Annotated in this window: 103 protein-coding genes and 1 pseudogene (2 of these 104 running past the window's edge); 59 read left to right on the forward strand and 45 right to left on the reverse strand. The window is 66.9% G+C overall.

Annotated elements, in window-relative coordinates:
* From NYP18_RS04195 to NYP18_RS04205, 3 genes are all read left to right on the forward strand, one after another.
* On the forward strand, positions 1-1,229 hold the 3' portion of the coding sequence (locus tag NYP18_RS04195) for a flavin-containing monooxygenase (RefSeq protein WP_259426924.1). Its footprint begins 274 nt before the window's first position; only the last 1,229 of its 1,503 coding nucleotides appear in the window; its start codon lies off the left edge, out of view; it ends in the stop codon at positions 1,227-1,229.
* 96 nt (positions 1,230-1,325) lie between these two features.
* On the forward strand, positions 1,326-1,469 hold the full coding sequence (locus NYP18_RS15525) for an alcohol dehydrogenase catalytic domain-containing protein (protein WP_259426926.1): 144 nt from the start codon (positions 1,326-1,328) through the stop codon (positions 1,467-1,469).
* Positions 1,470-1,785: 316 nt separating this feature from the next.
* The gene (locus NYP18_RS04205; protein WP_259426927.1) at positions 1,786-2,064 is read left to right on the forward strand and encodes a hypothetical protein; all 279 of its coding nucleotides are present in this window, start codon (positions 1,786-1,788) and stop codon (positions 2,062-2,064) included.
* 73 nt (positions 2,065-2,137) lie between these two features.
* Here the strand turns inward: NYP18_RS04205 and NYP18_RS04210 are convergent, their stop codons facing one another.
* Genes NYP18_RS04210 through NYP18_RS04220 form a run of 3 tightly spaced genes read right to left on the reverse strand, consistent with a single transcriptional unit; the run spans position 2,138 to position 4,719 of the window.
* Positions 2,138-3,100: a cyclase family protein gene (locus NYP18_RS04210; RefSeq protein WP_259426928.1), complete on the reverse strand. Its 963-nt coding sequence runs from the start codon at positions 3,098-3,100 to the stop codon at positions 2,138-2,140.
* Between the two features lie 36 nt (positions 3,101-3,136).
* Positions 3,137-3,898, reverse strand: a complete 762-nt coding sequence (locus NYP18_RS04215; protein ID WP_259426930.1) for an SDR family NAD(P)-dependent oxidoreductase — start codon at positions 3,896-3,898, stop codon at positions 3,137-3,139.
* Positions 3,899-3,924: 26 nt separating this feature from the next.
* The gene (locus tag NYP18_RS04220; RefSeq protein WP_259426931.1) at positions 3,925-4,719 is read right to left on the reverse strand and encodes a 3-ketoacyl-ACP reductase; all 795 of its coding nucleotides are present in this window, start codon (positions 4,717-4,719) and stop codon (positions 3,925-3,927) included.
* Positions 4,720-4,988: 269 nt separating this feature from the next.
* Between NYP18_RS04220 and NYP18_RS04225 the strand changes: the two genes are divergently transcribed.
* The 5 genes from NYP18_RS04225 to NYP18_RS04245 all read left to right on the forward strand — a co-directional run bounded on the left by NYP18_RS04225 (position 4,989) and on the right by NYP18_RS04245 (position 8,641).
* Positions 4,989-5,372 (forward strand): DUF2218 domain-containing protein, encoded by a 384-nt coding sequence (locus tag NYP18_RS04225; RefSeq protein WP_259426932.1) that lies wholly within the window; start codon positions 4,989-4,991, stop codon positions 5,370-5,372.
* A gap of 125 nt (positions 5,373-5,497) precedes the next feature.
* Positions 5,498-6,088, forward strand: coding sequence for an ECF transporter S component (locus NYP18_RS04230; RefSeq protein WP_259426933.1), 591 nt, complete (start codon positions 5,498-5,500; stop codon positions 6,086-6,088).
* A complete protein-coding gene (locus tag NYP18_RS04235; protein WP_259426934.1) occupies positions 6,088-7,404 on the forward strand; it encodes an ABC transporter ATP-binding protein in 1,317 nt (438 codons plus the stop codon). The genes NYP18_RS04230 and NYP18_RS04235 overlap by 1 nt, the downstream gene beginning before the upstream one ends.
* The gene (locus NYP18_RS04240) at positions 7,401-8,165 is read left to right on the forward strand and encodes an energy-coupling factor transporter transmembrane component T family protein (RefSeq protein WP_259426935.1); all 765 of its coding nucleotides are present in this window, start codon (positions 7,401-7,403) and stop codon (positions 8,163-8,165) included. The genes NYP18_RS04235 and NYP18_RS04240 overlap by 4 nt, the downstream gene beginning before the upstream one ends.
* The gene (locus NYP18_RS04245; RefSeq protein WP_259426936.1) at positions 8,162-8,641 is read left to right on the forward strand and encodes a nucleoside/nucleotide kinase family protein; all 480 of its coding nucleotides are present in this window, start codon (positions 8,162-8,164) and stop codon (positions 8,639-8,641) included. The genes NYP18_RS04240 and NYP18_RS04245 overlap by 4 nt, the downstream gene beginning before the upstream one ends.
* Positions 8,642-8,653: 12 nt before the next feature.
* Here NYP18_RS04245 and NYP18_RS04250 read toward each other — a convergent pair whose 3' ends face one another.
* The 8 genes from NYP18_RS04250 to NYP18_RS04285 all read right to left on the reverse strand — a co-directional run bounded on the left by NYP18_RS04250 (position 8,654) and on the right by NYP18_RS04285 (position 15,740).
* Positions 8,654-10,165 (reverse strand): FAD-dependent oxidoreductase, encoded by a 1,512-nt coding sequence (locus NYP18_RS04250; protein WP_259426937.1) that lies wholly within the window; start codon positions 10,163-10,165, stop codon positions 8,654-8,656.
* 31 nt (positions 10,166-10,196) lie between these two features.
* Positions 10,197-11,375, reverse strand: coding sequence for a zinc-dependent alcohol dehydrogenase (locus NYP18_RS04255; RefSeq protein ID WP_259426938.1), 1,179 nt, complete (start codon positions 11,373-11,375; stop codon positions 10,197-10,199).
* A 48-nt stretch (positions 11,376-11,423) separates the two neighbouring features.
* Entirely contained in the window at positions 11,424-11,948 is a 525-nt protein-coding gene (locus NYP18_RS04260) for a CinA family protein (protein ID WP_369415241.1), read from the reverse strand.
* A gap of 11 nt (positions 11,949-11,959) precedes the next feature.
* The gene (locus tag NYP18_RS04265; RefSeq protein ID WP_259426939.1) at positions 11,960-13,615 is read right to left on the reverse strand and encodes an NAD-dependent epimerase/dehydratase family protein; all 1,656 of its coding nucleotides are present in this window, start codon (positions 13,613-13,615) and stop codon (positions 11,960-11,962) included.
* Positions 13,616-13,786: 171 nt separating this feature from the next.
* Entirely contained in the window at positions 13,787-14,128 is a 342-nt protein-coding gene (arsC, locus tag NYP18_RS04270; RefSeq protein ID WP_259426940.1) for an arsenate reductase (glutaredoxin), read from the reverse strand.
* A 20-nt stretch (positions 14,129-14,148) separates the two neighbouring features.
* Positions 14,149-14,325 (reverse strand): hypothetical protein, encoded by a 177-nt coding sequence (locus tag NYP18_RS04275; protein WP_259426941.1) that lies wholly within the window; start codon positions 14,323-14,325, stop codon positions 14,149-14,151.
* Between the two features lie 153 nt (positions 14,326-14,478).
* A complete protein-coding gene (locus NYP18_RS04280; protein ID WP_259426942.1) occupies positions 14,479-15,015 on the reverse strand; it encodes a ribonuclease FAU-1 family protein in 537 nt (178 codons plus the stop codon).
* A 5-nt stretch (positions 15,016-15,020) separates the two neighbouring features.
* Positions 15,021-15,740, reverse strand: coding sequence for an Rv1157c family protein (locus tag NYP18_RS04285; protein ID WP_439648049.1), 720 nt, complete (start codon positions 15,738-15,740; stop codon positions 15,021-15,023).
* A 462-nt stretch (positions 15,741-16,202) separates the two neighbouring features.
* Between NYP18_RS04285 and typA the strand changes: the two genes are divergently transcribed.
* From typA to NYP18_RS04335, 10 genes are all read left to right on the forward strand, one after another.
* Entirely contained in the window at positions 16,203-18,113 is a 1,911-nt protein-coding gene (typA, locus tag NYP18_RS04290) for a translational GTPase TypA (RefSeq protein ID WP_259426945.1), read from the forward strand.
* A gap of 16 nt (positions 18,114-18,129) precedes the next feature.
* The gene (locus NYP18_RS04295) at positions 18,130-19,329 is read left to right on the forward strand and encodes an MFS transporter (protein WP_369415242.1); all 1,200 of its coding nucleotides are present in this window, start codon (positions 18,130-18,132) and stop codon (positions 19,327-19,329) included.
* A gap of 8 nt (positions 19,330-19,337) precedes the next feature.
* Positions 19,338-20,957: an ABC transporter family substrate-binding protein gene (locus tag NYP18_RS04300; RefSeq protein ID WP_259426946.1), complete on the forward strand. Its 1,620-nt coding sequence runs from the start codon at positions 19,338-19,340 to the stop codon at positions 20,955-20,957.
* Positions 20,954-21,871 (forward strand): N-acetyl-1-D-myo-inositol-2-amino-2-deoxy-alpha-D-glucopyranoside deacetylase, encoded by a 918-nt coding sequence (gene mshB, locus NYP18_RS04305; protein ID WP_259426947.1) that lies wholly within the window; start codon positions 20,954-20,956, stop codon positions 21,869-21,871. Before NYP18_RS04300 ends, mshB begins: the two co-directional genes overlap by 4 nt.
* Positions 21,868-22,263 (forward strand): hypothetical protein, encoded by a 396-nt coding sequence (locus tag NYP18_RS04310; RefSeq protein ID WP_259426948.1) that lies wholly within the window; start codon positions 21,868-21,870, stop codon positions 22,261-22,263. Before mshB ends, NYP18_RS04310 begins: the two co-directional genes overlap by 4 nt.
* Before the next feature lie 47 nt (positions 22,264-22,310).
* Complete coding sequence (gene fdxA, locus NYP18_RS04315; protein ID WP_126119584.1) at positions 22,311-22,634, forward strand: ferredoxin; 324 nt, start codon at positions 22,311-22,313, stop codon at positions 22,632-22,634.
* A gap of 3 nt (positions 22,635-22,637) precedes the next feature.
* Positions 22,638-23,750, forward strand: coding sequence for a succinyldiaminopimelate transaminase (gene dapC / locus NYP18_RS04320; RefSeq protein WP_259426949.1), 1,113 nt, complete (start codon positions 22,638-22,640; stop codon positions 23,748-23,750).
* Positions 23,743-24,591 carry a pseudouridine synthase gene (locus tag NYP18_RS04325; RefSeq protein WP_259426950.1) on the forward strand — a complete coding sequence of 283 codons (849 nt, stop codon included), beginning with the start codon at positions 23,743-23,745 and terminating at the stop codon, positions 24,589-24,591. The genes dapC and NYP18_RS04325 overlap by 8 nt, the downstream gene beginning before the upstream one ends.
* Positions 24,592-24,702: 111 nt before the next feature.
* Entirely contained in the window at positions 24,703-25,206 is a 504-nt protein-coding gene (locus NYP18_RS04330) for a GtrA family protein (protein ID WP_259427127.1), read from the forward strand.
* Between the two features lie 97 nt (positions 25,207-25,303).
* Entirely contained in the window at positions 25,304-25,621 is a 318-nt protein-coding gene (locus NYP18_RS04335) for a hypothetical protein (RefSeq protein WP_259426951.1), read from the forward strand.
* Positions 25,622-25,630: 9 nt separating this feature from the next.
* Here NYP18_RS04335 and dapD read toward each other — a convergent pair whose 3' ends face one another.
* The 3 genes from dapD to NYP18_RS04350 are packed head-to-tail and all read right to left on the reverse strand — an operon-like array spanning position 25,631 to position 28,961.
* The gene (gene dapD, locus NYP18_RS04340) at positions 25,631-26,602 is read right to left on the reverse strand and encodes a 2,3,4,5-tetrahydropyridine-2,6-dicarboxylate N-succinyltransferase (RefSeq protein WP_259426952.1); all 972 of its coding nucleotides are present in this window, start codon (positions 26,600-26,602) and stop codon (positions 25,631-25,633) included.
* Positions 26,599-27,987: an amino acid permease gene (locus tag NYP18_RS04345; RefSeq protein WP_259426953.1), complete on the reverse strand. Its 1,389-nt coding sequence runs from the start codon at positions 27,985-27,987 to the stop codon at positions 26,599-26,601. The genes dapD and NYP18_RS04345 overlap by 4 nt, the downstream gene beginning before the upstream one ends.
* A 47-nt stretch (positions 27,988-28,034) precedes the next feature.
* Entirely contained in the window at positions 28,035-28,961 is a 927-nt protein-coding gene (locus tag NYP18_RS04350; RefSeq protein ID WP_259426956.1) for a DapH/DapD/GlmU-related protein, read from the reverse strand.
* A 66-nt stretch (positions 28,962-29,027) separates the two neighbouring features.
* Between NYP18_RS04350 and dapE the strand changes: the two genes are divergently transcribed.
* From dapE to NYP18_RS04385, 7 genes are read left to right on the forward strand one after another with little or no spacing between them, the layout of a single operon-like run.
* Positions 29,028-30,131 carry a succinyl-diaminopimelate desuccinylase gene (gene dapE / locus NYP18_RS04355; protein WP_259426957.1) on the forward strand — a complete coding sequence of 368 codons (1,104 nt, stop codon included), beginning with the start codon at positions 29,028-29,030 and terminating at the stop codon, positions 30,129-30,131.
* A gap of 38 nt (positions 30,132-30,169) precedes the next feature.
* A complete protein-coding gene (locus NYP18_RS04360) occupies positions 30,170-31,000 on the forward strand; it encodes an LOG family protein (protein WP_259426958.1) in 831 nt (276 codons plus the stop codon).
* 31 nt (positions 31,001-31,031) lie between these two features.
* Positions 31,032-31,844, forward strand: a complete 813-nt coding sequence (folP, locus tag NYP18_RS04365; protein WP_259427128.1) for a dihydropteroate synthase — start codon at positions 31,032-31,034, stop codon at positions 31,842-31,844.
* Positions 31,841-32,578, forward strand: coding sequence for a glucosyl-3-phosphoglycerate synthase (locus NYP18_RS04370; RefSeq protein ID WP_259426959.1), 738 nt, complete (start codon positions 31,841-31,843; stop codon positions 32,576-32,578). Before folP ends, NYP18_RS04370 begins: the two co-directional genes overlap by 4 nt.
* Positions 32,579-32,580: 2 nt before the next feature.
* Complete coding sequence (locus NYP18_RS04375; RefSeq protein ID WP_126119574.1) at positions 32,581-32,874, forward strand: DivIVA domain-containing protein; 294 nt, start codon at positions 32,581-32,583, stop codon at positions 32,872-32,874.
* 43 nt (positions 32,875-32,917) lie between these two features.
* Positions 32,918-33,085 (forward strand): DUF3117 domain-containing protein, encoded by a 168-nt coding sequence (locus tag NYP18_RS04380; RefSeq protein WP_126119573.1) that lies wholly within the window; start codon positions 32,918-32,920, stop codon positions 33,083-33,085.
* 31 nt (positions 33,086-33,116) lie between these two features.
* Positions 33,117-33,983: a methyltransferase domain-containing protein gene (locus NYP18_RS04385; RefSeq protein ID WP_259426960.1), complete on the forward strand. Its 867-nt coding sequence runs from the start codon at positions 33,117-33,119 to the stop codon at positions 33,981-33,983.
* Positions 33,984-33,987: 4 nt separating this feature from the next.
* Here the strand turns inward: NYP18_RS04385 and NYP18_RS04390 are convergent, their stop codons facing one another.
* Both NYP18_RS04390 and glgA read right to left on the reverse strand, forming a co-directional pair.
* Positions 33,988-35,427: a GH32 C-terminal domain-containing protein gene (locus tag NYP18_RS04390; protein ID WP_259426961.1), complete on the reverse strand. Its 1,440-nt coding sequence runs from the start codon at positions 35,425-35,427 to the stop codon at positions 33,988-33,990.
* A 15-nt stretch (positions 35,428-35,442) separates the two neighbouring features.
* Positions 35,443-36,615, reverse strand: coding sequence for a glycogen synthase (gene glgA / locus NYP18_RS04395; RefSeq protein ID WP_259426962.1), 1,173 nt, complete (start codon positions 36,613-36,615; stop codon positions 35,443-35,445).
* A gap of 158 nt (positions 36,616-36,773) precedes the next feature.
* Here glgA and glgC point away from each other — a divergent pair, with 158 nt between their 5' ends.
* Positions 36,774-37,991 carry a glucose-1-phosphate adenylyltransferase gene (gene glgC / locus NYP18_RS04400; protein ID WP_259426963.1) on the forward strand — a complete coding sequence of 406 codons (1,218 nt, stop codon included), beginning with the start codon at positions 36,774-36,776 and terminating at the stop codon, positions 37,989-37,991.
* 65 nt (positions 37,992-38,056) lie between these two features.
* Here the strand turns inward: glgC and NYP18_RS04405 are convergent, their stop codons facing one another.
* Positions 38,057-38,704 (reverse strand): O-methyltransferase, encoded by a 648-nt coding sequence (locus NYP18_RS04405; RefSeq protein ID WP_259426964.1) that lies wholly within the window; start codon positions 38,702-38,704, stop codon positions 38,057-38,059.
* Positions 38,705-38,846: 142 nt separating this feature from the next.
* Here NYP18_RS04405 and sigE point away from each other — a divergent pair, with 142 nt between their 5' ends.
* From sigE to tatB, 3 genes are read left to right on the forward strand one after another with little or no spacing between them, the layout of a single operon-like run.
* The gene (gene sigE / locus NYP18_RS04410; protein WP_259426965.1) at positions 38,847-39,473 is read left to right on the forward strand and encodes an RNA polymerase sigma factor SigE; all 627 of its coding nucleotides are present in this window, start codon (positions 38,847-38,849) and stop codon (positions 39,471-39,473) included.
* 53 nt (positions 39,474-39,526) lie between these two features.
* Positions 39,527-39,922 (forward strand): anti-sigma factor family protein, encoded by a 396-nt coding sequence (locus NYP18_RS04415; RefSeq protein ID WP_259426966.1) that lies wholly within the window; start codon positions 39,527-39,529, stop codon positions 39,920-39,922.
* Between the two features lie 37 nt (positions 39,923-39,959).
* On the forward strand, positions 39,960-40,430 hold the full coding sequence (gene tatB, locus NYP18_RS04420; RefSeq protein ID WP_259426967.1) for a Sec-independent protein translocase protein TatB: 471 nt from the start codon (positions 39,960-39,962) through the stop codon (positions 40,428-40,430).
* 9 nt (positions 40,431-40,439) lie between these two features.
* Here tatB and NYP18_RS04425 read toward each other — a convergent pair whose 3' ends face one another.
* Genes NYP18_RS04425 through NYP18_RS04435 form a run of 3 tightly spaced genes read right to left on the reverse strand, consistent with a single transcriptional unit; the run spans position 40,440 to position 43,461 of the window.
* Positions 40,440-41,570, reverse strand: coding sequence for an Mrp/NBP35 family ATP-binding protein (locus NYP18_RS04425; protein WP_259426968.1), 1,131 nt, complete (start codon positions 41,568-41,570; stop codon positions 40,440-40,442).
* A gap of 24 nt (positions 41,571-41,594) precedes the next feature.
* Entirely contained in the window at positions 41,595-42,161 is a 567-nt protein-coding gene (locus NYP18_RS04430) for a DUF1003 domain-containing protein (RefSeq protein WP_259426969.1), read from the reverse strand.
* Positions 42,154-43,461: a magnesium transporter MgtE N-terminal domain-containing protein gene (locus tag NYP18_RS04435; RefSeq protein WP_259426970.1), complete on the reverse strand. Its 1,308-nt coding sequence runs from the start codon at positions 43,459-43,461 to the stop codon at positions 42,154-42,156. Before NYP18_RS04435 ends, NYP18_RS04430 begins: the two co-directional genes overlap by 8 nt.
* A gap of 51 nt (positions 43,462-43,512) precedes the next feature.
* Here NYP18_RS04435 and NYP18_RS04440 point away from each other — a divergent pair, with 51 nt between their 5' ends.
* Entirely contained in the window at positions 43,513-43,995 is a 483-nt protein-coding gene (locus NYP18_RS04440; protein WP_259426971.1) for a YflT domain-containing protein, read from the forward strand.
* A gap of 11 nt (positions 43,996-44,006) precedes the next feature.
* Positions 44,007-44,669, forward strand: a complete 663-nt coding sequence (locus tag NYP18_RS04445; RefSeq protein WP_259426972.1) for a type 2 periplasmic-binding domain-containing protein — start codon at positions 44,007-44,009, stop codon at positions 44,667-44,669.
* 76 nt (positions 44,670-44,745) lie between these two features.
* Here NYP18_RS04445 and NYP18_RS04450 read toward each other — a convergent pair whose 3' ends face one another.
* The 4 genes from NYP18_RS04450 to NYP18_RS04465 all read right to left on the reverse strand — a co-directional run bounded on the left by NYP18_RS04450 (position 44,746) and on the right by NYP18_RS04465 (position 53,979).
* The gene (locus NYP18_RS04450) at positions 44,746-48,480 is read right to left on the reverse strand and encodes a multifunctional oxoglutarate decarboxylase/oxoglutarate dehydrogenase thiamine pyrophosphate-binding subunit/dihydrolipoyllysine-residue succinyltransferase subunit (protein WP_259427129.1); all 3,735 of its coding nucleotides are present in this window, start codon (positions 48,478-48,480) and stop codon (positions 44,746-44,748) included.
* 126 nt (positions 48,481-48,606) lie between these two features.
* On the reverse strand, positions 48,607-52,329 hold the full coding sequence (locus tag NYP18_RS04455) for an ABC transporter ATP-binding protein (RefSeq protein WP_259426973.1): 3,723 nt from the start codon (positions 52,327-52,329) through the stop codon (positions 48,607-48,609).
* A complete protein-coding gene (locus NYP18_RS04460; RefSeq protein ID WP_259426974.1) occupies positions 52,330-53,097 on the reverse strand; it encodes a hypothetical protein in 768 nt (255 codons plus the stop codon).
* 69 nt (positions 53,098-53,166) lie between these two features.
* Positions 53,167-53,979 carry a shikimate 5-dehydrogenase gene (locus NYP18_RS04465; protein ID WP_259426975.1) on the reverse strand — a complete coding sequence of 271 codons (813 nt, stop codon included), beginning with the start codon at positions 53,977-53,979 and terminating at the stop codon, positions 53,167-53,169.
* Positions 53,980-53,999: 20 nt separating this feature from the next.
* Between NYP18_RS04465 and NYP18_RS04470 the strand changes: the two genes are divergently transcribed.
* A complete protein-coding gene (locus NYP18_RS04470; protein ID WP_259426976.1) occupies positions 54,000-55,577 on the forward strand; it encodes a carboxylesterase/lipase family protein in 1,578 nt (525 codons plus the stop codon).
* On the opposite strand, the gene NYP18_RS04475 is transcribed toward NYP18_RS04470, so the two are convergent.
* Positions 55,574-56,644, reverse strand: coding sequence for an alpha/beta fold hydrolase (locus NYP18_RS04475; RefSeq protein WP_259426977.1), 1,071 nt, complete (start codon positions 56,642-56,644; stop codon positions 55,574-55,576). The two genes, NYP18_RS04470 and NYP18_RS04475, sit on opposite strands and share 4 nt — an antisense overlap.
* A gap of 196 nt (positions 56,645-56,840) precedes the next feature.
* Between NYP18_RS04475 and NYP18_RS04480 the strand changes: the two genes are divergently transcribed.
* On the forward strand, positions 56,841-57,665 hold the full coding sequence (locus NYP18_RS04480) for a hypothetical protein (protein WP_259426978.1): 825 nt from the start codon (positions 56,841-56,843) through the stop codon (positions 57,663-57,665).
* 12 nt (positions 57,666-57,677) lie between these two features.
* Entirely contained in the window at positions 57,678-58,754 is a 1,077-nt protein-coding gene (locus NYP18_RS04485; RefSeq protein WP_259426979.1) for a serine hydrolase domain-containing protein, read from the forward strand.
* 120 nt (positions 58,755-58,874) lie between these two features.
* Here the strand turns inward: NYP18_RS04485 and NYP18_RS04490 are convergent, their stop codons facing one another.
* A complete protein-coding gene (locus NYP18_RS04490; RefSeq protein ID WP_259426980.1) occupies positions 58,875-59,339 on the reverse strand; it encodes a hypothetical protein in 465 nt (154 codons plus the stop codon).
* Between the two features lie 102 nt (positions 59,340-59,441).
* Here NYP18_RS04490 and NYP18_RS04495 point away from each other — a divergent pair, with 102 nt between their 5' ends.
* From NYP18_RS04495 to NYP18_RS04510, 4 genes are all read left to right on the forward strand, one after another.
* Positions 59,442-60,677, forward strand: a complete 1,236-nt coding sequence (locus NYP18_RS04495) for an MFS transporter (protein ID WP_259426981.1) — start codon at positions 59,442-59,444, stop codon at positions 60,675-60,677.
* Positions 60,674-62,095, forward strand: a complete 1,422-nt coding sequence (locus NYP18_RS04500; protein WP_259426982.1) for a DHA2 family efflux MFS transporter permease subunit — start codon at positions 60,674-60,676, stop codon at positions 62,093-62,095. The genes NYP18_RS04495 and NYP18_RS04500 overlap by 4 nt, the downstream gene beginning before the upstream one ends.
* Before the next feature lie 80 nt (positions 62,096-62,175).
* Positions 62,176-64,566: a phosphoenolpyruvate synthase gene (ppsA, locus tag NYP18_RS04505; protein WP_259426983.1), complete on the forward strand. Its 2,391-nt coding sequence runs from the start codon at positions 62,176-62,178 to the stop codon at positions 64,564-64,566.
* 9 nt (positions 64,567-64,575) lie between these two features.
* Entirely contained in the window at positions 64,576-65,673 is a 1,098-nt protein-coding gene (locus NYP18_RS04510; RefSeq protein WP_259426984.1) for a DUF418 domain-containing protein, read from the forward strand.
* Here the strand turns inward: NYP18_RS04510 and NYP18_RS04515 are convergent.
* Positions 65,657-66,463, reverse strand: a complete 807-nt coding sequence (locus NYP18_RS04515; protein ID WP_259426985.1) for an IclR family transcriptional regulator — start codon at positions 66,461-66,463, stop codon at positions 65,657-65,659. The two genes, NYP18_RS04510 and NYP18_RS04515, sit on opposite strands and share 17 nt — an antisense overlap.
* Positions 66,464-66,511: 48 nt before the next feature.
* Between NYP18_RS04515 and NYP18_RS04520 the strand changes: the two genes are divergently transcribed.
* The 7 genes from NYP18_RS04520 (at position 66,512) to NYP18_RS04550 (ending at position 75,023) form a co-directional block, all read left to right on the forward strand.
* Complete coding sequence (locus tag NYP18_RS04520; protein ID WP_259426986.1) at positions 66,512-67,753, forward strand: FAD-dependent monooxygenase; 1,242 nt, start codon at positions 66,512-66,514, stop codon at positions 67,751-67,753.
* Between the two features lie 54 nt (positions 67,754-67,807).
* Complete coding sequence (locus NYP18_RS04525) at positions 67,808-68,689, forward strand: fumarylacetoacetate hydrolase family protein (protein ID WP_259426987.1); 882 nt, start codon at positions 67,808-67,810, stop codon at positions 68,687-68,689.
* A gap of 7 nt (positions 68,690-68,696) precedes the next feature.
* Complete coding sequence (locus NYP18_RS04530) at positions 68,697-70,064, forward strand: MFS transporter (RefSeq protein WP_259426988.1); 1,368 nt, start codon at positions 68,697-68,699, stop codon at positions 70,062-70,064.
* Positions 70,065-70,093: 29 nt separating this feature from the next.
* A complete protein-coding gene (locus NYP18_RS04535; protein WP_259426989.1) occupies positions 70,094-71,218 on the forward strand; it encodes a cupin domain-containing protein in 1,125 nt (374 codons plus the stop codon).
* A gap of 6 nt (positions 71,219-71,224) precedes the next feature.
* Positions 71,225-71,773, forward strand: coding sequence for a maleylpyruvate isomerase N-terminal domain-containing protein (locus tag NYP18_RS04540; RefSeq protein WP_259426990.1), 549 nt, complete (start codon positions 71,225-71,227; stop codon positions 71,771-71,773).
* Between the two features lie 572 nt (positions 71,774-72,345).
* On the forward strand, positions 72,346-73,704 hold the full coding sequence (locus tag NYP18_RS04545; protein ID WP_439648050.1) for a trimethylamine monooxygenase: 1,359 nt from the start codon (positions 72,346-72,348) through the stop codon (positions 73,702-73,704).
* Between the two features lie 170 nt (positions 73,705-73,874).
* On the forward strand, positions 73,875-75,023 hold the full coding sequence (locus tag NYP18_RS04550) for a class II histone deacetylase (protein WP_259426992.1): 1,149 nt from the start codon (positions 73,875-73,877) through the stop codon (positions 75,021-75,023).
* 50 nt (positions 75,024-75,073) lie between these two features.
* Here NYP18_RS04550 and NYP18_RS04555 read toward each other — a convergent pair whose 3' ends face one another.
* The 6 genes from NYP18_RS04555 to NYP18_RS04580 form a co-directional block, all read right to left on the reverse strand.
* Positions 75,074-75,985, reverse strand: coding sequence for a helix-turn-helix domain-containing protein (locus NYP18_RS04555; protein ID WP_259426993.1), 912 nt, complete (start codon positions 75,983-75,985; stop codon positions 75,074-75,076).
* A gap of 119 nt (positions 75,986-76,104) precedes the next feature.
* Positions 76,105-77,166 (reverse strand): Fe2+-enterobactin ABC transporter substrate-binding protein, encoded by a 1,062-nt coding sequence (gene fepB, locus NYP18_RS04560; protein WP_259426994.1) that lies wholly within the window; start codon positions 77,164-77,166, stop codon positions 76,105-76,107.
* A 70-nt stretch (positions 77,167-77,236) separates the two neighbouring features.
* On the reverse strand, positions 77,237-78,016 hold the full coding sequence (locus tag NYP18_RS04565; protein ID WP_259426995.1) for an ABC transporter ATP-binding protein: 780 nt from the start codon (positions 78,014-78,016) through the stop codon (positions 77,237-77,239).
* Positions 78,017-78,024: 8 nt separating this feature from the next.
* Positions 78,025-79,107 (reverse strand): FecCD family ABC transporter permease, encoded by a 1,083-nt coding sequence (locus NYP18_RS04570; protein WP_259426996.1) that lies wholly within the window; start codon positions 79,105-79,107, stop codon positions 78,025-78,027.
* Positions 79,104-80,210 carry a FecCD family ABC transporter permease gene (locus NYP18_RS04575; RefSeq protein WP_259426997.1) on the reverse strand — a complete coding sequence of 369 codons (1,107 nt, stop codon included), beginning with the start codon at positions 80,208-80,210 and terminating at the stop codon, positions 79,104-79,106. The genes NYP18_RS04570 and NYP18_RS04575 overlap by 4 nt, the downstream gene beginning before the upstream one ends.
* A 126-nt stretch (positions 80,211-80,336) precedes the next feature.
* Positions 80,337-81,554, reverse strand: coding sequence for an alpha/beta hydrolase-fold protein (locus tag NYP18_RS04580; RefSeq protein WP_259426998.1), 1,218 nt, complete (start codon positions 81,552-81,554; stop codon positions 80,337-80,339).
* A 159-nt stretch (positions 81,555-81,713) separates the two neighbouring features.
* Here NYP18_RS04580 and NYP18_RS04585 point away from each other — a divergent pair, with 159 nt between their 5' ends.
* From NYP18_RS04585 to NYP18_RS04595, 3 genes are read left to right on the forward strand one after another with little or no spacing between them, the layout of a single operon-like run.
* Positions 81,714-82,388, forward strand: a complete 675-nt coding sequence (locus NYP18_RS04585) for a hypothetical protein (RefSeq protein ID WP_259426999.1) — start codon at positions 81,714-81,716, stop codon at positions 82,386-82,388.
* Entirely contained in the window at positions 82,333-83,466 is a 1,134-nt protein-coding gene (locus NYP18_RS04590) for an XRE family transcriptional regulator (protein WP_259427000.1), read from the forward strand. The genes NYP18_RS04585 and NYP18_RS04590 overlap by 56 nt, the downstream gene beginning before the upstream one ends.
* Before the next feature lie 26 nt (positions 83,467-83,492).
* Positions 83,493-83,714, forward strand: coding sequence for an EbsA family protein (locus tag NYP18_RS04595; protein ID WP_259427001.1), 222 nt, complete (start codon positions 83,493-83,495; stop codon positions 83,712-83,714).
* Between the two features lie 16 nt (positions 83,715-83,730).
* Here NYP18_RS04595 and NYP18_RS04600 read toward each other — a convergent pair whose 3' ends face one another.
* From NYP18_RS04600 to NYP18_RS04615, 4 genes are all read right to left on the reverse strand, one after another.
* Positions 83,731-86,652: a DEAD/DEAH box helicase gene (locus tag NYP18_RS04600; RefSeq protein ID WP_259427002.1), complete on the reverse strand. Its 2,922-nt coding sequence runs from the start codon at positions 86,650-86,652 to the stop codon at positions 83,731-83,733.
* A complete protein-coding gene (locus NYP18_RS04605) occupies positions 86,652-87,047 on the reverse strand; it encodes a (deoxy)nucleoside triphosphate pyrophosphohydrolase (protein WP_259427130.1) in 396 nt (131 codons plus the stop codon). The genes NYP18_RS04600 and NYP18_RS04605 overlap by 1 nt, the downstream gene beginning before the upstream one ends.
* A gap of 163 nt (positions 87,048-87,210) precedes the next feature.
* On the reverse strand, positions 87,211-88,188 hold the full coding sequence (locus NYP18_RS04610; protein ID WP_259427003.1) for a NosD domain-containing protein: 978 nt from the start codon (positions 88,186-88,188) through the stop codon (positions 87,211-87,213).
* 475 nt (positions 88,189-88,663) lie between these two features.
* Complete coding sequence (locus tag NYP18_RS04615) at positions 88,664-89,347, reverse strand: GntR family transcriptional regulator (RefSeq protein WP_259427004.1); 684 nt, start codon at positions 89,345-89,347, stop codon at positions 88,664-88,666.
* Positions 89,348-89,469: 122 nt separating this feature from the next.
* Between NYP18_RS04615 and NYP18_RS04620 the strand changes: the two genes are divergently transcribed.
* The 3 genes from NYP18_RS04620 to NYP18_RS04630 all read left to right on the forward strand — a co-directional run bounded on the left by NYP18_RS04620 (position 89,470) and on the right by NYP18_RS04630 (position 93,176).
* Complete coding sequence (locus tag NYP18_RS04620) at positions 89,470-90,126, forward strand: flavin reductase family protein (protein WP_259427005.1); 657 nt, start codon at positions 89,470-89,472, stop codon at positions 90,124-90,126.
* Positions 90,123-91,436: an MFS transporter gene (locus tag NYP18_RS04625; protein WP_259427006.1), complete on the forward strand. Its 1,314-nt coding sequence runs from the start codon at positions 90,123-90,125 to the stop codon at positions 91,434-91,436. The genes NYP18_RS04620 and NYP18_RS04625 overlap by 4 nt, the downstream gene beginning before the upstream one ends.
* 399 nt (positions 91,437-91,835) lie before the next feature.
* Positions 91,836-93,176, forward strand: coding sequence for a YjiH family protein (locus NYP18_RS04630; RefSeq protein WP_259427007.1), 1,341 nt, complete (start codon positions 91,836-91,838; stop codon positions 93,174-93,176).
* Positions 93,177-93,240: 64 nt separating this feature from the next.
* Here NYP18_RS04630 and hutG read toward each other — a convergent pair whose 3' ends face one another.
* Positions 93,241-94,167 carry a formimidoylglutamase gene (gene hutG / locus NYP18_RS04635; RefSeq protein ID WP_259427008.1) on the reverse strand — a complete coding sequence of 309 codons (927 nt, stop codon included), beginning with the start codon at positions 94,165-94,167 and terminating at the stop codon, positions 93,241-93,243.
* 95 nt (positions 94,168-94,262) lie between these two features.
* Here hutG and NYP18_RS04640 point away from each other — a divergent pair, with 95 nt between their 5' ends.
* The 3 genes from NYP18_RS04640 (at position 94,263) to hutI (ending at position 98,079) form a co-directional block, all read left to right on the forward strand.
* Positions 94,263-95,003 carry an IclR family transcriptional regulator gene (locus NYP18_RS04640; RefSeq protein WP_259427009.1) on the forward strand — a complete coding sequence of 247 codons (741 nt, stop codon included), beginning with the start codon at positions 94,263-94,265 and terminating at the stop codon, positions 95,001-95,003.
* A gap of 210 nt (positions 95,004-95,213) precedes the next feature.
* Positions 95,214-96,896: a urocanate hydratase gene (gene hutU, locus NYP18_RS04645; RefSeq protein ID WP_259427010.1), complete on the forward strand. Its 1,683-nt coding sequence runs from the start codon at positions 95,214-95,216 to the stop codon at positions 96,894-96,896.
* A gap of 1 nt (position 96,897) precedes the next feature.
* The gene (hutI, locus tag NYP18_RS04650) at positions 96,898-98,079 is read left to right on the forward strand and encodes an imidazolonepropionase (protein ID WP_259427011.1); all 1,182 of its coding nucleotides are present in this window, start codon (positions 96,898-96,900) and stop codon (positions 98,077-98,079) included.
* Here the strand turns inward: hutI and fdhD are convergent.
* Genes fdhD through NYP18_RS04670 form a run of 4 tightly spaced genes read right to left on the reverse strand, consistent with a single transcriptional unit; the run spans position 98,052 to position 102,933 of the window.
* A complete protein-coding gene (fdhD, locus tag NYP18_RS04655) occupies positions 98,052-98,909 on the reverse strand; it encodes a formate dehydrogenase accessory sulfurtransferase FdhD (protein ID WP_259427012.1) in 858 nt (285 codons plus the stop codon). The genes hutI and fdhD overlap by 28 nt on opposite strands.
* Positions 98,910-101,225: an FdhF/YdeP family oxidoreductase gene (locus NYP18_RS04660; RefSeq protein ID WP_259427013.1), complete on the reverse strand. Its 2,316-nt coding sequence runs from the start codon at positions 101,223-101,225 to the stop codon at positions 98,910-98,912.
* 26 nt (positions 101,226-101,251) lie between these two features.
* The gene (locus tag NYP18_RS04665) at positions 101,252-101,500 is read right to left on the reverse strand and encodes a DUF6457 domain-containing protein (protein WP_439648052.1); all 249 of its coding nucleotides are present in this window, start codon (positions 101,498-101,500) and stop codon (positions 101,252-101,254) included.
* A gap of 44 nt (positions 101,501-101,544) precedes the next feature.
* Complete coding sequence (locus tag NYP18_RS04670) at positions 101,545-102,933, reverse strand: amino acid permease (protein ID WP_259427015.1); 1,389 nt, start codon at positions 102,931-102,933, stop codon at positions 101,545-101,547.
* A gap of 211 nt (positions 102,934-103,144) precedes the next feature.
* Here NYP18_RS04670 and NYP18_RS04675 point away from each other — a divergent pair.
* The 4 genes and pseudogenes from NYP18_RS04675 (at position 103,145) to NYP18_RS04690 (ending at position 109,666) form a co-directional block, all read left to right on the forward strand.
* Positions 103,145-104,403 (forward strand): annotated as a pseudogene (locus tag NYP18_RS04675) (alpha-hydroxy acid oxidase).
* 132 nt (positions 104,404-104,535) lie between these two features.
* The gene (locus NYP18_RS04680; protein WP_259427016.1) at positions 104,536-106,728 is read left to right on the forward strand and encodes a DEAD/DEAH box helicase; all 2,193 of its coding nucleotides are present in this window, start codon (positions 104,536-104,538) and stop codon (positions 106,726-106,728) included.
* 92 nt (positions 106,729-106,820) lie between these two features.
* Positions 106,821-107,750 (forward strand): hypothetical protein, encoded by a 930-nt coding sequence (locus NYP18_RS04685; protein WP_259427017.1) that lies wholly within the window; start codon positions 106,821-106,823, stop codon positions 107,748-107,750.
* Positions 107,751-107,854: 104 nt separating this feature from the next.
* The gene (locus tag NYP18_RS04690; RefSeq protein ID WP_259427018.1) at positions 107,855-109,666 is read left to right on the forward strand and encodes a hypothetical protein; all 1,812 of its coding nucleotides are present in this window, start codon (positions 107,855-107,857) and stop codon (positions 109,664-109,666) included.
* Between the two features lie 5 nt (positions 109,667-109,671).
* On the opposite strand, the gene NYP18_RS04695 is transcribed toward NYP18_RS04690, so the two are convergent.
* The 3 genes from NYP18_RS04695 to putP are packed head-to-tail and all read right to left on the reverse strand — an operon-like array spanning position 109,672 to position 112,459.
* Positions 109,672-110,148: a DUF2269 domain-containing protein gene (locus tag NYP18_RS04695; protein WP_259427019.1), complete on the reverse strand. Its 477-nt coding sequence runs from the start codon at positions 110,146-110,148 to the stop codon at positions 109,672-109,674.
* A 38-nt stretch (positions 110,149-110,186) separates the two neighbouring features.
* A complete protein-coding gene (locus NYP18_RS04700; RefSeq protein ID WP_259427020.1) occupies positions 110,187-110,828 on the reverse strand; it encodes an HNH endonuclease family protein in 642 nt (213 codons plus the stop codon).
* Between the two features lie 50 nt (positions 110,829-110,878).
* Positions 110,879-112,459, reverse strand: coding sequence for a sodium/proline symporter PutP (putP, locus tag NYP18_RS04705; RefSeq protein ID WP_259427021.1), 1,581 nt, complete (start codon positions 112,457-112,459; stop codon positions 110,879-110,881).
* A gap of 188 nt (positions 112,460-112,647) precedes the next feature.
* On the opposite strand from putP, the gene NYP18_RS04710 reads away from it, so the two are divergent.
* Positions 112,648-114,687 carry the 5' portion of a DEAD/DEAH box helicase gene (locus tag NYP18_RS04710; protein ID WP_259427022.1) on the forward strand. The gene runs 1,059 nt beyond the window's last position, so only the first 2,040 of its 3,099 coding nucleotides appear in the window; the start codon lies at positions 112,648-112,650; its stop codon lies beyond the right edge, outside the window.

Here is a 114,687-nt window from a genome sequence, read left to right on the forward strand (position 1 = left end):
ACACTGCGCACGAAGAGGGCCTGAGAGAACATCTGCGCCTCAACCAGAATATGGAGCATGCCCGCTGGGACGAGACTGAGGGGCGCTGGCATGTGCTCACCCCGGATCACGAGTACATCGCGAAGTTCCTCATCACCGGCACCGGGCATCTGGCGGACGAGGCGTACCCCAATATCCCGGGTCTGGACAGTTTCACGGGTGAGAAATTCCACTCCGCCCGCTGGGATCACTCGGTGCCCATGGAAGGCAAGCGCATCGGTGTGATCGGCACCGGAGCCTCTGCCATCCAGATCGTCCCGGAGATGGCGGAGATCGCCTCCGAACTGGTGGTATTCCAGCGCACCCCGAGTTACATCATTCCCCGGGGGGAACGCGCCTACACCGAGGGTGAGCGCCGCCTGTTCCGCCGGAACCCGGAGTCGATCACTGCCTTGCGCTCTGAGCTGTTCTGGGGTGGGGAGAACACCTTCGCCCAGCGCCGGGCCATCCCGCAGTTCCTGGAGGCCGGCAAGAAACTCGCTCTCGACCACCTGTCCAGCCAGGTCCCTGACCCGGAGCTGCGGGCGAAGCTGACCCCGGACTATGAGCCCGGCTGCAAGCGCGTGCTGATCTCCAACACCTTCTACCCGGCCCTCCAGTCCCCGGTGACCACCCTGGAGAGTTCCGCGTTGGCCAGTGTCGACGGTTCGACCGTGACCGCCGCCTCAGGGGCGGAATATGAACTGGATGTACTGGTATTCGCCACCGGTTTCGAGGCCACAGAGCCGCCCTATGCGAAGCTCGTCCACGGCCGCGGCGGACTCAACCTCTCCACCCACTGGGAACAGGGCATGCAGGCCTATGACTCCGTCACGGTGGCGGGATTCCCGAACCTCTTCTCCATCAACGGACCCAACACCTCTCTGGGACATAATTCGATCGTCTACATCATCGAGTCCCAGATCGACTACATCCTCGGGGCCATGGATTACATGACCGCCACCGGTGCGGAGATCATCGAGCCCACCCCGGAGGCAGAGGAGGCCTACGTCCGCAGCATCCAGGACAATGCCGTGGGCACCGTGTGGCTCGATGGCGGCTGTAGCTCCTGGTACGTGGACCAGCGCTCGGGTCGTCTCACGCTCATCTGGCCGGACTTCGGCTACGCTTTCCGGGACGCCAACGGGACGTTCCACTCGGAGGGTTATGAACTCCGCGACATCTCCGCGATCGAGCCCGTCACTGTCTGAGGGAAGCGGGCACATGAAGAATGACGTGTGTGTCGGGAGGGGGGCCAACCAGCCCTCCCACGGCGAGATACTGGTCCGGGTGGTGGCCACAGGTGTGTGCCCCACAGACCTGAGCACACAGTCGGGGGACATGCCGCTGCCCTACCGGGCGTGCTCGGCCACGAGGAATCCGGCATCGTCAAGGTGGCCGGGGAGGGGGCGGGTGACGTGCGGGCCGGTTCTCGGGTAATCCTCGGCTGACCCTGGTGTGGGCAGTACCGCAACTGCATACACGGTGAACGCCGCTGCTGCGGAAATATGGGCGCAGGACTGTGCGCGGTGTGCGCCTGCACGGTTCGCCGGCAGGCACCTCCGCATACACCTGCGCTGGCGGCTCCCAGTTTTCCGGCCACTTCTTCGGACAGTCATCCTTCGCCACCCACACTCCGGCCCGGGTGAATGCCCTGGTGGGGGTCGACGGCACGGTGGACCTGAATCTCCTGGACCCGCTGGCCTGCAGCATCACCACTGGTGTGGGGGCGGTTTCCCCATTGACCGCCCGGAGCCGGGGGAGTCAATGGTGGTCTTCGGGACCGTGGGGCTGGGCGCCATCCACATGATCAACTCCGGGGAAGAGGACCCGGTCGAGGCTGTCACCCGGATCCTGGTCGGAGGTCTCCCCCGGCCTCATGCGGACGCTTTCCTGCCGGACGGTGACGGGGACGGTGGGAGGGTCATCGACCAGCAGCTTCCTCGCCCAGGTCTGCTGGAACTGCCCAGGCAGGGCAGAATCCCCTTGGACCGTCTGATCACCCCATCAAGGCGGCCCTGCTTGTCCCCCTCGGTCGCTGACTGACCCCGGTGCCTGAACACCAGAGCCGGTGCCCGCGGTGAAGGTCGCGGGCACCGGCTCTGTGTCGGATGGGGGACTACTTGATCACCACGGGGTTGACCGGGGCACCGGTGCCGCCGTGGATCTTCAGGGGTGCCGCCGTGTACAGGAAGGACCACTGGCCGTCCGCGCGACAGTCCTCCGCTAGGGCATCGAGGTTGAGGATCTCGGAGAACAACACACCGAGGTTGCGCATGAGGGCCTGGTGCAGCGGCAGGCTGGTGTGGCTGACCGGGTCGACCGTCACCTCGTTGGTGATGGTGTCAGTGCCCAGGACCGGGATCTCCCGTTCAACGAACCAGTCGACGAGTTCCGGGGAGTAGGTCAGACCCGGTTCGAGGAAGGGGCGGGCGTGGAACTTCTCGACATCTCCGCCGAGGTAGGAGCCGATCCAGCCGGTACGGATCAACAGAATGTCCCGTTTGCGGATCTCGACGCCCTGCGCGGCAGCAGCCGCGAGCAGATCCTCATGGGTGAAGGTCTCACCGGCGTCCAGGACAGCCTTCCCCCGGTGGGTGGCCATGTCGATGAGCACCCCCCGTCCGACGACACCGTGCTCGGCGATCGGCAGGATCGAGGCCTTCTCCATGGCACCGATAGTGGATGATGCCGGGTAACCGTTGTAGATCTGTCCGTCATACCAGGCATGGCCGAGGGCATCGAACTGCGTGGTGCCCTGCAGATACATGACGACGACGTCATCGGAGTATTCCGCACCACCCGGGATGTCTGGTCCCTTGCCGGCGGCGAAGTGCGAATGGTCGAGGACGTTGAAACGTTGTGTCGGCCGACGTCCCGGCCACACGGGATCACCGACTGGATCGGCGATGGGGATGCCGAGGGTGAAGCTGCGCCCGGAACGGATGCTCGCTGCCCCCGTGAGCGCTTCCGCGGGGCCCAGGAAGTTCAGGGCCCCAATCTCATCGTCTGTACCCCACCTTCCCCAGTTCTTCGGCGAATCCGCCAGGAGCTCCGTGAAAGGGGGGATGTTGTCTGTCATGAGGTGGTCTCCTTGATGGTCATGCAGGAAGAGGGATCAGTAGGTGGCCCGACCACCGGAGAGATCGAACACCGCTCCGGTGGAGAAGGATAAGGCGGGGGAGGCGAGGAAAGCGATCATCTCTGCCACCTCATCCGGCTCCCCGACCCGGCCCATGGGGATGCGGCCCAACAGTTTCCGCTTCATTTCCTCGCTGAACCAGGGCTGGTCGAGCATCCCCGATCCGATGAGGGCCGGGGCAATCGCATTGGCGATGACCCCCTCGGTGGCCAGCTCCTTGCCGAGGGTCTTGGTCATGGCGATGACCCCGGCCTTTGCTGCGGCGTAGGGTCCGGAGAGCGCGTGGCCCTCCATTCCCGCCGCTGAGGCGGTGTTGACGATACGACCGTAACTCTGTCTGATCATCGTGGGGACCGCCGCCTTGATCATCAGGAACTGGCTGGTCAGGTTGACGTCGATGTCGCGGCGCCAGGTCTCAAGGTCGATCTCCCAGAGACGGACCATGTCAGAACCCATGCCCGCGTTGTTCACCAGAATGTGCAGACCGCCGAAGTTTTCCAGGGCGGTTGAGACGGCCCGTTCCGACAGACCGGGGTCGGTGACATCCCCGGCCACGGTGACGGCCTCCCCGCCGGCGGCGACGACATCGGCGACCAGTCCGGCCAATGCATCCGCGTTGAGGTCGACGCACACGATCCTCACGCCGAGGGAGGAGAGCTTGGCTACTGTGGCTCGGCCGATGCCGCCCGCCGCGCCGGTGACGATGGCGACATGGCCGTTCATCTGGGAAGTGTTCATGTGGGAGGTTCCTTCGGTCTGGGTGCTTAGGTTGCCTTGGTCACGTTCAGCCCGCCGGCGATCCAGAGTGGCTGTCCGGTCATGTAGGGCAGGTCCCCGGAGGCCAGCGTTCCGACAGCGGTGCCGATGTCCTCGGGGGTGCCCCACCGGGACAGGGGGACACGTCCCTCGGCGATGGCTGTGTCGATCTCCGGGGAGCCGGCGGAGGCGGTCATGGCGGTGCGCATGAATCCGGGGCGGATCTCATGCACCGCGATGTTCTCCGGCCCCAGCCGGTAGGCGAGCACCTTCGTCAGCATCGACAGCCCTGCCTTGGTGATGTTGTACTGGGAGCGGTCGGGGGAGACCAACTCAGCGGCGATGGACGAGACGTTGATGATGCACCGGTAGATTCCGTCGTGGTGACGGTCTTCGTCGGCGACCATCCGGCGGGCGACTTCCTGCGTGAGGAAGAATGTCCCACGCAGGTTGACCGCCACCGACCTGTCGAAGGCCTCCGGAGTCAGGTCGAGAATGTCGGTCAGCGGGCGTGCCGCGATGCCGGCGTTGTTGTGCAGGCAGTCCAGCCGGCCGAAGTCCGACAGGATCTGGTCGACCACTTCTGCATGACGGTCGGTGTCGGAGATGTCCAGCTGGTAGTACCGGCCGAGAGTGTCGGCGGAATCCAGTTCCGCCAGGAGACGGTCGCTCGCACCGTCAGCCGGGGGCAGGTCCACCACCGCCACACGGAAACCACGGGCAGCCAGTCCTCTGACCGCCGCCAGGCCGAGACCCCGCAGGCCGCCGGTCACCACGGCGACCGGCTGTTTTTGTGCTGTCATGAACTGCTCCTCTAAGTCCGCTGAACGAAATTTCATGCCTAACGCGGCATAAAGGGATGTGGCGCTGTTTATGCCGTAAATTCGGCCGTCTACTTTTGTGTGTGAGTTGAAACACTAGACTTTATCCGGAGGGTGCGTCAATGAAAGTTCGTTTAGTGGACTTAATTGGTGTGCTGTTGTGGGAAGGCCTGTCACCCCCGGATCTCGGTCGGATCGGGGATCTCCGCTGGTATGACCTGTGATTTGGGGGTCTGGGTTAGGGTGTGGGCATGACAGCTTCATCCACAGCCCGGGTCAGGTGCGACCGCCCGGGCCGGTACGCACGCTCGCTGGCCAATCGTTTCGCGCAGACCGCGCACACGGAGTGGGACAGTGAGCAGGAGACCGGACACATGCTGTTCACCTGGGGACTCGAGGGCGAGGTGGACATGATCGCGGGTGACGGTGTCCTGCTGCTGCACCTGGTGGGCCCGGTCGAGGAGATCGAGCAGTTCGAGGCCATGATCGGCGGCAGCCTCGTGGACATCGCGCGGGGCACCGGCCTGGAGGTCGTGTGGAAGCGCGCTGGTGGGCAGGAGGGGACACGCTGGGCTGCTGAAGCCGGGGCTGCGGACAGCGGGGAGAAGGAGGCGTCTTCGGGCGCGGTAGACTGAGCGCACCAGAAGACCAATCGCGGGTACCCGGTGGAAGTCCGGGCTGAGACGCACAAGGCACCGGCTGTTCCGGTGCCGGCGAACCGCTGAACCTGATCCGGTTAGTACCGGCGCTAGGGAGATTCATGAACACTCCGCGTGCGCGCTCCTCGTGGCGCGTCATCGACATCATCATCGCCTCCGTCCTGGGCGTGGCCTGCGGCCTCCTGTTCTGGGCGTGGAACTCCATCGGCTACGCCTGGTTCACCGCCATGGACGCCCTGACCCCGGGTTTCGGTGGGCTGGCCGTCGGCGTCTGGCTGATGGGCGGCGTCATCGGTGGGCTGGTGATCCGTAAGCCGGGCGCCGCCCTGTTCGTGGAGCTGCTCGCGGCTGTCGTCTCCGCGCTGCTGGGCAACCAGTGGGGTATCGAAACCCTCTACGCCGGCATCGCCCAGGGTCTGGGCGCGGAGCTGGTCTTCGCGGCCTTCGCCTATCGACGTTTCACCCTGCCCGTGGCCATGCTGGCCGGCGCGGGTGCCGCGGTCGGCGCCTTCGTCCTTGAGCTGTTCACCAGTGCCAACCTGGCCAAGTCCCTGGCCTTCAACTCGATCTACCTGACCTGCCTGCTCATCTCAGGTGCGGTGTTGGCCGGAGTACTCGGCCACTGGCTGGTCCGGGCGCTGGCGGGAACCGGGGCGCTGGACCGGTTCGCGGCCGGCCGGAAGCCGGTCTGATGACGGTTCTCGTCGAGGCTCACAACCTCGGCTGGCGGCACGCCTCCCGTATCAGCCCTGCGATCGAGAACGTCTCCCTGCGCCTGGAACGCGGCGAGAAGGTGCTGCTCACCGGCGATTCCGGGGCCGGGAAGTCCACCCTGCTGGCTGCCCTGGCGGGTCTGCTCAGCGATGAGGAGGACGGCGAGCAGGCCGGCACCCTCGAGGTCAACGGCACCGTGGGCATGGTCCTGCAGGATCCCGATTCCCAGGTCATCGCCTCCCGCGTCGGCGACGACGTCGCCTTCGGCTGCGAGAACCTGCGGGTGCCGCGGGAGGAGATCTGGCCCCGGGTGCGCCGCGCCCTGGACCTCGTCGGTCTGGACCTCCCGCTGGACCATCCCACCCGGCACCTGTCCGGCGGCCAGAAGCAGCGTCTCGCGCTCGCCGGGGTCATCGCCATGGGTGCGGAGCTGATCCTGCTGGATGAGCCGACGGCCAACCTGGATCCGGAAGGACGCAATGAAGTTGTTGAGGCGGTGGCCACGGTCGTCGCGGAGACCGACGCCACCCTCGTGGTGGTGGAACACCGCCCCCGCCTGTGGGCGCCGATGATGGACCGTTTCCTCCACCTGGGTGCGGGCGGCCTGCAGGAGATCACCGCCGCGCAGCTCCCCGCCCCACCGGTGCTGCCCACCGCCCGCGGCGTCGCGCCGGGGGCCCAGGCCATGGTCAGCGCCCGGGAACTGCGGACCATCTGGGGCCCGCCCCGCACCCTCGACCTGCCGGAGGGGGCGTCGACGGTGATCACCGGCCCCAACGGCTCCGGCAAATCCACCCTCGCGCTTACCCTGGCGGGCCTGCTGGAACCGCTCGGTGGCCGGCTCGACTACTCGGAGATCCTGCGGCAGGGGCTGCGGAAGGCCCCGCACACCTGGACCTCGCAGCAGCTGGCCCGGCGCATCGGCTACGTCTTCCAGGACCCCGAGCACCAGTTCGTCGCCCGCACCGTCGCCGCGGAGATGGCCGTTTCCGGCGGAAGCAGGGAGCGCATCAACGACCTGCTGACCCGACTGCGGCTGACCCACCTCACAGACGCCAACCCCTTCACCCTCTCCGGCGGGGAGAAACGGCGGCTGTCCGTGGCCACCGCCCTGGTCAACACCCCGGCCTTCCTGCTTCTCGACGAACCGACCTTCGGCCAGGACCCCACCACCTTTGCCGAGCTCATCGGACTGGTCCGCGAACTCACCGACGAGGGCGTCACCGTCGCCTCCATCACCCACGACGAGCTCTACATCCACGCGCTCGGCGATCACACGGTGGAGGTGCGGTGAACCTCCTCAACGGCATCAACCCCGTCACCCGCATCATCGGGCTCATCCTGCTGACCACCCCGCTGCTGCTGTCGGTGGACGTCGTCTCCGCGGGCGTGGCGCTGGTCTTCACCCTCATCGCCGCACCTTTCTGCGGCGTCGGCTGGCGGCGCCTGCTCCGCCGCGGTTGGCCGGTTCTGCTGGCCGCCCCGCTGGCGGCGGTGCCCATGGCACTCTACGGCCGCCCCGAGGGTGACACCTACCTCCAGTTCCTCCTGATACACGTCACCGACAACTCCCTCCAGCTGGCGGCCGCCATCTTCGTGCGCGTGCTCGCCGTCGGTCTGCCCGTGATCGTCCTGTCCGCCGACGTGGACCCCACCGACCTCGGCGACGGCCTGGCCCAGGTGCTGAAACTGCCCGAACGCTTCGTCCTCGGCGCGGTGGCCGCCGCCCGGCTGGTGTCCCTGTTCCGCGACGACCTCGACTCGATGCGCCGGGCGCGCCGGGCGCGAGGTATCGCCGACCAGGGCCGTATCCGTTATTTCCTCACCCTCGCCTTCGGCCTGCTGGTGCTCTCGCTGCGGCGGGGCGCGAAACTGGCCACCGCGATGGAGGCCCGCGGTTTCAACCGCGTGTCCGAACACGGCCGGACCTGGGCCCGCGAATCCACGCTGTCCCGGCGCGACTGGGTGGTCATGGCGGTGTGTCTGCTTGTCTCGGCGCTGGCCATCGGCATTGCGGTGGCGGTCGGTTCCTTCCGCTTCCTGGGGGTGGCATGAGCCGGTTGACGGTGCTTGTCGACGGCCCCTCCGGTGCCGGGAAGACGACCTTCGCGGAGGCGGTCTCCCGGCGTACCGGGCTGCGGGTGGTGCACCTGGACGACTTCTACCCGGGCTGGTCAGGGCTGGCGGCCGCTTCCCGGATGGTGGTGGATGATGTGCTCCACCCGACCGCACCCGGTTACCGGCGCTGGAACTGGGAGACGGACACACCGGCGGACTGGGTGGCACTGGATCCGGCGGAGTCGCTCATCGTGGAGGGGGTCGGAGCGCTGACGGCGGCTTCGGTGGCTGCGGCACGGGGTCTCGGTGAGGTGTTGACGGTGCGCATCAACGCCCCCACGGAGGTCCGCCGCACCCGTGCGCTGCACCGCGACACCGGCTATGCGCCCTTCTGGGAGATGTGGGCGCAGCAGGAGGCCGTGCATTTCCGCGCGCACGGCCACCTCCCGGTCGACTTCGACCTGCAGTGGTGAGGCTCCGGGGAGTCAGAGCTGCTTCAGGTCCCTGACCGCCGGCCCCTCCAGGAGGGTGCCGTCGGCGGCGAAACGGGAGCCGTGCAGCGGGCAGTCCCAGGAGGTTTCCGCGTCGTTCCAGGCCAGGGTGCCGCCCATGTGCGGGCAGACCAGGGAGACCCGGCAGGACCGGCCGTCGATGAAGGATTCGCCGACGAGGTGGGTGCCCTCCCGGAATACCACGGCACCGTGGTCCTCAGTGGTGGAACCGTCGGGGGCGTTGCCGCGCGTGTCGCCGCTCCCGGTGACGGCCCGGGCCAGGTTGCCGATCTCGGTGGCGGGCGCCGCGGCCTGGGTGGTCGCGGTGGTCTTCACCGTGCCCAGCACCGAGGGGCGGCCGAAGCTGAGCCGCGGTTCCCGGCCCAGCAGCAGGTCGATCATCTGCATCGCCGCGGCGGGGGTGGCGGTGAGTCCCCATTTGCTGTAGCCGCCGGCGAAGAAGACCCGGCCTCCGCCCCAGCTGAGGGCGTCCACGTGCGGGACCATGCCGACGGGGTGGTAGTCCTGCGCTGACCAGGCGTGGGTGAGCGTCACCCCGGGGAAGTGTTCCCTCGCCCACCGGGTCAGCGCCGCGACGTGTTCGGCGGTGGAGCCGGTTTCCCCGGTGCGGTGGCCCTGTCCACCCACGAGCAGCCTGGTCACCCCGTCGTGTTCATAGGTCCGCAGGGAGTAGGTGGGGGATTCCGCGGAGATGAACATGCCCGCCGGGATCTCCGTGTCGGGGGCGGGTTCAAAGGCGCAGAGATAGGAGCGCTGGGGCACCAGCTCCATCGTCGTGGCCCGCTTGTCCAGGATCGGGGTGGCCGTGGCCAGCACCACCTGCCGCGCGGTGAGTGTGCCAGCGGTGGTGGTCAGTTCCACCTGCTCATCATCCGTCTGGACCTCCGTGACCCGCGCGTGTTCGGTGACGGTGCCACCCGCCGCCGCCACCTCGCGGACCAGGGCAGCCAGCAGGTGGGCCGGGTTGAGCTGGAGCTGGCCGGGCAGCTCCACTGCGGCGTGGGCAGGGAAGGGGACCGGGAGGGTGTCGTGCAGGACGGTGGGCAGCCCCAGGTCCTGGGCTGCCTGGTGCTCCTGCTCCACCTGCGTGATGCCCTCCTCCGTGGCGGCGAAGGTGACGGCCGGGACCTCCTGCGCGTCCACTCCGTGGGCGCGGCAGAATTCCCGCAGCCAGTCGAGTCCGGTCCGGTTGGCCGCCAGATAGTCCGCCGCGAGGTCCCGGTCGTGGGTCTGCGTCAGGGAGGACAACCGGGTGCCCTGCAGCAGCGTGGCCTTGGCGGTGGTGGCCCCGCTGGCGCCCGCGCCGACCTCGCGGGCTTCGAGGACGGCGACGCTGAGACCCTCCCGGGCGGCCAGCAGGGCGGTGACCAGCCCGGTGAGTCCGGCCCCGACCACCGCGACGTCCACCTGCCCGGCGGGAAGGGGAGAGGTGGGGTAGTCGGGGGCGTCCTCATGCCATATGGGGTGGGTGTTCTGCCTGTTCATGGTCGGTGTCCTTCCGTTGTCTCCGGCGGCCTCAGGCGTGGGGGTCCAGGACCACCTTGATGCAGCCGTCAGTCTTCTTCTGGAACATCTCGTAGGCCTCCGGGGCCTGGTCGATGGGGAGGCGGTGGGTGACCAGATCCTCTGTACCCAACGGATCGGCGGGGTCCTCCACCAGGGGCAGCACGTCATCCATCCAGGCCTTGACGTTGGCCTGGCCCATGCGCAGCTGGATCTGCTTGTCGAAGAGGGTGAGCATCGGCAGCGGACTGGCCTGCCCGCCGTAGACACCGCTCAGTGAGATGGTGCCACCGCGGCGCACCAGATCGATGGAGGAGTAGAGCGCAGCCAGACGGTCGACACCGGCATGCTCCATCAGGGCACGCCCCGCGATATCGGGGAGCATCCCGACGGCGGTGTGCGCGGCCTTGGCGATGGGCGAACCGTGGGCCTCCATGCCCACCGCGTCGACGACCCCGTCCGGACCGCGGCCCTGGGTGAGCTCCCGGATGTGGTCGTTGGTGTCGTCGGTGGTGTCGAAGACCTCGACACCGTGGCGGGCGGCCATCGCGCGGCGTTCCGGCACCGGGTCGATGCCGAAGACCCGGGCACCCAGGTGTACACCGATACGGGCGGCCATCTGACCGATGGGGCCCAGACCGATGACCGCCAGGGTGTCACCGCGGCCGACCCCGGCGTACTGCACGGCCTGCCAGGCCGTGGGGATGACGTCGCTGAGGAAGAGATAACGGTGGTCGGGGAGTTCCTCACCGATCCTGACCGGACCGAAGTCGGCATGGGGTACCCGAAGGTACTGGGCCTGCGCGCCGGGGACGGAGCCGTAGAGACGGGAGTAGCCGAACAGCCGGGCACCGGAATCCTGCTCCCTCACCTGGGTGGTCTCGCACTGGGAGTACAGCGAACGGTCGCACATCCAGCAGGAGCCGCAGGCGATGGCGAAGGGCACGACCACGCGGTCACCGACGCTGAGGTTGGAGGCCGGGCCGGCCTCGACAACCCGGCCCAGGGGTTCGTGGCCGATGATGTCTCCCTCATCCATGAATGGGCCGAGAACCTCGTAGAGGTGGAGGTCCGAGCCGCAGATGGCGGTGGAGGTGACCTCGATGATCGCGTCATTGTCCTCCTGCAGGACCGGGTCGGGGACGTTGTCCACGCTGACTTTCCGCTTGCCTTGCCAGGTGACTGCCTTCATTGGTTGCTCCTTGATGCGCGTCGGAATGTGGTGGTCAGGGGTGGAGTGTCAGGTTGACTGGTCGGTGACGGTCGCCTGCATGAGTGCCTGGAGCAGCTCCAGGGCACGCTGGCGTGACTGGGCGAGGACCTCCTCCGGTTCGCCGGTGTAGTGGTGCAGCTCCGCGCGGGTGGTCCCGCGCACGTGGGCGGCGATCCAGGTGGTGCCGGGTTCCTGGCCCTCCTGCTTTCCGGGGCCGCCGCAGCCGGAGAGCGCGACGGTGGCGTCGGCGCCCATGAGTTCTGCGACACCTACCGCCATCGCGGTCACCGCCTCCTCGGTGATCACGGGCTGGCCCTCGGGCACGCCGAGGACCTCGTATTTGATGCGGGTCTGGTAGCTGACCACGCTGCCGGCGAACCATTCGGAGGAGTCCTCCGCCGCGGCGAGGGTGGTGGCCACCTGTCCTCCGGTGAGGGATTCTGCGGTGGCCACGGTGAATCCGTGCTCCAGTGCCAGGGCCGCTATGGCCTCGGCCATCTTCTCCGCTGCGGCGTTGGCGGCAGCGGCAGCCTGCCGGGATGGGTCGTTCACTGCTTCACCACCTAATCCCAGAAGGTCTCACGGTCATCGCGCAGGGCGCGGCTGCGGGCGTAGGCGTGGACCTTCTCCAGGGTCTCCAGCATGCGGTGGGTGTCCTCGATGAGACGGCTGAAGACCTCGCGGTCCAGGCCAAGCTCACCGGCGTGCTCGTGCAGGGTCTCCCAGAGACCGACCTGACCCTGGACACCGGAGCGCATCAGCTCGGTCTCCAGCAGCATCGTCATGGGCGAGCGTTCAATGACCCGGCCGTTGAGCTTGAGTCGGCCGACCCGCTCCGCGGCCCAGGCCGCGGCCTGCCGGTAGGGACGGCGCGCGAAACCCAGGTCGTCGATGAGGTTGCGCAGGAATTCGCGGTTGGCACGGATCCCCTCGGCCAGGCCGGCCAGATCGGCGTATACGGGGGTGTCCACGAAATCCGCGGCCATCCGCTCGATCCGGTTGGTGCCGGCGGTGGCACCGGTGAGGTGGTCGGACAGGTACAGACTTATGAGGTCCTTGGTCAGGTCCTCCGGCAGCTCTTCGCTGCCGCCCTCCGGGGCGGCACCTCCTCCCGCGTGGGCACCCACACCCGCCGGCTCGTGGATGGCGGAGACGATGCGGTCGTCCTTCTTCCTGGGCACCATGGGTGGGGACGGGTGTCCGTGACCCTCGATCATGGCGTCGAGAAGTTCACGTAGCGCGTCGGCGGCGGTGACCTGCGGCTGCCAGCCCAGTTCCTCCTTGGCGCGGGTGTTGTCCATGAGTGGGACCTGCATGCCCATGTCCAGCCAGCCGGCGTCGGCCGGCACGAGGCCGGCCTTGTGGGCTGCAGCCAGTGCCGGGCGGATGACGCCGGCAGGGACGAGCATCACCCGGCCGTGGTCGACGATGTCGGCGAGTTCCTGGGGGCCGAGGATGTCATCCGCGCAGACATTGAAGGCGCCGGGCAGTCGCTTGAGCACGGCCGCGGCATAGGCCCGGCCCACGTCGTCGGCGTGGACGGCCTGCAGGAGCAGCCCCTTCGGAACCGTCAACGCAGGTAACCGGCCGGCCTTGAGCAGCTGGACGGGCATGGCGTCGCCGAGGAAGTAGCGCTGGATCTCGGAGGCCGCGTCCGCCTGGAAGGTAAGCCCCGGACGCAGGCGGGTGACCACGATCTCCGGGTGGGCGGCGACGAAATCGTCCAGGACCTTCTCCTGGGCGGCCTTGTCCACGCTGTAGTGGGAGGAGTCGATGCCCTCGGCGGGGAAACTCTCGTCGCGCAGCGGCGGATCCTCATCGGTGGCCCGGGCCTCGTCGGGGGAGTAGGAGCCGACCGAGCAGGCGACCACCAGGTGGGGGACCCCTGCCCCGGCCACGGCCTCGGTGACCCGACGGGTGCCCTCGACATTGACGCGGCGCAGGAGCTCCCGCTGGTCATTGGGCTGGATGAGCCAGGCCAGGTGGATGACGGCATCGGCCTCCCGGAAGATCTCCGTCAGCTCTGCAACGGCATCCTCCGCGGTGCTGGCGGCGGCAATGTCCACCGAGTGCCATTCGCAGTCCCGGTAGGGCTCCACATCCTGCTCCGGCAGGCGCCGGGCGATGCCGACGATCTCGGTGACCTCGGGGGTCTGGTGCAGGGCGCGCAGGGTGGCGGTGCCCGCGTTTCCGGTGGCGCCGACGACGACTACTTTCATGGTTTACGCTCCAGGATTCGGGGACGGCTGTTAACCCCGAGGAAACTGGAAAACCCGCCTGTTTTCAAGGGGATTGCCTGTTGTGGCTGCTCAACGCAGTAGTGGATTTTTATGGTTGGCGTGATCTGCCTCACCCATGGTCGTCAGATGCTTCCCGGGTGCCGGGCAGGCTCAGAGAATCTCCTCGATCGCCTCGGTCGGGCGGGCGATGCGCACACCCTTGTCCGTGACCACGAAGGGCCGCTCAATCAGGCGTGGATGGGCGACCATCGCGGCGAGCAGTTCCTCATCCGGCGTCTCCGGGGAAAGGCCGAGTTCCGTGTACTCGGCCTCCTTCGTGCGGATCGCGTCGTGGACGGTGATGCCGGCGGCGTCGACAAGCTCGCGGAGCTTCTCGACGCTCGGCGGGGTGTCCAGATACCGGATGATCTCCGGCTCGACCCCCTTCTCCCGCAGCTTTTCGAGGGCCTGGCGGGACTTGGAGCAACGGGGGTTGTGGTAGATGGTCGTCATGTCACAACCCTAGCGCCGGCTCAGTAGTTCGCGGGCGGATCACTGGCGGGGAAGGATTCCTGGCCCCACTCCTCGGCCAGCTGATCCTTCTGTTCCGGATCTTCCTTGCCCGGGTTCTCCGGGTGGTTGTGCTGAAAAGGCTTATCCTCCGGGAACTCCCAGGTGTAGTCCTTCTTGTCCTCATCCTTGCTATCCATGGTGCGTCCTTTCAATCGGTCTCAAACAGTGAATGAGTGCTGTGAGCGACGGACGGCCCCGGGTGGAGACTGCGGTACTGCCTGCTGATGTCTGTCGGGACCGTACGCGGTGCTCCCCTCCGAGCCTACCTCGCTTTGTGTCCCGTGACACACCTATTCGGCGGGGATCATCTCCACGCTGTCGGCCCAGGTCAGTTGGATGCCGAGGGTGCGCAGCCACTCCATGGCGTCATCGTGGTGGCGGGTGATGCCCTCCACAGCGGTGAGGGTGGTGTCAATGGCCCGCTCTGCGTCGGCGGCGGTGATCAGGCCGGCGGAGGTGGCGGCGGCGAGTTCATCAATGTCCTGGACGTCGATGGGCTCGCCGGTGACGGAGACGAGGTCGACGTAGAGGTCGCGGGTGGACCACACATCATCCGCGACGCGGATGTCGGCGACATCGAAGTAGAAGTCCTGGCGCTCATCGACACCCTCCCGGAAATGGAAGATGTTGGCGCGCAGCCCCAGCTCCGGCAGCAGCCACGACTCGAGGTAGCCGAAACGCGGGTGGTTCGCACCGCGGGCCATGTAGAGGCCGAAGTCAGTGACCCGGAAGGTGTCCACTTGTCGGGGATGACCCTTCGGGTCGATGTTGATCCGGTCGGTGGTGTTGAAGGTTTCCTGTTTGACCGGATGCAGATCAGCAGCCATTCCTGTTACCTCGCATCAATGATTGCAGCGGTGGGGATGAAGTTGCAGGTGGCGTCCTCGGTGCGGACGTCACCGGAGACGATTGCCACGACGGTGCCCTGGCCGGTGTCTGCGGTGCCGGAGAGGGTGGCCGGGCCATCCGGGTTGATGCCGTAGTTGCCCAGCGGGGTCACGCCCTGCCGCAGAGTGTTGAGGTTGAACCAGGTGACGTTCATCCCGCCCTGCTCTGCGGTGGCGGGAGCGGTGCCCAGCGCGGTGAAGACGAAGGCGGTCTGGCCTGCGGCGGCACCCGGCGCGGGGATCTCCGCCGGACCGGGGACGGCGATGGCGCTGCCCACGGCGTCTAGTTCGCCGCCGATGCAGGATCCGGAGACCGTCGGCCAGTAGAACTGGGTGAAGGTCGGGGCATTCTCGGGCAGCTCCGGGCCGCCGTCGCCGTTCGCGCCGCTGGTGAAGGCCAATGCGGAGAGGATGGCGTTGCGCAGGTCTGCGGGCATCCACGGCTGGTTGGCCAGGGCCCGGACCTGTGCCTGGGTCTGTGGGGTGGGTCTGCCCAGCTCGTCGAGCGGGCCCTGGATGGAGGTGCCCGGGATGGTCACCGCCTGGGCGGCGGGGATCGCCGGGCCGAGACCGAGGGCGGTGACGGTTGTCAGGGCGACGGCGGCGGCGGCCGTCCGGACGGTGGTCCTACGCGCTCTGGGTCCCACTGGCAGGCCTTCTTTCATTGCACTCAAAGCAGTGTGACGGTGCAGCTGTCGACCTTCCGGTACGGAGTCACATGTGTCACATTGGTAACAGTAGTTTCGTTACACAACAGTATTCACTTGCGTGAGGCAGTCAACCGGAATGGCATTATCCGCAGAATAAGCGCCACCCATGCCTGCTACTTGATGTTTCGCTGAACGACATCTTTTCGTTACACGAAGTCACAGCGGTCCGCTGACCTGTGCGAACGATGCGTCCGGGAGGGGCGGCCGAGCGATAACGGGTCCGGCGAGGGTGCGGGCTGCGGGGGTGACGGGGCGTCGGCAGGCGGGCGCTGGGCAGGGGAGAGGGCTCCGGCCCGGTGTGACCTCGAAAGCTCGATGGTGCGATACCCGTTCAATACGAGTATCGTCAACTGCTGTTCACCATCGCGTGCCCGGTGACCGCCGCCCGCGATCCCCTGTTATAGGAGCAGCCCACTCGTGTCCCATCCTGAGTTCCGCAACGTCGCCATCGTCGCTCACGTCGACCACGGCAAAACCACCCTCGTCAACTCCATGCTTGAGCAGTCCGGCGTGTTCGACGACCACGGTGGTGTCACCGACCGCGTGATGGACTCCGGTGATCTCGAACGCGAGAAGGGCATCACCATCCTGGCCAAGAACACCGCCGTGCGCCGCAAGGGTGCCGGCAAGGATGGCCGCGACCTGATCATCAACGTCATCGACACCCCCGGCCACGCTGACTTCGGTGGTGAGGTTGAGCGTGCCCTGTCCATGGTCGACGGCGTCGTCCTGCTTGTGGATGCCTCCGAAGGTCCCCTCCCGCAGACCCGCTTTGTGCTGGGCAAGGCCCTGGCCGCGAAGATGCCCGTGATCATCCTGGTCAATAAGACCGACCGTGCGGACGCCCGCATCGACGAGGTCGTCTCCGATGCACAGGACCTCCTGCTTGAGCTGGCCGCCTCCATCGAGGACCCGGAGGCCGCCGAGGCCGCCGAGTCCCTGCTGGACCTGCCGGTTCTCTACGCCTCCGGCCGTGAGGGCAAGGCCTCCACCGAGAACCCGGGCAACGGCCACGCGCCGGATGCCGAGGATCTCCAGGCACTGTTCGACGTCATCTACGATGTCCTCCCGGAGCCCTCCGCCGAGCTCGACGCCCCGCTGCAGGCCCATGTCACCAACCTGGACTCCTCCTCCTTCCTGGGCCGTATCGGCCTGGTCCGCATTCACGCAGGCTCCCTGAAGAAGGGCCAGCAGGTCGCCTGGATCCATTACGACGACGAGGGCAACCAGCACACCAAGACCGTCAAGATCGCTGAGCTGCTGCGCACCGTCGGCGTGACTCGCCAGCCCACCGACGAGGTCATCGCCGGTGACATCGCCGCGATCTCCGGCATCGACGAGATCATGATCGGCGACACTCTGGCAGACCCGGAGAACCCGGTGGCCCTGCCCCGGATCTCCGTCGACGAGCCGGCGATCTCCATGACCATCGGCGTGAACACCTCCCCGATGGCCGGGCGCGGCGGCGGCGACAAGCTCACCGCCCGCATGGTCAAGGCCCGCCTGGACCAGGAGCTCATCGGCAACGTGTCCCTGCGCGTCCTCCCGACCGAGCGTCCCGACACCTGGGAGGTGCAGGGTCGAGGCGAGATGGCGCTGTCGATCCTGGTGGAGACGATGCGTCGCGAAGGCTTCGAACTGACCGTCGGTAAGCCGCAGGTCGTCGTCCAGACCATCGACGGCAAGATCCACGAGCCCTTCGAGCACATGATCATCGACGTGCCCGCCGAGCACCAGGGTGCCGTCACCCAGCTCATGGCCGCCCGCAAGGGGCAGATGACCAGCATGGACACCGGTTCCGGCGAATGGGTGCGCATGGAGTTCGACGTGCCCGCCCGTGGCCTCATCGGCTTCCGCACCACCTTCATGACCGAGACCCGCGGCACCGGCATCGCCAACAGCTACGGCATTGAGCAGCGCCCGTGGGCCGGTGAGATCAAGGGCCGTTCCTCCGGTTCCCTGGTCGCCGACCGTTCGGGCAAGATCACCGCCTTCGCCCTGCAGGGCCTGTCCGACCGTGGCTCCTTCTTCGTCGAGCCGGGTACTGAGGCTTATGAGGGCATGGTCGTCGGCGCGAACAACCGCGACGAGGACATGGACGTCAACATCACCAAGGAAAAAAAGTTGACCAACATGCGTGCGGCCAGTGCCGACACCACGGTCACCCTCTCCAAGGCTCACGCCCTGTCCCTGGATGAGGCCATGGAGTTCTGTGGCCAGGACGAGTGTGTCGAGGTCACCCCCGATATCCTCCGCGTCCGCAAGCTCCACCTCAGCGCCACCGAGCGCGCCCGCTCCCGCTCACGCGAGAAGGCCATGAACAAGTAGTAGTAGGTTGGCGGGCGTGACCCCCGCCAACAATCTCCGCAGCCCCGTCGGTGTCGCCATCATGTTCGGCACCAACGGGGCTGTTTTTTCCTCTGTCCTGCCCTGGTACCCCACCCTCAAACAACAGTGGGGGCTGGACGATCTGACCTTCGGCCTCATCGTGGCCTGTTTTGCCGCGGGTTCACTGGTGTCCACGGTGCTGCCCTCACTCGCGGTCAACCGTTTCGGCCCGCGCCCGGTGGTTTTCTGGGGCACGGTCCTCCTGGCCCTGCTGGTCGCCGGCATCGGCTGGGCACCGTCCGGTCTGCTGCTGGCTGGCCTGCTGCTGGGCATCGGGCTTCTCGACGCCGTCATCGACGTCTCCCAGAACGTCGCCGGCGTGCGCGTGGAGGCCCGGGCCGGACGCTCCATCCTGTCCGCCATGCACGCCTGCTGGTCGATGGGTGCGGTCCTCGGCGGCATCGGCGGGACCACCGCCGCCAGCCTGGGCTGGGACATCCGCGCCCACCTGGCGCTCGTCGCCACCGTGGTCATCACCGCCGTCGCCATCGGGGTGTGGTTGACGGGGCCGGTGCCGGCGCCGGGCGCGGCACCGGAGCGGGCGGATGGGGCGGATGGGGCGGGCGTCGACAAGCGTCGGCCCCTCGGACGGATCATGCTGCTCACCCTGCCGGTGGCGCTGCTGGCCACCGCCGGGACGATGGTCGAGGACATCGCCAACAACTGGGCCGGACTGTCCTCAGTGGAGCTGGCCGGGGTGGAGGTCGGCAACGCGGGCGTGGCCTTCACGGTGGTGCTCGCCGCGCAGATGGTGGGCCGGTTCACCGGCGACCGGCTCATCGACCGTTTCGGCCGCGTCGCCGTCGCCCGGGCCGGCGGTCTGCTCATCGGGCTGGGCGGCCTGGGGGTGGTCACCGCGACCGGCCCGGCGCTGCTCTACGCGGGCTACGTCCTCGTCGGTTTCGGCTGCGCCACGCTCGTACCCAGTGCCTTTGCCGCCGCCGCCCGACTGCCCGGCATGACCGAGGGCGCCGGGGTGACCGCGGTGAGCTGGATGATGCGCATCGGCTTCCTGGCCACCAGCCCGGTGCTCGGGGCGCTGTCGGCGGCCACCGGTCTGCGCTGGGCGCTGCTGCTGCTCATGGTCTCCGGTGTGGTGGTCACGCTGGCCGCCCCGGCGCTGCGGAATCGGCCACAGGCCACCGCTGGTACATAATCGACTCTGTGAAATTCCGTCTCCTCCCCGCCGTCCTCCTCGCGGCGACGCTGACCGCCTGCGCCGCCAACCCCGGCCCTCCTCCCGTGGAGGACCCGGCCCCCGGCCCGGAGACCACCACCTCAAGTGCCGCACCCACCACCAGGCCGCCCTCACGGGCGGAGGCGGTCATCAACGTCGGCGTCGACCCGCTGCCCGCCGGCTTCAACCCGCACATGCAGTCGGACGACTCCACCCTCACCCGCTCCCTGGCCGCCCTGGTCCTGCCCAGCGCGTTCCGGGAGGGGAAGATGGATGCTGACCTGCTGGTCTCCGCCGGACCTGTCGAACCCGCCCCGGAGGCGGTGGGGGCGGCTGCCGCGACGGTCGCCCGCACCATCCGCTACGTCATCTCCCCGGAGGCGCAGTGGTCGGACGGGGCCCCCATCACCGGGGCGGACTTCCGATACCTCTGGCAGGGCATGATCACGACACCGGGTGTCATCGGCTCGGCCGGTTACCGGGAGATCACCGCGATCCGCGTCAGCGCGGACGGGCGCACGGTGGAGGTGGACTTCGCCACCCCGGTGGCCGACTGGCAGGGGCTGTTCCGCCACCTGTTGCCCAGCCACCTGCTCCAGGGCGATGCCGGGGACTTCGCCGCGGCCTTCATCAATGATCTGCCGGCCTCCGGCGGCCGCTACATGGTGGGCAACGTCGACCGTTCCCGCGGCCTGGTGGCCATCAACCGCAACGACCGTTTCTGGGGTGCCGACCCGGCGGCGACCGACCGGGTGACCTTCCGGGAGATCCGTTCCGTCACCCAGGGGGTGGAGCAGTTGCGCACCGGGCAGATCAGCTTCCTCGACATCACTCCGGCGGAGACCTCCGTGGAGGCCTATTCCCTCATGCTGGACACGCAGGTGCGCACCCTCGACCAGCCACGCCAGCTCACACTCATGATGTCGACGACCTCGCCGCTGCTGGCGGAACACGCAGTGCGGGCCGAACTGCATTCGCTTCTCGACGTCCCCCTCATCGCCCGCCTCGCCGCCGGCCGCTCCGCGGACCTCAACGTGCCCCCGCACCTGCCCGCGCGCGGCCCCGAGCAGGGCCCGCCCGAGCTGCTGCCCGGCCTGACGGGGGAGGAGGGGCGCCCGCTGCGCCTGGGGGTGGACTCCGCCGACGACACCGCCCTCGCCGCCGCCCGCACCATCGTGGACCTGCTCTCCCACTCCGGCATCGTCGCCGAGGTCACCACCACCGATCTGGCCGACCTCACCGGCAATCTTCTTCCGGCGGGCCAGGTGGACGCCGTCATCGCCTGGGAGAGCAACGCGGGGGCGCCCCCGGAGCTGTCGGGGCAGTGGCTGTGCCCACCCACCCCGGAGTCCCCGCGGGCGGGCAACCTGGCCGGCTACTGCACCCCGGAGACCGACGGCATGGCCCGGGCGGTGCTCAGCGGTGAGGTCGGGGCGCAGGAGGCGCAGGACTTCTTCGCGGCGGAGAACACCCGCGAACATGTCCGCGTCCCGTTGCTGGGGGAACGGCGTGTGCTGGTCCTGGGAGAAGGTATCGTGGGTCCAGACCCTGACCTTGACAACTGGACCGCCGGCATCTCGACGGTCGCGAGCTGGAGAAAACGATGACTACCCGGGATCTTGTCGGCTACCGTATCGTCGCGGTGCACGCGCACCCTGACGATGAGGCCATCACCACCGGTGGTTCCCTGTCCGACCTCGCCCGCCGCGGCGCGGACGTGCTGGTGGTCACCTGCACCCTGGGCGAGGAGGGTGAGGTCATCGGGGAGCCCTTCGCACACCTGACCAACGACCACGCCGACCAGCTCGGCGGTTTCCGCATCGGCGAACTCAGCCGCGCGCTGGCCATCCTCGGTGTCCGCGGCTGCTTCCTCGGCGGTGCCGGCCGCTTCCGGGACTCCGGCATGGCGGGCAGCCCCGCCCACGGGAACCCGAGGGCCTTCGTCAACTCCGGCCGGGCGGCCGTCGACCTGCTCGTGGACATCCTCGCGGCGGAACGCCCGCACCTGCTCATCACCTATGGCCCCGACGGCGGCTACGGCCACCCCGACCACATCCGGGCCCACGAGATCACCCACGCCGCGGCCAAACATGTCGATATCCCGCGCATCCTGTGGACCGTCAGCGACCACGCCGAGACCACCGCCGGGGTGGAGGCCATCACCCGCGTGCCGGAGGGCTGGTCCCTGCCGGACGCCACCTACCTGGCCAACGCCACCTCCCGCGGCCACGATGTGGCGGTGGAGCTTGATGACGCCGCCCTGGCGGCCAAACGCGAGGCCATGCGGGCGCACGCCACCCAGATCTGGTTCGCCGACGGTTCGGTCTCCGTGACCAACCCGGAGGCTGCCTGGGGGCAGGGCCGGCACCCGGTGTGGGCCCTGTCGAACCTCCTGGCCCAGCCGCTGCTGTCCCGCGAGCACTACCAGCTGGGCGCCGGGGATCTGCCGGAGGCGGACCTGCTCGGCGGTCCCGGGCTGCTCGACGGCATCCCGCTGGAGGGGAACGGGGAGAACTCTTGAGCGGGGAGCGGATCGTCCGCACTGACTTCAGCCGTGGGGAGGCGGTCGGTGGGCTGGTGTGGCTGTCGGTCGCAGCCCTGATCGCGGTGCTGCTCCAGGTGGTCTACCTGGGTACCTGGGTGACCCTGCCCGGTGGCTTCCGCGTGGCGGTGCCGTACACGATAGTCCTGGCCTTCCTGTTCAACATGGTGCTCACCCGCACCGCGAAGCTGTGGAGCCCGCGGCCGGCGTTTGCGGCCGTGCCGTTGTACGCGTGGCTCGCGGGTTTCCTGCTGCTGCTCTCGGGGGTCGTGGTCACCGGGGACCAGTTGGTCGGCGATAATATTCGCACTGTTCTGCTGCTTTTCGCAGGTGTGGCGGGCGGCGTTTGGCCGCTGGTACGCGGGAAGTGACATACTGGACCGCGATATTCGTTTTCCCTGCCAGGAGTACCTTCCCCATGACCTACATCATTGCCCAGCCCTGTGTGGACGTCCTCGACCGCTCGTGCGTTGAGGAGTGCCCGGTCGACTGCATCTACGAAGGTAAGCGCATGCTCTACATCCACCCGGATGAGTGCGTGGACTGCGGTGCCTGCGAACCGGCCTGCCCCGTGGAGGCCATCTTCTACGAGGACGACGTCCCGGAGGAGTGGGACCAGTACTACGACGCCAACGTCGCCTTCTTCGATGACCTCGGTTCCCCGGGTGGTGCCGCCAAGACCGGCCCCCAGGACTTCGACCACGCCTTCGTGGCCGCCCTGCCGCCGCAGAACCAGGAATAACCGATGGCACGCACGCCCCTGGGGGCCCGTCTGCCCGATTTCCCCTGGGACACCCTGGACGCGGCCAAGGAGCGGGCGCAGGCGCACCCGGACGGCATCGTGAACCTGTCGGTGGGCACGCCCGTCGACGCGGTCGCCCCGGGCATCCAGCTGGCGCTGGCGGAGGCCGCCGCGGAGCCCGGCTACCCGCCGACCATGGGTACGCGGCAGCTGCGTTCCGCGATCGTCGCGGCGCTCGGCCGCCGCTACAACATGACCAGCCTGGTCCCGGATGCGGTGCTGCCGGTGATCGGCACCAAGGAAGCCATCGCGCAGCTGCCCGGCCTGCTGGGCATCCGCGGGGGTTTCGTGGTCATCCCCGAGATCGCCTACCCGACCTACGAGGTCGCCGCGCTGCTGGGGGACAACCGTGTCCTGCGCGCCGATTCCCTGCTGAAGATCGGCCCCGAACGCCCCGACCTGCTCTTCCTCAACTCACCGTCGAACCCGACGGGCAAGGTCCTCGGCGTCGACCACCTGCGCAAGGTCGTCGGCTGGGCCCGCGAGCGCGGCGTCATCGTCGCCTCCGACGAGTGTTACCTGGGACTGGGCTGGGACGATGACAACGAGCCGGTGTCCATCCTCGACCCGCGGGTCTGCGACGGTGACCATACCGGCCTGATCGCCATCCACTCACTGTCGAAGACCTCCAACCTGGCCAGCTACCGCGGGGGCTACCTCGCCGGCGACCCGGAGCTCATCGCTGAGCTGCTGGAGGTGCGCAAACACGCCGGCCTCATGGTGCCGGGCCCCGTCCAGGCCGCCATGGTCGCCGCACTGGAGGACGATGAGCAGGAGGCCGCCCAGAAGCTGCGCTATGCACGCCGCCGTGCCGTGCTGCTGCGCGCGCTGGTGGAGGCCGGTTTCACCGTCGACGACTCCGAGGCCGGCCTCTACCTGTGGGCCACCCGCGGTGAGGACTGCCGCGCCACCGTCGACGCTCTCGCGGAGCTGGGTATCCTCGTCGCCCCCGGAGATTTCTACGGCCCGCGCGGGAAACAGCACATCCGCATGGCGTTGACCGGCACCGACGAGCGTGTCGACGCCGCCGCCCGGCGCCTGGCCACCCTTGGCTGAGGCTTCCCGCCCACCGATTCCCGCGCGGGAGGGGATCTCCCCGCAGCGGGTCGTCCTGCGCGGTGTGGTCCCCGCCGGCCGCCCCTACTGGGCCGGTTCGGCGGGGGACTCGCCCTTCGCCTCCGGGCAGCTGCTGGACCCGGGTACGGCGCTGGACAGGCCGGTGCCCGCCTGGTTCCACCCGGAGATCGCACCGGAACCCCCCATCCCCTTCACGCACACGGTGATCCATGAGGACGCCGACCTCGTCGTGGTGGACAAGCCGGGCTTCGTGGCGTCGACAAGCAACGGCCGCATCGTCCGCGAGACGGTGCAGACCCGCCTGCGCGTCGCCTACGGCGAGGACGACATCGTGCCCCTGCACCGCCTCGACCGGCTGACCTCCGGGGTGCTGATGTGTTCGCGCCGGCGGGAGAGCCGCGGCGCCTACCAGCGGCTCTTCCAGGACCACCTGGTGGACAAGGCCTACCGTGCCCGGGTGCATGGCCAGGTCACGGTGGGGGAGGACTGGCGGTTGGTGGAGCTGCCGATGTACAAGAGGCGCGGTGAGCGGCAGGTGCAGGTGGTGGACGGGGGTGTCGGTACACGGACCTGGCTGCGCCGGCTCAGCGCCGATGAGGTGGAGGTGCGTCCCGTCACCGGCCACACCCACCAGATCCGGGTGGTGCTCCACCACCTGGGCATGCCGATCGTCGGCGACGACACCTATCCCGTCGACCGCGGGCTCGCCCTGTATGACTTCCACTCACCCCTGCAGCTGCGCGCCGTCTCCCTGGCCTTCGATGACCCCTTCAGCGGACGACGACGAGTCTTCGAGGTTCCCGCGAGTACCGGGGGCTAAACTGAAATGTCCACCAGCAGCCGATGTGAAAGAGGTTCCGTGAGTTCCACAGACACACGGGGCAGGGACCGGACCTTGGCCCGATTCCGCTCAACCGCCCAGCAGTTCCTCATGTTCGGTCTCGTCGGCGGCTCCGGCACGCTGGTCAACCTCGCCGTGAGCGTTCTGGCGAAGAAGACCGCCGGCTGGACGGCCGGGATCTCCGAGCATGACGTCTTCCTCAATCTGCTCGGCACCAACTACAACATCCGCTGGTTCAACGTCTTCATGGCCATCGCCTTCCTGGTGGCCAACACGTGGAACTATCAGCTCAACCGTAGCTGGACCTTCCGCGGTTACCCGCAGCGCAGCTGGTGGCGCGGTTTCTTCCCCTTCCTGTTCACCGGCATCGGGGCGTTCCTGGTCAGCCAGGTCGTGGCCACCCTGCTGATGAACCCCACGTCCCCCATCGCGCTGTCCCCGGAGATCTTCGACGACTCCACCGGTTTCCGCACCAAATTCTACTGGGCGACGGCGATCTCCATCATCGTGGCCATGCCGGTGAATTTCCTGGTGAACAAGTTCTGGACTTTCCGCCGGCCGAAGGTGCGCGTGGTCGATGCAGCAGCACCTTAATAGCACGGGTGTTTGATTTCAGGGGTTGACAAGGGTTTTGATGAGGCTATAGTCGAACATGTAGACGAAAGCAGTTGGGGAACGCTTGAGGGGGTACATGTCGACGAAACAGCACACCGCGGGGCTGGTCGCCCAGATCGAGGCCGGCATCACCGGCCTCAGCGAGCTCATGGCCGATCCCGGCAGCGTGGCCTTCGAGGAGGTCGCCGACTCCTTCGAGGAACTCGAACGCGTCCTCAACGCCAAGGCGCTCATCGACGCCGCCGCCGACCCCATCACGCCGACAACGACGACTCACACACCGGGGCGGGCGGGAAGGGCCGGACCGCTGAAATTCAACACCACCCACGCCCAGGGCCGCTCGGCCGGGGCCAGGCTCCGGGGGCGGCGGGTACACGCACCTGGCGGTTGTTAGTGGTGGTGCCTAGTTGTGGTGCAGCGCCCCGTTGAGGTCCACCTGGCGGGACTCCACCGGGGTCGCCTCGACGGCACCGTTGAGGGAGTTGCGGCGGTACATGATGTTGTCCGCGCCGGAGAGCTCGGCCGCCTTGATGCGGGTGCCGTTGTCCACATCCGCGATCCGGGCCGCGTCCCCGAATACCGACACCTTGGTGCCGGCAGTGACGTAGAGGCCTGCCTCGACGATGCAGTTGTCGCCGAGGGAGATGCCGATGCCGGAGTTCGCGCCGAGGAGGCAGTGCTCGCCGATGGAGATGACCTCCTTGCCACCGCCGGACAAGGTGCCCATCACGGAGGCGCCGCCCCCGATGTCGGTGCCCTTACCGATGACCACACCGGAGGACAGGCGGCCCTCAACCATGGCGTCACCCAGGGTGCCGGCGTTGTAGTTGACGAAACCTTCGTGCATGACGGTGGTGCCCTCCGCGAGGTGGGCGCCGAGACGGACCCGGTCGGCGTCGGCGATGCGCACACCGGCGGGCACGACGTAGTCGACCATGCGGGGGAATTTGTCCACGGAGTAGACGGTGACCGGCCCGCGGGCGGTGAGACGCCCGCGGACCATCTGGAAGTCAGCGACGGCGCAGGGACCGTAGTTGGTCCACACCACGTTGGCGAGCAGGTCGTACACACCGGTCAGGTTCACCTGGCGGGGACGGACCAGGCGGTGGGAGAGGAGGTGCAGACGCAGATAGGCGTCGTAGGCGTCGACGGGGGCCTCCGAGAGGGAGGCGAGGGAGGTGGTCACCGCTATCCGGGCGACACCCCGGTCCTCGTCGGGGCCGACGAGCGCGGCGAACTGCTGCGGGGTCTGGTCCAGATGCTCCGTGCCGGAGGACAGGGGATCATCCGAGAGCCTCGGGGCGGGGAACCAGACGTCGAGGACGGTTCCCGCATGCGTGATGGTGGCCAGTCCGCGCGCAGTAGCAGAAGTCATGCCCGAGAGGTTACCCGACCCTGCAGCCATCGGCTCACATAGGCGAGGGCGACGAGTCCACCGAAGATGACGGCCACGGAGATGACCTGGGGGCGTGCCGCGGCGTCGAAGAGCATCAGCAGCACGAGCGCCCAGAGGGCGATCATGGTGGCCCAGCCGAGCCACGGCCAGCCCCACATCCGGACGGTGGAGATCTCGCCGAGGCGTTCCAGCTCGGGGTGCAGGCGCAGGTAGGAGGCGGTGATCATGATCCAGATGACGATGAGGCAGCCGCCGACGGCGTTGAGCAGGAAGGCGAGCAGACCCTCGGGGTTCCAGTACTGCAGGCCCACGGAGGCGAAGGCGAAGACCATGGACAGCACGACCGCATTGATGGGCACGGACTCGCGGTTGGTCACCGCGAAGATGCGGGGAGCATCACGGTCCAGGGCCAGGGAGTGCACCAGCCGGGAGGTGGCGTAGATCTGTGCGTTGAAGGCGGAGAGCAGCGCCAGGACGATGACGGCCTCCATGAATCCGACGACACCGGGCAGGTTGGCCATGGCCAGGACCGCGGTGAAGGGGGAGTCTGCGGCGGTTTCGGCGGCACCGAGCTGATCGAAGGGCAGCAGGAAGGTGATCACCAGGACGGAGCCGATGTAGAAGACGGAGATGCGCCAGATGACGGAGCGCACGGCGACGGCGATGGCGGTCTGCGGGTTCTCTGATTCGGCGGCCGCGATGGTCACCAGTTCGATGCCGCCGAAGGCGAAGGCGACGGCGAGCATGCCGGCGGCCAGGCCCGGCCAGCCGTTGGGCATGAAACCGTGGTCACCGATGAAGTTGTCCAGGCCGATGAAGGTGGTGCCGGGCAGCAGCCCGAAGATGAGGGCGGCGCCGACGATGAGGAAGCCGATGATGACGGCGACCTTGATGAAGGCGAACCAGAACTCGAATTCGCCGAAGCCGCGGACGTGGGCGAAGTTGACCACAGCGAAGAAGACGACCGCCACGAGTGCGGGTATCCAGGGGTCGACGCCGAACCAGGCGCCCATGATGGCGGCGGCGCCGGTCATCTCGGCACCCATGACCATGACCAGCATGAACCAGTACAGCCAGCCGAGGGAGAATCCGGCCCAGTGGCCGAAGGCCTGCCGGCTGTAGGTGGAGAAGGAGCCTGAGGAGGGGCGGGCGGCGGCCATCTCGCCGAGCATCTCCATCACCATGACCACGATCGCACCGGCGGCCATGTAGGCGAGCAGGACGGCGGGGCCGGCGGTGCGGATGCCCACTCCGGTGCCCAGGAATAGGCCGGCGCCGATGGCGGAGCCGAGCCCCATCATGGTGAGGTGGCGGGTCTTGAGCCCCGATCCGAGTCGGGTCTGTTTCGCTGATCCGTTGGTCATGTCGTTAGACGTTATCCCTCGCCGGGGGAGTGGCGGAAACCGCCTCCCTACCAGGTACGCCGCAGCACAGGTTCGGAGTGGCCGACCTCACGGCGCACCGTCCAGTTGGACTGGCCGTTGAGGGTGCCGGCGGAGACGTGGTGCCCGGCATCCGCGTCCCAGATCTGGGTGTCGGCCTCGAGGACGATGTTTGCGCCGAGTGTGCAGTTGTCGCCGACGCTGAGGCCCAGGACGCCGGAGGAGACCCCGAAGCGGCAGTTCGCCCCGATGCTGATGGGGTCGCGCAGCCCGTCGGCCCGGCGCCTGGCCATGATGGTGGAGGACAGCCCGACGTCGGTGCCTTCGCCGATGACGATGGAGGAGGACAGCCGCCCCTCGATGCGGGCGGCGCCGAGGGTGCCGCAGTTGAAGGAGACGTAACCTTCGCGCAGCACCCGGGTGCCGGGGGCGAGGTAGGCGCCGAGACGGACGCGTTCGGCCTCGGCGATGTTGACGCCGGAGGGGACGACGTAGTCGACCATGCGGGGCAGTTTCTCAATGCCGTAGACGTGGATGAGGCCGCGGCTGCGCAGGGCGGTGCGGACGAACTCGAAGTTGTCGGGGGTGCACGGGCCCTTGTTGGTCCACACCACGGTGGTCAGGCAACGCAGGGAGTTGTCCATGTTCAGCTCAAGGGGGCGGACCAGGCGGTGGGAGAGCAGGTGGAAACGCAGGTAGACATCGTGCGCATCGATGGGGGAGGCCTGGAGATCGGCGATGGTGGTGCGTACCGCGACCTGTTCGACCATGCGGTCCTCGTCGAGGAGGACGAGTTTGAGCAGGCTGTCCGGGATGTCCCGGGCGCCGAGGCGTTCCGTGCCTGACACGAGGCCGGTGCCGTCCACGAGTTCCGGCTCCGGGTACCAGGTGTCGAGGATCGTGCCGTCCATGGCGATGTTGGCGATTCCGACCGCGGTTGCTCCCTGAGGTGTCATACTGCCGAGTCTACGACGTGCCGAAACCCCCCACACCTCGAGGCGACACCGTCTAACCTGGGGTAGGTGACCCCGCTCGACCTGACCTCTGACCCGGTGTCCCTGACCGCTGCCCTGGTGGACATCCCGAGCCCCTCGCACCATGAGAAACAGCTGGCGGATCTGGTGGAGGCTGCGCTGCGCCGGTTGCCCGGCCTGCCCGACAGCCAGATCATCCGCCGCGGGAACACCGTCGCCGCGGCCACCCGCCGGGGGCTGGGCCGGCGGGTGATCCTCGCCGGCCACCTGGACACCGTGCCGTTGGCCGGCAATGTGCCCCACCAGCTCATCGACGATGTCCTGCACGGCTGTGGGACGGTGGACATGAAATCGGGCCTGGCCGTGTATCTGCACCTGTTCGCCCTCCTGGCGGATGCACCGGACCTCACCTCCGATCTCACGCTCATCGCCTACGAGGCGGAGGAGGTGGAGAGCCGTTTCAACGGGCTCGGCCACCTGGCGGTCAGTGACCCGGAGTGGCTGCGGGGGGATCTGGCGCTGCTGGGTGAGCCCTCGAACGGGATCATCGAGGCAGGGTGCCAGGGCACGCTGCGGCTGCGGGTGACGGCGCACGGGGCGCGGGCGCATTCGGCGCGCGCCTGGCTGGGGGAGAACGCCGCGCACAGGATCGGGCCGGTCATCGCCCGGATCGCGGACTATGAGGCCCGCCGGGTCGACATTGACGGCTGCCACTACCGGGAGGGACTCAATGTGGTGCAGCTGGAGTCCTTCGTGGCCACCAACACCATCCCCGATAAGGCGCATGTGCTGGTGAACTTCCGTTTCGCGCCCGACCGCACGGAGGATGAGGCCCTGGACCATGTGCTGCGTTATCTGGCGATCGACAACCTTGATGATGGTTTCACCGTCACGCTGGAGGATTCCATGCCCGGGGCCCTGCCGGGGTTGCAGCAGTCGGCGGCCGCGGCGCTCATCGAATCGGTGGGGGAGGTCCGCGCCAAGCTGGGGTGGACCGATGTGGCGCGGTTCGCTCCGTTGGGGGTTCCTGCGGTGAATTTCGGCCCCGGGGACCCGGCCTTCGCACACCGGGTGGAGGAGCAGGTTCCGGTTGCCCAGATCACTCACGTTGCCTCCCAGCTGCGAAATTTCCTCACCACACGCCCCTCCTGACGCAGCGGACGGCGCAGGAAACAGCTAGGTTCTATGCTATGGCTCCGAACATCACTCCCGATCCCGAGAAGGCGCGCATGCTGCGTGGCCCCGTTCTGCTGCGCACCGAGGGCGATAAGAAGACCACCTATGACCAGCGGCTGCTGGAACTGGGGGCGGACCATGACTGGATGCACGCCGACCCCTGGCGCATCCTGCGGATCCAGGGGGAGTTCGTCGCCGGCTTCGACGCTCTGGCAGCCATGCCCAAGGCGGTCACCGTATTCGGTTCGGCCCGCATTCCGGAGGGGCACCCCTGGTATGAGCTGGGCTGTGATCTGGGCCGGGCGATCGCTGACTCGGGATACGCCGTGATCACCGGCGGTGGGCCGGGCCTGATGGAGGCCCCCAACCGCGGTGCGCACGGGGCGGACGGCCTGTCCGTCGGTCTGGGCATCGAACTCCCGCATGAGCAGGCGCTCAATGCGTGGGTGGACCTCGGCCTCAACTTCCGTTATTTCTTCGCCCGCAAGACGATGTTCCTGAAGTATTCGCAGGCTTTTGTCTGCCTGCCGGGTGGTTTCGGCACTCTCGATGAGCTCTTCGAGGTGTTGTGCATGGTGCAGACGGGCAAGGTCACCAACTACCCGATCGTGCTCATCGGCACCGAATTCTGGTCCGGTCTGATCGACTGGATCAAGGAGCGACTGGTAACCGACGGCATGATCTCCGAGAAGGACCTGAATCTGTTCCTGGTCACGGATTCCGTTGAGGAGGCCGTCTCGTTCATCGTCGGCTGCCACCGTGAGATGACGGACGGCCGTCTCATCGGCGGCGACGATGAGTACACTCCGGTCCATGAGGTCCGTGAACAGGCAGGACACCGCTAGACCCTTGGAACACCATGCTCTGCCGGCGGTGATGGCGATCGTCAACCGCACCCCGGACTCCTTCTACGACCGCGGTGCGACCTTCACCGATGAGGCGGCCCTGCGCCGTTGTGACCGGGTTGTCGCCGAGGGCGCGGCGATCATCGACATCGGCGGGGTGAAGGCCGGACCCGGTTCGCTCGTCGACGCCGCCGAGGAGATCGACCGCGTCATCCCCGTCATCGAGGCCGTCGCCGCCCGCCATCCCGGGGTGCTCATCTCGGTGGACACCTGGCGTGCTGAGGTCGCCGACCTGGCCATCCACGCCGGCGCGGGTCTGGTCAACGACACGTGGGCGGGCCACGATCCCGAGCTCGTTGAGGTCGCCGGCCACCACGGCGTCGGCTACGTCTGCTCCCACACCGGTGGGGTGGAGCCGCGGACGCGCCCGCACCGGGTGCATTTTGATGATGTGGTCGCCGACGTCATCGCCGAGACCACCGCCCTGGCGGAACGGGCCGTGTCCGTCGGAGTGCCGGAGGAGAAGGTATTCATCGACCCCACGCATGACTTCGGCAAGAACACCTTCCACGGTCTCGAGCTGTTGCGGCGTATCGACGAGCTGGTGTCCACCGGCTGGCCCGTGCTCATGGCCCTGTCCAACAAGGATTTCGTCGGCGAGACCGTGGACCGGGCGGTGGGCGGCCGGCTGGCCGGCACCCTGGCGGCCACCGCCTGGGCCGCGGCCCGCGGGGTGGCCGCCTTCCGCGCGCATGAGGTCGCGGAGACCGTCGATGTCATCCGCATGACCGCGGCGATCGCGGGTCACACGGCCCCGCTGAACACCATCAGGGGGCTTGCGTGAGGGTGTCGGTGGTCATCCCGGCACTCAATGAGGAGGCCACCGTCGCCGCGGTGGTGCGCGCTGCCCTGACGGATGGACCTGATGAGGTTGTGGTCGTCGACGCCGACTCCACCGACGGCACCGTTGCGCAGGCCTCGGCGGCGGGTGCCCGGGTGCTCAACTGGCGGGAGATCCTCCCCGGTATCGAGCCTGTGCCGGGCAAGGGGGAGTCGTTGTGGCGCGGGGTTGCCGCCGTCACGGGTGACGTGGTGGTTTTCCTCGACGCGGACCTGCAGCAGCCGGCCACGGGCATGGTCACCGCCCTGGCCGCGCCTTTCACGGACCCGGGTGTGCACCTGGTCAAGGCGGACTACCGGCGCACCATTGACGGCCGGCCCACCGGTGGGGGCCGTGTCACCGAGCTGACGGCCCGTCCCCTGCTGCGCCTGCTCTTCCCGGATCTGGCACACATCAGACAGCCGCTGGCAGGCGAGTACGCGATCCGCCGGGCCACTGCCCTGGCGCTGCCCTTCGCTGCCGGTTACGGGGTGGAGGCGGGACTGCTTGTCGACGTCGCCGACCGCCACGGCGCGACCTCCGTCCGGCAGGTCGACCTGGGGGTGCGCCGGCACCGCAACCGGCCGCTCACGGAGCTGGGGCCGATGGCCGATGTCGTGGCCGCCACCCTGCTGGAGCGGGCCGGGGTGGGTGAGGTGGGCGTCGGGACGCGGCCACCCCTGTCCGGTATTCTCTAGCCATGTTCTCCTGGCTGCTGCTGATTATTGTCCTGCTGGCGCTCATCGCGGTGGGCATCTGGTTCTGGGGTGCGGTCTTCGGCCGGGGTGAGGTGCTGCCGCCCCTGGACGCGGACAACACGCGGGACAGGAATGAGCAGGCTGTGGCTGCCGGTGACCTCAACTCGGTGCAGTTCGAGATCGTCCACCGCGGCTACCGTCCGGAGCAGGTTGATGATGTCCTCGACCAGCTCCACCGGCGCCTGGCGGAGGCGGAGAAAACGATCACCCGGCTCTCTTCACCGAAAATTGACTAAACTGGTCAGGGTAAACCATCCGAGAAGAAGGAGCCAACTCAATATGGCAGCTATGAAGCCGCGTACCGGTAACGGTCCCATGGAAGCGGTTGAGGAAAACCGGAAGATCGTGATGCGCATCCCGTCTGACGGGGGAGGTCGCCTGGTTGTGGAGATGAGCAAGGAGGAGGCCGCCGAGCTCGGCGCTCTGCTCACCGCCGCGGCTGAATAGGCCCACCATCTGTGAGGGTATGCTCAACTGCATGCTCTCCGACATCATCGACGTGCTCGCTGATCCCGCCGACGGCACTCCGCTGTCCGGCGTGGACGACTACACCCGACTGGTCTCCGAGTCGGGCCACTCCTTTGATGTGGCCCGTCAGGGGTACGTGACCCTCGCCGCAGGCGCGGGTCTGCGCCATCAGGGTGACAGCATGGAAATGGTGCGTGCCCGCGAGACATTCCTGTCCCGCGGGCATTTTGCACCCTTCGTGGAGGCGGTCGCGGCAGGCGTGCACGATGCGCTTGACGACGCCGCCGTCCCCGACACCGCCCGCCCCGTCATCGCGGAGATCGGCGCCGGCACCGGTTACTACCTTTCCCATGCCCTCGATTCGGTCGAGGGCTCCCGGGGACTGGGGCTGGACATCTCCGTCCACGCCGCCCGCCAGCTGGCCAAGTGCCACCACCGGGTGGGTGCGGTCGTCGCTGACGTGTGGGAGCGGCTGCCGGTACGGGACTCCTCGATCGACGTGATCACCGTCGTCTTCGCCCCGCGCAACGCTGCTGAGTTCGCCCGCGTGCTCACCCCCGGCGGGCAGGCGATCTTCCTCACCGCCGACCGCGGCCACCTCGCTGAGCTGCGCGGTCCGCTGGGCATCCTGGACGTGGAGGAGGGTAAAATCGACCGGCTCATCGATCAGGCCGGAGGGCATCTCCGCCCGGTCACTGAACCCGTCCTCATTGAGTTCCCGATGGAGCTGGACCGGGAGGCCATCGCCGCGCAGATCGGGATGAGCCCCTCCGCGCGCCATATCGAATCGGCTGAGCTGGCCGCGCGCATCGCGGAGCTGCCGGAGACGATGACCGTCACCGCCCGGGCCCACCTGCTGCGTATGAGCCGGGCGTAGAAACCTAGTTATCGTAGTGCGGCAGGTCCCCGGAGGAGACGGGCCCGCGCTCCCAGTAACGTTCCAGGACAGCCTCCCCGTCGGTCTCGACGCGGATGGCTGAGCAGCCGCCCTCGAAGTAGACGCGGCTGGCCATGGTGACGGCACCGCCGTCGGCGAAGACCTCCACGGTGGAGCCGTCGACGAAGATGGACAACGAATCGGTGTCCACCTCGGCCAGGCCGGTGCCGGCCACCGGGTCCCCGGCGTGCCGGGCGTTCATCGACCGGTCCAGGCTGAGCCGGTCACCGGCGTGGGTGACCACGGCGGCAGGGTTGCCGGCGGCGTCGAGAAGCGTGGCCGTCAGGCTGCTGCCCACGGGGATCTCGCACAGCCCGGTCCACGAGCGGGCGCCGTCGGTGCGGCTGATCGCGTCGGGCAGGCCGGCCGGCGGGGTCTGGAAGAGCAGTCCACCCTGCAGGGTGACCACCCGCGGCAGGGACAGGGTGTTGGCCCAGTTCTCCGCGGCCAGGGAGGGGTGGCGGTTCGGATCATCCCTGCGGCCCACGCCGTTGAGCAGGCCGAAGATGACCGACTGCTGGTAACGGTTCTCCTCGGGCACTGTGCCCGGGGTGACGTTGGTGTTGCGTGGCCGGGTGAAGTCGTGGCCGTGGTCGAGACGGGTGAAGGGGGTCCGCACTGTGAAGGTCGCCTCCCGCAGTGTGCCCACGAGGTAGCCGGCGATGTCGATCCCCCCGGATTCCAGGGTCACCAGCAGGATGTCGTAGATGTTGCCGTCGACCTCGTCACGCAGCCGCAGAATGCGGGGGCCGACGATGATGGTGGCGGCGTCGAAACCCGGGGCCCCCTCGAATTCCAGCGCTCCGGTGAAATCCCAGGAACGCCCGTCCGGGCTGGTGAGCACGACCGGGGTGGGGGAGTCCCCGTGGCCGGTCACGGCGAGCATGAGCCAGCCGGCATGTCCCAGGTGCCGGTCGTCGGCGGTCTCCCAGTCGGGGACGACACACGGGGAACGGAAGCGGCTGTGGCCGTCGATGTCGCTGACCACGTCGCCGATCCGCTGGACGCGCTCGTCCATCGCGAATTCGTCGTCGGCGACGGGGCAGCCTTCACCGAGCCCCGCCAGGTGTGCGACCTGGATGGAGGTGCCGGCGGCGGTGACGGAGGTGAAGTAGAGGTCCATCCCCTCCCCGTTGGCCACCACCGCACCCGCACGCAGGGCGGTCTCCCCGCCGACGGGCACGAGGGCGTCGTCGCAGATCTCCCAGTCGAAGGGTCCGTCCTCGGAGATGACGTGGGCCCAACGGGCGGGGGATGCGGGGGTGGGGCGGTACTGGTGGAACAGGTGCCAGGTCTCCCCGTCGAGGAGCACCCCGGCGGGGGCGTCCAGGACGCCGGATTCCGGCGTGACGTGCAGTTCAGGGCGGTGGTGACTGGGGCTCACGGGATTGATGTCCTCCTAGCGCAGCGACTGGTAGATGTCGACGGTCTGCTGGGCGATGGTGGCCCAGGAGAAGGCGTCGACGGCACGCTGGCGGCCGGCCTCGCCGAAGGCCTTGGCGCGTGCGGGATCAGAGACCATGGCGTTGACCTGGGCGGCGATGTCGCGTTCGAAGGTCTCCGGGTCGTTCTCATCGTAGTGGACGAGGGTACCGGTCTCGCCGTCGACGACGACCTCGGGGATACCGCCGACGTCGGAGGCGACGACCGCGGTGCCGCAGGCCATGGCCTCGAGGTTGACGATGCCCAGCGGTTCGTAGATTGAGGGGCAGACGAAGGTATCCGCGGCGGTGAGGATCTCCTGGATCCGGTCGCGGTCGAGCATGTTCTGGACCCAGAAGATGCCGTCGCGGCGGGACTGCAGATCCTCGACCAGTGCGGTGGTGCGGGCGGCGATCTCCGGGGTGTCCGGCGCTCCGGCGCACAGCACCAGCTGTACACCTTCATCGAAGTGGGCGGCGGCCTTGACCAGGTGCTCCACGCCCTTCTGGCGGGTGATGCGGCCGACGAAGGCGACGATGGGGCGGTCCGGGTCCACGCCCAGTTCGGTGAGGACGGATTCCTCGGCCTGCCCGAAGGTGGGGCGCGGCTGCCACAACTGGGTGTCGATGCCGTTGAGCACGACGTGGACTCGGTCGGGTTCGATGCGCGGGTAGGCGTCGAGGATGGAGTCCTTCATCCGGGCGGAGACGGCGATGACGGCGTCGGCGTACTCCATGGCGTTCTTCTCCGACCAGGAGGAGACCTCGTAGCCGCCGGCGAGCTGCTCGCGCTTCCAGGGGCGGTGCGGCTCCAGGGAATGGGCGGTGGCCACGTGCGGGATGCCGTGCAGGCGGGCGGCGAGGTGGCCGCCGAGGCCTGCGTACCAGGTGTGGGAGTGGACGACGTCGACGTCTGCTGCAGCCTCGGCCATACGCAGTCCGGTGGACAGCGTCCTGATCGCCGGGTTGGCGTCCTCGAGTGCCGGGTCAACCCCGTGGACGTACACACCCGCCATGTCGCGGGGTGCCCCCATGCAGTGGACGTCCACCTCCGTGATCTCACGCATGAACCGGGTCAGCTCCGTGACGTGGACTCCGGCACCGCCGTAGACCTCCGGGGGATATTCTCTGGTCAACATTCCGACTCTCATGACAGTCAAGGGTAGCCACGCAGCTCCCCGGCTGCAGGGGGTGTCGGGGGTAGCGGGTGATCCGCGGGTAATGCAAGGTCACCCCACCCGGGGGCCACCGGGGAAATGAATATCACCTTCCCCGGCGAAAACCCCCACGAGCACCTAGATTGGGATTCGTGAAGACTCAGCCGAATGTTCTATCCATTGTTCTCGCCGGCGGCGAGGGTAAACGACTGTTCCCGCTCACCGAGGACCGCGCCAAGCCCGCGGTGCCGTTCGGGGGTAGCTACCGTCTCATCGACTTCGTTCTGTCGAACCTGGTCAACGCGGGCTACCACAAGATCGCGGTGTTGACCCAGTACAAGTCGCACTCGCTGGACCGCCACATCTCCCAGGCCTGGGCGTTGCACGGTCCGGTCAGCCAGTACATCGCCTCGGTGCCTGCCCAGCAGCGCCGCGGCAAGCGCTGGTTCACCGGTTCCGCGGACGCCATCGTCCAGTCCCTGAACCTGATCTATGACGAGAAGCCGGACTACGTCATCGTCTTCGGTGCGGACCACGTCTACCGCATGGACCCCTCGCAGATGGTCGAGGACCACATCGCCTCCGGCAAGTCCTGTTCGGTCGCGGGCATCCGTGTCCCGCGGGCTGACGCCACCGCCTTCGGTGTCATCGAAGCCGACGACGAGGGCAACATCACCGAGTTCCTGGAGAAGCCGGCCGATCCGCCCGGCACCCCGGATGACCCGGACGTCACCTTCGCCTCCATGGGCAACTACGTGTTCACCACGGACGCCCTGATCCAGGCGCTGCTGGAGGACGAGAAGAACGAGGACTCCGACCATGACATGGGCGGCGACATCATCCCGTACTTCGTCAACCGCGGTGACGCCCACGTCTACGATTTCTCGCGCAACGAGGTACCGGGTGCCACGGAGCGTGACCAGGGTTACTGGCGTGACGTCGGCACCATCGACGCCTACTACGAGGCTCACATGGACCTGATCTCCGTCCACCCGGTGTTCAACCTGTACAACCGCATGTGGCCGATCCACTCCACCGACGACCAGAACTTCCCGCCCGCGAAGTTCACCCAGGGCGGCATCGCCCAGTCCTCGATGGTGGCCCCGGGTTCGATCATCTCCGGCGGCACGGTCCGAAACTCGGTGCTGGCCGGTGACGTCCATGTCGCCGAGGGCGCAACTGTCGAGGGTTCTGTGCTGCTGCCGGGCGTGCGCATCGGCCGGGGGGCCGTCGTGCGCCACGCGATCCTGGACAAGAACGTCTACGTCCGCGAAGGCGAGATCGTCGGCGTCGACCGCGGCCGCGACGAGGCCCGCTTCAAGATCTCCTCCGGCGGTGTCGTCGTGGTGGGCAAGAACGAGGTCGTCTAGCAGGAACCGGCGGGCCGGGGGCGTCAGCTGAGTGAACGCCCCCGGCCCGCTTCCCGACGCCCGCCCTACCCCAGCCGGGTGATCAGCGTCAGCCCGGAGCCCAGTGCCAGACGGGTGACTAGGGCGCCCTCCAGGTTATGGGCAAGCTCATCGGTTTCCCGGGCGGCCGTGGTGGCGCGGTCGCGGCGGGAGTCGTCGGAGAGGGTGCCGTCGAGAAGCGAGTCCGCCAGGACCAGCGTGCCGCCGGAGGTGAGCAGCGGCCAGGCGGCCTCAAGGACGGCGGGGAGTTCGACCGGCGGGACCTCGGCGTAGACCAGATGGTAGGAGCCGGCCGCCAGGCGACTCATCACGTCGAGGGGGCGCGAGGGGAGGAAACGGACCCGGGAGGGGGCGTAGCCGGCCTCGCGGAAGACGGCGCGGGCCTGGGTCTGATGCTCGACCTCGGGGTCAATGCACGTCATTGTCGCGCGGGGGCCCAGGCCACGGAGGACGTACAGGCCGACGACCCCGGCGGCGGGGGTTACGGCGACGGCTCCGGTGGACTTCTCGGATCCGGCGGAAGCCGCGAGGGTGGCCAGGAGCTGTCCGGTCATCTCGTCGGGGACGGAGAGCCCGAACTCCTCGGCGTCGCGTCGGGCCGCGGCGAGGGCGTCGGGATTCTCCGAGGTTGATTCGATGTAGGAGCGCAATGCGTAATAAGCCGTGTCAGTCACAATTGACCAGTCTAGGTTGCCGCGGGACTGTTTTCCCCGGACCCGCGAGTTTGTGACGGATGTGGCCAGTGGGGCCCTTCCGGGGGTCTTCACAGAAGGTTGCCAGTTCATTGTGTAGTGTTCCGCAGCCCGATGTAGCACGATGGATACCATGACGCGCACCACAGGATACGACGACCAGAACCAGGCCGACGACCTCACCGGTACTGCCGCGTTCGATGCCGGACAGGGGGAGATGCCCGGCTGGGGAGAGCTGGTGGCGGAACACGCCGACAGTGTCTACCGCCTCGCCTTCCGCCTCTCGGGTAACCCGCACGACGCCGATGATCTCACCCAGGAGACCTTCATGCGCGTGTTCCGTTCCCTCAAGCACTATCAGCCCGGCACCTTCGAGGGGTGGCTCCACCGCATCACCACCAACCTCTTCCTGGACATGGTCCGCCACCGCAGCAAGATCCGCATGGAGGCCCTGCCGGAGGACTACGACCGTCTCCCCGGCACCGACATGACGCCGGAGCAGGCCTATAACGTGGCCAACCTCGATCCCGCCCTCCAGGCCGCACTGGACAGCCTCAGCCCTGATTTCCGGGTGGCCGTGGTGCTGTGTGATGTGGTGGGCATGTCCTACGACGAGATCGCCGCCACCCTCGGCGTGAAGATGGGTACCGTCCGCTCCCGCATCCACCGCGGCCGGACCCAGCTGCGGTCCAGCCTGGAGGCCGCCGCCCAGAAAGATGAGGGCGCCCAGCTGCTGCTGCGGACCCGCTGAGCCTTTCGCGAGTATTCTGGCGGGAGAAGAATGTGAGGAGGCCAGTGGTATCGATGATCCGTCCCAACCTGTCGCGCTTTCCGCGCCGACCGCGTGGGCGCCGGGAGTTCGCCTCTGTCGAGCATCTGAGTCCGGAGGCCGTCGCAGCTTTCGTGGACGGAGAACTCACGGACCCCGCGACGCACCGCGCCCGCGTGCACCTCGTGCACTGCGGGGAGTGCCGTAATGAGATCGAGAGGCAGCGGGGTGCCTCGGAGTGGCTGCGCGGTTCCAATATCGGGGCGGACGTCCGCGCACCCCATGACCTGCTCGCCAGGTTGACGGGCATCGCCAGCGGCCCCGTGAAGGCGGGGCCCGATGCGGAGTCCACCCCCACCCCCGGTCCGGAGTGCCTGCTGGACAAGGTGGAGATGATGCTGCGGGCGGTCAGGCGCAACCAGGGACTCTAGGCCGGTCCCCACCGTGCGGTGGGGCTAAGGTGGATATGTGTTTCAGAGTATCGGTTGGCTGGAGATCTTCACGCTGGTGATCGTGGCACTCATCGTTGTAGGGCCGGAGCGTCTGCCCGGTCTGATCGAGGATGTGCGCGCCGCGATCTTCGCGGCACGTCGCGCGATCAACAATGCCAAAAAGGAGCTCAACGGTGAGCTCGGCGAGGAATTCGAGCAGTTCCGTAAACCGATGGAACAGGTTGCCGAGTACACGCGCCTGGGGCCGCGGGGCGCCATCACGAAGGCGCTCTTCGACGGCGACGATTCCGCCCTCGACGACTTCGACCCGAAGAAGATGATGGAGGAGGATCCGCGGACCCCGCAACCGCAGCCTTCCCAGCAGCAGGCGCGGCAGGCACGCACTTCCGGCCCGCAGTATCCAGGCCAGCCCGACCGGGGTGGTCAGGAGGGCGGGAAGGGCGATTACGGGACCGGGGGCGGTTTCTCCTGGGCGGACATCACCTGAGGGAGCGGACTACTTCCGGCTCACACCCAGGCCGAGAGACTTCCCGGCGAGGGAGTCCCGGCGGGTCATCAGCTGCTCGGCGATCGCGGCGATGGCCACCCCGGCGGGGGAGTCCGGCTCTGAGACGGCGATGGGGTTGCCGTCATCACCGTGGACGCGCAGCTGCGGGTCCAGGGGGATCTGGCCGAGGAGGGGGACCTCCCCGCCGGTGAGGACGGAGAGACGTTCAGCGACGTGCTCGCCGCCGCCGGCCCCGAAGACGTCGAGGGTGGAGCCGTCGGGAAGCACCATGGCGGCCATGTTCTCGATGACGCCGGCGACGCGCTGGCGGGTCTGCTGTGTGATGGAGCCGGCCCGCTCCGCGACCTCGGCGGCCGCGGCCTGCGGGGTGGTCACGATGAGCAGCTCGGCATTGGGCACCAGCTGGGCCACGGAGATGGCCACGTCGCCGGTTCCGGGCGGCAGGTCCATGAACAGGAAGTCCAGGTCGCCCCAGAAGACGTCGGCGAGGAACTGCTGGATCGCGCGGTGGAGCATGGGCCCACGCCAGACGACGGGGGCGTTGCCGTCGACGAAGTGGCCGATGGAGATGAGCTTCACACCGTGGGCGATCGGCGGCATGATCATGTCGTCGACGGCGGTGGGGCGCTGCTCGGAGCCGAGGAGACCGGGCACGGAGTGGCCGTAGATGTCGGCGTCGAGGACGCCGACCTTGAAGCCCCGGGCGGCTAGTGCGACGGCGAGGTTCACGGTCATGGAGGATTTGCCCACGCCGCCCTTGCCGGAGGCCACCGCGTAGACGCGGGTGGTGGAATCGGGCTCGGCGAAGGGGATGGTGGGTTCCTCGGCACCGCCGCGCAGGGATACGCGCAGTTCGCGGCGCTGCTCATCGCTCATGACGTCAGTGGTGACGGTGACGGCACCCACGCCGTCGAGTTCCTCCAGGGCGGCCTGCGCGTTGCCGGTGATGGTGGATTTCATCGGGCAGCCGGCGATGGTGAGGTAGATCTCGACCGCGACGTCCGGGCCGGAGACGTTGATTGACTTGACCATCCCCAGCTCGGTGAGGGGCTTGCCGATTTCAGGATCCTCTACGCGGGACAGCGCGCTGCGAACAGCGGATTCGGTGATAACAGACATGGCACACCCATCGTAGTAGGCATGTCAACGATCAGGGTCTTCGGCCAGGTCACCCTGGATCGGCTCGGAGAGGTCCCCCGCGGAATCGCTGACATCGGCGGAGACGTCGTCAAGTTTGGCCTCCAGCCGCTCCAGCAGCCCGCGCAGGTCGTCGAGCTCGTGGCGCAGATAGTCGCGGGAGACCATCTCACCGACGGCCAGGCGCACCCCGGCGAGTTCCCGGGCGAGGAATTCGGTGTCGGCCTTGGTCTGTTCGGCGCGCCGCCGGTCGGCGCTGACGGTGACCTTGTCACGGTCCTCCTGCCGGTTCTGCGCCAGCAGGATCAGGGGTGCGGCGTAAGCGGCCTGGGTGGAGAAGGCGAGGTTGAGCAGGATGAAAGGGTAGGGGTCCCATTTCCAGATGAACCAGCCGCCGGCGTTGAGCGCGATCCACACGATGACGATGATGGTCTGCCACACCAGGTACTGGCCGGTGCCGAAGAAACGGGCGACTTTCTCGGCGCCGGCGCCCACGGCGTCGTCGTCGAAACGCGGGAGCCTGCGCCGGCCACCGACGGGGGTGTCCAGGTCAACGCGTCTGTATTCAGCCACGGTCCACCTGCTTCTCCACGCCCCTGCGCCCCGCCGGGCGTACGCCCTCCGAACGCCAATCCTCGGGCAGGAGGTGATCGAGGAGGTCGTCGACGGCCACCGCCCCGAGGAGGTGGTGGTCCTCGTCGAGGACAGGTCCACACACGAGGTTGTAGGTGGCGAAGTAGCGGGCGGCGGTCTCCTGGTCGTCATCGGCGTAGAGCGGCGGCAGATCCGGGTCGAGGATGCCCCCGACCAGCGTCGAGGGTGGTTCACGCAGCAGTTTCTGCAGATGGACGCAGCCGAGGTATTTGCCGGTCGGCGTCGCGGTCGGTGGGCGGACGATGAAGATCAGGGAGGCCAGAGAGGTCGGCAGATCGGGGTCGCGGGCCAGGGCGAGGGCCTCGGCGACGGTGGTCTGGGGGGTGAGCACCAACGGCTCCGGGGTCATCAGGGCGCCGACGGTGTCGGGGGAGAAACTCATGAGCCGGCGCACCGGGGCGGATTCCTCCGGATCCATGAGCTCGAGCAGCACCTCCGCCTTATTGCCGGGCAGTTCCTGGAGGATGTCGGCGGCGTCGTCCGGGTCCATCTCCTCGAGGACGTCCGCGGCGCGTTCAATGTCGAGGGTCTCCAGCAGCTCGGCCTGGTGGTCCTCGGGCAGTTCCTGGAGGATGTCGGCGAGGCGTTCGTCGTCGAGTTCGTTGGCCAGGCGGTGCCGCTGGCTGGTCGGCAGTTCGTGGAGGTAGTTGGCCACGTCCGCCGGGCGCATCCGGTCGAAGGCGGCGATGGTCTCGGCGATGGTGTCGGACTGTCCCACGCCGGCAGCGGTCACGCCGTGGATATGGGACCAGGGGACCGGGATCAGTTTCGGGGAGCGGCCGAATTTCGGCCGGGAACCGAAGACCGCGGCGCGGGTGATCACCCAGTCACGGGTGCGGGAGCGCTCGAGTTCGACATCGGCGATCTCGACGGCCCGGCCGTGCAGCTGCGGGTGCTCCGGGGCATCGGTGTGCACCTTCGAACCCACCAGGTCCCCCATGACGGTCAGCTCACCGGAGCGGACCTGGAAGGCGCGCATGGACACCGAACCCGTCGCCAGGGTGATGTCACCCGGTTCGATCGCGGCGATGCGCAGCATGGGCACGAAGATACGGCGGCGGTTGACCAGTTCGATGACGACCCCCAGGGCACGCGACTGCCGGCCGTGGGGGCGGATGTTGACCACGACGTCGCGGACACGCCCGATCGGGTCCAGATCCGGACCCCGGACCTGCAGACCGACCATGCGACCTGCGTACACACGGGAGACAGCACTCATGGGCACAAGTGTAGACCGGAACCAAACACCCCTCCGGAACGTTGAACGGGTATGAGTGCTCCTTTACGTCCCCGCCCGACGGGCTGGCCGATCGGCAGCTTCGGATCCTACGAGGATGCGCAGGCGGCCGTCGATAAGCTCTCGGACATGCAGTTCCCGGTGCAGGACCTCACCATCGTGGGGGTGGACCTGATGGAGGTGGAACGCGTCACGGGTCGGCTGACCTGGGGGCGGGTCATCGGCGGTGGTGCGCTGTCCGGTGCGTGGATCGGCCTGTTCTTCGGGCTGCTGTTCGGTCTGCTCGGCGGCGGATTCCTCACTCCTCTGCTGCTGGGCATCGCCATCGGTGTGGTATTCGGCATCGTCAGTGCCGCGGTGCCCTACGCGATGTCGGCGGGCCGCCGCGACTTCACCTCCCGGACCCAGATCGTCGCCGGCCGCTACGACGTGCTGGCGGACCCGGCCCGGGCCACCGAGGCACGAGACATCATCGCCCGTTCCGGGTTGACGCGGCAGGCGGGTTCCGGCGGGTAAACTTTCCAGTCATGAACCGCCTCCTCACCCGCGCAGCACTGCCCGCACTCGGCCTCGTGGGACTGCTGTCCCTGAGTGCGTGTACCGCCGCGGAGCCGGGGCGTGACCCCAATCCGAACCACACCAAAGCCGTGGAGATCTCGGTGTCCGCCAACTCGCCGGAACAGCTGATCCTCGGTGAGGTCTACGCCCAGACGCTCCGGGAGCTGGGCCGTTCGACGAATCTGAGCATCGTCGAAACTCCCCACGCCACCAACCGGCTGGACCGGTTGCGCTCGGGGGAGGCGGACATGATCATCGGCTGCACCGGGGTCTTCCTCCACACCCTTGACCCGGTCCGGGCGGAGGAACTGGCGGGGGAGATCGCCGCCGATGAGGTCGAGGACCCCTTCGACGAGGCCTACCGCGAGTTCATCGGTGCCCTGCCCGGCAACATCACCTCCCCGGACCCCTCCTCCGCGCAGGCCTGCGCGGAGGAGGCACGGGAGAAACAGGCGCCGGACCTGCCGCGGTCGGTGGTGCCTGTGTACAAGCGGGAGCTGTTCGACCGGACGGAGCTCGTGGAACTGACCGCTGTCACCAGGCTGCTCACGACCGAGGACATCGCCACCCTCATTGAGTCGGCGGCCGAGGAGTCCTCCGCCTCCCGCGCAGTCGCCGCCTGGCTCGGCTGAGCACCTCCCGCAGAAAGGGGACCGCCCCCGTCCGGTGTGAACCGGGCGGGGGCGGTGTTCTCAGACAGGGCAGCGGTTAGTCGAATGCCTCGTCGAGCAGCTGGGCCTGCTCCAGCTGGTGGACCTTGGCCACACCGGTCGCGGTCGAGGACTGCGCGCGGCGGGAGATGCGGCGCATCTCCGGCATGTCCGGGATCAGGTTGCGCAGGTGCTCGTTGTAGAACGGCCACGGGCCCTGGTTGGCGGGCTCGTCCTGGACGAAACGGATCTCGGTGGCGTTCGGGAAGTGCTCGAACGCGTCACGCAGACGGTTGAACGGGATCGGGTGCAGCATCTCCACACGGACGATCGCGATGTCATCGCGGTTGTCCTTGGCGCGGCGCTTCTCCAGCTCGTAGTAGATCTTGCCGGAGCAGAGCATGATGGTGGTCACCTTGTCGGTGTCACCGACCTTGTTGCCCTCCAGATCAACCAGACGCGGGTCGTTGTAGACCGACTGGAAGCTGGTGATGTCGGTGAAGTCCTCCACTGCGGAGGCGGCATCCTTGAGACGCAGCATCGACTTCGGGGTGAAGACGACCAGCGGGCGCTTCATGGTGCCCAGCGCGTGGCGGCGCAGCAGGTGGAAGTGGTTCGCCGGGGTGGTCGGCTGGGCCACGGTCATGGAACCCTCGGCGCACAGCTGCAGGAAGCGTTCGATGCGGGCGGAGGAGTGGTCCGGTCCCTGGCCCTCGTAGCCGTGCGGCAGGAGGAGGATCAGGCCGGAGGTCTCGCCCCACTTGGCCTCACCGGAGGAGACGTACTCGTCGATGATGGTCTGCGCACCGTTGGCGAAGTCACCGAACTGTGCCTCCCATGCGACGACGGCGTCCTGGTTGCCCACGGTGTAGCCGTATTCGAAGCCCATGCCGGCGAATTCGGTCAGCGCAGAGTTGTACACCATGAACTTGCCTTCACCCTTGGACTGGGCCAGGGCGTGCAGCGGGTTGTACTCCTCACCGGTGCGCGGGTCGATCGGGACGGCGTGACGCTGGGTGAAGGTACCGCGGCGGGAGTCCTCGCCGGCGAGGCGGACGAGCCTGCCGGTGTTGGCCAGGGAGGAGAAGGCGATGAGCTCGCCCCAACCCCAGTCGATGCCACCCTCGCGGACGGAGGCGGCGCGGCGCTTGGCCACCGGTGCCACACGCGGGTGGAACTCGAAGTCCTCCGGCGGGGTGGAGTAGGCCTGGCCGATCTCCAGCAGCTCCTCGCGGGTGATGGAGGTGTCCAGACCACGGGTCAGCTCCTGGGAGGAGGTGATGCCGGTCTGCTCCTGCGGGCCGCCCTTCTCGGATTCCTTGACCTCGTTGAAGACGGACTCCATCTGGTCGTGGAAGTCACGTGCCGCCTTCTCCGCGTCCTCGGCGGAGAGGTCGCCACGGCCGACGAGGTCGTCGGTGTAGCGGGCACGGACGGACTTGCGGTCGGTGATGATCTCGTACATCTGCGGCTGGGTCATCGACGGGTCGTCGGCCTCGTTGTGGCCGCGGCGGCGGTAGCAGATGAGGTCGATGAAGACGTCCTTGCCGAAGCGGCGGCGGTACTCGGTGGCCAGCTGGCCGACCCACACCACAGCCTCCGGGTCGTCACCGTTGACGTGGAAGACCGGGGTGTCGAAGCCCTTGGCCAGGTCGGTGGCGTAGTGGGTGGAGCGTGAGGAGTCCGGGGTGGTGGTGAAGCCGATCTGGTTGTTCACCACGATGTGGATGGTGCCGCCCACGGTGTAGCCGCGCAGGCCGGCGATGTTGATGGTCTCCTGGACGATGCCCAGGCCCGCGAAAGAGGCGTCGCCGTGGAGCATCATCGGGACGACGGTGTAGCCGTCGTCGCCCTTGTCCAGGATGTCCTGCTTGGCGCGGGCGATGCCCACCACGACCGGGTCGACGGCCTCGAGGTGGGAGGGGTTGGCGGTCAGGGAGACCTTGATCTCCCCGTCGCCGAACATCTGGATGTGGCGGCCCTCGGAGCCGAGGTGGTACTTCACGTCACCGGAGCCACCGATCTGGCCCTGGGTCATGTTGCCCTCGAACTCGTTGAAGATCGTCGCCAGCGGCTTGCCCACGATGTTGAACAGGACGTTGAGGCGGCCACGGTGCGGCATGCCGATGACGACCTCGTCGAGGCCCTGGCCGGCGGCCGTGTCGATGGCGGCGTCCATGAGCGGGATGAGTGCCTCGGCACCCTCCAGGGAGAACCGCTTCTGGCCGACGTACTTGGTCTGCAGGAAGTTCTCGAAGGCCTCGGCGGCGTTGAGCTTCTGCAGGATGTACTTCTGCTCGGCGTTGGTGGGCTTGGGCATGCCCGCCTCGAGGCGGTCCTGCAGCCACTCGCGCTCATCGCGGTCGAGGATGTGGGTGTACTCTGTGCCGACCTTGAGGGTGTAGGCGGCGCGCAGGCGGGAGAGCACCTCGCGCAGGGTCATGGTCTCCTTGCCGCCGAAACCACCGACGTGGAAGATGCGGTCGAGGTCCCAGATGGTCAGGCCGTGGGTCTCGATGTCGAGGTCACGGTGGTCCGGGACGGGCATACCCGGCTGGTGCCACTGCAGCGGGTTGGTGTCGGCGATGAGGTGGCCGCGGGAGCGGTAGGCCTCGATCAGCTGCATGACGCGGGTGTTCTTGTCGAGGCCGCGGTTCGGCAGGTCCTGCGCCCAGCGCATCGGGGCGTAGGGGACGTTCATCCGGTCGAAGATGTGGTCCCAGAACTTGTCGTCGGTGAGCAGCTGCGACATGGTGCGCAGGAACTCTCCGGACTCTGCACCCTGGATGACGCGGTGGTCGTAGGTGGAGGTGATGGTGACGAGCTTGCCCACGCCCAGCTCGGCGAGGCGGTCCTCGGAGGCGCCGGCGAACTCGGCCGGGTAGTCCATGGAACCGACACCGATGATGGTGCCCTGGCCCTTGGTCAGGCGCGGGACGGAGTGGCGGGTGCCGATGCCGCCCGGGTTGGTCAACGAGACGGTGACGCCCTGGTAGTCGTCGAGGGTCAGCTTGCCGATGCGCGAGCGGGCGACGATGTCCTCGTAGGCCTCGACGAACTCGTCGAAGGCCATGGATTCGGTCTTCTTGATGGCGGCGACCACGAGTGCGCGGGAGCCGTCCTTCTGCGGGAGGTCGATGGCCAGACCGATGTTGATGTGGTCCGGGGTGACCACGGAGGGCTTGCCGTCGATGACGTCGTAGGAGACGTTCATGTCCGGGTGGGCCTTGATTGCCTTGGCCATGGCGTAGCCGATGATGTGGGTGAAGGAGATCTTGCCGCCACGGGTGCGGGCCAGGTGGTCGTTGACCATGGCACGGTTCTCGAACATCAGCTTGACCGGCATGTCGCGCACGGAGGTCGCGGTGGGGACCTCGAGCGACTCATCCATGTTCTTGGCGATGGCCTTGAACATGCCGCGCAGCGGCTTGGCACCGGCCTCCGGCTTCGGGGTGGCTGCGGCACGGTCGATGGGGGAGACCGGCTTCTTCCGGCCCTTCGGTGCCGGGGCCGCCTTCTTCGCCTCCTCCGTCACCGCGGTCTCCCGCTTCTGCGGCTTATCAGATCCGATGGGGCCCGCAGAGGGGACGGAGACGGGCTCAGCGTTTGCCTTCGTCGGAGCCTTGGCCTTAACCTGCTCTGCCTGGGGTGTAGCTGCAGCGGACACCGGGGCGCCGTTCTTCTCGAACAGCTCCCGCCATTCCTTGTCCACGGACTGGGGGTCCTTCTGGAACTGCTGGAACATCTCGTCTACCAGCCACTCATTCGGGCCGAAAGTACTTGCGCTGCTCACGGCAGATGCTCGCCTCATTTCGTTGCTTCCTTGGTGCAGTCGTCTAGCTGACAATAATCGTCCACTACAGGGTAGCGTGTCGCCACTCTGCACCCATCACCGCTGGGGGCGTTTCCTCCACCCCCGTCAGGAGTGTGCCCGCCACAGGGCGGAGTACACACCCTGCCGGTCCAGCAGTTCCGGGTGGGATCCGTCTTCGATGATACGTCCATCATCGATGACGAGGATTCGGTCGGCCCGCGCGGCGGTCGCCAGACGGTGCGCCACGACCACGGAGGTGCGCCCCCGGGTGATACGGTCCGAGGCGTCCAGGACGGCTGCCTCGGTGGCCGGGTCGAGGGTCGCGGTGGCCTCATCGAGCAGCATCACATCAGGGTGGAGCAGTTCGGCGCGGGCCAGGGCGATGAGCTGGCGCTGACCGGAGGACAGACCCCGGCCGCGCTCGCCCACACTGTGCCGGAAGCCGCCCGGGATGCCGGCGATGATGTCGAGTGCACCGATGCGCCGCACCGCCTCCTCGATGTCGTCTTCGGTCGCGGAGGGGTCACCGTAGGCGATGTTCTCGGCGACGGTGCCGATGAACAGGTGCGCCTCCTGCGGGACCTGCGCGATCGCCCGCCGCCACCCGCTGAGTGGGAACTCCCGGATGTCGGTGCCCGCCGCCGTGACGCGTCCCTCGACGGGGTCGTAGAAGCGGGCCAGCAGCTTCACCACGGTTGATTTGCCCGCCCCGGTGGGGCCGACCAGGGCGACGGTGCTGCCCGGCGCGATGGTCATGTCCATCCCGGCGGCCACCAGCTGGCTGTCGGGGCTGTAGGCGAAGGAGACGTTCTCCAGGGCGAGGGTGCCGCGGGCTGCGGTGGCGGCGTCGTCACGCTCCTGCGGGCCGGTGTCGGCGACGGTGGGTCGTTGGGCGAGCAGGTCGGTGATGCGGCGGAATCCGACGGCGGCCTGCTGCCAGGAGTCGAAGATCTGGCCCAGCTGCTGGATGGGCCCGTAGAGCTGGGCGAGGTACATGACGAAGGCGACGAGTACACCGGCGGTCAGCTGGCCGTCGGCGACGCGGGTGGCGCCGACGCCGAGGACGATTGCGGTGGTGATCTGGGAGATGGCGTTGACGCCGGGGAAGTAGAGTGCGACGGCCAGCTGGGAATTGACGCGCAGGCGGCGGTAGCGTTCGGATTCCGCCCGGAACTCCTCGAGCGCGCCGTCTGTGCGGCCGTGCATCTGGGCGGTGCGTAGTCCGTTGATGTTCTCCTGGAAGGCGGCGTTGACGGTGCTGACCTGTTCGCGGGCGCGGGTGTAGAGGCGGGAGGAGATCCGCCGGAAGATGAGGGTGACCACCACGATGAGGGGGATGGCGGCGACGGCGACGAGGGAGAGTCCGGCGTCGGTCCAGGCGAGCATCCCGATGATGCCGACGAGGGTGCCCACGGAGACGATGGACTGGGCCAGGCCGGTCTGCAGGAAGGAGCTGAGGGTGTCGATGTCGGTGGTCATCCGCGTCATGATGCGCCCGGACTGGGTCGTCTCGTAGTAGCTCATGGACAGCCGCTGCAGGTGGGCGTAGCTGCGCAGCCGCAGGCCGTAGAGGAGACGTTCACCGGTGCGCGCGGTGAGGACCACCAGTGCGGTGGCCGCGGCCCAGCTCACCGCGACAACCAGCAGGCCGCCGCCGGCGATCCACCACAGGGTGTCCAGGGAGCGCTGGCCGACGCCGTCGTCGACGGCCCAGCGCATGAGGGTGGGGAAGACGAGGTCGGTGGCCACTCCGATAAGCAGCAGGCCGATGACGGCGAGGATGAGAAAGCGGACCACGCGGAAGAGGTCGCGCACCCGGAATCCGCTGCGGTCGGAGCGCAGCCGGGTGGTGTCGATGCGTGGCTGCTCGTCCGCCGGCGGGAGCTTGTCGACGCGCGCCAGCAGTTCCGGCGTCGCGGTGATCGCGGCCGGACCACCCCCGCCCCCGCCACCCCGCCCGCCGATGGCGCCGGAGACGTCGGCGACGTGCTCGGTGCGCTCAGCCGGCAGGTCCTCCGGCCACAACTGTGCGCGTTCCGGTTCCGGCAGGGTGCTGCGGTCGGGCAGGGCGGCGGGGGAGGGGTCCATGATGGCGGTGAAGCGGGGGTCCTCCGCCAGGGTCTCCGGGGTGCCGGTGACGGTGATGCGGCCGGCGTCGATGATGGCGACGCGCTCGGCCAGGTCGAGGGTGGACTGGCGGTGGGCGATGGCCAGCACGGTGACGTCGGCCAGTTCGGCGCGCAGACCGGCGAGGATGCGGGCCTCGGTGGTGGCGTCGATGGCGGAGGTGGCGTCGTCGAGGATGAGCACGCGGGGACGGGCGAGCAGTGCGCGGGCCAGGGCGATGCGCTGGCGTTGGCCGCCGGACAGGGTCAGGCCGCGTTCGCCGACGACGGTGTCCATGCCTGCGGGCAGGCGGTCGATGAACTCGGTGGCCTGGGCCAGGTCCGCGGCGTGGCGGACCTGTTCGTCGGTGGCGCCGGAGCCCATGGCGATGTTCCCGCGGATCGTGGTGGAGTAGAGGAAGGCCTCATCGAAGACACAGGTGACGGCGCTGCGCAGGTCGGCGCGCCGCAGGTCGCGGTAGTTGATGTCCCGGCCGTCGGGGGTGGTCAGGGCGAGGGTGCCGGCGTCCGGGCGGTAGAAGCCGCCCGCCAGCTGCACGGCCATGGACTTGCCGGAGCCGGCCGGTCCGATGAGCGCGAGGGTCTCACCCGGGGTGATGTGCAGGGTGGTGCCGTCGAGCACCCGGTGGCCGTCGGTGTTGAACTCCACCCCCACCAGCTTCAGACCCAGGGGTCCTCCGGGAAGGTCGACGGGGTCTGCCGGGTCCGGGTCCTGCGGGCGCATGTCCAGGATCTCGGTGATCCGGTCGAGGGAGGCCAGGCCCATCTGGAAGGTGACGATCATCGAGGAGAGCATCCCGACGATCTGCGTCAGCGAGGTCAGGTAGACGGAGAAGGCGAAGAAGGTGCCCACGGTGATCTCCCCGCGCAGCACCAGCCAGCCACCGAGCAGGATGTTGATCACCAGCGCGACCTGGGGCAGGTTGCGCAGCAGCGGCTGGAAGCGGGACTGCAGTTTCGCGGCCCGCATCTTCGCGGCGTAGAGCGTCCGGCCCAGGCCGTCCAGGTGGTCGGTCTCGCGTTCCTCCTGGGCGAAGGCCTTGACCACCCGCACCCCGGTGACGGTCTGCTCGACGTGCGTGGCCAGGTCGGCGGTGGTCTGCTGCGCCACCCACGTCGCGGCGTACATGGAACGCCGGGAGGCCACCGCCACGCCGACGATGACGGGCATGAAGGCCAGGGCGATGACGGTGAGCAGCGGGGAGACCCACAGCATGACGCCGATGGTGATCAGCAGCTGCACCAGCATGCCCAGGGCCCAGGGACCCATGGCGATCATGCCCTGGGTGGCGTTGAGGTCGGAGATTGAGCGGGAGACCACCTGGCCGGTGACGATGCGGTCCTGGCCTGGGCCGTCGAGAAGCTGGAGCCGGTCGAGGATACGCACCCGCAGCGTGTGCTGGGTGTCGATGGACAACCGGCCCGCGAGGTACCGGCGCAGGAACTGGGTGAGGTAGCGCGCCACCGCCACCCCGATGAGCACCGCGATGATGGCGTACAGGGGCTCGAACTGCGGTAACACCCGGGTGGCGGGGGACTCTGTCGCCGCCCCGGTGGCCACGTCCACCGCGGAACCGGTCAGCAGCGGGATGAGCACCTCGAAGATGACGGCCGCGACGGTGGTGAGCAGGGTGACGGCGGTGATGCCGCGGCGCTCCCGCAGCGCGGCGGTCAGTTCGCGGACGCCGGAGTGGCCCGCCACCTACTTCACCGGGTCGGTGAACCGGGCGGGGACCACCCCGAGGGATTCGCGCACGTTGGCGATGACGGACTTCGCCAACCTCCGGTTGGCCACCGTGCCGGCGATCGCGCCGATGCCCAGCGGCAGGATCTTGCCGAACCACGCGCGCCGGAACTTCCGGGTCATGTACTTCAGGGCCGTGCGGATGAGTCGGTTGTTCATCTCGGTGAGCTTCGGGGCGGTGAAACGCGCCACGGTGGTCATCGTGGGCACGCCCTTCGTCGAGCCGACATCGCCCACGAACGTGTCGACGACCGCGGAGCCCTTCGCCCCGAGCAGCGCCACGAGGATGAGTGTCTTGCGCCGGTTCTCATCGGTGATGTCGATGCCGCGCAGTTGTGCGCTGGCCAGGGTGTACCAGGCGGCGGCGTCGAGGAAGACGAGGGATTCTGCGCCGATGGCCGCGGCCCCGAGGAAGAAACCGATGCCCGGGATGGTGGCGGCCGCTCCGGCACCCGCGCCGGAGCTGGTGGTCAGGCGCAGGAAATGCTGGTCGATGGTCTCCTGGATCTCCCGCGGGGAGGCCTCCGGCCGCCGCTTGCGCAGGTGCTCGACATAGCCGGCGATGGCCGCGGCCTGCACGGAGACGGCCTTCTCCAGCGCGGAGATGAACAGGCGTCCGGCGGGGCCGATGTTGGTCTCCAGCACCGACGGGTCGGAGCCCAGGCCGTCGAGGATGACCTGCTGCCCCGAATCACCCCGGGAATTATTGGACTTGGCGAGGGCCATGGCTGCTCCTTTCAACTACTCCAGAATAAACGCCCCGGAGCTGCGGATGGTTCCCTGCCACCGCTGTCCTCAGTCCCGGTCGGCGTAGGCCTCGGCCGCCTCGACCTGCTTTTGCGTGGGGCGCACCCCGGTGTAGAGGACGAACTGCTCGGCGGCCTGGAGGGCCACCACTTCGCCGCCGTTGATGGTGGGCACCCCCAGTCGCTCGGCCGCCTCGATCAGCGGGGTGCGCACGGGATAGGCCACGACGTCGAAGACGAGCTCGGCCGCGGCGATCGAATCATCGGCGAAGGCCTGCACGCGTTCCTCGGAACCGTGCATGCCCAGCGGGGTGACGTTGACCAGCAGGCGGGCCTCGGCGGGCACCTCCGCGGAATAGGCCCAGTCGTGGCGCTCGGCCAGGGCCGCGCCGGTCTCGGCGTTGCGGGCGACGATGGTGCCCGTCATGCCGTGGTCGGCCAGGGCCGCGACCACCGCACCGGCCATCCCACCGGAACCGCGCACCGCGACCGGCAGGTCCGGGTCCACCCCATGGCTCTGCAGCAGGGAGGCCACCGCCACGTAATCGGTGTTGTATCCGACGAGTTCACCGTCGGTGTTGACGATCGTGTTCACCGCCTGGATGCGTGCGGCGGAGGGGTCGAGCTCGTCGATCAGGGGGATGACGTCCTGCTTATAGGGCATGGACACACCCGCCCCCCGGATCCCCAGCCCCCGGATGCCGGCGACGGCCGCCGTGATGTCGGTCGGGGCAACCGCCTTGTAGAGGTAGTTGAGGCCGAGCTCGTGGTACAGCCAGTTGTGGAACCGCACCCCGTGGTTGCTGGGCCGGGCGGCCAGCGAGATACACAGTACGGTTTCGCGGTCGACGTAGTTCACCATAGCTCACTACCGTAGTGGGTATGGGCACGTCTGACATCCCCGGACCTCAGGTCCGCACCACCGCCGGGGTGGTGCGGGGGCTCGTGGACCAGCAGCTGGGAATCCGGACCTGGCGCGGAGTGCCCTTCGGAGCGAGCACCGGCGGTGACAACCGCTTCCGCGCCCCCCGCCGCCCCCGGCACTGGCGCGGCGTGCGCGACGCGACGAATTTCGGTCCCGTCGCCCCGCAACCGACCTACTCGTGGACCGACCGGGTCATCGGCTCGGAGAACTGTCTCCACCTGGACATCGTGCGCCCCGACACCGACGAGGAACTGCCCGTGGTGGTCTACCTCCACGGCGGCTCCTTCATCATGGGTTCCTCACACGAGCCGATGCTGCGCGGCTACCAGTTCGCCACGGCCGTCAACTGCGTCTACGTCTCCGTGAACTTCCGCCTCGGCGCGCTGGGTTATCTGGACCTGCGCAGCCTCGGCGAGGACTGTGTGGCCAACCCGGCCCTGCGCGACCAGCTGCTGGCGCTGCAGTGGGTGCAGGCGAACATCGCCCAGTTCGGCGGTGACTCCGACCAGGTCACCCTCATGGGGGAATCCGCCGGTGGGGCGGCGGTGGCCACCCTCATGGCCGTACCCGCCGCCGAGGGACTCTTCCACCGGGCGATCGTCCAGTCCCCGCCGATGACCATGGTGCACTCCCGCGCCCAGGCCACCCTGTGGGCCCGGGAGCTGGTCTACCAGATGGCCCTGCCGCGGCAGACCACACTCAAGGACCTGCGTGCCGAACACCCCCACGACCTGGTACGCGCCGGACAGTCGATGATGTGGCGCGGCCGGGAACTGCAGCACCTGAACACCACCTACGCGCCCACGGTCGACGGCACGCTGCTGCTCGACCACCCGCTGAAGGTCTTCGAGGCCGGGCAGCAGATGCAGGTGCCGATGCTGGTGGGCACGAACTCGGATGAGGCGAGCTTCTCCAAGTTCTTCTACATGCGTAACTCCGCCCGCTCGCGTGCCGCCATGCGGCTGCTCAGCGCCTTCGACCCGGAGGAGGCATCCTTCGTGCTCTCCGCCTATGACGGGGCCCTCGACCGCGCCCAGTTCGCCGACCTGCTTGCCGACGCCCTCTTCTGGGCACCGTCCGTGCGTCTGGCCACCGACCACAACCCGCTCGCCCCGACCTGGATGTACCGCTTCGACTACGCCCCGGCAGCCCTGCGCTGGTTGGGCCTGGGGGCGATGCACTCGCTGGAGCTGTCGGTGATCTTCGGGGACCCGGGGGCGTCGAGAACCTCCGGGCTCTCCCGCTTCGGCGGGATGGAGGGCATGGCGGAGCTGACCGACGAGATGCAGCACCACTGGGGCCGGTTCATCCACCACGGTTGTCCCGGTGCGGAGTGGCCCGCCTACCGGCCCCCGACCGACACCGCACCGGCGCGGGCGACCATGGTCTTCGACTCGCCCCCACACGTGGAGTTCGACCCGAAGGCCCGCAAGCGGCGCGCCTGGGTCGACTACGACATGACCGAATGGGGCAACGGGCGCCCGGAGCTGCTCGCGGAGCTGGGACTGCTCATCAGCGCCGAGCTGGGCCGCTAGCGCAACCGGTGCCTGCTCCGCTCCGCCAGTTCGCGCAGCGCCCGGGTGAAGACAGCGGGTTTCTCGAAGTGGATGTCATGCCCGGCTCTGACGTGGACGGTCCGGTTATCCACCAGCAGCTTCTCCACCCGCGCCAGGTCCTCGTCGGTGAGGGCGGCCAGCAGGACCCCGTCTGCGCCGTAACTGGTGCCCGCCTTGAGGAAGGTCGTGGGTGCGGTGACGGAGCGCAGTGCGGTGGCCTGATCGAAATTCCTGTGCCAGCTCCGGGAGATGAAGAAGGCGTGTGACCACCAGCGGTCAAAAGGATGGGAGATCGATTCCCAGATCCGGTTGATCGCCGGGCCCAGGTACCAGATGTTCGGGGGGTCCTGCGGGTGCTGCCGCCGCTGGGCGATGACCCGCCCGGAGATGAACGGCCAGAGGTCGCCGAAGAGCGTGCCGATGTAGGCGCCGGGCAGTGCGTGGGCGAGATAGTCCTCCTCCCCGTCCGGTTTCTCCGCCTGGGCGAGGTAGCCGGCCAACAGGTCCAGATCCTGTCCGACGAACGTGCCCGGCACACGGTTGGGGTCGGTGGCGAAGAAGGGTGCATCCTCGATGAGCACACCTGCGATGTCACCCGGGTGACCGGCCGCCATCTGCACGGCGATCAACCCGCCGGAGGAGTGTCCGGCGACGAGGAAGGGGGCGTCGAAAAGCTCCCGGCCGAGCAGGACGAGGTCAGCGGCGATGACGGTCGCGCAGTAGTCCGCCCTGTTCCGGGAGGAGCCGCCGTGACCGTGGACGTCGACGGCGACGACATCGAAATCCGCACTGAGATCGGGCAGAACTTTGGCGTAGTCGTGCCACAGTGACCCCTGCCCGGGAATGAGCAGCAGACCGGGCCTGCCGGTGCCGCTGGTGCGGGCGTAATGGAGGACGGCGCCCGGGCGGATCTCCCGGCGGTGGGTCCTCACGCCGGCGGCGTAGGCCTTGTGGACCGGCCCCCGGTAATAGTTGCGGGTGGTGTGGTGGAGGCGGGCGGCGGCCAGACCACCCGCCAGCAGCAGTCCGGTGGCGGTGTGCAACATGGCGTCTCCAGGGCAGTCGGGAGGGGTCTGTGGGGCCAGTATGCCTGCTCCGGCCGGGCGGACAGCGGGAATTCGGGCGGCCCCGGGCGGGTTGTCGGCGCGGCGCCGGTCACGGGGCTAGGCTGGTTGCGGATTGCCTGCCGTTGGCGGTCGTCGATAAGAGAACCGGGTTCACATGGAAGGACACCTAACACTCATGAGCTTCTTCGAGGACATTGCCACCGCCCTGGACACTGAGGGAATCGAGTCGCGGGTACACGATGACACCATGTCCGTGCCCATCACCTCTGACCTGGAGATCCAGTTCCAGGAGATCGACCCCCACATGCCGGCCGCGAATGTCTACATCGCCGCCGCCGACGTCGACGAGGATGACGAGAACTTCGAGGCCGTGCTCGTCTCCGTGGTGTTCTCCGTCGAGGATGCCGTGGACACCGTCGCCCGACACGTCGCCACCGACCAGGTGGTCACCGTGCTGCGTGACCTCCTGGAGGGCACCGACGAACGCATCGGCGACCTGGAGTTCTACCAGGATGCCGTCAACGCCAACCTGGTGTGCGCCGAAGTCGGCCAGAACTCCGAGCTGCAGGTCCTCGTCGAGGTCCTCGACGGCGTGCCCAGTGCCCTCGTCCAGTTCGTCGCCGCCGGAGACTCCTTCGAGGGCCTCATCGACGAGGCCATCGACGAGCTGTGGGAATCGGACGGGGAGGCCCAGCTGAGCGAGGAGGACCGCCAGCGGATGTTCGCTGACATCTCCGCCGACGTGGAGTTCGCCAACGAGGAGGTCCTCGACCTCGGGGTGTTCACCGATTTCGACCGCCTCTTCGACGTCATCTCGCTCGCCGCCGACCACGCCGAGGACTGGGAGGAGCAGCTCGCCCCCTTCGATGAGGACGAGTTCGAGGAGCCTGACGTCTACGACCTCTACGGCGCGGATGAGGAGGACGACGACTCCGTGGACGACGAGGATGACTTGGACGACCTGGATGAAGATGAGGATGACGACGTCCGCGACGAGTGACTGACACCGCAGATGGTGCTGTCCCAGGTCCGGGAGCGGGTCTCCCGGCTACGTGAGAGGCCGCCGCTGGCGGAACGCCTGGCGGCGGTGGACGCGAAGGTCGACCAGCTGCCGAGGCTGGGTGAGGTCGCCGTGGCGCTCGAGAGTGCCGACGGCACGCTGCGCCACACCCACACCACCGGCGCACTCGACCCCGATGCGCGTTTCGCCGCGGGTTCGGTGAGCAAGCTGTTCACCCACGCCATCATCTTCCACCTCATCGACGCCGGCCGGTTGAGCTACGACAGTCTCATCGCCTCCCGGGTGGCCTCAGGTTCGCTGGAGGGACTGCACGTCATCCGGGGTGAGGACTACAGCGCCGACCTGACGGTCCGGCACCTCATCGACCACACCTCAGGTCTGGCCAGCTGGGAGGACACCCGGGATCCCGGCGGGCGCAGCATGCTGGAGCAGATCGTGGACTGGGACCGGGTGGTCACCGTCGACGAACAGATGGAGATCGCCGCCCGCGCGGGAGCGAAATTCCCCCCGGGGCAGGGCCGGAGAGCACACTACTCCGACCTCAACGCTGAGCTGCTGTCCCAGGTGGCGCAGCACACCACGGGCCGGACCTTCCAGGAGCTGGCCAACCGCTACATCATCACTCCGCTCGGCCTGGAGCACACGACCTTCGTGGTGCCGGGCATCCGCGACTATGCGGAGGTGCACACCCGGAAACACCCGGTGTGGTCCTCGCGTTACCTGTCCAGCTCACCGGCCTCCGGTGGGGTGGTGTCCACCGCGCGGGACCTGATGACCTTCATCCGGGCCTTCCACACCGGGGAGATCTTCGACCTGGCGCATATCCAGGACCCGGTGCTGCGTCGGATCCAGCACCGGCCGCTGCGCTACGGCGCAGGGATGATGGCGATGGGAATGTCGCGGCCGCTGAGCCCGCTGGTCCCGGCCCCGCTGATCCTGGGACACACCGGTGTCCACGGGGCCTTCGCCTTCTTCTGCCCTGCGCGTTCGGCGTTCATCGCCGGTTCAGTCAACTCGATGGACACGTCCCCCTTTGAGCTGATCTACCGCTATCTCGCCGCGCTGTAGTTTCTGCGCCCGCCTGTCCATTCCGCCCCGTCCGCCGGAAACCCGCGGGCAGGGTCGTCGCAGGGCTGCCCTCACAGGTTCGTCCTCGCAGGGTCTCCACGGAATCCTACGCGGCACCACTCAGGCCGCCTGCGTGAAGCCGATGAACAGGGAAGCAGGGGAGGGGACGGGGACGAAGTGGCGGTCGACCAGCCAGACGAAGGTGGCGGCGTGCCCGCTGGGGACCTCGTGGACGGAGTCGATGAGCTCATCGTCGACGAGTGCCCGGACCCAGCCTTCCGCGAGCACGGGGTCGATCGTGCGGTGCGGGTCGGTGATGCGGAGCGTGATCAGGTAGACGGGTTCGCGTTCCCCGCCGTAACCGAGGACCCGGGCCTTCGCGCGCTCGCCGACGCGGCGGCGGGTGAGCGTCATGGTCAGGTCCCCGCCCGGCAGGGCCTTGCTCGGTGGCCGCCAGTTGGCGGTGGGCCGGGCCAGGGAACGGGGGTGGTGGAGGATGGAGTGGAGGTCACGCAGCGTCCCGGCCTCCCGGGTGCGCAGGGTGGCGGCGACGGCGGGCGGGGTGTTCAGGTGGTTGATGTTCATGGGCTACAACCTAGGACTCGGGGACGACACATCTGTTCGATATCTCGAACAAGTATACGATAATGGCTGTTTGCCGGGGGAGCGGATAGTCTTTATGGCGATATGACAGATCAACAAAAGGTGCAGCACAGGATCCCCACGGAGATCTGGGTCCTGGTGGCGGCCGCCTTCATCATCGCCCTGGGATACGGGCTCGTGGCGCCGATCATCCCGCAATTCGCCGTCAGCTTCGACGTCTCCATGGCCGCTGCCAGCGCGGTCATCTCCATCTTCGCCGCCTCCCGGCTGCTGTTCGCTCCGGTCTCCGGCCGGCTCATCGACAGACTCGGCTCGCGCCGGGTCTATCTCACCGGCCTGATCACGGTCGCGGTGACCACCGCCGCCGTCGCCGCCGCCCAGGAGTACTGGCACATCCTGCTGTTGCGCGGCATCGCCGGCATCGGTTCGACGATGTTCACCGTCTCCGCGATGGGGCTCATTGTCCGGCTCGCCCCACCGGAGATCCGCGGCCGGGCCTCCGCGGTCTACGGCACGGCCTTCCTCGTGGGCAACATCATCGGCCCTGTCGTCGGAGCGGCGCTGTCCATGATCGGCATGCGCGCCCCCTTCGTCATCTACGGCATCTCCGTGGGCCTGGCCGCCTTCGTGGTGTGGTGGAAGATGCCGCGCCAGGACGATATTTCCCGCCGCAGGTCCGAGGAACCGCCGATGCGTTTCGGCGAGGCCTTCCGCGACAGCGCCTACCGTTCGGCCCTGGTCTCCGGTTTCGCCTTCGGCTGGATCAACTTCGGTGTCCGGGTGGCCACGCTGCCGCTCTTCGCGGCCGTCGTCTTTGAGCACGGCGGTGCCATCGCCGGCCTGGCCATGGCGACCTTCGCCGCCGGCAACGCCGTGGTGCTGCAGTTCTCCGGACGGCTGGCCGACACGGTGGGACGCAAACCCCTCATCATCACCGGCCTGGTGGTCAACGCGATCTTCACCGGTTCGATGGGCTTCGCCGACAGTTTCTGGCTGCTGCTGGTCGTCTCCGCGCTGGCGGGTGCGGGCGCGGGCATGCTCAATCCGGCGCAGCAGGCGGTGCTCGCGGATGTCGTGGGCAACCAGCGCTCCGGCGGCAAGGTGCTCGCCAACTTCCAGATGGCCCAGGACTTCGGCGCCATCACCGGCCCCATCCTCATCGGTGCGGTCGCCGAGACCTACGGCTTCACCACCGGCTTCCTCATCTGCGGCGGCATCGGCCTGGCCGCTGCGGTGGTGTGGTCCTTCGGCCGCGAGACGCTTGCCGACACCCGCCCCACCCTCCGCGAGGCAGCGCAGGCGCAGGAGACCGCCAAGTGACGGGGAAGACCCCAGGAACTCAGGCGCAGACGCCCATCCCGGAAAAACAGGCCTGGTGGGCGCTGGCCGCGCTGAGCATCGGACTCTTCGTCACCCTGCTCGACCAGTCCCTGGTGGCGGTGTCCCTGCCGCGCATCCGGGAGGAGCTCGACGCCAGCATCAACCAGGTCGTCTGGGTCTCCGCGGTCTACCTGCTCACCTTCGCCGTCCCGCTGCTGATCACCGGCCGGCTGGGTGACCGTTTCGGACAGCGCAACGTCTACCTGGCGGGCATGGCGATCTTCACGCTGGCCGCCCTGGCCTGTTCCATGGCCCCCACCATCGAGTGGCTCATCTTCCTGCGCGCCGTCCAGGGGCTGGGTGGATCGCTGATCAACCCGCAGCCGTTGAGCATCATCCACCGCATCTTCGCCCGTGACCGGCGCGGTGCCGCCACCGGCATCTGGAGCGCGGTGGCCAGCTCCGCAGGACTCTTCGGCCCCGTCATCGGCGGCGTGGTCGTGGGCACCGTCGGCTGGCGCTGGGTCTTCTTCCTCTATGTCCCCCTCGGCCTGGTCTCCCTGCTCATGGTGGCCCGCTTCGTGCCGCGTCTGCCCACCGGGGCCAGCCGCATCGACCTGCTCAGTGGCCTGGTCTCCCTCATCGCGGTGCTCGGCGTGGTCTTCTCCCTGCAGCAGGGTCCGGAACTGGGCTGGACCTGGTGGCTGTGGCTCATCCTCGCCGGGGGCCTGGCGGCCCTGTGGCTGTTCATCCGCCTGCAGCGCACCGCCACTGCCCGCGGCACCGACGCCCTTGTCCCGCTCGAGCTCTTCCGCCACCGCAACTTCGCCCTCGGCATCACCGCCGTGGCCACCCTCGGTTTCACCGTCTACTCGGTCAACCTGCCGATCATGCTCTACCTCCAGATCGGCCAGGGCATGCCCTCCGAACTCGCCGGGCTCATGCTCGTGCCAATGGGCGTGATCTCCGTGTTCATGGCGCCCGTGATCGGCAGGATGACCGACCGGGTGGCACCGGGACGCATCTCCAGGATCGGCTTCCTGTCCATGATCGCCGCGATGACGCTCTTCGGAGTGTTCATGCACCTGGATCTGAACCCCTGGTGGATGCTGCTGCCGGTGGTCGCGCTCGGCTTCGCCAACTCCATGTGCTGGGCCCCGAACTCCACCATCTCCCTGCGCGATCTGCCCGCGGATCTGGTGGGGGCGGGTTCCGGCGTGTACAACACCTCCCGCCAGGTCGGTGCCGTGATCGGTGCCGCGGCCCTGGGTGCGGTCATGCAGATGGGCACCCAGAACCTCAGCTTCGGGGCGGCGATGGGCAACGCCCTGCTCCTGCCGGTGGTCTTCCTGGTCATCGGCCTGCTGGCGGTGTCGGGGTTCCGGTCTGCCCCAAAGGATGCCGAATCGATGCGCTGAGGCCTTGACCTGCTGCTCCCCGGGCGTAACCTCGGAATCAAGTGCGTATCAAGCGCAGTCCGTGGGCAGTGGAGGCACCGGTGGAACAGTCGTACATCCTGTGGTTCGAGGACATCAGTCTGGGGGATCTTCCCCGGGTGGGCGGTAAGAACGCCTCGCTGGGCGAGATGATCGGCCAGCTCTCGGAGAAGGGGGTGCGGGTTCCCGGTGGTTTCGCGCTGACGGCTGACGCCTACCGGCTCTTCGTCGAGGAGAACATGCTGGAGCACAGGATCCGGGACACGCTGCGCCGGTTCCGGGAGGAGGGCGCACCCCTGGAGAAGGCGGGGCAGGGCCTGCGGCGTGAGTTTCTCGAGGCCTCCCTCCCCGCGCCCGTCGAGCAGGCCATCACCGAGGCCTACCGGGACCTGGCCCGGCGCAGCGGCGGGGAGGCACCGGCGGTGGCCGTGCGCAGCAGTGCGACGGCGGAGGACCTGCCGGAGGCGAGTTTCGCCGGGCAGCAGGAGACCTTCCTCAATGTGGTGGGGGAGGCGGCACTGCTGCAGGCCTGCCGGAACTGTTTCGCCTCCTTGTTCACGGACCGGGCCATCACCTACCGGGCGCTGAAGGGTTTCGATGATCTCCAGGTCGCCCTCTCCGTCGGTGTGCAGCTGATGGTGCGTTCCGATGTGGGGGCCTCCGGGGTGATGTTCACCCTGGACACGGAGAGCGGTTTCCCGGACACGACGGTCATCAGCGCCACCTGGGGGCTGGGGGAGACGGTGGTGCAGGGGACGGTGGACCCGGATAAATACGTCGTCTACAAGCCCCTGCTCGCCGACGAATCCCTGGCCCCGATCATCGAGCGCACCGTCGGTGCCAAGGAGGTCAAGCTGGTCTACAGCTCGGGCGGCGGGGCCGGCACGGAGCTGGTGGACACTGCCGAAAGCGAACGCTCCGCGCTGGTGCTCAGCGACCCGGAAGTACTCGAACTCGCGCGCTGGTCCGTCATCCTGGAGGAACACTACGGCCGGCCCCTGGACATCGAGTGGGCCCGGGACGGGCTGAGCGGGGAACTCTACATCGTGCAGGCGCGCCCGGAGACGGTGCAGTCGCGGCGCAGTGCCACGGAATTCACCCTCCACCACCTGGAGGAGACCGGGAAGCGGCTGCTCTCCGGGTCGGCGATCGGGGACGCGATCATCTCCGGCGAGGTGTGTGTGATCCGCAGTGTGGCGGACATCGGTGATTTCCGCGACGGGTCGATCCTCGTGGCGGAGATGACGGATCCGGACTGGGGTCCGGTGATGAAGCGGGCCGCGGGCATCATCACCGATCACGGCGGGCCGACCAGCCACGCGGCGATCATCAGCCGCGAGCTCGGGGTCCCGGCCATCGTCGGGGCGGGCACCGCGACGAAGGAGCTTACCGACGGCCAGCAGATCACCCTGTCCTGCGCCGAGGGCGAGCAGGGCCATGTCTACGAGGGGCAGCTGCGGTGGAGCACGGAGCAGGTGGATCTGGAGACCCTGCCGGAGACCCGCACCCACGTGATGGTCAACGTGGCCAGCCCGGCGGCGGCCTTCCGCTGGTGGCGCCTGCCGGTGGCCGGGGTGGGTCTGGCCCGGCTGGAGTTTCTCATCGCGGATGTGATCAAGGTCCACCCCATGGCGCTGGTGCACCCGGACCGGGTGGAGTCCGCGGAGGAGCTGGCGCAGATCCAGGGGCTGACCGCCGGTTATGCGGATCCGCGCGAGTACTTCATCGACCGGCTGGCCACCGGGCTGGGCAAACTGTGCGCACCGTACTACCCGCGCCCGGTGATCGTGCGTCTCAGTGACTTCAAGACCAACGAGTACGCCCACCTGCTGGGCGGGCGGGCCTTCGAACCGGTGGAGGAGAACCCGATGCTCGGCTTCCGCGGCGCCTCGCGCTATGACGATGACCGCTACCGCGACGGCTTCGAGCTGGAGTGTCTGGCGCTGAAACGGGTGCGGGAGCAGCTGGGTTTCACCAACCTGGCGGTGATGGTGCCGTTCGTGCGCACCGTGCCGGAGGCGGAGCGGGTGCTCGCGGTGATGGCGGCCCACGGACTGGTCCGCGGGGAGAACGGCCTGCAGCTGTACATGATGTGCGAGGTGCCCTCCAACGTCATCCTCGCCGAGGACTTCGCCCCGCTTTTCGACGGCTTCTCCATCGGCTCCAACGACCTGACCCAGCTCACCCTCGGGGTGGACCGGGACTCGGAGATCCTCGCCGCCAGCTTCGATGAACGCGACCCGGCGGTGACCCGCATGATCGCCGACGTGATCGCCCGGGCCCATGCCTCCGGGATCACCGTCGGCCTGTGCGGGCAGGGTCCGAGCAATTACCCGGATTTCGCGGCCTTCCTCGTGGGACAGGGCATTGACTCGATGTCGCTGAACCCGGATTCCGTGCTGAAGACGGTGCCTGTCATCGCGGAGGCGGAGGGGCGGGGCGGGGGAGTTTAAGCTGGGTCCATGACCCGTATCCACGGACTCGACCTGGCCCGCGCGCTGGCGGTCATCGGCATGATGGCGGCACACCTCGGGCCGGGTTATCCCGTCACCGGTGGCTACCCCTCCGTGCTCTTCGCCGTGCTCGCGGGCGTGTCCATGGGCATCATCTCCGCCCGGACCCCTGCGGACCTGCCGGACACCCGCTTCCGCCTCCTGCTGCGCGGGGTGATCCTGGTCGGGTTCGGACTGCTGCTCTCTGTGGTCCAGACCGGGATCGTGGAGGTGCTCACCGCCATCGGCCTGAGTTATGTCCTGCTCCTGCCCGTGGTGGCCTGGTCGGCCCGCCGCCTGGCCGTGCTGCTGGCGGTGCTCGTGGCGGCCGGGCCGCTGCTCATCGCGGTGGACACGTACTACGTGGTCAACTGGGGGGATCCTGCCGTGGCGGACCTGCTCACCGGCACCTACCCGCTTCTGGCCTGGCTGGCCTACCTCACGGTGGGACTGCTCATCCACCGGCTGGTGCTCACCGGGGCAGCGGTGACCCGGCAGGTGTGGCTGGCGGGCATCGGCCTGCTCCTGCTTGCTGCCGTGCAGCTGATCATCGAGGCCACCGATTTCCGTGTCGGCCCCGGGGACATCCTCAACCCGATCGGCGCCTACCTGCAGGGTGGGCCGCACACCGGTGGCCTGCTTGACGTCATCGGCTCAGCCGGGGCAGCGATGATGGTCACAGGTCTCTGCCTGCTGCTCTGCCGGGTGGGTGCCGTGGTGTGGATCAGCTACCCGCTCCGGGCGCTGGGGGCGATGTCCTTGACCGTCTACGTCACCCATGTGCTCGTCACCGGTTGGTACCGGGACAACCTGGTCAGCCTGCACACCGTCTACGACGGTCAGTTCCAGCCGGTGCCCGGGGCGGACTTCGGCTGGACCATGTACACGCCCCTCGATACGGCCATCAGCCCGGAACCCAACTGGTTGTGGATGTTCGGTATCCAGCTGGTGGTCCTGCTCATCTTCGCCTCGCTGTGGCGCCGGCGGTTGCGCCGCGGCCCACTGGAGTGGGGCGTGCACCGGGTGATCGAGAGCACGGTGGGTGGCCCTCCTAGACCTGTGAACTGAATCCCAGGTCGGTCAACTGGAGATCCTGCTCGATCTCCCGTTTTGCCGTCATGATGAGATCCAGCAGCGAGGCACGGATCTGGCCGCTGAAACGGGCGGTCTGCGTGGACACGGTCAACGCCCCGATGCCGCGCTGCTTCCCGTCGTGGAGAGCCACACCCACAGCGGCCACCCCCCGCTCCGTCTCCTCGAAGTTGACGGCGAAACCCCGCTCCCGGATGGTGACCAGCTGTTCCTGGAGAATGGCGAACCCATCCTCGTCCAGATAATTGGTGTTCTCACCCAGCAGCGGGTCCCGGTAGAGCTTCTCCAGTTCCACATCGGACAGCTCCGCCAGCAGTGCCTTGCCTCCTGAGGAAGCCCGGGCCGGCATGACGATGCCGGTGCGGTCGTTGGTGGCGTGCTTCGTCGACGCCCGCGTCGTCTGCAGGAATCGGACGTTGCCGCCGACCCGGATCATCAGGTTCGCCGATTCATTGCTCCGCCGGGCGAGCACCTCCATGTGCGGTTCGCAGATCCGGCGGAATTCGCCGATCCAGGCGCGCCGGGCGGGGCTGGCGTCCAGGGCACTGCCCGGATAGTAGACGTGGTCATCGCCCTGGGTGGCGAATCCCCGGAAGACCAGGGTCTGCAGGAGGCGGTGTGCACTGGAACGTGACACCCCCAGTTGGGCGGCGGCGTCGGTGACGCGGAGGCTTCCGTAGTCCCTGATCACCTGCAGCAGCTGCAGCCCGCGGTCGAGGGATCCCACCGCCCCCTGGGGGCGTTCCGGCAGAGGTTTGTTGCGCATGGCGGAATCATATTGAGTAATGGTGCACAAAGGCAATACCTTCGTGTCATGGCTCACACAGAGAATGCTCACAGAGAAAACGCCCTCGTCGTAGGCGGCGGCATCGGCGGACTCGCCACCGCCCTGGCACTGTCCAAGGTGGGCTACGAGACCACCGTCGCCGAACAGGCGGAGGCCTTCGGGGAGGTCGGCGCCGGGCTGCAGCTCGGACCGAACGCCATCCGGATCCTGGACAGCTGGGGACTGCTGGACAAGGTCTCCGAGATCGGTTTCCACCCCGAGAACATCATCATGAAGGACGCTCTCACCGGCGAAGAGATCACCCGCATGTCCCTGGGTGAGGAGTTCCAGGAACGTTACGGCGCGCCCTACATCGTCATCCACCGCACGGACCTGCACGCCATCCTTCTCGACGCCTGCCGCGCGGCCGGTACCCAGCTGCTCACCGACACCCGCATCGAGGTAGTCGCCGAGGGGCCGGAGGGGACCGTCGCGCAGACCGCGGACGGCCGCCGCTTTGAGGCGGACGTCGTCATCGGCGCCGACGGCCTGCACTCCAACCTCCGCAAGGAGTTCGTGGGCGACGAGGTCGTCCCTTCCGGATATGTTGCGTATCGCGGAACAGTTCCGGCCGATGCCATCGCGGACGAGCAGAACCTCAACGACGTCGTGGTCTGGGCAGGCCCCGGCTGTCACCTCGTGCAGTACCGTCTGCGCGCCGGCGCGGTCCTCAACATCGTCGCCGTCTTCGAGTCGCAGAAATTCCTGCGCGGCGAGGAGAACTTCGGTGACGTCGAGGAACTCGATGCCGTCTTCGCCGACTGCCATCCCCGTGTCCGCCACTCGGTCGAGCACATCGGCCGCCAGCGCCGGTGGCCGCTGTTTGACCGCGAGCCTGCCGACTTCTGGGGTGAGGGACGCGTCGTTCTTCTCGGCGATGCCGCACACCCGATGCTCCAGTACCTGGCGCAGGGCTGCTGCCAGGCACTCGAGGATGCCAAGACCCTGGAGGTCCTGGCCGGCCGCCACAGCACCGGCACCGCCACCCCGTGGCCCCAGGTGATCTCCGACTTCACCGAGATCCGTGTTCCCCGCACCGGAGAAGTCCAGACCCGCGCGCGTCTGTTCGGCGAGATCTGCCACGCCGACGGCGGCTCCCGTCTGATGCGCAACGAGCTGCTCAAGCGCGAGGACCTCAACCTCTTCAACTACGCCGACTGGATCTACCTGGACCGCATCCAGCCCCTCATCGACGAAGGCACCAGGACCCGGCAGGCCGCCTATGCCTGATCCCGTCCACCCCGCACCACCAGCACCACATCACCATTTCACGAAAGGCACACAATGAAGATCGCAGCAACGAAGGACAACCGGGCCCTGGTCATCGTGGCGGACCGCGCATATGACGTCACCGGCGCGCTCCCGTTTCCCCCGGCCCGCCACGGCGGCCCCTGGCTGCCGCTGTTCGAGGAGGAGACGATCGACTCCTTCCTGGATTCCCTTCAGCTGGATCAGTTCAGGCAGGTCGACCTCGCCTCGACCCCGCTGGCCGCGCCGATCGCCCGCCCCGGCAAGATCATCGCTGCCCCGGTGAACTACATCGACCACAAGATCGAGATGTCCGAGCAGAAGACCATCGCCGAGTACGGTGTCTTCCTCAAGGCGAACACCTCCGTGATCGGTGAGGGCGACACCGTGGAGATCCCCTACCACGACAAGCGCACCGACCAGGAGGGCGAACTGGCCGTGATCATCGGCCGCGGCGGCCGCCACATCTCCCGCGAGGACGCCCTCGACCACGTCTTCGGTTACACCGCCTCCCTGGACATGACCGTGCGTTCCACCGAGGACCGCTCCACCCGCAAGTCCTACGACACCTTCACCCCGATCGGCCCCTGGATCGTGCGGACCGACGAGCTGCCCGACGCCGGGAACCTGGCACTTCAGAGCCACGTCAACGGTGAGCTGCGCCAGGACACCAACACCTCCGAGCTCATCTTCGACGTGCCCCAGCTGATCGCCTACGCCAGCTCCGTCATGACGCTCTGCCCCGGCGATGTCATCGTCACCGGCACCCCGGCCGGCGTCGGCCCCATCCAGGACGGATCCCCTGTCAGCGTGACCATCGAGGGCATCGGCACTCTCTCCGTCGTGGCCTCCGCCAGCAACGCCATCGCCTACGCCGACCGACCCGGCGTCCAGGTTCTCATCGAGACCGCGAAGTAGGAACATCATGGATCTGAGAAACCGCATTGACGCGGCCCCGATGTCACGGGCCCAACTCTGGATCATCGGCGTCTGTGTCGCCCTGAACATGTCGGACGGCTTCGACGTCCTGGCCATGGCCTTCAGCGCCAGTTCCATCAGCAACGAGTGGGACCTCTCCGGTGCCCAGCTGGGTCTGCTGCTCAGCGCCGCGCTCTTCGGCATGGCCGCCGGCTCAATCTTCGTCTCGCAGATCGCGGACATCGTCGGCCGCCGCGCCACCATCCTCTGGTGCACCGTCCTCATCGCCGTGGGCATGGGGCTGGCGGCGATGTCCACCAGCTACGAGATGCTGCTGATCCTGCGCATCCTCACCGGCGTGGCCATCGGTACCCTCCAGGCCTGCCTGAACGTGGTCGTCGCGGAGTACTCCTCGGCGAAGCGTCGACCCATCTCCCTCAGCCTCTACACCGCAGGCCAGCCCATCGGCGGTGTCCTCGGTGGTCTCGTGGCAGCCCTGCTGCTCAGCGAGTTCGGCTGGCGCGCCATTTTCCTGCTGGGCGCAGTGATCAACATCGCGCTCGTCCCCTTCATCCTGCGCTACGTGCCCGAGTCCATCGACTACCTGGTCACCCGCCGGCCCAACCATGCGCTGGCGAAGATCAACGGGATCCTGGCCCGGATCGGGCAGTCCGCCATCCCGGAGCTGCCTACCGCCCGGACCGCCGTGTCCGTCGCCGGCCGCTGGGGACAGATTTTCGCGGGTCGTTCCGGTCTGATCACGCTCCTCATCAGCACCGCGTTCTTCATGCTCATGGCAGGCTTCTACTTCGCCAACTCCTGGACCCCGCGCCTGATCGTGGTCAGCGGCTTCTCCGATGAGAACGGTGTGCTGGCCGGCACGATGTTCAGCCTCGGCGGCATCTTCGGTGCGGTCCTTTTCGGCCCCGTCGCCGCCCGCTTCACGGTCCAGCGGAGCCTCATCGTCGCCTTCCTGCTCGCCGGCGCCGGCTTCGTGGCCTTCGCCTCCAGCCTGTTCTCCCTGTCCACCGCGATCACGGCCGCAGCTTTCCTCGGCTTCATCACCAGCGCCTGCATGGCCGGACTGTTCGCCCTCGGCCCCCAGTTCTACGCCGCAGAGGTCCGGGCCGCAGCCGTCGGCTTCGTCATCGGCGCCGGCCGCATCGGCGCCATCCTCTCTCCGATCATCGTCGGAGCGCTTCTCGACGGCGGCTGGACCGCCGACTCCCTCTACTACCTGTTCCTCGTTCCGATGATCATCGCGGCCGGCGTGATCGTCCCCCTGGGCAACCGCCGGTTCACGGGAAAGGCTGAGACCACAGCCACGGTCGTCGAGCAGTCCGAGCCCACCCGGCCCGTCACCGCCAAAGCCTAGAACCCCCAACAGCCACAAGGAGCACCTCCATGTCGAACCAGCCCACCGTGATCACCTCCGCACCCAACCAGCCGGAACCGAGCCCGGAACTCGACGCCCTCTACGCCGACTTCGAGGCCAACTCGACGGCACCCCTGTGGACGCAGACGAGTGACCTCATGCCCGGGCACCCGAAACCAGCGGCCGTGCCCTACGTGTGGGAGTGGGCGAAGCTGAAGAAGATCGCGCAGCGCTCCGGGGAACTCGTCCCGGTGGGCCGCGGCGGCGAACGCCGGGCCATCGGCCTCAAGAACCCGGGCCTGGCGCCCACGGCGTATGCCACCCCGACCCTGTGGGCCGCAATCCAGTGGCTGGGCCCCGGCGAGACCGCACCCGAGCACCGGCACTCCCAGAACGCCTTCCGTTTCGTCGTGGAGGGGGAGGGGGTGTGGACCGTGGTCAACGGCGATCCGGTGGCCATGCGCCGCGGAGACCTGCTGCTGACCCCGGGCTGGTCCTTCCACGGCCACCACAATGACACCGACCACCCGATGGCCTGGATCGACGGCCTCGACGCCCCCTTCGTCCACGACATGGACTTCGGCTTCTTCGAGTACGGCTCCGAGCGGGTCACCGACGAGGCGACACCCGCGACCTCCCGGGCCGAGCGGATGTGGGCCCACCCGGGTCTGACCCCGCTGTCCCACCAGGATTCCACCGTGGCGACCCCGGTCGCGGCCTACCGCTGGGAGTACACCGACCAGGCTCTGACAGACCAGCTCGCCCTGGAGGACGAGGGCTACCCGGCCACCGTCGAACCCGGCCATGCGGCCATCAAGTACACCAACCCCACCAACGGTGGGGACGTCCTGCCGACGATCCGCTGCGAGTTCCACCGCCTGCGCCCGGAGACCCGCACCGCCCCGCGCCGGGAGGTCGGGTCCTCGGTCTGGCAGGTCTTCGAGGGCACCGGCGAGGTGGAACTCAACGGCGAGGTCACCCGCCTGACCAAGGGGGATCTCTTCGTCGTCCCCTCCTGGGCCTCCTGGTCGCTGCGTTCGGAGTCCCAGCTGGATCTGTTCCGCTTCTCGGATGCCCCGATCGTGGAACGTCTGCAGTTCCAGCGGGCCTACCTCCCGGAGACCGGGCACTACCTGCCGGGCAGCAGGGGCTGATCCGGGATGGCTGAGCGTCTGGATCTGGCGACTGATCCGCGGATCCAGGGGGACCTGCACCTTGCCCGCCGGGCCACCGCCAACTTCCTCCGGGTCCTCCACCAGATGCGGGCGGGGGACTACCCGGCAGTGACCATCCTGCCGGGTGTCAGCCGGGCGGAGGTGATCTCACTGCTGGGCCACCAGGCCCGGGAGTTCGCGCAGCTGTGCGACCGACTCCGTGGGGGAGAGGGGCCGGATGTGCAGCTGCGCACCGTCCCGGTGGAGGTCATCAGGTACGGGGCCACCCTGCCGCCGCAGGCGCTGCACAACCTCTTTCAGCATTCTGCGGTGCACCTGGACGTGGAGTGGCGGGACCTGCCGGAACATCTGTGGTCTGCTCCGGTCCACACGGAAAACCGCAGCGAGACCACGCCGGCCCAGCTGCTGTGGGACCGTGCGGTGGATCTGTGGCGGGCGACGGTGCTCCTGAATCTCGGGGAATCAGAGGGTTTCATCCCGGAGCAGGTGCGGGGCCGACGTGCCGGGGAGCTGGAGCGCCTGCTGCTGCGTTGAGAGGGAAACCTGTCCGCGGAGTACCACCCGGTACTCCGCGGACAGGTTCTGCTGTGCCGGCACCGCCCCGGAACACCCCGGGTATCGCGCCGCGAACCCTCACTGAAAATGCTGTCAAGTCCCCGACACGTTAAATTCTGGAGAACATATCTGACCGCTGAATCTGTCCCCTGAACAGGCTTTTTGATTGATAGGCACGCCAGGCGCAACCTTTCACATTCATCGTGAAAGATGCACATTCGCCAAATATGTGTTAACCTTTAGACCTGGGTGTGGCCCGGTTCAGAGTTTTAGGTTATGAATGTTGGCTGCTGCAGACCTCGTTTAAGGTGCGGCGGCCCCTCTGAATTCTCCCGGTTGGACGTGCATTGTAGGTGCGCCCCGAAGGCCACGTTGATGATTTGGACAACTTGAGAGAAGTCGCCGCGTACAGCGCGGCTCGGCGCCCCCGGCACTCCTGCCGGTTGGGCCCTTGCCCCGGAACGCGACGCATTAACCGTGGCCCGAGGGATCGGGTCGGAAAGGCATGCTTGACTAAGCGTATTGCAATCATTGGGGCAGGTCCGAGCGGAATGGCGCAGCTGCGCGCATTCGAGTCCGCAGCGAAGAAGGGCCATGAGATGCCCGAGATCGTCTGCTACGAGAAGCAGGACGACTGGGGCGGCCAGTGGAATTTCACCTGGCGCACCGGCACCGACCAGTACGGCGAGCCCGTGCACACCTCGATGTACCGCAATCTCTGGTCGAATGGCCCGAAGGAGGGCCTGGAGTTCGCGGAGTACACCTTCGATGAGCACTTCGGTCGCCCTGTCTCCTCCTACCCGCCGCGTGAGGCCCTATGGGACTACATCGCCGGCCGCGCGGAGAAGTCCGACGTCAAGAAGTTCGTGAAGTTCGCCCACGCCGTACGCTGGGTCGACTTCGACGAGGAGAGCAAGACCTTCACCGTGAATGTGGAGAACCTGCGCACCGGTGAGACCGAGGCCAACGAGTTCGACCACGTGATCGTGGCCTCCGGTCACTTCACCTTCCCGAACGTCCCGCACTTCGAGGGCATCGACACCTTCCCGGGTCAGATCGTCCACGCCCACGAGTTCCGTGGTGCCGAGGCCCTGGCCGACAAGGACATCCTGCTCATCGGCGCGAGCTACTCCGCTGAAGACATCGGAACCCAGGCCTTCAAGATGGGTGCCCGCTCCGTGACCTTCTCCTACCGCAGCGCCCCCATGGGCTTCGACTGGCCGGAGGGCATGGAGGAGCAGCCGCTCGTCGAGAAGTTCGACGGCAACACCGTGCACTTCTCCAACGGCCTGCAGCGCAAGTTCGACGCCGTGATCCTGTGCACCGGCTACATCCACCACTACCCGTTCCTGCCGGAGTCCCTGTCCCTGGATTCCCCGAACAACGTCTACCCGGACAACCTGTACCGCGGTGTCGTGTGGGAGAAGAACAACCAGATGTTCTACCTGGGCGCCCAGGACCAGTGGTTCACCTTCAACATGTTCGACGCCCAGGCCTGGTACGTCCGTGACGTCATCCTCGGTGAGCGCGAGTTGCCCTCCAAGGAGGAGCAGCGCAAGAGCATCGACGCGTGGCTGGAGCGTTTCGACAAGCTGGACTCCATGGAGGACCAGGTTGATTTCCAGGGTGCTTATGTCCGCGACCTGATCGAGCAGACCGACTACCCGATGTTCGACCTGGACACCGTGTGCGGCATCTTCAAGGAGTGGATCCAGTCCAAGCGCGATGACATCCTCAACTACCGCGACGTCACCTACACCTCGGTGATGACCGGTACCAAGGCTGCCCAGCACCACACCCCGTGGATGCTGGAGCTGGATGACTCGCTCGAGCGTTACCTCTCCACCCCGGCGCGCGACGACGCCCGCGACGTCTTCGAGGGCCGCGAGCCCGCCTCCAAGCGCAACTAAACCGCTTATCGACGCCTGCCTCCCGCCCGGCCCCTTTCAGGGCCCGGGTGGGAGGTTTCGTCATTTTTCGGGCAGAAACAAGTTCAGTAGTTTTGCGGTATCGGATGTGGGGCATCTCTCAATATGGTGATCAGTGTTCAGCAGGCAACCCTTCAAGGAAGGCACTTCACATGAGCACCAAGCGCAAGGTCGGATATCTCTGGGACACCCTGTACGGCTGGGTGGACACAGGCAGCGGCGGTTTCACGCCAGCTGATCCCGGGGCGGGTCTGCAGCCGATCGGACACCATGTCGCCCATGCCGACACCAAGCGTCGTTTCCATGAGGCAGTGCAGGTCTCCCCGCTGCGCGATGAGCTGACCGTCCTGCAGGCCGAATACGCCACCAGGGAGGACATCCTCCGCGTGCACACCCCGGAGATGGTGGACTCGATCGAGTCCCAGTCGGAGACGGACAAGGGTGGCGATGCCGGCGACGGTGCGACCCCCTTCGGCAAGGGCGGATACGACATCGCCCGGCTGGCGGCAGGTGGCGTGAAACGCGCGGTCCGGGCGGTGCTGGAGGGTGAGGTCGACACGGCCTACGCCCTGGTCAACCCGCCCGGCCACCACGCCGAGCGGGCCCGCGGCATGGGTTTCTGTCTCTTCAACAACTGCTCTGTCGCCGCAGCCTACGCCCGCGAGGAACTGGGTATCAGCCGCGTGGCCATCGTCGACTGGGATGTCCACCACGGCAACGGAACCCAGGACATCTGGTGGGACAATCCGGAGGTTCTCACCGTCTCCCTCCACCAGAACAAGTGCTACCCGCCGGAATCTGGTTTCCGCGAGCATAATGGTGAAGGTGCGGGTGAAGGCACGGCACTGAACATTCCGCTCCCGCCCGGCAGTGGCAATGCTGTCTACGAGGCGGCGATGCGGGATGTGGTTGTGCCTGCGCTGGAGAAGTTCCAGCCTGAGCTCATCATCGTTGCCAGTGGTTTTGACGCTTCCGTGATGGATCCCCTGGCGCGTCAGATGGTCACCCAGCAGGGCTTCAAGAACATGACCGAGCTGATCCTCGAGGCCGCCGATGAGATCTGCGACGGCAAAATCGTCTTTGCCCAGGAGGGCGGTTACAGCCCCTACTACCTGCCGGTCTGCGGACTCGGCGTACTCGAGGTCCTCACCGGCGTGGAAACTGGTTTCGGCGATCCCTTCCAGGCGCTGTTCTCCACCCAGGGAGTCGATGACTATTTCGACCACCAGAAGCATGAGGTGGCGGAAGCCGCCAAGCTGGTGGACAAGGTCCCGGCGGCTGACCGGGTGTCCGTCAGCTAAATAGTCGTAATGCCGGCCTGGATCACTCCGGGTCGGCTTTCCGCCACCGGTCAGCTATCGGGTAGACGCCCGCGCGCGATCTGTCGCAGCGGTGCCCACCGCGGATGGGGTGCATAGATTCCTGCCCCCAGGGCGATGATCGCAGCCTCAAGCCGACTTTCTGCGCCCAGTTTCCGACGCAGGGAGCCCACATGGGATTGGACGGTACGCACACTCAGATGCAGACGGGCCCCGATTTCCGCATCGGAGACACCGCAGCACAGGATGCTCAGGACCTGGATCTCCTGCCGGGTGAGGCCTGCGGTCTCCGTGGCGGTGGACACACGGACCTCGGCGTGACCGGGTTGTACAAGGCCCACGGAAACCAGCTGGTTGTCCAGCCACCAGAGGTGTTCCACGAATGCAAGGGGAGATCTCTGGAACTCCCGCACATGCTCCTGAAACTCCGTATCCCGCTCCAGCGACTCCTTGAGGGAGGCATCCACCGTCACCGGCCAGTCGGGAGAGTCGCTCTCCGGAACCATGTCGACCAGGTGGCCGAGGAGCCCCGACACCGCGAGTGCGGCCTTCCGGGGAGCCCCTTCGAAGGCACGCGGAGTGCGACTGGAGAAATGCGCCATCCCGATGGGGCCGGAATCGGTGTATAGCTCCAAGGTCATACCCTCGGCGTATCCTTCCGCCCCCAGGTAATCGCGGAACAGTTCCGAGCGGGTGAATTCACCCCGGATTGTTGCGGTGGAGATGGTCGGCGGCAGGGGAGCATCGGCGCTCGCGAATTGAGTAAATCCGCCCGGGTACTTCACCGGGAACATATGCGCCAGAGCCCAAGCGGAGTTGGAGGAGTACCCCGTGCGAAAAACCTCCTGCGGACGTTTGCCCTGCTCCAGCCTGAGAAGCTGGGCCGCATCAAAGGGGATCAGCTCTTTCAACAGGGAAAACGCTGCTCCAAAATCACGGGACATGAGACTCCTCCTCCAAGCCTCCAGGATAATTCCTCCCGGGGGTGGGCAGTCGGAAATCGCGCGGAAACTCCCGCCCGGCCCCTCTTCAGGGCCCGGGCGGGAGTTTCATCTTTGTCGGGCTAGAACTCCTCGTCGAGGTACTCCACCAGCCTGGTCGCGGAGAAGTAGTCCAGGCGGAAGAACTCCGGTGCCAGGCCGTAGACACGGTCCTCGGCGACGGCGGTGTTCTCGGCGAGTGCCGGGTTGGTGCGGACGGTCTCCTCGGCCGGGGTGCCGCCGGTGGTGTTGAGCGCGAAGACGGTCTCACCCGCGAGGGCCGGGGCGATGTTCTCCGGGTTGACACCCTTGATGTCGCCGCGGTCGGTGCCCTGGGCGGTGGTGCCCACCAGGTCCTCGGCGGGGATGAGGATGTCGAAGCCGAGTTCCGCGAAGAGCTGGCCCTGGGCGGATTCGGTGGTGAAGAAGTTCATGCCGCCCTCCCGTCCCAGGGAGATGATGTTCACCGGCTGCGGCGGGAGAGTGATGGACTCGGCCGCCTCGGAGACCTTGTCCTCGAAGCCGGCGATGAGCTCGGCGGCCTGATCCTCGCGGCCGGTGGCCTCGCCGAGGTAGGTCGTCACCTCCTGCCAGCTCTGGTTGGAGTAGTCGATGACCAGGACCGGGACGAGCTCGGCGAGCTGCTCGTAGACGGCGACGGCGGAGTCCTGGCCGACGTTGGACATGACCACCAGGTCCGGGTCCTGCGCGAGGATGGCCTCGACGTTCGGCTCGATCTGGTACAGCGGCTCGACGTCGCGCTCCAGGGCGATGTCAGCCCACTGGATGCCGAAGCCTTCCTCGTCGGTGAAGATCGGGGAGGAGCCCTGGCCGCCGCCGGAGCCGACCACGGGTGCGTCGAGTGCGAGCAGGGAGCCGGTGAGGGTGACGGAGGCGGAGACGATCCGCTCGGGTGCGGCCTCGAGGGTGACCTCGGTGTCGTTGCCCTCACCGTCGACGGTCTCGATGGTGCGCGGCCAGGCGGCGTCATCGGCCGTGGCGGTGCTCGTCGACTCGGTCGTGGAGGTGCTGCCGTTGTCCGCGGACTCCGCGCAGGCGGTCAGGCCACCGAGTGCGATGGCGGCGGCGCTGACCGCGGCCAGCGGGCGGTTGAGACGGAACGGGGCGAGACGGGGGAGGTTCATGAGGGCTCCGGATCGAGTTGAGAACGGTTGCGATAGGAGAGCCTAACCTAATAGATGGGTGTGGTGGGGCTCAACGGGGGATGACCAGTGGGCCGCCGCTGACCGGATCCTCGCTGACCAGTGCTTTCAGGCCGAAAGCTTTCGCGAGATTCCCCTCGGTCAACACCTGTCCGGGGGTACCCGTGGCGGCGATGCGCCCGTCCGGGCCGACGATGACGAGGTGGTCGGAGAAACGCGCGGCCAGGTTGAGGTCGTGGAGCACCATGACGATGGTGCGCCCGGCCGTGGCCTGGAGATCGGCGACCAGCTCAAGGACTTTGAGGCTGTGGGCGAGGTCGAGGTAGGTGGTGGGTTCGTCGAGAAGCACCGTCGCGGTGCCCTGGGCGAGCACCATCGCGATCCACACGCGCTGGCGCTGGCCCCCGGAGAGCGTGCCGACGGCGCGGTCCACCAGCTCCTCCAGCCCCGCGGCGCGCACCGCCTCCTCGACGGCCTGCTCATCCGTGGTCGACCAGCGCTGCAACCAGGACTGGTGGGGGTGGCGCCCCCGGGCGATGAGCTGGCGCACCGTCAGACCCTCCGGGGCGGTGGGGGTCTGCGGCAGCATGGTCAGCAGGCGGGCGCGCTCGCGGCGGGGATAGGCGTGGAGGTCGCGGTCGTCGAGAAGAATCTGTCCACTGTGCTCGAGCAGCGCGCACATGGATTTGAGCAGGGTGGATTTCCCGCAGCCGTTCGGGCCGATGAGCGTGGTCACGGCACCGGCGGGGATGTCCAGGTCGACGTTGTGGATCACCTGGCGCTGGCCGTAGCCGACGGAGACGTCCCGCAGGGTGAGTTTGGCGGCGGACACGGTGGCCCTCACCTGACTTTCCGGTTGTTCGAGATGATCAGATACAGCAGCACGGGCGCACCGAAGAAGGCCGTGACCACGCCGACGGGCAGCTCCCAGGGCGCGATGGTGCGGGTGAACAGGTCGGCGCCGGTGAGCAGCGCTGCCCCACAGAACGCGGAGAGCACCAGCGGGGGAGTGGCGGTGCCGGCCAGCCGACGCGCGATCTGCGGGGTGACGAAGGCGATGAAACCGATGGGACCGGCCGCAGAGACCGCCACCGCCGCGAGGACGACCGCGGTGAGCAGCTGGATCACCTGCGTGATCTTCACGTTGTGGCCCAGCACGTGCGCGGTGGTCTCCCCGAGGGAGAGCGCGGCGAGCTGGAAGGCCAGCCAGCCGGCGGCGGCGATCGCCAGCAGTGCGACCACGAGCGGTGCCCAGGCGTGGTTGAGGTCCCGGCCGTTGAGGCTGCCCGTCAGCCACATGCGGGCCTCCGCGGCGCGGTCGAGTTCCGCCCAGGCCAGCAGCCACGTGGTCAGCGCGGAGAGCAGGATGGAGCAGCCGACGCCGATGAGGACCAGGCTCATCATGTCGCCGCGCACGGGACCGGCGATGAACCAGATGAGCACCGCGATGAGCAGCGCGCCCAGCACAGCCGTACCCGGAACACCGAGGGACGAGACCATCGCCTCCGCACCGACACCGAGGGTGCCGCCCGCTCCGGCACCACCGAGGATCAGTGCCGCGACCGCGGCCAGGGAGGCACCGTTGGTGATGCCGAGGATGTCCGGGCTGGCCAGCGGGTTGCGCGCCACCGTCTGGGTCAGCGCACCGGAAAAGGCCAGGCAGGCACCCACGGCGGCGCCGACGATGGCACGGCCCAGCCGCAGGTCGAGGACGACCTTCTGCTTGATGGCGGTGCCCCCGCCGGCGAAGACGGCGAGCACCTCGGTCAGCGTGAGGGGGTAGTCGCCCAGGGTGATGCCGAGCGCCATGAACAGAACGGTGGCCACGGCGGTGACCACCAGCCAGAAGGCCAGCCGCAGGTTCCACTGCCAGGAGACCAGACCGGTGCGCAGGACGGCGGGAGTGGTGACGGTGGTGCTCACAGGGCACCCCGCAGCCTGCCGCGCCGGATGAGCATGATGAAGAAGGGCACACCGATCAGGGCCAGGACGATACCCATGGGCAGCTCACCCGGGCGGGCGATGAGCCGGCCGAGGATGTCCGCGCTGAGCGCGAGCAACGCCCCCAGGCCGATGGACAGCGGGATGATCGCCCGGTGGTCGGGGCCGGTGACCGCCCGGACCATGTGCGGGGCGGCCAGACCGATGAACATCACCGGTCCGGCGCAGGCGACCGCGACCGCGCCGAGCACCGCGACGGTGGACATACCCACCAGGCGGGAGATGGTGACGTTGATGCCGAGGGCGGCGGCGACCTCATCGCCCAGGCTCAGCAGGTTGAGGGTGCGCCCCAGCAGCAGGGCGAGGATGAGTCCGAGAATGAGCAGCGGCAGCACGGCCTTGACCACGCTGAAGTCCCGGTTGGCCACTGAGCCGGTGGCCCACAGGCGGAGAGCGTCGAGGATCGCGGCATCTTTCAGCATCAGCGCGTTGACCACCGACATGAGCAGCGCGCTCAGCGCCATGCCCGCCAGGATGTATCCCAGTGGGCTGTCGGCGATGGGCCCCGCGGAGGCCAGCAGGAAGACCACGAGCGTGGCGGCACCGGCACCGACGAGGGCCGGCCAGACGAAGTGGTCGGGGGAGGAGACGATGCCCAGCGCCAGGGAGATCGCCACCGCAGCCGCGGCACCGGCGTTGATGCCCAGGATGCCGGGATCAGCCAGCGGGTTGCGGGTGAAACCCTGGATGAGTGCCCCGGCGGCGCCAAGCGCAGCTCCGGCGATGAGCGCGAGGAAGGTCCGCGGCACCCGCATGCCGCCGATGAGGATGACCAGATCATTGAAGGGCATCGTCGCAGCGAAGACGGGGTCCATGGCATAGCGCAGGGACTGCGGGATCACCGCCAGCACCTCACCTGCGTCGGTGGCCCGGGCCCCGACCAGCAGGCTGAGGACCATCAGGCCTGCCGCCGCCACCACGATGACCGCCGCCAGGCCGAGGAAGCGGACCCAGGTGTTCGGCTCCGGGCGGGGCCGGGACCGGGGAGGTGGCGCGGGGGCGACGGAGGTGGGCGGGGAGGACATCGTGGGGGCTCTTTCCGGGCGGGTTCCTTGCAGTGGAACGGCGGGGATGACAACCACCACATTATTGAGGTGAGGCTTACCTACCGCAACCGGGGGTGGCGGTTGAATGCCCGACGCCCGGCCACATCAGCCCGTGAAGATTCGCTCCAGATCATCAATGAGCGCCACCCGCCACCATGCGAAATCGTGCCCGCCGTCGTAGACGTTGAGACCTACATCCCAGCGGAAGTAGCGCATGGTCTGCTCCAGCAGGTGGACACGGGGCACGCTGAGCCCCTCGCGGACGCCGACGCTGAGCAGGATCTTGGTATCAATCTCCGGGTCCTTGCTGGTCCCGAACTGCTCGGTGATCCAGTCGACGGAGCGGCTGCCCAGGTCCGCCGGTGCGCGCTTCTCACCCGGCTCCCACCACAAGGAGGGAGAGGCTGCGATGGCATAGCGGTAGCGCTCCGGCTCCCCCAGGACGGACACCAGAGCGGAGAGCCCACCCAGGCTCTGACCGGCGATGATCTGGCCTTCCGGGCCGGCGAGAGTGGCCCCGCGGGAGGCCGCGTGGGTGACGGCCCAGATGGTGGCGGGACCGGAGACGTCCCCCAGGAACTCCTCGTTGGCGCTCAGGGAGGCAACCCGGTCTGCCCGGTCCACATTGGACACACCCAGCACCGCCATCGACGGGATCTTCCCCTCGGCGGCGGCCTTCTCCAGGGCGACAGGTAGATCCAGACGCCCGAACCAGGTCTCCGCGTCGAAAAGCGTCAGCAGCGGCAGCAGCTCCTCGCCGGCCTCGGCGGGCAGGTAGAGCCAGAGGCGTCGCAAAGCATCGCCGACCTGGACTTCCTCGCTGAACAGCGTGCCGGTGATGTCCCCGGAATCGAAGTGCCACTCCCGCCGGAAGCGGTTGAAGGGCCCCTCGAACAGAGACAGCCCATTGATTCCGTTGCGCACCAGCGCGCGGGGATTGTGGGTATCCAGGTAGGTGGGGTAACTGTCGTGCGGCGGTGGGCCCTTCGGTCGCTCCCCATCCGGGGCGGCCGGCTGGAAGCCGTAGGAAGCGAGGAGGGTGGAGGCGAGCTCCAGGGTGAGGACGTGGATGTCCGTGCCCGGCACCTGCTTCATCAGGCCGGCGTCGTAGTTCTGCTTGTCGGTGATCCTGTTCATGTACAGGTGCATGGGCACGTTCGCGCCCATGTCCCGCCACACGAAGGTCGTGCGCACGCCGTTGAGCTCCCGCATCGGGGTGCCGAACCTGCTGACCAGGTCCCAGAAGCGGTCGAGCGCCTCCTTGTCGGCGTTGCTGTAGTCCTCGATGATCTGGTCCTCGGTGAGGAAAAAGGTCCTGGTCATTGCTTATGCGCTGCCACCTTTCGGGCTCCGGTTACCTGGCTCCTGCCCTTGAGGTTACTGAAGGAAATCAGCTCCGTTGCTTATTCGCGCCCCGCTTCCCCCACCTTCCGGTTCCATGCAATAATTTGAGGAACAGATGGATCATGCGAAGGAGACACGATGGAATCGCTTTTCCAGCCGACCGGCCTCCCGCAGATCATCGGGCATGAAGAGGCTGAGGACTACCTCGCCCATATGGCTATCGACCCCGCCGCCGTGCGGGACGCCCTGGGCAGCGGTGAACTCGCCGCGCAGAACCTGACCTCTTTCTTCCCGGTCACCGCGCCGGGTTTCAGCCGCTGGTCCTATACCGTGGGCACGCTTCGTGAAAAGCTGCAGGGTACTGGCCAGTGGTGTTCCGAGGACAGGTCGAACCGTCCCTACCTGCGGCACCTGACGCACAGCTACACACTTTCGGTTCTCGGGGGGAACACTGAGACCGGTTCGGAGTCACCGACAGCCTGCCCCAACGTGCAGAAGCGCAAAGGGAGGGCCACCGAGGAGTTTGTCCTGGGCGGCCAGCTGGCGTTTCCCGAGATCGTCGAATATCTGTCTGACCGAACCGACCCCGATGCCCCGCCACCGGGAACCTGGTTCCTAATCTATTACCGCGACGATGGTGAACTGCGCTCTGAGATATCCCTCCCCGAGGGGATCAAGGACGGCAGGTTCACCGGCTGGCGGATCAGGGTGATCCTGCCGGTCATTGACTACAAGACCACGATGAGGCGACCACTGGATGCGGGAGAACACGATGTCGAGTTCACGGTTGAGGAGCGGGGACGCACCGCCTAGCCGTTTCCTCTCCCCGAACCGGATCGCCATCGCCCGCCAGCGCCGCGGACTGACCAAGACGGATCTGGCCCGCCAGCTCGGCGTCAGCCCACGGACGGTGAACACCTACGAGAACAATGGCGCACCGCTGTCCCGGGCAGCGGACCTCTCCGGGGCACTCAGCTTCCCGGTCGGCTTCTTCCACCTGGCCGACTGCACCGATCTTGCCGACGCCGAGGTCAACTTCCGCGCCGGCCGTGCCACCACCGCGATCCAGCGGAAGGCTGCGAAGGCGGCCGGTGCCATCGCCATGGATGTCGCCGACTGGATCGCCCAGCGCTTCAGCCTGCGGGCCCCGAACCTGCCGGACCTCAGCGGCCATGACCCCCGCACGGCGGCGCGAATGCTCCGCGAGGCGTGGGGGCTGGGAACCGGACCGCTGCCCAACCTGGTGCAGCTCTCTGAGTTCCACGGCATCCGGGTGTTCAGCCTGCCGGCCCTGGCGGAGGAAGTCGACGCCTACTCCGTCTGGCAGGGGCAGACCCCCTTCGTCTTCCTGGCCCGCCGCAAGACCCCGGAGCGCAGCCGCTTCGACGTGGCACACGAGCTGGGGCACCTGACGCTCCACAGGCATGAGGATGTGGCTGCGGTTCACGAGCGGGAGGCCGATATCTTCGCCTCTGAATTCCTCATGCCCCGCACCGCGATCATCGAGCACCTCCCGCAGAACCCCTCCGTGGACGAGTTGATGGAGTTCAAGACCGCCTTCCGTGTCTCTGCGATGGCGGCGACCTACACCTCTCATAAGGTGGGGTGGCTCAGCGACTGGGCCTACCGGCAGAACTGCGCCGAGCTGGAACGGCGTGGTTACCGGAACGGGGAGCCGGAAGGCATGCCGGTCCACGAGGCTTCCCGGGTGTTCCCCCAGGTCTTCGGTTCGAAGCGCTATTCGGTTGCCGACGCAGCAGCGGAGCTGTGTCTCCCTGCCGGTGAGGTACACGCGTTGACATTCTCCACGGCGCTGCGCGTGGTGGGGGAGGGTAGTGCGGAGCCGACGGTGAAGGTGGCTGCGCGGCCGGCGAAGCTGAGGTTGGTGTGAATCGGTGCCGGCTACCGTGAGGTGGCATGGAAGAAACGCTTGCCGAGGCGCTGGCCACCGGGATGATCATCCGCATCTTCTGCAGGAATGCGGATGGGGCCCAAATTGATGTGGGGCAGGCTTGGGCACGATCTACGAATCACATCAGAATTCGTTCGCTAGAAGATCGACGTTACCGTGATATACCATTATCCGATATCACCTCGGTAGAAATAATTGAGGTGTACCTGAAGGATTATGGGTCGTAGATCTACGATTATCTGTTTAAGAGCTTCGAACCAGATATTCGTAGAGACTCTGTTCTACAGGGCTAACTAGATTCAGATCCATTGTTACGACATCCAGCATACTTCCCTCACCTCCGGGCATTTTCTGGTCTTCGTGGTTACTGGATTGGACTCTCCCTAAATAGTAGAAATCCTTTCCTTCGGCATCATCCTTCTTTACAAAGAGATGAAGGTCGTCTTCATTATTGATAATCGGTTTAAGTTCGTTACTGTGGAGCGTGCGTTTGCTTCTACTATACCAATGCATTGCTTGGGGACTAATGAACTCGTCTCCGTACTTAGTGCTTTCTGTTACGTCTTCATCCTTATGATATGTAACAAAGATTGGACAAGTGGAAGAAACGTCGTCTCTTTTGTATCCGTACAAAGTACTTTCATGGTTCTTGGGCCAATTAAGCAGCCGACAGACTTCGCGACGAGAATACATCGATCCTGCTTTGAGGTCTCCAGACCAGTATCCTCGCTCCCGGGATAGAAAAAGGCCAGTCTTGATAATGTCGTTGACATGTTCTTGGAAACTCTCTTCCGGTATGCAGCCAGGTGAGGGTGTGGCTTCGTAAAGACGACGGAAAGTGCTGCTGAGCTGATAACCGTTAGGGTTGGCAACGATCAGGGGTGAACCGCCGAACTTTTTTATTTGAGCATCAGTATAGAAGGAAAGCGAAAGAATGTTTTCTACCGAATCGAGAGTCAAATCATCTGACTTCGCTCCTTTTGACTCTAACAACTCGGAAAATTCGCTACGCGTTAGCGCAGTTCGATCAAGGAGTTGTTGAAGGAGTAGAAGCTCGTGGGGTCGCTTTCCATTCAGGATCTCGTCTGACAAGAAATGCAAGAGAGATGCTTCTTCGGGCGTAGGACCCTGCTGTACTAGCTTTAAATCTTTAAGAAGGCTCCAATAACTCTTTGGTTTAGAACTATTTTCGTACTGTGAGGCAATTAGAACAGGGTCAACTGTGTCGAAGCGTGCGAAGTCGAAAAGTTGGGGCAAGCGACCTAAGCGATTGATAAGTTGCTGAATATCGCGCTTGAAGATCTGTTTTCCGATGAGACGTGCTTTACTTAAAGACTCTAGAATTCTCTCCTGAGCAATAGCATCAAAATTTACGCTAGAGACCCCGGCAATAGTATTTGTCGAGTTATTATCTAGGAGATTCTTTCGAATTGAATCTTTGTTTCGTGAGTTATCTCCAAAAAGTGCGATAGGAATTAGGTAATTATTTGTGTAGTTACCGATGAAATCTATAACGCGCAGATGGTCTTTGCCAGGTGCTTTGCGAAGGCCGCGCCCAAGCTGCTGCGTAAAAATGATGCTAGATTGAGTTCCACGGAGCATGACCACCTGATTGACTGGAGGGATGTCAATTCCTTCATTGAAAATGTCAACGGTCAAGATGTAGTCGATCTCACGATCTTCAAGTTCCTGGATGACGAGCTCGCGTTCTTCTGAAGAATTTTCTCCGGTGAGAACCTTCGTGCGCAGTACTCGTCCATTGAGGTGGGAACGATTGAGCCAGCTGGAAAGTTCGTGAGCCTCTTCTTTCCTACTGCAGAACATCAGTCCCCTAACATTTGAGGGATGGCCGTATCGCTGAAGTATCTTTAAGATGTGTTTTACGCGCTCTTCAGCAACCAGGTTGGACAGTTGTGCAACATCATCAATCGTCTCGTTGTCATCATTGATGAAATCCGTGACGCCGTAATAATGAAACGGGACGAGCATTTTTTCCTCAAGGGCCTCATGCAGGCGAATCTCGAAGGGGACGTTGTAGTCGAAAAGCTCGAAGACGTTGAAACCATCGGTACGCTCAGGTGTCGCAGTCAGACCCAATAGGAATGAAGGCGTGAAGTGGTCGATTATTCGACGGTAGCTCTCCGCGCCTGCGCGGTGGACTTCGTCAATGACGATGTAGTCGAAGGCATTTGGCGCAAATGTTTCCAAGGTTCCGTCACGAGATAAGGACTGTACTGTGGAGAAGAGATATTTTCGGCTTGTCTGGCGAGTGGAACCGACAAGCTTTCCAAACCGATCCTCCCCTTCTTGCAGAACTCGCTGGAATTCGATCATTGCTTTGTTCAGGATTTGCTCCCGGTGTGCAATAAAAAGAACTCGCTTCGGTTCTGCGGCGCGGACCGCTAAAGCTGCGAGGATCGTTTTTCCTGTTCCTGTGGCAGAAATGATAACTGCCTTATCTTCACCGAGGTTGCGGAGTTCTTGAATTGCTTCGAGCGCTCGCATTTGCATGTCATTCGGGTAGATCTGCCCTGCAAGGGGAGCCTGGAGGGAAGAATTAGTGCTGTGGGAAAGTTGAGGGTGGAATTTTCGATGTTGCTCATAGTCGGAAATCCAGTCTTCAGTTAGCTCTTGTGAACGGTCTTTTTGCCGGTCAACTGCGTCGTTCAACTGTAGAGCGATATCACCGTCAGGAAACGCAGAAAAGCGGAGATTCCACTCTTGATTAACTAAAAGAGCATTATCGGTGAGGTTCGAACTTCCTACGATGGCTGTGACGGCGTCTTCTCGATGAAAGACGTATCCTTTTGCATGAAATCCGCGATCAACATCTTCGTGAATGAAAGTTCGTACGTTTTTCAGCAAGAGGAGCTCACGGAAGACTACAGGGTCATTGAAGTCCAAGTAGTTGGAGGTGATGATTTCTCCAGTTCCTTTGAACTGGAGGAGGGCTTCCTTTAGTAACGCAATTCCTCGACTGCTGATAAATGCGACAGAGAATACGAAATGTTTTGCATTTGATAGCTCTTGCCGTATCGCGTGCAACATTTTTTCTTCATCGTTGTTAGCGATAAGAAGAGGATTTAAAAGGTGATCGGAGTGGGTAGCTGCGTCAAGAAAGCCGAAGACAGTATCTTGACCGAGCGCGGTGTTTAACGGGCTCATTACCCGAGCTGCTCAGTAATGATTTTGACTGCTGGGATATCGGCCGGAGCCCAGTTCAGAGTGTGGAGCTCCGCTGCAGGGACCCATCGAATCTCCTCATGCTCAGTGAGCTGTGGTTCTCCTTCAACAAGAGTACAGAAATAGGTGGAGAGAACGACGATGCCGAAGTCATACTCATATTCTGTAGTGGTGATGAATTCGCCTACAGCCGCCTGGCAGAGCAATTCTTCTTCTAATTCCCGAGCAAGTGACTCTTCTGGAGTTTCTCCGGATTCAATTTTGCCACCCGGAAATTCCCAGAAACCCGGAAGTGCTTTCCCCGGTCCCCGCCGAGCAGCGAGAACCTTGTCCCCGTCAGTCAGAACTGCCCCTGTTACGTTGATGCGCTTCTTCATCATTGCTCCTCGGTTCACACAGCTGGATCGGCCTATGCTAACACGGTGAGCAGGGGTTTCTTTCTTGCAGAGTAGAGTCTCTCTGCCGTATGCGCCCCATGCCTCCTCCTTTGAGATGAGAAGGATGAGGCGTCGAAAAACAGTACAGAGCGTAAAGCTTCAGTTAAGAAGACAGCCCGAAGACCGGCTGTCCGGTCTTGCGGTCGGTGACGCACCCGGCGTCGATAAGCTCGGCGCCGCGCTTGCCGTTGAGGCTGCCCCGCTCGCCGGCGACGTAGCCACCGGTGCTGCAGACCAGGCCGTGGTCGCGGTTCGGTGTGTGGGTGGTGTTGCCCTTCACCTGGGAGGGGGCCTCGCTGTTGATCGGCTCGAAGTTGATGCCGGAGCCGTTGGCGGCGCGGATACCGTCACCGGCGTTGTTGCTGATGTCGTTATCGTAGATCTCGGCGTGGGAGCCGCGGTCGACCTCGACGCCGTGGCCGGCGTTGTCGGTGATCTCGTTGCCGGAGATCCAGGCGCCGGACCACTGTTTGACGATGATGCCGGGACCCTGGTTGTCCTTGATCACGTTGGGCAGGTGGCCGCGGGTGGGGGCGGTGAAGCCGATGCGGGCGTAGGAGTTCTCCTGGATGTTGATGCCGTAGCCGAGGTTGTTCACGATGGTGTTGCCGCCGATCTGACCGGTGGAGTCCTTGTCCAGATGGATGGCACCGGCACTGTCGGTGATGGTGTTATCCAGGATGGTGGCCGATGCTGGACCGGAGAGATGGACTGCGTGCGCGCCGCCGGTGATGGTCATGCCCTTGAGGGTCAGGCCGGTGCCTTCCACGAAGAAGGTGAAGGAGGCGGGGCCGGTCGGCGGGGCGGAGGCGTCGGGGCCCGCGATGGTCGCGGTGCCGCCGCCATCGATGGTCAGGTTCGTGGAGGTACGCGGTACGAATACGGTCTCGTCGCAGGTGCCGGAGACCTGGAGGGTGTCGCCGTCGGCGGCACCGAGAACCGCCTGCGCCAGGTTGCCGCCGGCGTTGCAGTCGACGTTGACGGTGGCTGCCTGGGCGGCGGGGGAGAAGGCGACGAGCGCACTCAAGGCGAGGGCGGGGACAGTGAGCACGGAGGAGAGCTTGCGGAGTGTAATAGCCACGGACGTTCCTTGGGGGAGGGGAATCATTAGAGGAAATGCATCACAGCAAAGTCGCATCTGTGATGAGGTGCACACTATATTTGGCAGGTCATTATGACAATCATTCGGGGTGGGGTGGGGGTATTGCCCTTCCGGCCTCGCGGGCCAGCTCCACGGCGTTCTTCGAGGAACGTGCTAGGTGGCCGTGGGTCACGGCGAAAGGTTTCGTCGCCCTTCTCCTGACCCGGCGACCGGTCCCATTCCTGGGCCGAGAAGCGGGTTGATGCGGCTTGTGGGCTTCCCTCTGGACGAGCCGGGAGCTCGTGATGTCGTCAACCGGCATGCCGGGTTGGGGGCCTCATGCCTCTCAGGTCGCGATAGCTCACCTCGCTGCGACGGCATCACCCCGTCGCCACAGGCTGACCGTGCACGGGGAACTGCGATCCGAGAATATCACCGGGGATCTGATGCTTCCATGTTCCGACTCTCAGGATCCTCAGCCTGCGACACCATTCCCGATCATGGTTACAGGGGCGATATGTCCTTCCTGGGCGCGTCTTGAAGCCACAGCCAGTGCTGATTCCACGAGGTAGTCATTGAGCTTAATGGAGGCTTCCTGCGCAGCAGCTGCGTCACGACGCGCTACCGCTTCTAGAATCACTTTGTGGAGAGTCTTTCCCTGGTCAATCTCCGTAGCGGCGTCCGTGAGATTCACCCCCCAGAAACGGCGGGATAAAACGTGCAGGGGGCGCATGATTTCCGCAAGATAATCGTTATGGGCGGCCACGCACATCAGCTGGTGGGTTCGACGAAGCGTGTCCAGGTATCCTCGGGGCTCAGTTTGGGCAGTGAGCTTTTCCCTGAGCGAGTTGAGTCCGGCAAGTTCATCCCCGGATCCTCGTTGGGAAGCCAGGACCACGGCCAGAGCCTCCAGGGAACGTCGGATTTCTAACCTGCCCAGCTGGTCATCGACACTCATTGAGGGCACCACGATCCCGGCACCCGTACTCGTGGCGACCAGGTGGTCGCGCGTCAGCCTCTGCACCGCCTCCCGGAGGGGGGTGCGGCCGTAGCCGGACATCTCGATCAGGGCGGATTCGGTGTAGGAGGACCCGGGGGCCAGGGTCCCTTGTTCGATCAGGTCTGCCAGGTAGTCGTAGGCATCATCAGCTTTCGTCATCCTTCCATTGTCGGTGATCGCAGACTGATCCAACAATATTTTCCGTATATCTATTGAATATTCTGGATATACGACGTAGCGTCATCTCCAGTAAGTGTCCTGGATCACCAAATGGAGGCATCGTGAAGTACAACCCTTGTGTGGAGTCCTCGGGGCTGCCCTATTCTCCCTTCAAGAGCAGCACTGTCCCCCGGCCGATCGGGTGGCTCTCCAGCGTCAGCGAAGACGGTCTGGAAAACATCGCCCCCTACAGTCAGTGGCAGAATCTCACCTTCGATCCCCCGATGGTGATGTTCTCAGCGAATCAGTATCCCGACGGACGCCGGAAAGACACTGTCCTCAATGCTGAGCGCACAGGCTGGTTCGTCTGGAATATGGCGACCTGGGACCTGCGGGAAGAAGTGAACAAGTCAGCGATGGCTCTGGGACCGGGAGAGAGCGAGTGGGACCATCTCGATGTGACCAAGGAGTACGCCGACAATCACCCCATTCCCATGGTGAAAGAATCCCCGGTGAAATTTGAGTGCCGGTACCTGTCCACCCACCGCCTGAAGGGCGATTCTGCTGTGGGATCCATCGATATCGTCTTTGCCCGGGTTGAGAAAATTCATATCGACGACGACGCCCTCACCCCGGACGGACGCCTGGATATTCCCCGGATTCAGCCGATCGCCAGGCTGGGATATTTCGACTACACCGTGGTCAGGGAGACTTTTGAAATGCGGGTTCCCGGAGCCGATGCGGACGCCCGGCTGGGACTGGAAGGCACACCAAAATGAGTGTCCCAGCTGTGGAGACTAAGCCGCGTACGTCACGGCGGGTCCGTGACCTTCTCGCGGTAAATTTCGGCAATGCCCTCGAATGGTATGACTGGAATATCTACACCATCTTTGCGCCCTATTTCGCAGTGCAATTCTTCAACCCGGATGACTCAACCTCAGCGTTCCTGGCAACACTCGCAGTCTTCGCCGTCGGTTTCGTGGCCCGTCCTATTGGCGGTTACCTCTTCGGCAGTTTCGCCGACCGGGTGGGACGCCGGCAGGCGCTGTTCGTCGCCATGATGCTCACTGCCCTGGGCAGTCTCATCATCGCGGTGACCCCGACCTACGAGAACATCGGTATCTTCGCTTCCGCAATTCTGGTGGCTGCACGTCTGCTCCAGGGTCTGGCCCATGGTGGTGAGATGGGGACTTCTGTCACCTATCTCGTGGAACGGGCTCCAAAGGGGCGAAGGGCATTTTTCGGTAGCACTTCCTGGGTTTCCGTTGTGATCGGCACAATCCTGGCGACCCTCATGGGGCTGCTGATGAATGGTCTGCTTTCCGAGGAGCAGATGGGGTCCTGGGGATGGCGGATCGCCTTTGGTGTGGGTGCAGCTCTGGGACTGTACGCGCTCTATCTGCGCAGGAACCTGGTGGAAACTGACGCCTTCAAGGAGCAGGCCGAGGATGTCGCTGCAGAGGGCAAGACTGAGGTGCCGGGTGAACCGAAGCACCGTGCCGGGTTGCTCTCCTACGGACGAGGCCTGTTCGTCATCTTCGGGGTTTCGGCAGGTGGCTCCCTGATGTTCTACACCTGGCTCATTTATCTCCCGACGTATTCCAGGGTGGAGTTCGGTCAGGACGCCACAAGCTCGCTGACCGCCGGTCTGATCGCCCAGGTCGCCTTCCTGTTCCTGATCCTGGGGGCGGGTCTGCTGGGGGACAGGATCGGAAGAAGACCGCTGGTGATTGCCTTCGGCGCCGTGTTCGTGGTGCTTACCTGGCCGGTATATCACCTGGTGGACGGGAGCTTTGCGGCACTGCTGGCCGCGATGATCATCTCCCTGGCCGGTTTGGCGCTGCTCTTCGGCGTGAACGGGGCGGTGTGGGCAGAGGCCCTCCCCACCCATGTCCGCGCTGCTGGTGTCGCTGGAACGCTGTCCCTGTCGACCGCACTCTTCGGCGGCACCGCCCCGTACCTGAATGCCTGGCTGACGGAGAACGGTCGGGGAGATTGGTTCATCATCTACATGATCATCATCGCCGGCTTCACCCTTGTCACGGGCCTGGTGATGAGAGAGTCCAAGGACTACGCACTGACACGTTGAGTCCTGTCAGTTTCCCCCGATGCCAGCAGGCAGGTGCTGGTATCGGGGGAATCGCACTTTAGATGGTCTCTATCGTCGCTGCACCATGGACTGCGCCGGTGAGCACAGGGGTCTTGTCACAGCGCAGAGGTGGGGACTGGCGGTGACCCGCTCCATGAGCGGCGGCGCCTTGTGACGCTGGACATATCTGTCAGGTCGCGCTAAGTTTGAGCCACCTACGCAGGCTGTCGCGTGGGCGCACAAGAAGTTCGCACTAACCATTCCCGGAGATTCGCTCCCGGTGAACATGGCCTTGTTGCCGTGCGCTGCGCTCATGACAGTCACCCGGACATCTCCCATTCCTTGCAGGAGACCCCCAATGCGTTGGTCATATCCCTCTTCTCTCGGCCGGTGGTCACGATGACGACTCCCGCTGACACCCGTATCGAGGGCACCCACGAGGCCACCGCGAAGCCGCGCGGTATCTGGCGTCTGTTCGTCTACAGCGCAATCGGCATCGTGGTGTTCTTCTTCCCGATGACCTACCAGGGGAAGAGCTCCATCCCGCTGGACCACATGGTCACCATGGTCCGGGAGTACCTGGGACCGCTGGTCCCGTGGTTCATTCTCGCCCTGGTCATCTACGGCACTGCCAGGGGGATCATCAACCGCAACTGGCGCAACGGTCCGATGGCGGCTGTGTTCACGGTGGCCAACGTCTTCGGCCTCATCGTCGCCCTGATGATCGTCTTTGACGCGCTGCCCGCCTTCCTGGCGGAGCCGGACCTGGCGCCCTTCCTCTGGAACTCCATCGCGGTTCCGGTCGGTCTGATCGTCCCCATCGGCTCCGTCTTCCTGGCGCTGCTGGTCAGCTACGGTCTACTCGAGTTCGTCGGCGTGTTCATGCAGCCGATCATGCGCCCGATCTGGAAGACGCCGGGCCGCTCGGCCATCGATGCCGTAGCCAGCTTCGTCGGCAGCTACTCCATCGGCCTGCTCATCACCGACCGCGTGTACCAGGCCGGACGCTACACCGCCCGGGAGGCCGCGATCGTGGCCACCGGCTTCTCCACCGTCTCGGCCGCCTTCATGGTCATCGTCGCCAACTCCCTCGGCCTGATGGAGCACTGGCTGACCTACTTCTTCGTCTCCCTGTTCGTGACCTTCCTGGTCACCGCCATCACGGTCCGAATCCCTCCCCTGAGCATCATCCCGGACGATTACTTCCCGGGAGCGACCCCGGAGCCGGAGAAGAAGGTCACCGGCAACCGTTTCCGGGCCGCCTGGGATGAATCGCTCGCGGTCCTGCGCGCCGCCCCCTCGCTCAAGGACGCCGTCCTGCTCAACCTGCGCGATGGCATCCGGATGGCTTCGGCGATCACGCCGTCGATCATGTCCATCGGCCTCGGTGGCCTGCTCCTGGCCAAGTTCACCCCGATCTTCGACTGGCTGGGCTACCTCTTCTACCCCTTCGCCTGGATTGTCCGCCTGCCGGAGCCGCTGCTGGCCGGCAAGGCTGCCGCCGTCGGCATCGCCGAGATGTTCCTGCCCGCAGGCATTGTCGCCGACCAGGAGTCCATGGTCCTGCGCTTCGTCATCGGCGTGGTCTGTATCAGCGCCATCATCTTCTTCTCCGCGATGGTGCCCTGCATCATGGCCACCCGCATCCCGCTGAAGGTCTCCCACATGGTGATCCTCTGGTTCGAGCGGGTCGCCCTGACCATCCTCATCACCACCCCGATCGCCCATCTGCTGTTCTGACGGTCCGGCACACGGAAAAGACCGGCTCCCTGCCACAGGGAGCCGGTCTTCTCGCGTCCGCGGGCTAACGCGGCAGGGCGTGCACGGCATCCTCGATCAACCGGGCGGCAGCACGGGCGGTGCGGGCATCGACATCGAAGCGGGGGTTGAGCTCGACGACGTCGATGAGCCGCAGCCGGCCGGTGGCGGCCAGTGCCCGGGTGATCGCCTGGATGCGCGGCATGTCCACACCGAATGCCGCCGGGGCGCTCACGCCCGGTGCGATGTCGGCGGGCAGGACGTCCAGGTCGATGCTCAGGTGGATGTGTTCGTGGCCTGCCACCGCCTGCAGCGCCTGTTCAGCGGCCTGGGCGGGGGACAGCGACATCAGTTCCTCATCGGTGACCACCCGCACCCCGAGTTCGACGGCGGTATCGAAGAGCGCGCGGGTGTTGTTGGGTCGGGAGATGCCGAGCACGGCATAGGAGAATTCCGGTCCGGCGAGTTCGGCGAGCTGGCGGAAGGGGGTGCCTGAGCTGGGGCGTTCGGCGGCGCGCAGGTCGAAGTGGGCATCAAGGTTGACGATGGTGGGGGCGGCACCCAGTCCCTCCCGCAGTCCGCGGTGGGTGCCGTAGGCGGTTTCGTGTCCGCCGCCGAGAACAACCACGAGGTGGCCCGCCCGGCTGAGTTCGGCCACGGCATCGCTCAGGGCGTCGTGTCCGCCCTCGAGGTCCTCGCCCTCGACGGTGATGGTGCCGGCATCGTAGCGGGGGATGCCGTCATGGACGGCGAGTGAGGCCAGGGCGGAGCGGATGGCGGCGGGCCCTTCGGCCGCGCCGAGGCGGCCGTTGTTGCGGCGTACGCCCTCCTCGGAGGCGAAACCCAGCAGGGCCACGCCGGGGGTGCCAGCAAGCGGGCCGATCACGGAGTGCCAGCGGGCGTGTTCGGGGCCCGGACCGTCGTCGCGGCCGGTCCAGGCACTGGCGGGGAAATCTCTGTTGATGGAGGTCATGCCTCGTAGGATACGAGGGGATGGAGCGGTCCGGCACCGCCCCGGCCGGGGCCCGGTCCGGCTCCCGAGACTCCGGCAGGAAAGGGGACTGGCTGATGACGCAGGTACCGGCGGCGCGCAACACGCTGCGCATTCTCACATTGCTGACCACGGTGGGGGTGCCGATCTCCGCGGCGCGGATCCGCGCCGAGCTGGATCTGCCGCGTTCGACCACCTACCACCTGCTCGCGGAGATGGAGACGGCAGGTTATGTGGTGCGCCTGCCGGAGGAGCAGACCTTCGGCCTGGGGCTGGCGGCCTATGCCATGGCCAACGCGTACACCACCCAGCAGCCGCTGGTCCGGCTCGGTTCGAAGCTGGTGGACACGGCCGCGGAGCTGGTGCAGGGCTCCGGCCACATCGCCCGGATGTCGGGCTCCGAGATCGTCTACCTGTACGAGCACCGCAGCCCGGGAGCGGTCTCCCTGGTCACGGACATCGGGGTGCGGCTGCAGGCCCACCGCACGGCCTCGGGAAAGGCGATGCTCGCGGCGCTGCCGGAGGTGGAGGCCCGGGCCGCCTTCGCCACCGCGGAGACCGGCACGCGCACCTGGCGGGATTTCCGGGCGGAGTTGGCCCGTGTACGGGAGCAGGGTTTCGCGGAGGAGATCGAGGAGGTCAGCCGCGGGCAACGCAGCCTGGCGGTGCCGGTGCTCGACCACCTCTCCCGCCCGGCGGCAGCGCTGACGGTGACTTACCCCGTCTCCCGGGACGTCGATGAAACGACAAAGGCCGAGCTCGCGGCGCATCTGGCACGCACCGCACGGCACCTGTCCGGGCGGATCTACGGCCGCTGAAGCCCGGTGGAGGAGTCTCGTATCCCGGACACTGAGGTAGTTTTCCCTGTCGATTCGGCATGTGATCCGCCTTACTCTGAGCGCAGGAACATGGCAGGCAGCACAGCCCGGCAGATGATCCCCACCGCTCGATGACAGCCCCGGCCCCGGCCGGATCGACGGGGAGGACACCTGCCGGAACGGTTGCCCGAACCCGAAAGGATCCCCTTCATGACGACCTCCACCCGACTCGTGCGCGCCGCCCGCGGCACCGAGCTTTCCGCCAAGAGCTGGCAGACCGAGGCACCCCTGCGCATGCTGATGAACAACCTCGACCCCGAGGTCGCCGAGCGCCCCGAGGACCTCGTGGTCTACGGCGGCACGGGTCGTGCCGCACGGTCCTGGGAGGCCTATGACGCGATCGTCGATACGCTCCGCGATCTCGAGGAGGACGAGACCTTGCTGGTGCAGTCCGGCAAGCCGGTCGGCGTTTTCCGCACCAATGTCTGGGCGCCGCGCGTGCTGCTGGCCAACTCCAACCTCGTCGGCGACTGGGCCAACTGGCCCGAGTTCCGCCGCCTCGAGGCCGAGGGCCTGATGATGTACGGCCAGATGACCGCCGGCTCCTGGATCTACATCGCCACCCAGGGCATCCTCCAGGGCACCTACGAGACCTTCGCCGCCGTGGGCCGCAAGCGTTTCGACGGCACTCTGCAGGGCACCATCACCCTGACCGGTGGTTGTGGCGGCATGGGCGGTGCCCAGCCGCTGGCCGTGACCCTCAACGGAGGTGTCTGCATCGTCGTCGACGTCGACCGCACCCGCCTCGAACGCCGCCAGGCCAAGCGCTACCTCCACGAGATCGCCGCTGACCTCGACGCCGCCGTCACCCGCGCCAACGAGGCCAAGGCCGCCGGCGAGGCCGTGTCCATCGGCGTGGTGGGCAACGCCGCCGAGATCTTCCCCGAGCTGCTGCGCCGTCACCGCGCCGGCGACATCCACGTCGACGTGGTCACCGACCAGACCTCCGCCCACGACCCGCTGGCCTACCTGCCGCTTGGTGTCACCCTGGAGGACTGGCAGCGCGAGGCCGACGCCGACCCGGAGGCCTTCACCGTCAAGGCGCGCGAATCCATGGCCGCGCAGGTGAAGGCCATGGTCGAGTTCCAGGACGAGGGCTCCGAGGTCTTCGACTACGGAAACTCCATCCGCGACGAGGCCCGCCACGCCGGCTACGACCGCGCCTTCGAATTCCCCGGCTTCGTCCCCGCCTACATCCGCCCGCTGTTCTGCGAGGGCCTGGGCCCCTTCCGCTGGGTGGCCCTGTCCGGTGACCCGGAGGACATCCGTGTCACCGATGAGGCAATCAAGGAGCTCTTCCCCGACAACGAGCACCTGCACCGCTGGATCGACGCCGCCGGCGAGTACGTCGAATTCGAGGGTCTGCCGGCGCGCATCGCCTGGCTCGGTTACGGTGACCGCGCCAAGGCCGGACTGCTGTTCAACAAGCTCGTCGCCGAGGGCAAGGTCAAGGCACCCATCGTCATCGGCCGCGACCACCTCGACTCCGGTTCCGTCGCCTCCCCCTACCGCGAGACCGAGGCCATGCTCGACGGCTCCGACGCCATCGCCGACTGGCCCCTGCTCAACGCCCTGACCGCCGCCTCCTCCGGCGCCACCTGGGTCTCCATCCACCACGGCGGCGGCGTGGGCATCGGCCGCTCCATCCATGCCGGCCAGGTCAGCGTCGCCGACGGTACCGAGCTGGCTGCCGCAAAGCTTCAGGCAGTGCTCACCAACGACCCCGGCATGGGCGTGATCCGACACTTCGACGCCGGTTATGACCGTGCCGCCGAGGTCGCCGAAGAGCGGGGCGTGCGCGTGCCCATGGCCTTCAAGTCCCGGGAGAGCTGAGATGACGGCCGTCCTGTTCACCGGCATCTCGGAACTGCGCACCGTCTCCGAGCTGGGCACCCTCCACGACGCGGCACTGCTCGCTGAGAACGGTCAGGTCACCTGGGTGGGGGAGGCCGCAACCGCCCCGGCGGCCGATGAGGAGGTGGATCTGGGCGGCCGCGCTGTCCTGCCCGGCTGGGTGGACTCCCACACCCACATGATCTTCGACGGCGACCGCTCCGGCGAGTTCGAGGCCCGCATGGCGGGCGCGGACTACGCCGCGGGCGGCATCGCCGTGACCATGTCCGCCACCCGTCAGGCAGGGGAGCAGCGCCTGGAACAGCTGCTCCTCGAACGCATCCGCGCGGCGCATGCCGGGGGCACCACCACCCTGGAGACCAAGACCGGCTACGGCCTGGACGTCGCCTCCGAGCGGTTGTCAGCCGAGATCGCCGCCCGTCACGTCGACGAGATCACCTTCCTCGGCGCCCACCTCGTCCCCCCGGGTGCGCAGACCGGTGACTACCTCGACCTCGTCGTCGGCGAGATGCTCGACGCCGTCGCCCCCCACGTCGGCTGGATCGACGTGTTCTGCGAGCGTGGGGCCTTCGACGAAGCGCAGTCGCGCCGGGTGCTCGAAGCGGGCAGAAAACGCGGCCTGGGCCTGCGGGTGCACGGCAACCAGCTCGGCGACGGACCCGGTGTCCAGCTGGCTGTCGAGCTCGGTGCCGCCAGCGTCGACCACGTCAACTACATCACCGACGCCGACGTGGAGGCCCTGGCCGGATCGGAGACGGTGGCCACGCTGCTGCCGGCCTGCGATCTGTCCACCCGCCAACCCCTGGCCCCGGCCAGACAGCTTCTGGACGCCGGCGCGCACATCGCCCTGGCCTCCAACCTCAACCCGGGCACCTCATACACGTCCTCGATGAATTTCTGCGTCGGCACCGCGGTGCTGCAGCAGTTCCTCTCCCTGGAGGAGGCCATCCACGCCGCCACCGTCGGTGGAGCGCGCGCACTACGGCGCCATGATGTCGGCGGCGGGCTGGACAGTAACGGCCGGCCAGCCAAGGGCACCCTCGCGGTCGGCGCGGCAGCGGACCTGCACGTGCTGGACACCGCCCACACCATCGACCTGGCCTACCGACCGGGCATGCCCCTGACCTGGCGGACCTACCGGGGCGCGGAGAGGGTGGCCTGAGGCGCCGGCTTGAGTGCCCCTGAATAGAGGTTGAAGCGCTGGTCCCGGGTGAAACCGGTCAGCGCCATCCCGGCCTCCCGGGCCAGGTCCACGGCCAGGGAACTGGCTGCGGACACGGCCACCAGGGCCGGGAAGCCGGCCATGACGGCCTTCTGCACCAGCTCGAAGGAGGCGCGGCTGCTCATCACCAGGATCAGATCCTCGGCGGGTAGCCGGTCGGCCAGCAGGAGGGAACCGATGACCTTGTCGGCGGCGTTGTGCCGGCCGATGTCCTCGCGGATGACCACCGGCTCGCCCTCGAGGGTGAAGGCGCCGGCGGCGTGGATGCCGCCGGTGCGTCGAAAAGCTTTCTGCCCCGCGCGGAGCTTCTCCGGCAGGGAGATGACCACGCGGGGGTCGAGCTCGATCGGCTTAATCGGGTGGGTCTGCTTGCCCATGATCTGCTCGATGGAGCTGGAACCGCACACTCCGCAGGCGGAGGTGGTGGTCACGGCGCGGACGGATTCGGGGCCCGGGGTGGCCACCCCGTGGGCGAGTTCCACCTCGAGCAGGTTGTAGGTGTTCTGTCCGGAGGCGTCCGTGCCGGAGCAGTAGCGGGCCTCCGCCACATCCGCTTTCCCCTGGATGAGGCCTTCGCCGTGGAGGAAACCGTGGATGAGCTCGATGTCATGGCCCGGGGTGCGCATGGTGGTGGTCAGCGTGGTGCCGTTGACCTGCAGCTCCAGTGGTTCCTCACCGGCGACGGTGTCGGCACGCGTGTCGGTGGACCAGGTGCCGTCGGCTTCCACATTCACGCGGGTGACCGCGAAGTCGCGGGTGATCCGCCCCATCTACTTCGCCTCCGCCTTTTCCGGAGCGAAATCTTCCGCCCGCGTGCCCAGGGGTTCCAGGCGCACGATCACGGACTTGGAGACCGGGGTGTTGGACAGCTCGGCCACGGAATCCATGGGCACCAGCACGTTGGCCTCGGGGAAGTAGGTGGTCACGCAGTCGCGGGCGGAGGGGTACTCCACGACCCGGAAGCTGGGAGCGCGGCGTTCCTCGCCCCGGAAGACGGAGACGATGTCGACCAGGTCGCCGTCGCGCAGCCCCCGCTCGCGGGCGTCCTCGGGGTTGACGAAGACCACGCGGCGGCCGTTCTTGATCCCGCGGTAGCGGTCGTCGAGGCCGTAGATGGTGGAGTTGAACTGGTCATGGGAGCGGACGGTCTGCAGCAGCAGATGGCCCTCGGGCAGCTCGATGACGTCGGTCTGGTTGACGGTCAGCTGCGCCTTGCCGGTGGTGGTGTGGAAGATCCGTTCGCGGGGGCCGTTGGGCAGGGCGAAGCCGCCCGGCTCCTCAATACGGCGGTTGTAGTCCTCGAAGCCGGGGATGGTGGCCTCGATGTGGTCGCGGACCACGCCGTAGTCGTTGACCATGGGCATCCAGAAGTCATCGCCGAAGGTGTGGTGGCCGATCCTGCCGATGATCTCCGGCTCGGCCTGCAGGTCCAGGTCCTTGTTGGCGCGGCGCTTGCCCACCGATGCGGAGACGATGCCCACGGAGTTCTCCACGGTGATCTGCTGGCGGCCGGAGGCCTGGACGTCCTCGTCGGTACGCGCCTTGACCGGCAGGATCAGGGACTTCTCACCGGGCCAGGCATGCGAGCCGTTGGGCTTGGTGGACAGATGGACGGTCAGTTCCTGCTGGCTCATGGCCGATTCCAGGCGGGTGGTGTCTGAGGCGACGCGCACCAGGTTGCCGCCCAGCGACATGAAGAACTTGGTCTTGCCCTCCCACATGGCGCGCAGGGCATCAACGGTGTCGAGGCCGTCCTCGCGCGGGACATCGAAACCGAAGTGGTCCTCCAGTGCCTGCAGGAAGCGCTCCGGCATCTTCTCCCAGATGCCCACCGTGCGGTTGCCCTGGACGTTGGAGTGGCCGCGCAGGGGAGCGGTACCGGCACCGGGCTTGCCGATGTTGCCCGTCAGCAGCAGGAAGTTGACCATCTCCCGGATGGTGTAGACGGCGTTCTTGTGCTGGGTCACGCCCAGGGTCCAGCTGACGATCACGCTGCGGGACTTCTCCACCATGTCCGCGGCCTTCTTGATCTCCGCCATGGTCAGCCCGCAGCCGCGCAGCAGCTCCGCATCATCGAGGCTGTCCAGGTGCGCGATGGTCTCCTCCACGCCGGAGCAGAACTTGTCCAGGAACTCATGGTCGATGGCGTCGCGGCGGATCAGCTCGCGGTTGAGGGCCTGGAAGAAGGCGCGGTCGCCGTCGAGACGGATCTGCAGGTACTCATCCGCCAGCTTCTCCGAGATACCCAGCGCACCCTTGACGGACTGCGGCTCGGAGAAGGCCATGAGGCCGGTCTCCGGGATCGGGTTGATGGCGAGGATCTTCCCGCCGTTCTCCTTGCACTTCTGGAAGGCGGTCAGCGCGCGCGGGTGGTTGGTGCCCGGGTTCTGCCCCACGGAGATCATCAGGTCGGTGATGTAGAAATCGTTCATGGTCACCGAGCCCTTGCCCAGGCCGAGCGTCTCACCGAGGGCGGAGCCGGTGGACTCGTGGCACATGTTGCCGCAGTCGGGCAGGTTGTTGCTGCCGTGGCGTCGGGCCAGCAGGCCGAACATGTACGCCGCCTCATTGGAGGCACGCCCCGAGGTGTACCAGATGGCCTCCTCCGGCTCCGTCTCCTTCAGCTGCTCCGCGATGATCCGGTAGGCCTCCTCCCAGCTGACCGGACGGTAGTGCTCATCCCCGCTGGAACGGTCATAGAGCATGGGGGCGGTGATCCGCCCCTGCTTGCCCAGCCAGTGGTCGGTCTTCTCCCGCAGCTCCTGCACGGTGTGCTGCGCCCAGAAATCCACGCCGGCGCGGTCCGGGGTGGTCTCCTCCGCGATGGCCTTCGCGCCGTTCTCGCAGAACTCCACCACCCCGATGTCCCCCTGGGCAGGCTCGGGCCAGGCACAACCCGGACAGTCCACGCCACCGTGCTTGTTCATCGTCAGCAGCGGCAGCAGGCCGCGCGCCGGGATGGCGTGCTGCATCGCGTGGTAGACACCGGGCAGTCCGGCGGCGGACTTCGATCGCTTCGTGACCTTCGGGTTGTCGAATTCATTGGCGACGGGGTTGACGGCGGAAACCTGATGCGGAGTGACCATGAATCCATGGTAGCCGCCGAATGGGGCTATGTAGAGAGCTTGTCCAGCAGTTCGAGGACCCGGGCGATGTTCTCGCGGGACTCAGCCACGGTCCCCTCATCCGGGGCGTCCGCCGCCAGGGCGCGGCCACTGGCCAGGCCCACGAGGAAGGCGGTCAGGGGTGCCGCGGGTCGGGAGGGGCCGTGGGCCACATCGCGGGTCAGATCCAGCAGGTCATGGAGCAGTTCCTCGATGACCGCCGGTGACAGGCCGAGTTCCCCGGAGACCTGCTCCAGCCAGGCCTTCGCCTCGCTCAGATCCTGCCCGGACTTCTTCGCGCTCACAGGGCCATCCCCTGGACCTTGGGCCGGCCGGTGGCGTAGTAGAGCGTGGTCATGAGGATGAGGAAGCCGACGCCCACACCCAGCGCCAGGTGGTACTGGTCCAGCCAGATCATGATGCCGAAGGTGAAGATGATGAAGGCGATGGCGAAGAACTGCCCGTAGGGCCAGAAGGGGACCGGGAACTTCAGCTCGGCGACCTCGGTGGGGGACATGCGGCGCCTGGAGGCGACCTGCGCCAGCAGGATCATCAGCCACACGTAGATGGTGGCGAAGGTGGCCAGCGCCGCGACGATCTCGAAGACCCGCTCCGGCAGGATGGCGTTGAGCGCGGTGCCCACGACGAGGGTGAGCAGGAGGATGGCGGTGGTCATCACGGGGATGCCGCGCAGGGTCTTCGCCATGACCCGCGGGGCGAGGTTCTGCTTCGCCAGGCCGGTGAGCACGCGGCCGGCGCCGAAGAGGTCCGCGTTGATGGCGGAGAGCGCTGCGGTGATGACCACGACGTTGAGCAGGGCCGCGGCCCAGTTCACGCCGAGGGCGGAGAAGATCTGCACGAAGGGCGATTCCTCACCCGTGATCGTGCGCCAGGGGTTGAGCGCCAGGATGACCAGGATCGCGCCGACGTAGAAGAGCAGGATGCGCACCGGCACGGTGTTCACGGCCTTCGGGATCGCCTTCTCCGGGTCCTCCGCCTCCGTGCCGGCCACGCCGATGATCTCCGTGCCGCCGAAGGCGAAGAGCACGAGGATGAAGGCGGCGATCATGCCCTCGAAACCGTTGGGGAAGAAGCCGCCGTCATTGACCAGGTTGTCCAGGCCGACGTTGTGCGCGGAATCGCCCAGCCCGAAGGCGAGGATGGCGGCACCACCGATGATCATGCCCACCACGGCGGTGACCTTGATGATGGTGAAGATGAACTCCAGCTCGCCGAAGCTGCGCACACTCGCCAGGTTCGCCGCACCCACGATGAGCAGGGTGGCCGCCACCCAGATCCACTGCTGGGTGTCGGGGAACCAGAAGCGCATGTAGATGGCGATGGCCGTGAGGTCCGCCAGACACACGATCATCATCTCGAAGGCGAACATCCAGCCGGTGATGTAGCCGGCCCAACCGCCCAGGTGGGCGCGGGTGTACTCGGCGAAGGAACCGGTGACGGGCATGCGCACGGCCATCTCACCCAGCGCGCGGAGCATGAAGTACACCACCGCGCCACCGAGCAGGTAGACCAGCAGCACCGAGGGGCCGGCGGCCTGGATCGCGCCGGCCGAGCCGTAGAACAGGCCCGTGCCGATGGCCGAACCCAGCGCGATGAAGTGGATGTGCCGGGCCTTGAGGCCGGGCCGCTTGACGACGGTCGTGGACGTCGCCGTCGGAGTTTCGGTCATGGACAGGTCCTTTGCCGGTACTGGGAAAGAGGGGAAAAGCCAGGTAACACCTTAGACCTGGGGACGGTGGAAGAGAATCCGCCCAGACCCTGCGCGGAGGTTCCTCTCAAAAGTCTGCGCTCGAGGAGCGCGACCGCTCTACCCGGCCACGCTGATCCTCGTGGACCTCTAGGATCCTGGTAGACGTTATTCTCCAGGGAAGGAACCCGTCATGGTCAGGATGCAGCGCCAGTTACCGCAACCCAGCGAGCTCTTCCAGCTGCTGAAATTCCGGCGCCCCTCCCTCCGCGTGGGGCAGACCCGCCTGCGCAACGCCCAGTCCATCGAGGACCTCCGGGACCTGGCCCGCTGGCGCACCCCGGCCGCCGCCTTCGACTACACCGACGGTGCGGCCGATGAGGAGATCTCCATGGCCCGGTCCCGCCAGGCCTTCCAGGACATCGAATTCCACCCCTCAATCCTGCGGGACGTCTCCCGGGTGGACACCAGCTGTGAGGTCTTCGGCGGTCCCTCCGCACTACCTTTCGGCATCGCGCCCACCGGTTTCACCCGCCTCATGCAGACGGAGGGGGAGCGGGCCGCGCCGGGATCCCCTTCTGCTTATCGACGCTGGGCACCACCTCCATCGAGGACGTCCGCGCCGCGAATCCGCAGGGCCGCAACTTCTTCCAGCTCTATGTGATGCGAGAACGGGAGATCTCCTTCGGCCTGGTCGAGCGCGCCGCCCGCGCCGGCTTCGACACCCTGCTGTTCACCGTGGACGCCCCGGTGGCCGGGGCCCGCCTGCGGGATAAACGCAACGGTTTCTCCATCCCGCCGCAGCTCTCGCTGGGCACCGTGCTGGATGCCATCCCGCGGCCCTGGTGGTGGTGGGACTTCCTGACCACCCCACCGTTGAGCTTCGCCTCCCTGTCGTCGACCGGCGGCACGGTGGGGGAACTGCTCAACTCGGCGATGGACCCCTCGATCCAGTTCTCCGATCTGACGGAGATCCGTGCCCTGTGGCCCGGGAAACTGGTGGTCAAGGGAGTGCAGACACTGGAGGACGCGAAGCAGCTCACCGACCTGGGTGTGGACGGCATTGTCCTGTCCAACCACGGCGGCCGTCAGCTCGACCGGGCGCCCGTCCCCTTCCACCTGCTGCCGGCGGTGGCCCGTGAAGTGGGTGATGACATCGACGTCACCATGGACACCGGCATCATGCACGGCGCGGACATCGTCGCGGCGATTGCCCTGGGTGCGAAATTCACGTTCATCGGCCGCGCCTACCTCTACGGCCTCATGGCCGGCGGTGAGGCCGGGGTGGAACGGACCATTGACATCCTCAGCGAACAGATCCGCCGGACCATGCAGCTGCTCCAGGTCTCCGAACTGGCGGAACTCGGACCCCGGCACGTCACCCAGCTGAGCAGGCTGGTGCCGCGGGGAACCGGGGCTGCATCCCTCCCCCGGGGAGCACGCCGCGGTTAGGGCGGAAAGTGGGGGCCCGGCGGCGTCGATAAGCGGCTGTGGTGAGCGGACATGTCACCAGTCGCTTATGCGACGCAGAACACCCCTCATGAAATGGTTTTTTGGACTGGAGTCGAGTACGCTGGGCAGGCAATGAGCATTACCGATAACGCCACCGGCGGCGTGAACGAGCCGGATGACATGAATCTGTCGGAATCTCAGGAAAACCCGCAAGGTGACGCAGCGCAAGCTGCATCCGCCTCCACCGGGCCGCTGACTGTCGAGGATGTTGTTGATCCCGACGCGCCGGCCAAGGCGGATCAGGACACCAGGGACGCGGATAATTCTGAGGCTGCCGACTCCGGGACCGACATCGAGGTCCCGGACAACGCTGACAACGAAAAGACTGCTGACGCAGATAACAAAGAAGCCTCAGGGGAGAAGGGTGAGGGCAACGGGTTCGCGAACCTGGGCCTGCCCGACGCTGTCCTCCGTGCGGTGGAGAAGGTGGGTTTCGAAACCCCCTCCGCCATTCAGGCTCAAACCATTCCTGTCCTCATGGAGGGCAACGATGTGGTCGGTCTCGCACAGACCGGTACCGGCAAGACGGCGGCTTTCGCGCTGCCCGTCCTGGCACGCATCGACATCGAGGACCGTTCGCCGCAGGCGCTGGTCCTGGCACCGACCCGTGAGCTCGCGCTCCAGGTTGCGGATTCTTTCCAGTCCTTCGCCGACCACCTGGGCCGGATCAACGTCCTGCCGATTTACGGTGGTCAGGCCTACGGTATCCAGCTCTCCGGTCTCCGCCGTGGCGCCCAGATCATCGTGGGCACCCCGGGTCGGGTCATCGACCACCTGGAGAAGGGCTCCCTGGACATCTCCCGTCTGCGCTTCCTCGTCCTCGACGAGGCGGACGAGATGCTCAACATGGGCTTCCAGGAGGATGTCGAGCGCATTCTCCGGGACACCCCGGACGAGAAGCAGGTCGCGCTGTTCTCCGCGACGATGCCCAACGGCATCCGCCGCATCTCCAAGCAGTACCTGAACGACCCGCAGGAGATCACGGTCAAGTCCGAGACCCGGACCGCAACCAACATCACCCAGCGCTACCTCAACGTTGCACACCGCAACAAGCTGGATGCGATCACCCGCATCCTCGAGGTCACCGAGTTCGAGGCCATGATCGTCTTCGTGCGCACCCGCCACGAGACCGAGGAGATCGCCGAGAAGCTGCGCGCCCGCGGATTCTCCGCCGCCGCCATCAACGGTGACATCGCCCAGGCCCAGCGTGAGCGCACGGTCGATCAGCTCAAGGACGGTCGACTGGACATCCTGGTTGCCACCGACGTCGCGGCCCGCGGCCTGGACGTCGAGCGCATCAGCCACGTGTTCAACTTCGACATCCCGAATGACACCGAGTCCTACGTCCACCGCATCGGCCGCACCGGCCGTGCAGGACGTACCGGCGAGGCGATCCTCTTCGTCACCCCGCGTGAGCGTCGCATGCTCAGCGCCATCGAGCGCGCCACCAAGGCACCGCTCACCGAGATGGAGCTGCCTTCGGTCGATGACGTCAACGAGGCCCGCAAGGCCAAGTTCGCCGACAGCATCACCGAGGCCCTCGAGTCTGATCAGCTGGACGTGTTCCGCAAGATGATCAAGCGTTATGCCGAAGAGAAGGACGTTCCGCTCGAGGACGTTGCCGCAGCCCTGGCCGCCCAGGCCCAGGCTGGCGCCGACTTCCTGATGAAGGATCTGCCGCCGGAGCGTCGTCGCGAGCGTAACGACCGCTTTGAGCGCGGTGATCGTCGCGACGACCGTCGTGGTGGACGTTCCGAGGACCGTGGCGACCGCGGTTCCCGCTTCGAGCGCGACGGTGACTTCACCACCTACCGCCTCGCGGTGGGCAAGCGTCAGCACGTCCGTCCGGGTGCCATCGTCGGCGCCCTGGCCAACGAGGGTGGCCTGTCCAGCAAGGACTTCGGCCGCATCACCATCGCCATCGACCACACTCTGGTCGAGCTGCCGAAGAACATGGATCCGGGTGTTCTGGACCGTCTGTCCGACACCCGCATCTCCGGCCAGCTGATCAACATTGAGCCGGACACCGGTGGCCGTCCGCCGCGTCGCGATGACCGCGGCGGCGACCGTGGTGGTTACCGTGGCGGGCGCGACCGCGATGACCGTGGCGGTTTCCGCGGTGGCCGTGACCGTGATGACCGTGGCGGCGGCCGCGGTGGTTACCGTGGCGGGCGCGACCGTGACGACCGTGGCGGTTTCCGCGGCGGGCGCGACCGTGACGACCGTGGCGGCGACCGTGGTGGTTTCCGCGGCGGGCGCGACTAACACTGCCTGACTGACACCCCCGTTCTCCCCTTCGTGGTGGAGACGGGGGTGTTCGTCATCTCCACCGGGATTCCTGTGGTGGAATAACTGCCATGAATCCCATCAGGCACCTCGTCCTCACCGCCCGTGAGATCCGGCAGATCACGGATCCGGAGCACCGGCGGGTGGTGGAACGGTGGCTGCTGGAATTTGTGGCGGTCAACGTCCAGCTGGACACCACCCAGGCGGTGGTGGCCGGAGAACAGCTGGCGCGCCGTTACGGACACTGGGCGATCGCCGATGAACGCAACTGGGACCGGTTGTGCCGGGTCCCGCTGCGCACGGAACTGGAATGGTCCCTTGACGGGCTCTTCCCGGCTGATTTCGCCCGGCCGGTCACCGTGCCCGGCTCCCACGGGGCGGAGATCGAACTGTTCCTGCCGGAGGATGTCCCCGGTGCCTGCCTGGCGGAGCGGGTGGCGCCGGTGGAGTACCGGGAGGTCGGGGAGCCGGAGTGCCCGGTACCTGATTTCGCGGAGTTCGCCGGTCATGTCGGGGAGCGGGAGCGGGCGATGTTCGGCCGGATCACGGAGGTCCATGGACTGGTGCGGTGGGAACCGGACCTGCCGGATGATCTCGACCGCCACCTTGATCTGGAGGATCCGGAGGAGACCGAGATCTACGGCGGGGAGATCTTCTTCCACCTCAACCTCAACCCCTTCCTCATGCAGCGTGAGGTGATGGACCGGGTGCTGGAAATGGTGACACATCTGCTCGTCCTCTACCTGACCGGGACCCTGGAGGACCCGGAGGTGGAGCTGCCCCATGCGATGGACGTGGCCAGTCCGCTGGAGCTGGAGATGGCCGCCTGGCTGGCGGCCCGCCGGCTGCGGCTGGAGGTACCCCCGGGCCTGGGTGTGGCGGTGTGGTTGAGCCTGCCGGACATGCCTGTCCCGGAGGGGTTGCGGTGGGCGCTGGTCTTTGATGTCGCCGGTGCCGTGGAGGGAACGCTGCTGGGCCACCGTTATCAGGTCAACGATTGACCCCGTGCAGGGGGTAGCCGGGGTGTGGTCTTCGGTATTCAGCTTAAATATGTCGGTCTCTTATGTTGAACTAAGCATATAAACCACGGCTACTAGGAGAACTGTTGAAACCCTACGACGCTATCAGCTCACACCTGAACCACTTCCTCCATCCCGAGGACCGGGTGCTGGTGCGTCGGTGGTTGCTCGAATTCCTCGTGTCCAATCCGCGTTTCCCGGTGACGGCGGCCGCGCAGATCGGGGATCAGCTGATCGGCCGCTGGGGCACCGACATCCTCCGGGAGAGCCACGGCGAGACGTGGGCCACGAATCCGTTGCCCGCCACCCGGGAGGAGTGGGAGGCTGACGGCCACCGCGTGCCGGAGGGCACCCGCCCCATCGTGCTCAACACCATCGACGGCTGCCGGCTGGAACTCTTCCTGCTCTTCGACGTCGAACTCGCCGACGAGGAGCTGGTCGGCACCATCGACCACACTGCGGTGGCCGAGCCCGCACAGCCGCATGAGCTGGCCCCCACGCTGGTGGAGTTCGCACCGCACCTGGGCAGGCGGGAACGGTCGGCACTGTCCTACCTGTGGCGTATCGGCACAGTACTGGAGTGGGCGGAGGGCAGCGGGCATACCTCGGCGGGGTGGATTGAGGGCACGGGACCCGACCACCAGTGTCAGCCTGTCCCAGAGCTCGACCGTGACGGGGCCTGCCACCGGATCATCATCAGCCGCGATCTTGAGGGCCCGGCTGTGGTGCACCGGGTGCTCGTTCTCCTGGCCCGGTTGCTGGGTGCGCTCATCCAGGGCCGCCGGGAGGGCATTTCCCGGGGCAGCGGACTCGTCGAGCAGATCCCGGACACGGAGGTCGCGGTGGTCAGCCACCTTGCCGGGCTCCGCCTGGGACTCGGCGTCCCGCAGGACACCGAGGACCTGGCGGTCCCGGACGAGATCGACTGGAGCCGGGCCCTGGAGACCGCCCAGGTGATGGAGGATCTGCTGCAGGGCCTGCCGAATCCCGCTTTCCCGGTGGCCGCCACGACCGGGCACACGCGTGTCGCCCCACCGGTGCTGGTCAGGGACCCCTACCGGGAGATTGACCAGGAACTGGCCGACAGCCAGACCGCCGCGGAGCAGGAGGTGGTCGAGCGGTGGATGGTGGATTTCGTGGCCGCCAACGGCCGGTTCCCGTTGCCCACCGCGCTGGCGCTGGGCTGGGCGCTCTACCGCCGGTGGGGGAGTGCTGTGGTCGGGGATCCTTCGCGCAGTTCCTGGGTGGGGACCATCGAGCTGCGTTCGGTGGAGGAGTGGCAGGTCCGTGGCTGGGTGCCCCGCCCGGACGCCCAGGCGATGGTGGTGCCCAGCTCCCAGGGGCGGGCGGTCGACTATCTCCTGCGTGATGATGTCGTCGTCGCCGACCGGCTCTCCGCCCTGGAGTCAGAGGCGGAACCGGAGCCGGAGAACCTCGCGCTCTTCCGGCCCGGACCGGCGGATGCCCCCGCTCTGCCGCAGTTCGAGGGGCGCATCCCCCGGCGGGAAGTGGAGATGCTGCGCAACCTGTGGCGTGAGCGGATCATCCCCTATCTGCCGGGTGCGGAGCCGGGTACCCCGGAGGCCGGGGGGCAGGCGCACCACCGGTTGGAGGTCATCCCCGTGGCGGGGCAGAGCCTGACCCTGGCGGCCATCGAGGAGTTGGTGCTGCGGTCGCTGGCCCAGGATCCGGAGACCGGCATCGACGAAGACGCCCCGAAATGGGAGATCGCGTTGGTCAGCCACATCGTGGCCCGACGTCTCGGTGTCGAGTACGAGACCTGCGGGCTGGTGGAGCAGGCCTTTGGCCGCGACGCCGGAGCCCCGCCCCTGCGCTGGGGTGCGGTCTTCCGCACGGCCGCGACGGTGGAGAACACCCTCAACGGTTTCGGCGGCTGATCCGCTCAGACGTACATCAGCACGAACATGATCAGCCAGAGCAGGGCGAAGAGGCCGCCGAAGATGGACAGCTGCTTCTTCGTCCCCTCCCATTCGTCCTCGGCGAGGGTGTCGCTCTCCGGGTCGAGGTCATCCGGGTCGAGCAGGCCGAGTGCGCCCATCATCTTCTTCTGGCGGGGGATGATGAGGATCAGGAGGATGATCCATGCGATGACGGCGGCGCCGATGGCGAAGAGGTACTGGCTCTGGCTGAAGTATGCCCCGTCGGTGAACATGACCGCCACGCCCAGCAGCGGCACCAGGGCGGCGAGCACGCCGTAGGTGCTGCTCAACCGGTGCAGGACCTTGGCCGCGCCGGCGGCCCGGGCATCACCGCCGCGGGCCTGGAGTGCCTGGCCCTGGAAGAGGGAGACGGCGACTGTGACGGGGCCGATGAACAGGACGGCGGCCAGGACATGCAGGGCGATGAGGATCGTGGTCACGGCAGGGGTCAGCACCTTTCTCCGGGGATAGGGGATGATCAAGGGTCCGGAGACAACCCTAACCAGTCCCCGCCCGGCACGCGCGACTGACAGGCCCGGCGCATCGCCTTCAGTTCCGCGGCGGGCAGGGGAATCTCCCAGGTGGCGGCGACCAGTGCCAGGCGCCGGGCGTACCAGCAGTGTGCGCCGCGGTCCCCGGGCAGCCAGCCGGTGGGCAGGTGGTCGGATTTCTCCCGGTTGGCGGCGCGTGAGGTGGCCACGAGGTTGAGTGGGTCGTTGGCGAAGGCCTCCCGGCGGGCGCTGTCCCAACGGTGGGCACCGAGGTCCCAGGCGGCGGACAGGGGGAGGATGTGGTCAATCTCCACCTGCCGGCCCAGGTTGAGGGGGTCCCCGGTGTAGGGGTCGGTGCCGGTGCCGCCGGTGACACGGCAGTCACTGAGGTGGCCGCCGGCGTCGGCAAGCGTGGCCTCCCGCACGGTGCAACCCCCGGCCGGGGCCCAGCCGGTGCCGAAGAGGTGGCGTTCGTAACCGAGCACGCGCGGACGTTGCGGCACCTGCGTGATGTGGGGGAGCAGGTCCTCGAGCGGCGGCAGACCGGCTTCCTGCCGTGGGGTGGGTGGCCACGCGGCGAACAGCGTGGCGCAGATGAGCAGCAGCAGATAGATGCGGAAGGGCCTCACACCAGTATTGGACTGGCGTGAGGCCCTTCAGGTTCCCGAGGGTGTGCGGATCAGGCCTCGCTGCCGCCCCTCACCTTGGCGGCCGCGGTCTCGATGTCCACGTCCTCGTCGGTGCGCAGGACCTCGACGAGGCGGACCGCCTGGTCGAATTCGGAGGTGATCTCCTCGGCAGGCGGGGAGGTCAGCAGGGTGACCACGACCATGACCACGGTGGCGGCGATGAAGCCCGGGACCATCTCGTAGATGATGTCGGAGCCACCGAAGGTGCCCCAGGCGAAGACCACGGCTGCGCCGGTGACCATACCGGCGATGGCACCGGCGGCGTTGAGGCGCTTCCAGTACAGCGCCGCCAGCATGAGCGGGCCGAAGGCGGAACCGAAGCCGGCCCAGGCGAAGCCGACCAGACCCAGGATGGAGTCGGAGGGGTTGATGGCCAGGACACCGGCGATCAGGGCGATGGCGACGACGGCGCCGCGCGAGAGGTTGATCAGCACCTTCTCGGCGGGCAGGCGCCTGGCCACGATCTTGTACAGGTCCTCGATGAGCGAGGAGGAGACGACCAGCAGCTGGGAGGACATGGTCGACATGATCGCGGCGAGCACGGCGGTGAGCACGAGACCGGCGATCAGCGGGTGGAAGAGGAGCCGTCCCATGTCCAGGAAGATCGTCTCGAAGGCAAAGCGGTCGGTGACGGCGATGTCCGGGTTCTGGGAGAAGAAGACGGTGCCCACCAGGGCGGTCATGGTGGCGCCGACGATGCACAGGAACATCCAGCCGATGCCGATCCACCGGCCCTGCTTGGCTTCCGCGGGGGTGCGCAGCGCCATGAAGCGGACGACGATGTGGGGCTGGCCGAAATAGCCCAGGCCCCAGGCGAGGTTGCCGATGATCGCCGCGGCGGAGACCCCGGCGACCATGTTGAAGTAGGTCGGGTTGCCGATGCCGTCGGTGTAGGGACCGTAGTCGTTGCTGGACGCCCAGGTCCAGATGTCGGAGGGGTTGTCCAGGGCGATCAGGGCCATGACGGGCACGAGGATCAGGGAGGCGAACATGATCGTGCCCTGCACGACGTCGGTGTAGGAGACCGCGAGGAAGCCGCCGACGAAGGTGTAGGCGACGGTGACGGCCGCAACGATGAGCATGCCGCTGAGGTACTCGCCGCCGAAGGTGGCCTCGAAGTAGCGGCCGCCGGCGACCATGCCGGAGGAGACGTAGAAGGTGAAGAAGAAGATGATGATCAGCGCGGAGATGATCCGCAGGGCGCGGGACCTGTCGCGCAGCCGGTTCTCGAAGAAACTCGGCAGGGTGATCGAGTTGTTCGCCACCTCGGAGTAGGAGCGCAGCCGGGGTGCCACCCACTTCCAGTTCGCCCAGGCGCCGACGAGCAGGCCGATGGCGATCCACAGTTCGGAGAGTCCGGTGACGAACAGCGCGCCGGGCAGACCCATGAGCAGCCAGCCGGACATGTCCGAGGCGCCGGCGGACATCGCCGCCACAAAGGGGTTGAGTCCACGGTCGGCGAGCACGTAGTCGTCGTATTTGTCGGTCTTGAGATAGCTCCAGTAACCGATCGCCAGCATCGTCGCCATGTAGATGACGATGGCGATGATGAACCAGGTTGTCTGTGACACTGGTCGGGGTCCTTTCCATTGACGGGTCCAACGGCAACCTAGGGCAGTTACCGGTGCGACCCAAACCACACAGACCCCTATCTTACTGTGATCTGGATCATGTTACGGCCTTTTCTGTGGGGCAACCTGCAGCGGACCGGTACCTAACAAAAGGGTAACGATCATCAGCTGATGGTAGAACTGTCCTTATGCCTTCGTTCCTCCTGCACGGTCTCTGGATGCCTTCCGGGCTGCATCTGTGGGTCGAGCAGACCGCGGGACACCGGGTGGTGCTCCCGTCATCGGCACCCGAGGAGGCCTTCCCGCCCGCGGCCCGTTCGCTTCTCGACGACCGTTCCTTCCGCCACCGCCTCGAGACCGAGCTGCGCACCCCGCGCGGCCGCTCCGTGAAGCTGCGCATCCCCACCGCGGCCTACGCCCCCGAGCACGCCGTCGACGTGCTCAAACAGCTGTCCTTCCTGCTGCGCCCCGATGCCGCGGCGACGAAGGGGCAGATCGCGGCCATCGCCCCGGACCTGGTCTGGCTCATCCACCTCAACGCCGGCCTGACCCGATTCGTGCGCGCCGGCCGGGTGGTGCCCAAGCTCGTCTTCGAGGACAACCAGTGGTGGCCGCACTGGCAGCTGGCCTCCGGGTTGGGGGAGCGGGGCTGGCTCGCGGAGATGATCGCCGCGGCACCGGGCATCCTCACCGCGAATAACCGGGCGCTGGAGGAGATCGCCGACCACCTCGTGCACTGGATCGCCTCGGACATCCTCACCGACCTGGGGGAGTCCACCCGCCCCTACCCCTGGCACGATTTCGCCGGTTCCCTGCTCAACTCCACCCCGCTGCGCCGCGGCGGGCCGGGCCTGCTGCGGGCGATGAACGACTGGAAGGACTCCATCACCGCCGTCGACCTGCAGATGGTCCTCATCGTGGAGGAACCCCCGCGCGATGACCCCGCCTCCGAGGTCCGCGGTGATCCCGACGACGCGAGCTGGCCGGTCCGCGTCCAGGTCCGCTCGGGCACGGATGCGCCCGTGCCCATCCGGGCAGAGGAACTGGACCGCTCGAGCGTGGAGAAGCTGCGGCTCGCGCAGCGCCGCGCCATCGCCGTCACGGAGCTGCTCGACCCGGACCAGCGCACCCGTTCCGCGCCGCGGCAGGAGGAACGCAACGGCGACTGGGATGTCCACCTGTCCACCGGCGAGATCGTCGACTTCATCACCACGGCCGTGCCGCAGCTGCAGGCCAAGGGCTTCACCGTCATGCTGCCCAAGGCCTGGTCCGCTTTCGAGACGAAGGCCCGCCTGGAGACCTCCGAGGTCACCGACCCGGCGGTCGGAGCCACCCAGTCGCATTTCGGGCTGGACCGCCTCATCGAGTACAACTGGCGCCTGTCCGTGGGTGATGTCGAGCTCACCGACGAGGAGATGGATGAACTCGTCCGCTCCAAATCCGGCCTGATCCGGTTGCGCGGCGAGTGGGTCCTGGCGGACACCTCCGCGCTGGGCAGGATCAGCTCCTACATGGACGAGCTGGCGGAGACGTCGCGGAAGCGGCGCCGCAGAGAACTCGAACAGGCCGCCGCCCTGGCTGAACGGGCGCGCGCCCTGGAACAGCCCGGCTGGGAGGAGCTCGTCGCCGACGTCGAACGCCGGCGCTCGGAGTTCAACCGCGACCATGCCGATCCTGCCGGTGGCGGCGAGGTGACCCTGGCGGAGCTGCGCCAGCTCGCCCTGGAGTCGATGACGCAGGAGCCGGTGGAGTTCACCGGCTCGACCTGGCATACGGCGCTGCTCGGTGGGCCGGAGTCACTCATCAACGAGGCCCCGCACCGCGTGGAGATCCCCGACACGGTCCATGCGGAGCTGCGCCTGTACCAGCGCCGCGGCGTGGACTGGCTGTACTGGATGTCGCGCAACAACCTCGGTGCGGTCCTGGCCGATGACATGGGGCTGGGCAAGACGCTGCAGCTGCTGGCGCTGCTGGCCGTCGAACACGAACGTGGGGAGGCCGGAGGCCCCACCCTGGTGGTCGCGCCGACCTCGGTGGTGGGCAACTGGGCGAGGGAGGCCGCGAAATTCGTGCCCTCCCTGCGGGTGCTCGTCCACCACGGCTCCGACCGGTTCCACGACGCGGAACTGATCCAGCGGGTCGCGGAATCGGACCTGGTGATCACCAGCTACGGCGTCGTCGGCCGCGACTTCGACGAGCTGGGCCAGCTCGGCTGGGAGCGGGTGGTG

The sequence above is a fragment of the Corynebacterium lemuris genome (assembly GCF_024919295.1).
Taxonomy (GTDB): domain Bacteria; phylum Actinomycetota; class Actinomycetes; order Mycobacteriales; family Mycobacteriaceae; genus Corynebacterium; species Corynebacterium lemuris.

Bases quoted from the DNA above. Each gene is read 5' to 3' on its own strand.
- NYP18_RS04205 (WP_259426927.1), top strand. From the start codon at position 1,786: ATGGTGGTCTTCGGGACCGTGGGGCTGGGCGCCATCCACATGATCAAC.
- NYP18_RS04210 (WP_259426928.1), bottom strand. From the start codon at position 3,100: ATGACAGACAACATCCCCCCTTTCACGGAGCTCCTGGCGGATTCGCCG.
- NYP18_RS04215 (WP_259426930.1), bottom strand. From the start codon at position 3,898: ATGAACACTTCCCAGATGAACGGCCATGTCGCCATCGTCACCGGCGCG.
- NYP18_RS04220 (WP_259426931.1), bottom strand. From the start codon at position 4,719: ATGACAGCACAAAAACAGCCGGTCGCCGTGGTGACCGGCGGCCTGCGG.
- NYP18_RS04225 (WP_259426932.1), top strand. From the start codon at position 4,989: ATGACAGCTTCATCCACAGCCCGGGTCAGGTGCGACCGCCCGGGCCGG.
- NYP18_RS04230 (WP_259426933.1), top strand. From the start codon at position 5,498: ATGAACACTCCGCGTGCGCGCTCCTCGTGGCGCGTCATCGACATCATC.
- NYP18_RS04235 (WP_259426934.1), top strand. From the start codon at position 6,088: ATGACGGTTCTCGTCGAGGCTCACAACCTCGGCTGGCGGCACGCCTCC.
- NYP18_RS04245 (WP_259426936.1), top strand. From the start codon at position 8,162: ATGAGCCGGTTGACGGTGCTTGTCGACGGCCCCTCCGGTGCCGGGAAG.
- NYP18_RS04250 (WP_259426937.1), bottom strand. From the start codon at position 10,165: ATGAACAGGCAGAACACCCACCCCATATGGCATGAGGACGCCCCCGAC.
- NYP18_RS04255 (WP_259426938.1), bottom strand. From the start codon at position 11,375: ATGAAGGCAGTCACCTGGCAAGGCAAGCGGAAAGTCAGCGTGGACAAC.
- NYP18_RS04265 (WP_259426939.1), bottom strand. From the start codon at position 13,615: ATGAAAGTAGTCGTCGTCGGCGCCACCGGAAACGCGGGCACCGCCACC.
- arsC (WP_259426940.1), bottom strand. From the start codon at position 14,128: ATGACGACCATCTACCACAACCCCCGTTGCTCCAAGTCCCGCCAGGCC.
- NYP18_RS04275 (WP_259426941.1), bottom strand. From the start codon at position 14,325: ATGGATAGCAAGGATGAGGACAAGAAGGACTACACCTGGGAGTTCCCG.
- NYP18_RS04280 (WP_259426942.1), bottom strand. From the start codon at position 15,015: ATGGCTGCTGATCTGCATCCGGTCAAACAGGAAACCTTCAACACCACC.
- NYP18_RS04285 (WP_439648049.1), bottom strand. From the start codon at position 15,740: ATGAAAGAAGGCCTGCCAGTGGGACCCAGAGCGCGTAGGACCACCGTC.
- mshB (WP_259426947.1), top strand. From the start codon at position 20,954: ATGACTACCCGGGATCTTGTCGGCTACCGTATCGTCGCGGTGCACGCG.
- fdxA (WP_126119584.1), top strand. From the start codon at position 22,311: ATGACCTACATCATTGCCCAGCCCTGTGTGGACGTCCTCGACCGCTCG.
- dapC (WP_259426949.1), top strand. From the start codon at position 22,638: ATGGCACGCACGCCCCTGGGGGCCCGTCTGCCCGATTTCCCCTGGGAC.
- NYP18_RS04330 (WP_259427127.1), top strand. From the start codon at position 24,703: ATGTTCGGTCTCGTCGGCGGCTCCGGCACGCTGGTCAACCTCGCCGTG.
- NYP18_RS04335 (WP_259426951.1), top strand. From the start codon at position 25,304: ATGTCGACGAAACAGCACACCGCGGGGCTGGTCGCCCAGATCGAGGCC.
- dapD (WP_259426952.1), bottom strand. From the start codon at position 26,602: ATGACTTCTGCTACTGCGCGCGGACTGGCCACCATCACGCATGCGGGA.
- NYP18_RS04345 (WP_259426953.1), bottom strand. From the start codon at position 27,987: ATGACCAACGGATCAGCGAAACAGACCCGACTCGGATCGGGGCTCAAG.
- NYP18_RS04350 (WP_259426956.1), bottom strand. From the start codon at position 28,961: ATGACACCTCAGGGAGCAACCGCGGTCGGAATCGCCAACATCGCCATG.
- NYP18_RS04360 (WP_259426958.1), top strand. From the start codon at position 30,170: ATGGCTCCGAACATCACTCCCGATCCCGAGAAGGCGCGCATGCTGCGT.
- folP (WP_259427128.1), top strand. From the start codon at position 31,032: ATGGCGATCGTCAACCGCACCCCGGACTCCTTCTACGACCGCGGTGCG.
- NYP18_RS04375 (WP_126119574.1), top strand. From the start codon at position 32,581: ATGTTCTCCTGGCTGCTGCTGATTATTGTCCTGCTGGCGCTCATCGCG.
- NYP18_RS04380 (WP_126119573.1), top strand. From the start codon at position 32,918: ATGGCAGCTATGAAGCCGCGTACCGGTAACGGTCCCATGGAAGCGGTT.
- NYP18_RS04385 (WP_259426960.1), top strand. From the start codon at position 33,117: ATGCTCTCCGACATCATCGACGTGCTCGCTGATCCCGCCGACGGCACT.
- glgA (WP_259426962.1), bottom strand. From the start codon at position 36,615: ATGAGAGTCGGAATGTTGACCAGAGAATATCCCCCGGAGGTCTACGGC.
- sigE (WP_259426965.1), top strand. From the start codon at position 38,847: ATGGATACCATGACGCGCACCACAGGATACGACGACCAGAACCAGGCC.
- NYP18_RS04415 (WP_259426966.1), top strand. From the start codon at position 39,527: ATGATCCGTCCCAACCTGTCGCGCTTTCCGCGCCGACCGCGTGGGCGC.
- NYP18_RS04425 (WP_259426968.1), bottom strand. From the start codon at position 41,570: ATGTCTGTTATCACCGAATCCGCTGTTCGCAGCGCGCTGTCCCGCGTA.
- NYP18_RS04435 (WP_259426970.1), bottom strand. From the start codon at position 43,461: ATGAGTGCTGTCTCCCGTGTGTACGCAGGTCGCATGGTCGGTCTGCAG.
- NYP18_RS04440 (WP_259426971.1), top strand. From the start codon at position 43,513: ATGAGTGCTCCTTTACGTCCCCGCCCGACGGGCTGGCCGATCGGCAGC.
- NYP18_RS04445 (WP_259426972.1), top strand. From the start codon at position 44,007: ATGAACCGCCTCCTCACCCGCGCAGCACTGCCCGCACTCGGCCTCGTG.
- NYP18_RS04460 (WP_259426974.1), bottom strand. From the start codon at position 53,097: ATGGCCCTCGCCAAGTCCAATAATTCCCGGGGTGATTCGGGGCAGCAG.
- NYP18_RS04465 (WP_259426975.1), bottom strand. From the start codon at position 53,979: ATGGTGAACTACGTCGACCGCGAAACCGTACTGTGTATCTCGCTGGCC.
- NYP18_RS04470 (WP_259426976.1), top strand. From the start codon at position 54,000: ATGGGCACGTCTGACATCCCCGGACCTCAGGTCCGCACCACCGCCGGG.
- NYP18_RS04475 (WP_259426977.1), bottom strand. From the start codon at position 56,644: ATGTTGCACACCGCCACCGGACTGCTGCTGGCGGGTGGTCTGGCCGCC.
- NYP18_RS04480 (WP_259426978.1), top strand. From the start codon at position 56,841: ATGAGCTTCTTCGAGGACATTGCCACCGCCCTGGACACTGAGGGAATC.
- NYP18_RS04485 (WP_259426979.1), top strand. From the start codon at position 57,678: ATGGTGCTGTCCCAGGTCCGGGAGCGGGTCTCCCGGCTACGTGAGAGG.
- NYP18_RS04490 (WP_259426980.1), bottom strand. From the start codon at position 59,339: ATGAACATCAACCACCTGAACACCCCGCCCGCCGTCGCCGCCACCCTG.
- NYP18_RS04495 (WP_259426981.1), top strand. From the start codon at position 59,442: ATGACAGATCAACAAAAGGTGCAGCACAGGATCCCCACGGAGATCTGG.
- NYP18_RS04510 (WP_259426984.1), top strand. From the start codon at position 64,576: ATGACCCGTATCCACGGACTCGACCTGGCCCGCGCGCTGGCGGTCATC.
- NYP18_RS04515 (WP_259426985.1), bottom strand. From the start codon at position 66,463: ATGCGCAACAAACCTCTGCCGGAACGCCCCCAGGGGGCGGTGGGATCC.
- NYP18_RS04520 (WP_259426986.1), top strand. From the start codon at position 66,512: ATGGCTCACACAGAGAATGCTCACAGAGAAAACGCCCTCGTCGTAGGC.
- NYP18_RS04525 (WP_259426987.1), top strand. From the start codon at position 67,808: ATGAAGATCGCAGCAACGAAGGACAACCGGGCCCTGGTCATCGTGGCG.
- NYP18_RS04530 (WP_259426988.1), top strand. From the start codon at position 68,697: ATGGATCTGAGAAACCGCATTGACGCGGCCCCGATGTCACGGGCCCAA.
- NYP18_RS04535 (WP_259426989.1), top strand. From the start codon at position 70,094: ATGTCGAACCAGCCCACCGTGATCACCTCCGCACCCAACCAGCCGGAA.
- NYP18_RS04540 (WP_259426990.1), top strand. From the start codon at position 71,225: ATGGCTGAGCGTCTGGATCTGGCGACTGATCCGCGGATCCAGGGGGAC.
- NYP18_RS04545 (WP_439648050.1), top strand. From the start codon at position 72,346: ATGGCGCAGCTGCGCGCATTCGAGTCCGCAGCGAAGAAGGGCCATGAG.
- NYP18_RS04550 (WP_259426992.1), top strand. From the start codon at position 73,875: ATGAGCACCAAGCGCAAGGTCGGATATCTCTGGGACACCCTGTACGGC.
- NYP18_RS04555 (WP_259426993.1), bottom strand. From the start codon at position 75,985: ATGTCCCGTGATTTTGGAGCAGCGTTTTCCCTGTTGAAAGAGCTGATC.
- fepB (WP_259426994.1), bottom strand. From the start codon at position 77,166: ATGAACCTCCCCCGTCTCGCCCCGTTCCGTCTCAACCGCCCGCTGGCC.
- NYP18_RS04575 (WP_259426997.1), bottom strand. From the start codon at position 80,210: ATGTCCTCCCCGCCCACCTCCGTCGCCCCCGCGCCACCTCCCCGGTCC.
- NYP18_RS04580 (WP_259426998.1), bottom strand. From the start codon at position 81,554: ATGACCAGGACCTTTTTCCTCACCGAGGACCAGATCATCGAGGACTAC.
- NYP18_RS04585 (WP_259426999.1), top strand. From the start codon at position 81,714: ATGGAATCGCTTTTCCAGCCGACCGGCCTCCCGCAGATCATCGGGCAT.
- NYP18_RS04590 (WP_259427000.1), top strand. From the start codon at position 82,333: ATGCGGGAGAACACGATGTCGAGTTCACGGTTGAGGAGCGGGGACGCA.
- NYP18_RS04595 (WP_259427001.1), top strand. From the start codon at position 83,493: ATGGAAGAAACGCTTGCCGAGGCGCTGGCCACCGGGATGATCATCCGC.
- NYP18_RS04600 (WP_259427002.1), bottom strand. From the start codon at position 86,652: ATGAGCCCGTTAAACACCGCGCTCGGTCAAGATACTGTCTTCGGCTTT.
- NYP18_RS04605 (WP_259427130.1), bottom strand. From the start codon at position 87,047: ATGAAGAAGCGCATCAACGTAACAGGGGCAGTTCTGACTGACGGGGAC.
- NYP18_RS04615 (WP_259427004.1), bottom strand. From the start codon at position 89,347: ATGACGAAAGCTGATGATGCCTACGACTACCTGGCAGACCTGATCGAA.
- NYP18_RS04625 (WP_259427006.1), top strand. From the start codon at position 90,123: ATGAGTGTCCCAGCTGTGGAGACTAAGCCGCGTACGTCACGGCGGGTC.
- NYP18_RS04630 (WP_259427007.1), top strand. From the start codon at position 91,836: ATGACGACTCCCGCTGACACCCGTATCGAGGGCACCCACGAGGCCACC.
- hutG (WP_259427008.1), bottom strand. From the start codon at position 94,167: ATGACCTCCATCAACAGAGATTTCCCCGCCAGTGCCTGGACCGGCCGC.
- NYP18_RS04640 (WP_259427009.1), top strand. From the start codon at position 94,263: ATGACGCAGGTACCGGCGGCGCGCAACACGCTGCGCATTCTCACATTG.
- hutU (WP_259427010.1), top strand. From the start codon at position 95,214: ATGACGACCTCCACCCGACTCGTGCGCGCCGCCCGCGGCACCGAGCTT.
- hutI (WP_259427011.1), top strand. From the start codon at position 96,898: ATGACGGCCGTCCTGTTCACCGGCATCTCGGAACTGCGCACCGTCTCC.
- fdhD (WP_259427012.1), bottom strand. From the start codon at position 98,909: ATGGGGCGGATCACCCGCGACTTCGCGGTCACCCGCGTGAATGTGGAA.
- NYP18_RS04660 (WP_259427013.1), bottom strand. From the start codon at position 101,225: ATGGTCACTCCGCATCAGGTTTCCGCCGTCAACCCCGTCGCCAATGAA.
- NYP18_RS04670 (WP_259427015.1), bottom strand. From the start codon at position 102,933: ATGACCGAAACTCCGACGGCGACGTCCACGACCGTCGTCAAGCGGCCC.
- NYP18_RS04680 (WP_259427016.1), top strand. From the start codon at position 104,536: ATGAGCATTACCGATAACGCCACCGGCGGCGTGAACGAGCCGGATGAC.
- NYP18_RS04685 (WP_259427017.1), top strand. From the start codon at position 106,821: ATGAATCCCATCAGGCACCTCGTCCTCACCGCCCGTGAGATCCGGCAG.